This window comes from Pedobacter suwonensis (assembly GCF_007833675.1).
Classification (GTDB): Bacteria; Bacteroidota; Bacteroidia; order Sphingobacteriales; family Sphingobacteriaceae; genus Pedobacter; species Pedobacter suwonensis.
Genome location: NZ_CP031708.1, coordinates 5,477,216 through 5,592,558 on the forward strand (window position 1 = coordinate 5,477,216; position 115,343 = coordinate 5,592,558).

General features: G+C 38.6%; 85 protein-coding genes and 1 pseudogene (1 of these 86 cut by a window edge). 59 read left to right on the forward strand and 27 right to left on the reverse strand.

The features are described from left to right. Nucleotides 1-281: 281 nt before the first annotated feature. From DV942_RS22505 to DV942_RS22520, 4 genes are all read right to left on the reverse strand, one after another. Nucleotides 282-1,763: a peptide MFS transporter gene (locus DV942_RS22505; protein ID WP_145861247.1), complete on the reverse strand. Its 1,482-nt coding sequence runs from the start codon at nucleotides 1,761-1,763 to the stop codon at nucleotides 282-284. Between the two features lie 64 nt (nucleotides 1,764-1,827). Beyond that, entirely contained in the window at nucleotides 1,828-3,423 is a 1,596-nt protein-coding gene (locus DV942_RS22510; RefSeq protein ID WP_145861249.1) for a peptide MFS transporter, read from the reverse strand. Between the two features lie 137 nt (nucleotides 3,424-3,560). Then, entirely contained in the window at nucleotides 3,561-4,457 is an 897-nt protein-coding gene (locus tag DV942_RS22515; RefSeq protein WP_145861250.1) for a hypothetical protein, read from the reverse strand. 32 nt (nucleotides 4,458-4,489) lie between these two features. After that, the gene (locus tag DV942_RS22520) at nucleotides 4,490-5,665 is read right to left on the reverse strand and encodes an acetyl-CoA C-acyltransferase (RefSeq protein WP_145861253.1); all 1,176 of its coding nucleotides are present in this window, start codon (nucleotides 5,663-5,665) and stop codon (nucleotides 4,490-4,492) included. A gap of 1,353 nt (nucleotides 5,666-7,018) precedes the next feature. Between DV942_RS22520 and DV942_RS22525 the strand changes: the two genes are divergently transcribed. From DV942_RS22525 to DV942_RS22550, 6 genes are all read left to right on the forward strand, one after another. Further along, nucleotides 7,019-7,744, forward strand: a complete 726-nt coding sequence (locus tag DV942_RS22525; protein WP_145861255.1) for a lysophospholipid acyltransferase family protein — start codon at nucleotides 7,019-7,021, stop codon at nucleotides 7,742-7,744. Between the two features lie 2 nt (nucleotides 7,745-7,746). Continuing rightward, nucleotides 7,747-8,040 carry an Asp-tRNA(Asn)/Glu-tRNA(Gln) amidotransferase subunit GatC gene (gene gatC, locus DV942_RS22530; protein WP_145861257.1) on the forward strand — a complete coding sequence of 98 codons (294 nt, stop codon included), beginning with the start codon at nucleotides 7,747-7,749 and terminating at the stop codon, nucleotides 8,038-8,040. Nucleotides 8,041-8,162: 122 nt separating this feature from the next. Next, nucleotides 8,163-8,921, forward strand: coding sequence for an ABC transporter ATP-binding protein (locus tag DV942_RS22535; RefSeq protein WP_145861259.1), 759 nt, complete (start codon nucleotides 8,163-8,165; stop codon nucleotides 8,919-8,921). Between the two features lie 67 nt (nucleotides 8,922-8,988). Continuing rightward, nucleotides 8,989-9,537 carry a cob(I)yrinic acid a,c-diamide adenosyltransferase gene (locus tag DV942_RS22540; RefSeq protein WP_090987607.1) on the forward strand — a complete coding sequence of 183 codons (549 nt, stop codon included), beginning with the start codon at nucleotides 8,989-8,991 and terminating at the stop codon, nucleotides 9,535-9,537. A gap of 85 nt (nucleotides 9,538-9,622) precedes the next feature. Further along, nucleotides 9,623-9,844 (forward strand): DUF2795 domain-containing protein, encoded by a 222-nt coding sequence (locus DV942_RS22545; RefSeq protein ID WP_010603503.1) that lies wholly within the window; start codon nucleotides 9,623-9,625, stop codon nucleotides 9,842-9,844. 173 nt (nucleotides 9,845-10,017) lie between these two features. Next, nucleotides 10,018-10,176, forward strand: coding sequence for a lmo0937 family membrane protein (locus DV942_RS22550; RefSeq protein WP_109924584.1), 159 nt, complete (start codon nucleotides 10,018-10,020; stop codon nucleotides 10,174-10,176). A gap of 180 nt (nucleotides 10,177-10,356) precedes the next feature. On the opposite strand, the gene DV942_RS22555 is transcribed toward DV942_RS22550, so the two are convergent. After that, nucleotides 10,357-11,022 (reverse strand): 2-C-methyl-D-erythritol 4-phosphate cytidylyltransferase, encoded by a 666-nt coding sequence (locus tag DV942_RS22555; RefSeq protein ID WP_145861261.1) that lies wholly within the window; start codon nucleotides 11,020-11,022, stop codon nucleotides 10,357-10,359. Nucleotides 11,023-11,080: 58 nt separating this feature from the next. Next, the gene (gene queA / locus DV942_RS22560) at nucleotides 11,081-12,130 is read right to left on the reverse strand and encodes a tRNA preQ1(34) S-adenosylmethionine ribosyltransferase-isomerase QueA (RefSeq protein ID WP_090987611.1); all 1,050 of its coding nucleotides are present in this window, start codon (nucleotides 12,128-12,130) and stop codon (nucleotides 11,081-11,083) included. A 201-nt stretch (nucleotides 12,131-12,331) separates the two neighbouring features. Here queA and DV942_RS22565 point away from each other — a divergent pair, with 201 nt between their 5' ends. From DV942_RS22565 to DV942_RS22625, 13 genes are all read left to right on the forward strand, one after another. After that, the gene (locus tag DV942_RS22565) at nucleotides 12,332-13,576 is read left to right on the forward strand and encodes an ABC transporter permease (RefSeq protein WP_134203503.1); all 1,245 of its coding nucleotides are present in this window, start codon (nucleotides 12,332-12,334) and stop codon (nucleotides 13,574-13,576) included. A gap of 435 nt (nucleotides 13,577-14,011) precedes the next feature. After that, nucleotides 14,012-16,363 (forward strand): TonB-dependent receptor, encoded by a 2,352-nt coding sequence (locus tag DV942_RS22570; protein ID WP_145861263.1) that lies wholly within the window; start codon nucleotides 14,012-14,014, stop codon nucleotides 16,361-16,363. Between the two features lie 3 nt (nucleotides 16,364-16,366). Next, on the forward strand, nucleotides 16,367-17,455 hold the full coding sequence (locus DV942_RS22575; RefSeq protein ID WP_145861265.1) for a PepSY-associated TM helix domain-containing protein: 1,089 nt from the start codon (nucleotides 16,367-16,369) through the stop codon (nucleotides 17,453-17,455). Between the two features lie 282 nt (nucleotides 17,456-17,737). Then, on the forward strand, nucleotides 17,738-18,727 hold the full coding sequence (locus DV942_RS22580; RefSeq protein WP_145861267.1) for an SH3 domain-containing protein: 990 nt from the start codon (nucleotides 17,738-17,740) through the stop codon (nucleotides 18,725-18,727). 311 nt (nucleotides 18,728-19,038) lie between these two features. Next, a complete protein-coding gene (locus tag DV942_RS22585) occupies nucleotides 19,039-19,419 on the forward strand; it encodes a LytR/AlgR family response regulator transcription factor (protein WP_145861269.1) in 381 nt (126 codons plus the stop codon). 138 nt (nucleotides 19,420-19,557) lie between these two features. Further along, nucleotides 19,558-21,417 carry a DUF5977 domain-containing protein gene (locus DV942_RS22590; RefSeq protein WP_145861271.1) on the forward strand — a complete coding sequence of 620 codons (1,860 nt, stop codon included), beginning with the start codon at nucleotides 19,558-19,560 and terminating at the stop codon, nucleotides 21,415-21,417. A 27-nt stretch (nucleotides 21,418-21,444) separates the two neighbouring features. After that, the gene (locus tag DV942_RS22595) at nucleotides 21,445-23,565 is read left to right on the forward strand and encodes a hypothetical protein (protein WP_145861273.1); all 2,121 of its coding nucleotides are present in this window, start codon (nucleotides 21,445-21,447) and stop codon (nucleotides 23,563-23,565) included. Beyond that, the gene (locus tag DV942_RS22600) at nucleotides 23,565-26,348 is read left to right on the forward strand and encodes a hypothetical protein (protein WP_145861275.1); all 2,784 of its coding nucleotides are present in this window, start codon (nucleotides 23,565-23,567) and stop codon (nucleotides 26,346-26,348) included. The genes DV942_RS22595 and DV942_RS22600 overlap by 1 nt, the downstream gene beginning before the upstream one ends. Nucleotides 26,349-26,373: 25 nt before the next feature. Then, the gene (locus DV942_RS22605; RefSeq protein ID WP_145861277.1) at nucleotides 26,374-26,907 is read left to right on the forward strand and encodes a hypothetical protein; all 534 of its coding nucleotides are present in this window, start codon (nucleotides 26,374-26,376) and stop codon (nucleotides 26,905-26,907) included. 5 nt (nucleotides 26,908-26,912) lie between these two features. Then, nucleotides 26,913-27,398, forward strand: a complete 486-nt coding sequence (locus tag DV942_RS22610; RefSeq protein ID WP_145861279.1) for a hypothetical protein — start codon at nucleotides 26,913-26,915, stop codon at nucleotides 27,396-27,398. Nucleotides 27,399-28,050: 652 nt separating this feature from the next. Continuing rightward, nucleotides 28,051-28,587 (forward strand): hypothetical protein, encoded by a 537-nt coding sequence (locus DV942_RS22615; RefSeq protein WP_145861281.1) that lies wholly within the window; start codon nucleotides 28,051-28,053, stop codon nucleotides 28,585-28,587. Nucleotides 28,588-29,781: 1,194 nt separating this feature from the next. Continuing rightward, entirely contained in the window at nucleotides 29,782-30,144 is a 363-nt protein-coding gene (locus tag DV942_RS22620) for a hypothetical protein (RefSeq protein WP_145861283.1), read from the forward strand. A 5-nt stretch (nucleotides 30,145-30,149) separates the two neighbouring features. Further along, a complete protein-coding gene (locus tag DV942_RS22625; protein WP_145861285.1) occupies nucleotides 30,150-31,421 on the forward strand; it encodes a hypothetical protein in 1,272 nt (423 codons plus the stop codon). Nucleotides 31,422-31,659: 238 nt separating this feature from the next. Here DV942_RS22625 and DV942_RS22630 read toward each other — a convergent pair whose 3' ends face one another. Next, nucleotides 31,660-31,980: a hypothetical protein gene (locus DV942_RS22630; protein ID WP_145861287.1), complete on the reverse strand. Its 321-nt coding sequence runs from the start codon at nucleotides 31,978-31,980 to the stop codon at nucleotides 31,660-31,662. Nucleotides 31,981-32,043: 63 nt separating this feature from the next. Here DV942_RS22630 and DV942_RS22635 point away from each other — a divergent pair, with 63 nt between their 5' ends. The 14 genes from DV942_RS22635 to DV942_RS22700 all read left to right on the forward strand — a co-directional run bounded on the left by DV942_RS22635 (nucleotide 32,044) and on the right by DV942_RS22700 (nucleotide 66,271). Beyond that, nucleotides 32,044-38,415 (forward strand): hypothetical protein, encoded by a 6,372-nt coding sequence (locus DV942_RS22635; RefSeq protein WP_145861289.1) that lies wholly within the window; start codon nucleotides 32,044-32,046, stop codon nucleotides 38,413-38,415. A gap of 48 nt (nucleotides 38,416-38,463) precedes the next feature. Beyond that, on the forward strand, nucleotides 38,464-43,443 hold the full coding sequence (locus tag DV942_RS22640; protein WP_145861291.1) for a hypothetical protein: 4,980 nt from the start codon (nucleotides 38,464-38,466) through the stop codon (nucleotides 43,441-43,443). 21 nt (nucleotides 43,444-43,464) lie between these two features. Continuing rightward, entirely contained in the window at nucleotides 43,465-44,634 is a 1,170-nt protein-coding gene (locus tag DV942_RS22645; protein ID WP_145861293.1) for a hypothetical protein, read from the forward strand. A 580-nt stretch (nucleotides 44,635-45,214) separates the two neighbouring features. Continuing rightward, the gene (locus DV942_RS22650) at nucleotides 45,215-47,632 is read left to right on the forward strand and encodes a patatin-like phospholipase family protein (RefSeq protein ID WP_145861295.1); all 2,418 of its coding nucleotides are present in this window, start codon (nucleotides 45,215-45,217) and stop codon (nucleotides 47,630-47,632) included. Nucleotides 47,633-47,679: 47 nt separating this feature from the next. Beyond that, a complete protein-coding gene (locus DV942_RS22655; RefSeq protein ID WP_145861297.1) occupies nucleotides 47,680-47,961 on the forward strand; it encodes a SelT/SelW/SelH family protein in 282 nt (93 codons plus the stop codon). Between the two features lie 253 nt (nucleotides 47,962-48,214). Next, entirely contained in the window at nucleotides 48,215-52,210 is a 3,996-nt protein-coding gene (locus DV942_RS22660) for a hybrid sensor histidine kinase/response regulator transcription factor (RefSeq protein WP_186462378.1), read from the forward strand. Nucleotides 52,211-52,353: 143 nt separating this feature from the next. Then, nucleotides 52,354-53,676: a BNR repeat-containing protein gene (locus DV942_RS22665; RefSeq protein ID WP_145861301.1), complete on the forward strand. Its 1,323-nt coding sequence runs from the start codon at nucleotides 52,354-52,356 to the stop codon at nucleotides 53,674-53,676. Between the two features lie 14 nt (nucleotides 53,677-53,690). After that, nucleotides 53,691-55,847, forward strand: a complete 2,157-nt coding sequence (locus DV942_RS22670) for a family 43 glycosylhydrolase (RefSeq protein WP_145861303.1) — start codon at nucleotides 53,691-53,693, stop codon at nucleotides 55,845-55,847. Between the two features lie 4 nt (nucleotides 55,848-55,851). Next, the gene (locus DV942_RS22675) at nucleotides 55,852-56,976 is read left to right on the forward strand and encodes a glycoside hydrolase family 88/105 protein (RefSeq protein WP_145861305.1); all 1,125 of its coding nucleotides are present in this window, start codon (nucleotides 55,852-55,854) and stop codon (nucleotides 56,974-56,976) included. A gap of 18 nt (nucleotides 56,977-56,994) precedes the next feature. Then, the gene (locus DV942_RS22680; protein WP_222431136.1) at nucleotides 56,995-58,242 is read left to right on the forward strand and encodes a DUF2264 domain-containing protein; all 1,248 of its coding nucleotides are present in this window, start codon (nucleotides 56,995-56,997) and stop codon (nucleotides 58,240-58,242) included. Nucleotides 58,243-58,319: 77 nt separating this feature from the next. Then, nucleotides 58,320-59,438 (forward strand): glycoside hydrolase family 43 protein, encoded by a 1,119-nt coding sequence (locus DV942_RS22685; protein WP_145861307.1) that lies wholly within the window; start codon nucleotides 58,320-58,322, stop codon nucleotides 59,436-59,438. Nucleotides 59,439-59,548: 110 nt separating this feature from the next. Next, the gene (locus DV942_RS22690) at nucleotides 59,549-61,384 is read left to right on the forward strand and encodes a glycoside hydrolase family 35 protein (protein ID WP_145861309.1); all 1,836 of its coding nucleotides are present in this window, start codon (nucleotides 59,549-59,551) and stop codon (nucleotides 61,382-61,384) included. 253 nt (nucleotides 61,385-61,637) lie between these two features. Beyond that, a complete protein-coding gene (locus DV942_RS22695; protein WP_145861311.1) occupies nucleotides 61,638-64,634 on the forward strand; it encodes a SusC/RagA family TonB-linked outer membrane protein in 2,997 nt (998 codons plus the stop codon). A gap of 11 nt (nucleotides 64,635-64,645) precedes the next feature. Then, the gene (locus tag DV942_RS22700; protein ID WP_145861313.1) at nucleotides 64,646-66,271 is read left to right on the forward strand and encodes a RagB/SusD family nutrient uptake outer membrane protein; all 1,626 of its coding nucleotides are present in this window, start codon (nucleotides 64,646-64,648) and stop codon (nucleotides 66,269-66,271) included. A 572-nt stretch (nucleotides 66,272-66,843) separates the two neighbouring features. On the opposite strand, the gene DV942_RS22705 is transcribed toward DV942_RS22700, so the two are convergent. Continuing rightward, the gene (locus DV942_RS22705; protein WP_090987637.1) at nucleotides 66,844-67,374 is read right to left on the reverse strand and encodes an OmpA family protein; all 531 of its coding nucleotides are present in this window, start codon (nucleotides 67,372-67,374) and stop codon (nucleotides 66,844-66,846) included. A gap of 179 nt (nucleotides 67,375-67,553) precedes the next feature. On the opposite strand from DV942_RS22705, the gene DV942_RS22710 reads away from it, so the two are divergent. Continuing rightward, complete coding sequence (locus DV942_RS22710; RefSeq protein WP_145861315.1) at nucleotides 67,554-68,324, forward strand: SDR family NAD(P)-dependent oxidoreductase; 771 nt, start codon at nucleotides 67,554-67,556, stop codon at nucleotides 68,322-68,324. A 1-nt stretch (nucleotide 68,325) separates the two neighbouring features. Here the strand turns inward: DV942_RS22710 and DV942_RS22715 are convergent, their stop codons facing one another. Together DV942_RS22715 and DV942_RS22720 are read right to left on the reverse strand one after the other, a co-directional pair. Then, nucleotides 68,326-70,137, reverse strand: coding sequence for a glycoside hydrolase family 15 protein (locus DV942_RS22715; RefSeq protein WP_145861318.1), 1,812 nt, complete (start codon nucleotides 70,135-70,137; stop codon nucleotides 68,326-68,328). Between the two features lie 90 nt (nucleotides 70,138-70,227). After that, nucleotides 70,228-70,926, reverse strand: coding sequence for an NUDIX hydrolase (locus DV942_RS22720; protein WP_090987643.1), 699 nt, complete (start codon nucleotides 70,924-70,926; stop codon nucleotides 70,228-70,230). A gap of 159 nt (nucleotides 70,927-71,085) precedes the next feature. On the opposite strand from DV942_RS22720, the gene DV942_RS22725 reads away from it, so the two are divergent. The 3 genes from DV942_RS22725 to DV942_RS22735 are packed head-to-tail and all read left to right on the forward strand — an operon-like array spanning nucleotide 71,086 to nucleotide 75,027. Next, nucleotides 71,086-72,147: a UDP-glucose--hexose-1-phosphate uridylyltransferase gene (locus DV942_RS22725; protein WP_090987645.1), complete on the forward strand. Its 1,062-nt coding sequence runs from the start codon at nucleotides 71,086-71,088 to the stop codon at nucleotides 72,145-72,147. Nucleotides 72,148-72,158: 11 nt separating this feature from the next. Then, on the forward strand, nucleotides 72,159-73,310 hold the full coding sequence (locus tag DV942_RS22730) for a galactokinase (RefSeq protein ID WP_145861320.1): 1,152 nt from the start codon (nucleotides 72,159-72,161) through the stop codon (nucleotides 73,308-73,310). Between the two features lie 40 nt (nucleotides 73,311-73,350). Further along, nucleotides 73,351-75,027, forward strand: coding sequence for a sodium/sugar symporter (locus DV942_RS22735; protein ID WP_090987648.1), 1,677 nt, complete (start codon nucleotides 73,351-73,353; stop codon nucleotides 75,025-75,027). Nucleotides 75,028-75,258: 231 nt separating this feature from the next. Here DV942_RS22735 and DV942_RS22740 read toward each other — a convergent pair whose 3' ends face one another. Then, nucleotides 75,259-75,585, reverse strand: a complete 327-nt coding sequence (locus DV942_RS22740) for an RNA recognition motif domain-containing protein (RefSeq protein WP_145861322.1) — start codon at nucleotides 75,583-75,585, stop codon at nucleotides 75,259-75,261. 220 nt (nucleotides 75,586-75,805) lie between these two features. Here DV942_RS22740 and DV942_RS22745 point away from each other — a divergent pair, with 220 nt between their 5' ends. The 3 genes from DV942_RS22745 (at nucleotide 75,806) to DV942_RS22755 (ending at nucleotide 81,407) form a co-directional block, all read left to right on the forward strand. Next, nucleotides 75,806-77,788, forward strand: coding sequence for a sialate O-acetylesterase (locus tag DV942_RS22745; protein ID WP_145861324.1), 1,983 nt, complete (start codon nucleotides 75,806-75,808; stop codon nucleotides 77,786-77,788). 171 nt (nucleotides 77,789-77,959) lie between these two features. Next, entirely contained in the window at nucleotides 77,960-80,470 is a 2,511-nt protein-coding gene (locus tag DV942_RS22750) for a beta-L-arabinofuranosidase domain-containing protein (RefSeq protein WP_145861326.1), read from the forward strand. Between the two features lie 73 nt (nucleotides 80,471-80,543). After that, the gene (locus DV942_RS22755; protein ID WP_090987655.1) at nucleotides 80,544-81,407 is read left to right on the forward strand and encodes an OmpA family protein; all 864 of its coding nucleotides are present in this window, start codon (nucleotides 80,544-80,546) and stop codon (nucleotides 81,405-81,407) included. Nucleotides 81,408-81,665: 258 nt separating this feature from the next. Here the strand turns inward: DV942_RS22755 and DV942_RS22760 are convergent, their stop codons facing one another. Further along, nucleotides 81,666-83,519, reverse strand: coding sequence for a PAS domain-containing sensor histidine kinase (locus DV942_RS22760; RefSeq protein WP_145861336.1), 1,854 nt, complete (start codon nucleotides 83,517-83,519; stop codon nucleotides 81,666-81,668). 583 nt (nucleotides 83,520-84,102) lie between these two features. Between DV942_RS22760 and DV942_RS22765 the strand changes: the two genes are divergently transcribed. From DV942_RS22765 to DV942_RS22780, 4 genes are all read left to right on the forward strand, one after another. Then, nucleotides 84,103-84,672: a UbiX family flavin prenyltransferase gene (locus DV942_RS22765; RefSeq protein WP_145861338.1), complete on the forward strand. Its 570-nt coding sequence runs from the start codon at nucleotides 84,103-84,105 to the stop codon at nucleotides 84,670-84,672. A gap of 140 nt (nucleotides 84,673-84,812) precedes the next feature. Beyond that, nucleotides 84,813-86,135 carry a tRNA (N(6)-L-threonylcarbamoyladenosine(37)-C(2))-methylthiotransferase MtaB gene (mtaB, locus tag DV942_RS22770; RefSeq protein WP_145861340.1) on the forward strand — a complete coding sequence of 441 codons (1,323 nt, stop codon included), beginning with the start codon at nucleotides 84,813-84,815 and terminating at the stop codon, nucleotides 86,133-86,135. Between the two features lie 234 nt (nucleotides 86,136-86,369). Further along, nucleotides 86,370-87,521 carry a prolipoprotein diacylglyceryl transferase gene (locus tag DV942_RS22775; RefSeq protein WP_145861344.1) on the forward strand — a complete coding sequence of 384 codons (1,152 nt, stop codon included), beginning with the start codon at nucleotides 86,370-86,372 and terminating at the stop codon, nucleotides 87,519-87,521. 57 nt (nucleotides 87,522-87,578) lie between these two features. Continuing rightward, nucleotides 87,579-88,367, forward strand: a complete 789-nt coding sequence (locus DV942_RS22780; RefSeq protein WP_145861346.1) for an inositol monophosphatase family protein — start codon at nucleotides 87,579-87,581, stop codon at nucleotides 88,365-88,367. 378 nt (nucleotides 88,368-88,745) lie between these two features. Here the strand turns inward: DV942_RS22780 and DV942_RS22785 are convergent, their stop codons facing one another. From DV942_RS22785 to DV942_RS22795, 3 genes are all read right to left on the reverse strand, one after another. Continuing rightward, complete coding sequence (locus DV942_RS22785; RefSeq protein WP_145861348.1) at nucleotides 88,746-89,249, reverse strand: hypothetical protein; 504 nt, start codon at nucleotides 89,247-89,249, stop codon at nucleotides 88,746-88,748. A gap of 140 nt (nucleotides 89,250-89,389) precedes the next feature. After that, nucleotides 89,390-90,097 (reverse strand): LOG family protein, encoded by a 708-nt coding sequence (locus tag DV942_RS22790; RefSeq protein WP_090987668.1) that lies wholly within the window; start codon nucleotides 90,095-90,097, stop codon nucleotides 89,390-89,392. A gap of 17 nt (nucleotides 90,098-90,114) precedes the next feature. Continuing rightward, nucleotides 90,115-91,623, reverse strand: coding sequence for a sodium:solute symporter (locus tag DV942_RS22795; RefSeq protein WP_090987671.1), 1,509 nt, complete (start codon nucleotides 91,621-91,623; stop codon nucleotides 90,115-90,117). A 362-nt stretch (nucleotides 91,624-91,985) separates the two neighbouring features. Between DV942_RS22795 and recR the strand changes: the two genes are divergently transcribed. From recR to DV942_RS22810, 3 genes are all read left to right on the forward strand, one after another. Beyond that, nucleotides 91,986-92,603, forward strand: coding sequence for a recombination mediator RecR (gene recR, locus DV942_RS22800; RefSeq protein ID WP_145861350.1), 618 nt, complete (start codon nucleotides 91,986-91,988; stop codon nucleotides 92,601-92,603). A gap of 131 nt (nucleotides 92,604-92,734) precedes the next feature. Beyond that, entirely contained in the window at nucleotides 92,735-93,553 is an 819-nt protein-coding gene (locus DV942_RS22805) for an SDR family oxidoreductase (protein ID WP_145861352.1), read from the forward strand. 164 nt (nucleotides 93,554-93,717) lie between these two features. After that, nucleotides 93,718-94,560, forward strand: coding sequence for an alpha/beta hydrolase (locus DV942_RS22810; RefSeq protein WP_244950778.1), 843 nt, complete (start codon nucleotides 93,718-93,720; stop codon nucleotides 94,558-94,560). Nucleotides 94,561-94,886: 326 nt separating this feature from the next. On the opposite strand, the gene DV942_RS22815 is transcribed toward DV942_RS22810, so the two are convergent. Further along, on the reverse strand, nucleotides 94,887-95,828 hold the full coding sequence (locus DV942_RS22815) for an ion channel (RefSeq protein WP_090987679.1): 942 nt from the start codon (nucleotides 95,826-95,828) through the stop codon (nucleotides 94,887-94,889). A gap of 284 nt (nucleotides 95,829-96,112) precedes the next feature. Here DV942_RS22815 and trpD point away from each other — a divergent pair. From trpD to trpA, 4 genes and pseudogenes are all read left to right on the forward strand, one after another. After that, nucleotides 96,113-97,101, forward strand: a pseudogene (gene trpD / locus DV942_RS22820) (anthranilate phosphoribosyltransferase). Then, nucleotides 97,095-97,727 (forward strand): phosphoribosylanthranilate isomerase, encoded by a 633-nt coding sequence (locus DV942_RS22825; RefSeq protein ID WP_244950779.1) that lies wholly within the window; start codon nucleotides 97,095-97,097, stop codon nucleotides 97,725-97,727. Before trpD ends, DV942_RS22825 begins: the two are co-directional and overlap by 7 nt. Before the next feature lie 80 nt (nucleotides 97,728-97,807). Next, a complete protein-coding gene (trpB, locus tag DV942_RS22830) occupies nucleotides 97,808-98,989 on the forward strand; it encodes a tryptophan synthase subunit beta (RefSeq protein ID WP_186462379.1) in 1,182 nt (393 codons plus the stop codon). A 92-nt stretch (nucleotides 98,990-99,081) separates the two neighbouring features. Beyond that, on the forward strand, nucleotides 99,082-99,849 hold the full coding sequence (gene trpA / locus DV942_RS22835) for a tryptophan synthase subunit alpha (protein ID WP_145861354.1): 768 nt from the start codon (nucleotides 99,082-99,084) through the stop codon (nucleotides 99,847-99,849). A 131-nt stretch (nucleotides 99,850-99,980) separates the two neighbouring features. Here the strand turns inward: trpA and DV942_RS22840 are convergent, their stop codons facing one another. The 3 genes from DV942_RS22840 to DV942_RS22850 form a co-directional block, all read right to left on the reverse strand. Beyond that, the gene (locus DV942_RS22840) at nucleotides 99,981-100,670 is read right to left on the reverse strand and encodes an alpha/beta hydrolase (RefSeq protein WP_145861356.1); all 690 of its coding nucleotides are present in this window, start codon (nucleotides 100,668-100,670) and stop codon (nucleotides 99,981-99,983) included. Beyond that, nucleotides 100,670-101,350: a uracil-DNA glycosylase gene (gene ung / locus DV942_RS22845; RefSeq protein WP_145861358.1), complete on the reverse strand. Its 681-nt coding sequence runs from the start codon at nucleotides 101,348-101,350 to the stop codon at nucleotides 100,670-100,672. The genes DV942_RS22840 and ung overlap by 1 nt, the downstream gene beginning before the upstream one ends. Before the next feature lie 207 nt (nucleotides 101,351-101,557). After that, entirely contained in the window at nucleotides 101,558-102,076 is a 519-nt protein-coding gene (locus DV942_RS22850) for a thioredoxin family protein (protein WP_145861360.1), read from the reverse strand. A 113-nt stretch (nucleotides 102,077-102,189) separates the two neighbouring features. On the opposite strand from DV942_RS22850, the gene DV942_RS22855 reads away from it, so the two are divergent. Next, complete coding sequence (locus DV942_RS22855; protein ID WP_090987690.1) at nucleotides 102,190-102,729, forward strand: hypothetical protein; 540 nt, start codon at nucleotides 102,190-102,192, stop codon at nucleotides 102,727-102,729. A 315-nt stretch (nucleotides 102,730-103,044) separates the two neighbouring features. After that, a complete protein-coding gene (locus DV942_RS22860; protein ID WP_145861362.1) occupies nucleotides 103,045-103,599 on the forward strand; it encodes a pyridoxamine 5'-phosphate oxidase family protein in 555 nt (184 codons plus the stop codon). A 150-nt stretch (nucleotides 103,600-103,749) separates the two neighbouring features. Here DV942_RS22860 and DV942_RS22865 read toward each other — a convergent pair whose 3' ends face one another. Both DV942_RS22865 and lysS read right to left on the reverse strand, forming a co-directional pair. Continuing rightward, entirely contained in the window at nucleotides 103,750-103,962 is a 213-nt protein-coding gene (locus DV942_RS22865; protein WP_145861364.1) for a hypothetical protein, read from the reverse strand. Between the two features lie 136 nt (nucleotides 103,963-104,098). Beyond that, the gene (lysS, locus tag DV942_RS22870; protein WP_145861366.1) at nucleotides 104,099-105,808 is read right to left on the reverse strand and encodes a lysine--tRNA ligase; all 1,710 of its coding nucleotides are present in this window, start codon (nucleotides 105,806-105,808) and stop codon (nucleotides 104,099-104,101) included. A gap of 339 nt (nucleotides 105,809-106,147) precedes the next feature. On the opposite strand from lysS, the gene DV942_RS22875 reads away from it, so the two are divergent. Then, on the forward strand, nucleotides 106,148-106,837 hold the full coding sequence (locus DV942_RS22875; RefSeq protein WP_145861368.1) for a DUF2461 domain-containing protein: 690 nt from the start codon (nucleotides 106,148-106,150) through the stop codon (nucleotides 106,835-106,837). A 56-nt stretch (nucleotides 106,838-106,893) separates the two neighbouring features. On the opposite strand, the gene DV942_RS22880 is transcribed toward DV942_RS22875, so the two are convergent. Then, nucleotides 106,894-108,810 (reverse strand): AMP-dependent synthetase/ligase, encoded by a 1,917-nt coding sequence (locus DV942_RS22880; protein WP_145861370.1) that lies wholly within the window; start codon nucleotides 108,808-108,810, stop codon nucleotides 106,894-106,896. A gap of 291 nt (nucleotides 108,811-109,101) precedes the next feature. Here DV942_RS22880 and DV942_RS22885 point away from each other — a divergent pair, with 291 nt between their 5' ends. Further along, on the forward strand, nucleotides 109,102-109,818 hold the full coding sequence (locus tag DV942_RS22885) for a hypothetical protein (protein WP_145861372.1): 717 nt from the start codon (nucleotides 109,102-109,104) through the stop codon (nucleotides 109,816-109,818). Nucleotides 109,819-109,871: 53 nt separating this feature from the next. On the opposite strand, the gene DV942_RS22890 is transcribed toward DV942_RS22885, so the two are convergent. The 3 genes from DV942_RS22890 to DV942_RS22900 form a co-directional block, all read right to left on the reverse strand. Next, nucleotides 109,872-110,198 (reverse strand): HesB/IscA family protein, encoded by a 327-nt coding sequence (locus tag DV942_RS22890; RefSeq protein ID WP_090987437.1) that lies wholly within the window; start codon nucleotides 110,196-110,198, stop codon nucleotides 109,872-109,874. A gap of 96 nt (nucleotides 110,199-110,294) precedes the next feature. Next, nucleotides 110,295-110,708 carry a Fe-S cluster assembly scaffold IscU gene (iscU, locus tag DV942_RS22895; protein WP_039476200.1) on the reverse strand — a complete coding sequence of 138 codons (414 nt, stop codon included), beginning with the start codon at nucleotides 110,706-110,708 and terminating at the stop codon, nucleotides 110,295-110,297. A 113-nt stretch (nucleotides 110,709-110,821) separates the two neighbouring features. Beyond that, complete coding sequence (locus DV942_RS22900; RefSeq protein WP_090987435.1) at nucleotides 110,822-112,033, reverse strand: IscS subfamily cysteine desulfurase; 1,212 nt, start codon at nucleotides 112,031-112,033, stop codon at nucleotides 110,822-110,824. A gap of 117 nt (nucleotides 112,034-112,150) precedes the next feature. Here DV942_RS22900 and mce point away from each other — a divergent pair, with 117 nt between their 5' ends. Beyond that, entirely contained in the window at nucleotides 112,151-112,558 is a 408-nt protein-coding gene (gene mce / locus DV942_RS22905; RefSeq protein ID WP_145861374.1) for a methylmalonyl-CoA epimerase, read from the forward strand. A gap of 294 nt (nucleotides 112,559-112,852) precedes the next feature. After that, nucleotides 112,853-113,137 (forward strand): hypothetical protein, encoded by a 285-nt coding sequence (locus DV942_RS22910; RefSeq protein ID WP_145861376.1) that lies wholly within the window; start codon nucleotides 112,853-112,855, stop codon nucleotides 113,135-113,137. Here DV942_RS22910 and DV942_RS22915 read toward each other — a convergent pair. Together DV942_RS22915 and DV942_RS22920 are read right to left on the reverse strand one after the other, a co-directional pair. Beyond that, nucleotides 113,134-113,832 (reverse strand): hypothetical protein, encoded by a 699-nt coding sequence (locus DV942_RS22915; protein WP_145861378.1) that lies wholly within the window; start codon nucleotides 113,830-113,832, stop codon nucleotides 113,134-113,136. The genes DV942_RS22910 and DV942_RS22915 overlap by 4 nt on opposite strands. Continuing rightward, nucleotides 113,822-114,007: a hypothetical protein gene (locus DV942_RS22920; RefSeq protein WP_145861380.1), complete on the reverse strand. Its 186-nt coding sequence runs from the start codon at nucleotides 114,005-114,007 to the stop codon at nucleotides 113,822-113,824. Before DV942_RS22920 ends, DV942_RS22915 begins: the two co-directional genes overlap by 11 nt. 287 nt (nucleotides 114,008-114,294) lie before the next feature. Here DV942_RS22920 and DV942_RS22925 point away from each other — a divergent pair, with 287 nt between their 5' ends. Then, entirely contained in the window at nucleotides 114,295-114,543 is a 249-nt protein-coding gene (locus DV942_RS22925; protein ID WP_025142617.1) for a type B 50S ribosomal protein L31, read from the forward strand. Nucleotides 114,544-114,615: 72 nt separating this feature from the next. Continuing rightward, nucleotides 114,616-115,343 carry the 5' portion of a putative sugar nucleotidyl transferase gene (locus DV942_RS22930; RefSeq protein ID WP_145861382.1) on the forward strand. It continues 439 nt past the right edge of the window, so only the first 728 of its 1,167 coding nucleotides appear in the window; the start codon lies at nucleotides 114,616-114,618; its stop codon lies off the right edge, out of view.

Genomic DNA, 115,343 nt, shown 5'->3' on the forward strand with positions numbered 1-115,343 from the left:
TTATTTTAATACCATTATTTCCCGTATATTTTAGCCTCTATGGTTTCCCGCTAATTTCAGCGGTCTGGCACAGATTAGATTTTATTTGCTAAACCATTGTTTCTAAACCCGATCGGCGTGTAAAGACCGGAGGCCGAAGTATGAGGACGAGGACTTTAAACAAAGAGCGGGGCATCAGGCCTCCAGGAAATACTGTCCCTTCATTTTCAAATCTCCACATATCTCAATAGACAATCATTTATCAAATAAATTTATCCACTCTGCTCGAAACGATGTCTTTCTTACCTCACCTCCTGCATTAACTTTTTAACCAGTTGCGAAAAAATAATCAATGCCAAACCCGCGATTAAAGAATATAATGCCAGCGTTTTATAACCTTCGGTATAAGCCATCAATTTAGTGGTTAATGTTGCATTCTCAATACTCGACATTTCTGCACCGAGTTTACCGGCAGCCAATTGCCCGAACGCACTTGATAAAAACCAAAGTCCCATCATCATGCCGAACATCTTCTTTGGCGATAATTTGGTAATGATCGACATCCCTATCGGTCCCAAACAGAGTTCGCCTAGTGTCAATAATAAATAAGCGAAGGTAAATACGTTTAGTGAGCTAATCCCCTGGGCGTTAGCAAAGAATCTGGTGGCGTAAAAGACATAAAAACTTAAAGCCAACAGGAGAAAGCCCAATCCAAATTTCACTACCGTATTGGGTTCAATTTTACGCTTATACAGACCGAGCCATAAAATACCTACAACCGGACTGAAAACGATCACAAAAAATGAGTTAACGCTATTGTTTACCACATTAGGATCAATATTAAAGAAGAGGATTTTATGATCCAGGTTATCCTTTGCAAATAACGAAAGCGAACCACCGCTCTGCTCAGATATGGCCATAAAAATGAAGTAACAGAAGATGAATACAAAAGCGGCCAACAATTTATACTGGGCTTTTTTATCTTTTATTTTAAAGGTTTCGTATAAGAAATATACCAGGGCAATAATGCCGATCGTGTACATGAAATAATCAGTAAAATCGGTATTTTTCACCATGATGTAAATCAATGGAATACACAATACCGAACCTACATAAACGGCTGTTTCATACAGCTGCTGTTTTGATTTTTTAAGGTGCAGCAATGGAGAGCTACCGATTGGTCCGAGGTGTTTTTTAGTAAAAATGAATGTGCCTAAACCAAACATCATCACCAATGCGGCCGATAAGAAACACAAATGCCAGTTGTAATATTTACCAAGGTAGATACACATGGCACCACCCAGTAAGCCACCAACATTAATACCGGCATAAAAAAGCCCGTAGCCCGCGTCTCTTCGGTTGTCTGTCTCATGGTACAATTCGCCAACCATTGATGAAACGTTGGGCTTGAAAAAACCGGTTCCTATAATAGATAAGGTAATGCCTGCATAAAACAGATCGTGGGGAGAGAAAGCCAGGATCAGGTTCCCGATAATCATTAAAGTACCGCCCCAAAACAACGATTTTTTAAAGCCTAAAATCTTATCGGCGAAAATGCCACCTATAAAGGTAAATGCATAAACAAAAGCTTGTATAGCTCCGTACTGCAGGTTAGATTTCTGATCGCTTAAGCCCAGTTGCTCTACCATGAAGAAAGCCAATACGCCACGCATTCCATAAAAGCAGAAACGCTCCCACATTTCAACTAATGACAAGTGCCAGAGCTGTTTTGGGTACTTGCCTTTAAAATTTTGAATTTCTTCTATTGAAACTATTTTTTCCATTAAATAGGTTTAAAAATGAAAAGCCCGACAAATATCGGGCTTTTGAGTAAAAGTATTTTTTTAATTAGTGAACTCCATGCATCCATTTGCGCAACAATGGACTTATGGCGAACATAATAAAGCCTGCTACAATAGGAATGATGGTGAAGATTAAAAAGAAGGTTGAGATGGAATAAGCCGAACTGATTTTATCAATCAGCGATCCGGTGGCACCTGCAAGGTAATTACCGATGGCGGTACAGGTGAAAAATACACCAAACATTAAACCTACTAAATTGGATGGTGCAAGTTTACTTACGTAAGATAAACCAACCGGAGAAATGCAAAGTTCGCCAACAGTATGAAAGAAATAAGCGAATACAAGCCAGAACAGACTTACTTGCGCCGATGTAGCGCCCTGTGGAATAGCAGAACCTCCGTAAGCCAATCCTGCGAAACCAATACCTACGAATATAAGGCCAAAACCAAATTTTACAGGACCGCTTGGGTTAAATTTAGTTTCCCAGATTTTAGAAACAATTGGCGCTAAAGAAACAATAAAGAATGAGTTAAGAACGCTGAACCATGACGCAGGTACTTCGGTGCTTACCGAACCCAGTTCACGACTTACTTTCCAGATGGCTAATACCCAGATAATGGCAAAGCTTAATAAGGTAAATAAAATGGTTGCCGGATATTTTTTAAATATTTTTCTGGCTAATGAGAATAATACAAAAGTTACGGCTACCAATGGAAATATCGTAAGAACGCTGTCTACCCATTTAAAAGTAGTTGCGGCACCGCCGGTTAAATTTCTAAGTGTATAATCTTTAGCGAAAATAGTCATCGAACCACCAGCCTGTTCGAATACCATCCAGAAGAAAATGGTAAAGACGGATAAGATGGCAATAACCCATAAACGCTGGCTCCTTACTTTTTTCGGAATTTCTTCTACTGTTGGGTCTACTTTTTCAACTTCTTTTGCTCTATCTACCGAAGCGCCTATTACGCCGAAAATTTTTTGTCCAAAGTAAAATTGCAACATACCGAAGAGCATAAAAATACCGGCAAGACCGAAACCGTAGTGCCAGCCAACTTTTTCGCCAATGTAACCACACATTAACATCCCGATGAAGGCTCCAGAGTTAATACCCATGTAGAAAATGGCATAGGCACTGTCTTTTTTATCGCTGATAGGGGGATAAAGCTTCCCTACAATGGAAGAGATATTTGGTTTAAAAAATCCGTTTCCTATAATCAATAATAGCAAGCCGGCATAGAAAAAGTTATTGCTGAAACCTTCAAGTGCCATAGCTGCATGGCCGAGCGTCATAACAAAAGCGCCGATGATAACAGCTTTTCTATAACCTGTAAATCTATCGGCAATTAAACCACCCAATATTGGGGTAAAATATACTAAACCTGTGTAAATGGCATAAAGCTGTAAAGCTTCTGGCCGTGGCCAGCCCCAACCGTTTTTACTCAGGTCACTAATCAGGAAAAGAACCAATATGGCCCGCATACCGTAATAGCTAAATCTTTCCCACATCTCGGTGAAAAAAAGCACAAAAAGGCCAACAGGGTGGCTAAATAGTTTTTCTTTGGATACGCCCTGACTTTCTAAATGAAGGTCGAGTTCCTTATCATGGTCTATACTAATGGTTTCATTAGATGTTTGCATAAAACATTTGTTGGTTTTAGTTTATGAATTCAGAATTTGTGTGTTGTTTAAGTTAGTTTAGCAGGGCGCAATATAGTGAGCGATTGGCAAACTCACAAGTTTTTGAGCGAGGAGTAAGGTAAATGATTTGTTAAAAATCAAAACTTCCTGATCGGTTTAATATTTTTCTTTGGGTCTGCATAAAGTGCATCATTCTCGTCCGGATCATTATTGAGCAAGATATCTTCCTGCAGCTTTAGTCTTCCGCCTATAATTTTGAAGCCATCAAAAGTACCATCCGACCCATAATACTCAAATTTTCCCTTAATTTCCGGATCAAATGAAGCCAGATGATCAAAAACAATCAGGCCGGCTTTCATATCTGTTTTTAAGGTCATGGCGTTAGATTTTGCATACTCAAATATGACCCTGTTTTTTCCTTTAAGCGCTTTGCCATCGAAAACAGGCGCCCCAAAGCTGAGCTTGTCTTTGTCAAAAGCAAGAATTTCGATTACTTTCTTTGTAGTCATCTGCGTATTGCCTTTCCATCCCAAAAGCACATAATAAGGCAAACGGCTCCCGCTGGTTACCGGAATAATTTCATAATACCTGGCGCCGAACCATTTCTGGTTGTTGGTAACGCCATTAGGGTCGTTAATATTATCGGTTTGATCAATTAAAGGATAAAGTTTCAACGGTCCGCTCTTGGTGTTCATCTGCACAGCACCATAATAGCGGTACGTACCGTTTTCGAGCAGTACATACCAACTTAAAATCCTAAAAGCCTGATCGGGTGATTGAATTACCGATACATTTTTAAGTGAGTCGAAAGGGTAAGAGAAAGAATGAGGCATTTTTAAAGCCTCCACCAGTGTTTTTACAAAACTGCCATTTGTCTCTAGTTTTTGGGCATCGCTTTGCGCAGCAGTAACCCTTGCCGATATTTTAATCAGGCTATCCTGAAACACATTTAATGCGCCCGGGGTTTGCTGCGCCTTTAAGCCCAGGCTTAGCGTTCCGCAGATGAAAAGAATACAAAACCTGATCACTTTCATATCATTAAATGCACAAAAACGATGCAAAAAAATTATAGTTTCTCAATAACAATTGCGCTTGCGCCCCCACCACCGTTACAGATTCCTGCCACACCGATTTTGCCGTTATTTTGTGCCAATACCGAAAGTAAGGTAACTACAATCCGGACACCCGATGCACCCAGCGGATGACCCAATGAAACCGCACCTCCATTAACATTAACCTGATTATCGTTCAATTCCAATAGTTGGTTATTGGCGATGGAAACGACAGAGAAAGCTTCATTGATTTCAAAATAATCTACATCTTTTACATTTACATTGGCTTTGTGTAAAGCTAAAGGAATTGCTTTTGAAGGCGCCGTTGTAAACCATTCTGGTGCTTGTTGTGCATCAGCATAACCTAAAATTTTAGCTAACGGATTTAAGCCCAGTTCCTTTGCTTTGTCAGCGCTCATCAAAACCAATGCTGCTGCACCATCGTTTAAAGTAGAGGCATTTGCAGCAGTTACCGTTCCATCTTTTTTGAAAACAGGTTTCAGTGAAGGTATTTTATCAAATTTAACCGCTGTAGGTTCATCGTCAGTATCCACCAGGGTAATTTCTCCTTTACGGCCTTTAACCTCAATGGCCACAATTTCATCTGTAAATTTACCTGAACGCTGTGCGGCTTGCGCCCTTTTGTACGATTCGATAGCAAAATTATCCTGCGCTTCGCGACTGATTTGGCATTCAGTAGCACAAAGTTCGGCTGCAGAGCCCATGTGGTAGTCATTGTATACATCCCAAAGGCCATCTTTTACCAGGCCGTCTGTAATCTGTCCGTGGCCCAGGCGATAGCCATTTCTTGCCTTGTCCAGATAATAGGGAACATTACTCATGCTTTCCATGCCACCTGCTACAATAATTTCATTGTCGCCGTTTGCAATACTTTGTGCGGCCAGCATAATGGCTTTGGTGCCGGAAGCACATACTTTATTGATAGTGGTGGAAGGTAAATCTGGTAAGCCGGCAAATTTTGCGGCTTGTGTAGCCGGTGCCTGTCCTAAATTGGCCGACAAAACGTTGCCCATGTATATTTCCTGAATCTGTTCGGGTTTTAAGCCGGCTTTTTCAATAGCGGCCTTAATAGCGAAGCCTCCGAGCTGGGTAGCAGAGAATTGAGCCAATGAGCCTCCAAAACTGCCAATAGGTGTACGTACAGCTGATACAATTACAACTTCTTTCATGTATAGTAAATTTTATGAATTTTTGGTTAGGCTGCTAAGTTAGTCAAACCTTACAGGTTTCCAAAACCTGTATGTCTTAAAATAACGTTTGATAGGTGGTTTTAGCATGTGGGTTACTGTAAGATTTGGTGCGATTATGATGTTGGTTGATCAATCAGTTTTTTTGGAGATCTTCATTCCGGTGTCGGTTTACTCCCCTCCTTAATAAGGAGGGGTGCCCGTAGGGCGGGGTGGTTGATTGGTTTACTCTAAATAAGTTGGCTTAATACTCAAACGTCATGATGTTGGGTTCATCAATCAGGTCTTTTTGGAGATCTTCATTCCAGAAGTGATTTATTCCCCTCCTTAGTAAGGAGGGGTGCCCGCAGGGCGGGGTGGTTGATTAGTTTGTTATAAAGAAGTTGACTTAATAGTTAAATGTCGTGATTTTGGTTCGTCAATTAAGGTTTTTTGGGGGCTTCATTCCGGTGTCGGTTTACTCCCCTCCTTAGTAAGGAGGGGTGCCCGTAGGGCGGGGTGGTTGATTAGTTTGTTATAAAGAAGTTGACTTAATATTTAAATGTCATGATGTTGGTTTCATCAATCAGGTTTTTTTGGAGATCTTCATTCCGGAAGTGATTTACTCCCCTTCTTAGTAAGGAGGGGTGCCCGTAGGGCGGGGTGGTTGATGGGTTTATTCTAAAGAAGGTTGCTTAATACTTAAATGTCGTGATGTTGGTTCATCAATTAAGGTTTTTGGAAATGAACGTTTAGTGCGTTTCGCTTGCTGTAGTCCTGCTGTGCGCTGTAGCCCTCATACTTCGGGGCTGCCGCTTCCATCAGGTTTAATAACAAAGGCTGGTGCTACTTGGGGGGCTTTATTCCATAAGCGATTTATTCCCCTCCTTAGTAAGGAGGGGTGCCCGTAGGGCGGGGTGGTTGATTAGTTTGTTATAAAGAAGTTGACTTAATAGTTAAATGTCGTGATGTTGGTTCATCAATTAAGGTTTTTGGAAATGAACGTTTAGTGCGTTTCGCTTGCTGTAGTCCTGCTGTTCGCTGTAGCCCTCATACTTCGAGGCTGCCGCTTCCATCAGGTTTAATGACCCAAGCTGGTGCTGCTTGGGTAGCTTCAATCCGGAAGCGATTTACTCCTGATGGGCAGAGTGGTTGATTAATTTATTTAAAAATCCTATGTTAAATGATCCAAAAGGGGCGACTACAAATTGCCAATAATAGCGGCAAATAGCAACCACCAATTGAGTCAACGCCTGATGGCTTAGTAAAAGCAAAGCAGTGTCTTTTTTGTCCGTCACCACACAATCTTAACCTTTAGTTTGGAATTTCAAACAATTTTATATTTTTGGTATATCTATGATCAACTTTCTAAGGCAAGTACACCGGGTATGGTTTCTATTCTGGATACTGTTTTTCTTCGCGCTTTTTTATCCTTTATATTACGTTACCTCTCGTAATGAGAAATATTATGGCATTCTGAATTTTTTTAGAAAAGCCAACAGCTTTTTATGCAGTCTGTTTTCAGGTGTTTTTTTTCGTTATCAATATCAGGAAAAACTCGACCGCACAAAAACATATATATATTGTGCCAACCATACTTCTAATCTGGATATCATGATTTTTTGCATCATGGGACATGGTAAATTCCATTTTATGGGTAAAGATGAACTATTAAACAATCCTGTTTTAAGCATTTTCTTTAAAACCATTGATATATCGGTTAACCGGGAGAGTAAGATTTCTGCTTTTAGGGCTTTTAAAAAAGCTGGAGAAAACCTGGAGAAAGGGATGAGCCTGGTTATTTTTCCCGAAGGAAAAATTGATGACCATTATCCACCAAAGTTAGCCGAGTTTAAAAATGGTCCTTTCCGTTTAGCTATCGATAAAAATATCCCCTTGGTACCTGTAAGCATTATCGATGTGTGGAAAATAAACTGGGACGACGGTTCAAAATATGGAAGTAAGCCAGGAATTTGCGATATTTACGTCCACAAACCTATCAATACATCAATCTTGGCTGATGTTGATGCAGATGTATTGAAAGAAAAGGTTTATAGATTGATAGATAGTAAGTTGAAATAAATATGAATTTAGACGCAAAAACCATTCATAAAATAGCCGATCTGGCCCGAATTCATATTGATGAAAAGCAGGTGAATACATTGATTCCTGAAATGAATAAAATTTTATCGTTCATGGAAAAGTTAAATGAATTAGATACTGCTAACGTAAAACCTTTGGTTTACATGAACGAATCTGTAAATGTTTGGAGAGAGGATATAGTCAAGCAGGAAATTACTACTGCCGATGGTTTGAAAAATGCCGCTAAGCATACCGATCAGTTTTTTATGGTGCCAAAAATTATTGAAAAATCATAATTTTCATCATGCTGTTCTAATAATCAATATGATTATTAGGTATCCCTAAAGATTAAGATTATGCTTAATTTTTAAGCTCTTGTAACATCTTGCCTGCTATGCTTGTCTAAAAAAGAAAAAACATGGAGAAACCACTCATCACGATAAAAGAAATTGGCCGTAAATATGTGATTGGATCTGAAGTGATTCACGCTTTAAAATCAGTTTCTTTAGATATTTACAAAGGTGAATTTGTTGCATTGATGGGGCCATCTGGTTCTGGAAAATCAACCCTGATGAATATTTTAGGTTGTTTGGACACGCCATCAAGCGGAACATATGTTTTAAACGGAACTAATGTAAGCCAGATGAGTGATGATGCCTTAGCAGAAGTGCGCAACAAGGAAATCGGTTTCGTTTTCCAGACTTTTAATTTATTGCCGCGTTCTACATCTTTAGACAACGTTGCTTTACCTTTGATTTATGCCGGAACCAGTAAAAAGGACCGCGATTCAAGGGCTGCCATAGCATTGGAAAATGTGGGACTGGGTAACCGTATGGACCATAAACCCAATGAACTTTCGGGCGGTCAACGTCAGCGTGTAGCTGTAGCCAGGGCTTTAATCAATAACCCTTCCATCATCTTGGCCGATGAGCCCACTGGTAACTTAGATACCAAAACTTCCATTGAAATTATGGGGCTTTTAGAAGAAATCCATAGTAAAGGCAATACCATTATTTTGGTTACACACGAGGAAGATATTGCGCAGCATGCCCACCGTATCGTGCGTATGCGTGATGGTTTGATCGAAAATGATTATTTAAATACAGATATAAAAAATGTATCCCCGCGTTTGCAGGCACTGAAAGAAGCGGGCAGCGATTGGGAAAAAATTAATTAACCCCTAATTCCCCTAAAGGGGGCTTTTAGGATTAACCATATTATTACCCCTTAAGGGGTTAGGGGATATGAAAATCTACACTAAAACAGGCGATAAGGGCCAGACCTCACTAATTGGTGGTACCCGTGTTCCCAAATATCACTTGCGCATAGAAGTTTATGGAACTGTTGATGAATTAAATTCATACATCGGTTTAATTATGTGTCAGGATATTGACAACTATGATCAGCAATTACTAAAGGAAATTCAGGACAGGCTATTTACCATCGGAGCTTCCTTGGCGGCAGACCCTGACAAATCTAAAATGAAGATTCCAGATCTGCATGATGCTGATATTGCCTTATTGGAAAAGGAGATGGATCTGATGAACGAAAATCTGCCTGACTTAAAACACTTTGTTTTGCCGGGTGGAAACACGGTAATTTCTTACTGCCATATTGCACGTTGTATTTGCAGACGAGCTGAACGTTTGGCAGTAGCCCTTGCAGAAAATAGCTTTGTAGATGAGCATGTAACCATTTATTTAAATCGTTTAAGTGACTATTTATTCGTTTTGGCACGAAAACTGACCGTATATTTTAACGCCGAAGAAAATATTTGGATTCCGAGGGTTTAATAGTGGAAAAATAAGTTTGTTTTGCTCAAAAATTTTAATATAATTTGCGCAATAATAAGAATAGGAATTTAATTGAATTGACGATATGTATTGGACATTAGAACTAGCATCGCACCTGGAAGACGCACCATGGCCTGCAACTAAAGATGAATTAATTGATTATGGTATCCGCTCTGGTGCCCCGGTAGAAGTGATAGAAAATTTACAGGCATTAGAAGACGATGGAGAACCTTACGAAACCATTGAGGAAATTTGGCCGGATTACCCAACTAAAGAGGATTTTTTCTTTAATGAGGATGAATACTAAAGCTTAATAAAACATAAAAAACCTTTCAGAAATACTGAAAGGTTTTTTTATACAGGTTGTTTTTTGATATTGTAAATCAATACAGTAGCCAAATATTTTACATTTTCTAAACAAAAGCTTCAATAGGGGTGTTAATAAAGCAAAAATATAAACATTGCTAAAAAATTAACACTATGGGAAATTTATTGTACTTAGTCGCAGTAGTATTAGTTATACTATGGGTGATCGGATTTGTATTTCACGGCTTCGGCGACGTTGGTGGTATAATCCACGTTTTACTGGTAATCGCAGTTATTGCTATCTTATTAAAGGTAATTGGTAGGGCAGCGTAAAATAAAGTTGTCACCAAATTCATTCATTCAAGAAGTAAGAAAAACACTTTAAAATAGATGGATTAAAAAAAGGAGTTTCATTTTTGGAATTCCTTTTTTTAATATAAGCTTTCGCTAAAATTTAACTCAATTAAAGGAATTTGACGAGGTAAGGCTTATTTTCGAATCAGAATCCAGCCTTTAGTTTTTTAGCAACAATTCGGCAAGTTCGAGATCAATGGGGTAGGTGATTTTAATATTAGCTCTCTCTCCTTCAATAATATTGATTTCATGCCCAATACCTTCTACTACACTCGCATCATCGGTAAAATGAGGGTTAAATTCCTGATTGTAAGCCTCTTTAAGGATGTCAAGGCTGAAAGTTTGCGGAGTTTGCACTAAAAAGATCTCATCCCGTTTTAAAGCTGATGTTTTTTTGTTTTTAACCAAACGTACGCTATCGCTTGATTGCACTGCCGCAATAACATTGCCTTGTTTTGCAGCTTCTGCATAGCAGCTATCAATCAGTCTTTTTGAAACCAGCGGACGAACAGCGTCATGAATGGCAACGTAGGCCTCTTCTTCAATGCTATAAATGGCATTTTTAACCGAATAAAAGCGCTCTGTGCCGCCGTCAACAATCTGGTGTGGTATATGGAAATTAAATTCGTTGCAGAGTCTGCCCCAGTAAGCCTGCTGATCTTTATTTAAAACCAATAAGATTTTGGGTTGAGTATTGCTGGCCGCGAAAGCTTTTATGGTATGCATCAAAACCGGCAGGTTTTTAAGCAGTAGAAATTGTTTTGGGGTTTCTGTTTGCATCCGATTGCCAGAACCGCCTGCTACAATTATAGCGTAGTATTTCATAGTTGAGCGTTTAGGGAAAGGCGTTTAGCGCTAAACCGCCAAACGCCAACCGCGAAACTTATATAATTAGCATGGCATCGCCATAGCTGTAAAATTTATATTTTTCTTTTACTGCAACTTCGTATGCATTCATTACGTTTTCATACCCGCCAAATGCGCTAACCATCATCAATAAAGTAGATTCTGGCGTATGGAAATTGGTGATCATCGCGTTTGCAATGCTGAAATCGTAAGGAGGGAAGATAAACTTACTGGTCCAATCGTTTGCCGCCTTTAATGTTCTGTTGGCAGAAACAGCAGATTCGATTGCACGCATGGAAGTTGTTCCAACTGCACAGATTTTTTTTCTGTCTTCGATCGCTTTGTTTACAATGTTTGCATCTTTTTGTTCGATGATAAACTGCTCCGAATCCATTTTGTGTTTAGTCAAATCCTCAACCTCAACCGTTCTGAACGTTCCTAAACCTACGTGTAGCGTTACTTCTGCGAATTCTACTCCTTTAAGTTCAAGACGTTTCATCAGTTCCCGGCTGAAGTGTAAACCTGCAGTTGGAGCTGCCACTGCGCCTTCGTGTTTAGCGAAGATAGTTTGGTAACGCTCTTTATCTTCAGCAGTAGCTTTACGTTTAATATATTTGGGAAGTGGGGTTTCGCCTAAAATTTCAACATTTTTTCTGAATTCTTCATCTGTTCCTTCAAATAAGAAACGGATGGTACGTCCACGTGATGTAGTATTATCTACAACCTCGGCAACCAACAGATCATCGTCTCCAAAATATAGTTTATTGCCTACACGGATTTTACGTGCCGGATCTACCAGAACATCCCATAAACGTAATTCCTTATTTAATTCACGTAGCAAGAAAACCTCGATAGTAGCACCGGTTTTTTCTTTATTTCCATATAAACGGGCAGGAAAAACCTTGGTATTGTTTAATATCATGACGTCTTTGTCATCGAAATAACCTAAAACGTCTTTGAAAATTTTATGCTCAATTTTACCGCTGTCTTTATGTAAAACCATTAAGCGGGCTTCATCGCGTTGTTCTGCCGGGTTATTGGCTACTAAAGATTCAGGTAAGTTGAATTTGAATTGTGATAATTTCATTCTTGATGAATTTTTTGAGGTGCAAAAATACGAATTTAATTTTTCTTTTTCGTATTTTATCAAACGCAATTTATGTATATTATGTTTTGATCATTTTAAATCAAAATATACAATGCTATCCGCGTATTAATAGACATAAAATTAATTAGTTTTGACCATAATCTGTAACCTTTTCAAAGGCTTTGCATCTAACCTGTAATTATGATAATCTTTAGGCTAATAGGCGAGAGTTTCCGTTTTGCATTTGATGCATTGCGCCAAAATAAGTTACGTACCATGTTATCGCTTCTGGCCATAACAATCGGTATCTTTACCATTATAGCTGTATTTTCTGCGGTAGATACCTTTCGTGGAAAATTGCAGGCCAGTGTAGATAAATTAGGCTCTAATACCATTTATATTCAAAAATGGCCATGGAGTTTTGGTGATAATTATCCTTGGTGGAAATATATGAACCGCCCTCAGCCTTCATTGCGTGATTTCGAAGCGCTCCGCGAGCGGATTGAAAATGCTCAAGGCGTTACATTCGAAATATCGGCTAGCGATAGGGTTATCAAATATAGAAGTAGCTCGGTTGAAGGAATTTCGGTTTGGGCGGCATCGCACGATTTTAATAAAACCTGGAATTTCGAGCTTCAGGATGGACGTTATTTTACTGAAAATGAAAGTAAAAATGGATCTCCTGTCTGTATTTTAGGTTCTGACATAGCCGATGGACTTTTTAATGGAGATGCAGCAGTGGGTAAGCAGGTACAGATTTTAGGGAGAAGGTTAACGGTTATTGGTGTTTTTAAAAAAGAAGGGGAGGATATGTTAGGTACTTCGCTCGATAAAAATGTAAATATTCCCATTACTTTTGCAAAGGGTGTTTTAGACATCCAAAATGAACGTTATGGCCCGCAAATTACTGTTCGCGGTAATGATAATGTAAGCCTTGAAGAGGTAGAGAGCGAATTGAGGGGGTTAATGCGCTCCATCCATAGAATCAAGCCCGGCAAGGAAGAAGATTTTGCGCTGAATAAAACCACTATTATTTCTAATCAGTTGGACTCGATGTTTAAGATGGTTAATATTGCAGGTTGGGTAATTGGCGGATTTTCGATTTTGGTTGGTGGTTTTAGTATTGCCAATATCATGTTTGTGTCGGTTAAAGAACGTACCAATATTATTGGTATCCAGAAATCGTTAGGTGCAAAAAACTATTTTATATTGCTTCAATTTATTTTTGAGTCTATTTCGCTTTGTATTTTAGGTGGTTTACTGGGGTTGTTACTCGTCTTTCTGCTCGCTCTGGCCATCGGTGCCGCGACAGATTTTCATATTATATTAGGACTGAATAATATTGCTTTAGGCATTGGTATATCCATTATTATTGGCACTATATCCGGTTTTTGGCCAGCCTATTCAGCGTCAAGGCTGGATCCCGTGGAGGCAATCAGAAGCTAGAACAGTTATCATTTGCCGGTTTTCAGTTGAAGTGTCTTATTATTCATAAATCTTATTGCGGTGGATTGACCGGAGCAAGGCACGAGCGGGGACCAGCAAAGAAAGAAAGACAAACAGCTCCCTGAAGAAATACTGGCGATCATTTTAAAAAATAGATTAAATCGTCACGTGGTCAGTTTGATAAGAAACACTTAAAAAAATGCTCATTTTTATTGGTGTTATATGCTTAACTATTTGTTTTACAAGTGTTTTTTTAGCACGTAAGTCAAATCATCTTTATCAATCGATACCGTTTTTGGATGATCTCAAATAATCAATGTTTATGCCTCGTTAATTCTAAATGGGGCAAGATTAAATCAAATTAAAACTCTTTTTTGAATTATTATTTTTAACAAGTCTAAATAATGTTAGATTTGCCGAAATTTCTATAATTTCATGAGGTCACTATATCTAAAATTTTTTGTCACAGCATTTATTTTACTTCCTACGGTTACATTGTTTGCGCAAGTACAGCAAGGAACCATCAAAGGAAAAATTGTAGATTCGTTAGGGAACGGTATCCCTTTCGCCAATGTACAGGTTAAGAAACAAAACCTTAAAACTACTTCTGATAAAACGGGCGTATTTAAATTAAATGCTGTTTCTATAGGTAATCAGCAGGTTAAAGTATCGATTACAGGTTACGATCCGTTCGAACAGGTAGTGTCCGTTAATGCGAATGATACCGTTTCTGTCACGTTTGTTTTAAAAGAACAAGCTGAAGGGCTAAATGATGTAATTGTTTCGGCAAGCAGAAGGCCAGAGTCATTATCACAAACGCCATCATCGGTAACGGTGCTTACAGCAAAAGAACTAAATACACAATCAACAATTAGCCCAAACTTAGCCAATATACTTTCTTACAGCGTACCCGGATTGGGTTTTTCAACCAATCAAACCGGTAACTCTGGTCAGACTTTGCGTGGTAGAAATGTGTTGGTTTTAATTGATGGTATCCCACAATCAACGCCACTAAGGGCAGGTGGAAGGGATATCCGCAGCATAGATCCATCTGTTATTGAGCGCGTTGAAGTGATTAAAGGTGCTACCGCGATTTACGGTAATGGTGCAGAAGGTGGTTTGATCAATTATATCACCAAAAAGGCCGACCAGGGAAAATCATTCGGAGGTTATTCTCAGGCCGGAATCACAGGAAACCTAAAAGGTGATAGTACTATTGGTTACCGTTTTTCGCAACAGCTATATGGTAAAACAGGTAAATTTGATTACATAGTAAGTGGCATGTTCGAAAAAACCGGTGTTTTCCGTGATGCTGATGGTTTGGTGATTTCGCCGGAATATGGTTTAGGCGAAACCAGATCTTACAATGGTTTTGTAAAATTAGGTTATAACTTCACACCAAAGCAGCGTTTGCAGCTCATGTATAATTATTTCAGTTCCAGACAACGTTCTAAATACATCACCAAAGAAGGCATTTACGGACAGTCGCCCGCTATTGGGATATATGGTACAAGGTTAGGTGAAGATGAAGGTACAAGATTTAACCATAATGCCAATTTACAATACACCAATCAACAGATTTTTGGTAAAACTGATTTAACAGCCAACGTATATTACCAGGATTTCTATACCATTTATTCTAATTCGGCATCATTTTTCGGTGGCGGCCAATCGGCTATTACCTCTACCAAAAAAGGGGCAAGGGTAAACCTGAATACACCATTTAATTTAACAGCTCAGGTACCAATGCAGTTAAACTATGGTTTGGATTTAATGAACGATAAAACCGCGCAAAGCTTAACTGATGGTCGGTTATGGGTGCCTGATATGAATATGGTAAATTTTGCGCCTTATCTGCAGGCTTCAGCAACATTAATTAATGATTTAACCATAAAAGGAGGCTTAAGGGTAGAAAATATCAACATTGATGTAGACGACTTTAATACCCTGGCTACCGGTGCAAACGGTGCCGGAAGTATAGCGGTACAGGGTGGTAAGTTAAATTACAATGCTTTGGTATTTAATGCCGGCGCACGTTACTCTAGATTTAAGTTTTTTAACCCTTTTATCAGTTATGCACAGTCTTTTTCAGTATTTGAGTTGGGCAGGGTATTAAGGGCTGCAAAAAGCAATACGTTAGCACAACTGGAAACCAAACCTATCATTGTAAACAATTATGAAGCAGGTTTTAGCAGCAGCATAGATAAACTTAATTTCAGTGCTGCTTACTATTACAGCACTTCTAAACTGGGTGCCAATCTTTTAGAGGTAAATGGTACTTATATTTCTCAACGGATCCCCGAGCGGGTATATGGATTTGAAGTCCAGGCTGATTACCAGTTGCTACGCGAGTTGAGTATAGGTGGTAACTATGCGCAGGTAGAAGGAAAAGGAGATGTAGATAATGACGGTAACTTTAATGGGGAGAAAGATGTGTATTTAAATACAACGCGCATCCCGCCATCAAAAACTACTGTTTATTTGAAATATTCGGGTATTAAAAACTTAAGTTTGGATGTGAACTGGATGCGTGTAGGAAACCGCGACCGTTTTAAAACGAACGCTGCAGGAAAGTATTTAATTGGTGAGGGACCGGTAAAAGCTTTCAACTTATTTAACGTTGCAGCAGTATATCAGGTTACACAACCGTTGAAACTTTCTTTAGGCATAGAAAACCTGTTGAATAAAGTTTATTATCCTGCTATTTCTCAGTTTTATGGCAGCAATGTTAATTATGTGCGTGGTAACGGGCGTAGGTTTAACTTATCACTGGGTTACGCTTTTTAAGCAATGAAGAACAGAACATTTAAAAATGCCATCAGGAGCATTCACCTCTGGCTCGGCCTGGTAACTGGCCTGGTGGTATTTATTATTAGTGTTACCGGTGCGCTGTATATTTTTGAAGAAGAGATCAGGAATTTTACGCAAAAAGATTTTCGGTACGTAAGGATTCAGGATAAGCCTTTCGTGGGGTTGGATAAAGTGATTTCAGCATTTGAAAAACTTTCACCCAGAGATGAACTCAGGCTGGTAAGGGTAGAAGATGCACAGCCAAATGCGACAGTGGAAATGACCAGTAAAAAGGGTAAGGTTTACTATTTCAACCCTTATGATGCTACTCTAATAAAAAAAGGAGGTGAAGACTGGCTACAGGTAGTAGAGCATATCCATATTTCGTTATTGTTGGGTAAAACAGGCAAGTTTATCATCCAATGGTCGGTAGTTATTTTTGTAGTGATGCTCATTACCGGACTCATCCTTTGGTTTCCTGGCCAAATGCGTTTGTTAAAACAATCATTAACGATTAAAAGAAAAGCTTCATTTAAACGGCTCAATTATGATTTGCATAATGTATTGGGTTTTTATGCATCGTTTGTGCTGTTGATTACTGCCTTAACAGGCCTGTACTTTGCCTTTAAAGAAGTAAAAAATGCAGCAAGTTTTTTTACCGGCAGTAAACTGGGGCAGGGGAAAGCTATCGTTTCGCCCAAACCCGCAACTATAGATCCTATACCTGTGCGCTACAATAAAATATATACCGAGGCCAAAATTAAATATCCCGGTGCGATATCTACCAGTCTTTCGCTTCGGGGTAAAGGCGAACTGCGGTTAAGGATGATTTATCCGTATCAATGGGCACGCAAGCAAAACACCTTTTTTTATGAGGAGGCTACAGGCAGAATGATCAGGGCCAAACTGTTCAAAGATTATAATGGGGCCGATTTAATAGAGGCCACCAATTACGATCTGCATACGGGAAGGCTTTTTGGTCTTCCGAACAAAATTCTTTCACTTTTAGCGGCCCTGGTTGCGGCGAGTTTACCAATAACGGGATTTATGATCTGGTGGCAAAAACAGAAAAAGCGTAAAAGAAAATAATAACAGCTCGTTGCTAATTCATTGTCAATTTTTCTTAAACTTCTGATGTCTGGCTCTTCATTTTCAGACTTTTCCCATTTATAATTAAGAAAAATAATCTTTTGTATAATTCTTAAAGATAGGGTTTATTTGTGGCCGATGGATGATTAATTGCCATCATTTCCGTTTTTGACATCATTCGTTGAAAAATAAATCTGGAAGATTTGTGAAAAAACTGTATTTTTCTTTCTGTATTAAACACCATTTAAATGTGCATATACATTAAAAAATAAAAACGCGATCATGATCTCTAAATCAGGCTTCACCAAACTTAGTATTTCCGAATTTGAACAATGGATTGCCAATTTAAAAGTGGCCAAAACCATTTTATACATTCAACAACATCATACCTGGAATCCGAGTTACATCTCGTTTAAAAATGATAATCATTTTGAGCTGCAACAGGCCATGAAAGATTATCATGTGAATAATAATGGCTGGATGGAAATCGGACAACATTTTATCACGTTTCCTGATGGAAGCATATTAACCGGAAGGAGCTTGGAGCAAACGCCGGCCTGTATTTTTGGTTTTAATGCCAATGCCATCTGTATAGAAAATCTGGGTAATTTTGATTCAGGTAAAGATACCATGACAGCTGCCCATAAGGAAACCATTATAAGAGTGACGGCTGCTTTATGTAAAAAATTCACTATCCCAGTTAACAGCAATAAAATTGTCTACCATCATTGGTTTAACCTCTCAACAGGTGAGCGCAATAACGGTACTAAAAACAATAAAACCTGTCCGGGTACAAACTTTTTTGGAGGCAATAAAGTAGCCGATTGTGAAAAGAGCTTTTTGCCGCTTGTTTCTAAAATATTAAATACTCCAGTGCCCTCAACAAATGTTCCCATATTAAAATATGTTTACGTTACTGCTGACAGTTTAAATATAAGAGAAGATGCTGACACTAAAAGCAATAAAGTAAAAGGTAGGGATGCAGCTATATTAGGTGCTATATTAAGGGTTTACGAAATTAAAAACGGCTGGTATAAAATATCCTCCTCCGAAAGTCATTGGGTAAATGCTGCTTATACAAAAGAAGTAAAACGCTATATAATCAATGCCAATGCGCTGAATGTACGCAGTGGCCCTGGCACCAACTATCCCAAACTAGGCTCCTTATCAAAAAATCAGGAAGTATTTGTAATTGATGAAAAAAATGACTGGTTTAAAATTGCAGCGGATAATAAATGGGTTAAAAAAGAGTTTTTAACTATAATGAAGTAGCGTAAAAATTTAACATAAGACTTCCTACCTGTGCAGCTAGGATAAGGTTTTATTAGCTATTTTTGCCGCTTTACTGTGTTTTAAAATGTAATTAATCATACAGTTTAGCTTTGTTGTAAGTTGGTTTAAAACTTGCAATTTTTTTACCATTTGGTTTTTTGAAATTAGTCGTCAATATCATAAACAGTGATGTTTATCTGTAGTCTAACCTCTGGGTAGTGTGACCTGTGCGCTATTTTATAACCAGTTTTTTAGAAGATACACACATAAATGAACACCCATAATTGAACACCCATAATTGATCACACACTATGCGCTCTACACAAACACCTGCTCAAAAACTGATTATTTCCAACAGTGATTACATCCATGTTGTACAGTTTGACGAAATTATTTTCTGCCAGTCGGATGGATGTTATACCCACATTAACCTCCATAATGGACAGAAACATACACTGGCTAAATCCTTATCCAAAATATGCGCGCAGCTTTCATCCAGCCAGTTTATCCGGATTAGCCAAACTTATCTTATTAACAAAACCTTTGTAAACAAGATCGACAGGAAAAAGAAAAACCTTTACCTGTTAGATCGTACCATTGTTCCATTTACCATTTCCCTTAAAAATTTGATGGAACTCATCAGCGATTCCATTCATCCCAAAATTACTTTAACTGATGCGGATAATGTCTAGAAATAGATCAATACTTAACGGTTAGCCCTGAATACTTAAACCTTGCTTTTTGCATTTCGGTTTGGGTACATTTCGGTCTATTTTTAACTATTAAATTAAGCGAAAAAGCTTAAAAATGTAAAGTTAATCCAGAAACCGATGTCTGATCATTTTTGCCTGTATGGACCTCCTTTTACCTTAAATGGTGAAGAATATTTTAGCGACAATAATGTTGGTTTTCAGGTTGCTTTCAGTTCGTCCGAAGATCAAAAGCTTGTTTTAGCCTACCAATGGTATCTTAATGGAACCCTGATAATCAACGAAAAAGGTGCCAGTTTAGTCGGAAAAATCTATTGCGGTAACCATACCGTAGGGGTAAGGGTGTTGAGCAGTGAGGGCTGGTCTGGCGTGAAGAGCCGGAGCTTTTATACCTGCAAAGTACCCACAGGTTTGGAACTTTACGGACCAGATACGATCAATGAGGGCGATTCCGCAACCTATCAGGTTTTGCGTCGCTTTTCTGACGGTACCGTAGAAGATTTGACCGCCCAATATATCTTTACAATTACTGGCGATGCCAGTTTTAACGGCAATGTGCTGACTACCATTAAGGATGATAGTAGCTTTGGTGATAAGGTGCTTAATATTCTGGGTACAACCGTAAGTGGCGATACAATTGCCAAAGACATTGTGGTAAAAAATACCACATTGTTTAAGTCGGCTGTGCTTGTTGTAGATTTATTTAACGATACCAGCCTGAATGTAATTGGCTTGATTGATAATCCTGAAGTAACAGTTAACCATCAGGCTGTTTATACCGGCAATAATTTTTTGCCTGCTTCGGTAGTAGCTGAAAACGCTTATATGTTGGCATCCGATCTGATGAACGGAGCGACCTGGCGTTTTGAATTTAACCTGGCCAGGCTGATGACCGAATACCCGGGAACGACAGATTTTGTGTTTCATATTAAAGGCCGTAGTGCATTAGATCAAGGCTTAAATGGGGCTTTCAGCGTAAAAACCAAAAAAGCTAAAATGGTGATGACGGGTAATGCCAGTAGTTATGTGCCAAGTGTAACGGGAGGTGGCACAGTTGGTTATAACTCCTTTAGCTCATATAGTGTTGCTGGTGCCAATGGCAGTTACAATGAAGCAGATTTGTTTGCCATTATCCGTTTCAATTATCATGTACAAACCGATACACTTACTTATACCATCCCACCACGTATCTATCTTTCTAATCCGATTATTGAGCAAACCCAAAAGAATAATTGCGGTGCTGGCTTTATAGGATCAAATGTATTATACACTTTGCCTGTCGGTGCTTTTACTTCAACCATCAGTCAGGCTGATGCCGATGCACAAGCAAGGAGTTTTTACGATGGCAACAAACAACAGTATGCCAATGATCATGGTACCTGCGAATTAAAACCAAACTATCATTTTAAATCGAGCACCAATGGTTCATACCCGGTAACCATGACAACCGATTATTCATCTGGAGATTGCGCGATGAAGGTTGCATTTTATGCTACCATGAATAACCAGTCGGTGATAATAGATCATACTGATGGAACCACTAATTTAATGCCTTGGGGTGCCAATACCCGAATGTTCAAGGTGCCCGCTACTGGAGTATACCGGGTAAAGGCACGCCTGGTTGGTAACATTGTATGTAATTCGGTAGGAGGCGATGCCGATCATCAACAAACGATTAGCTTCTTGTTTACTCGTACAGGAGGGGCTGAAACTAATTTAATTGCACCAGGGCAAAATAGTGCTGGTGATTTTAGTGCAGCTGAATTTTGCTTGCCCGGACAGTATGTAATTTCTAAAGGAATGACAGTCCCTATTGATATCAACTTTAGTATGGACTTCAATATGGTTGCAAACGAAGAAGCCAATTTTAGAACCAGAATTAACCTTTTTACTTATTTCAACCAGCAACAGGGCGCAAAGGAAACCAATACTACCAATTTTAATTTTTCTCTATTGGAGTTGGAAATCGAAAAACTTTAATAAAACATTTATCAAAGATACTTAAGCATGACTCCATTTGTTCCGAAATCGCATTTTTTTACCGATCCTGCCACCATTAACCAATCTACTGCCCATGCTTTTGGGCCGGTTTCTGAAAATGAATTTAACCTTACGGCCAAGTTTACCAGTAGCGGTGCACAGGCTTTTGCCATTTGTAAAGGTGTGGTATTGGTACAACCACAGGCAGGTGATGTGGTAAACGTAATATTACGCCCTTATGAGCAGCCCATTAACGGTCTAAATATCCGGTATTTTATTTACCGCGGTTTGCAGAAAGGCGATTTCTTTAACGGCAACCAGGTACTGGCCGATGGTGATGAAGTATCGGGATTTATCAAAAAAATCAATAAAAGCTTTGCGGGTTTTTATAAAAACGAAAATGTGCCGCCCTTTTTGGCAAAATACATCGGTTTCGATCCTGCTGCACAAGCGCCTACTTTACCGCTCGATCAGTTTTTCTTTAAAGAAACTGAATATGTAGATCGTGCAGGCCAGTTTGTAGAAAAGGATGAGACTGCTTTCGAACTGCCCATGGTGGCCAAAGGTACCTCTTTAGGTCATTTTATAAACGGCGAATGCGGTGTAGATGTGGTACTCAACTACGGCGATTACCAGTTGCCTTTGCCAAATGCCGAATTTAAATTCGACCTGAATTATGCCAGGGCCGCATCGGCAAATATTAGCCTGGTAGGCATTACCGACGAATTCCAAAAGAAATTGGTTAGGGAGCAGATCACTCAATTTTTGGATATAGCGGCCTTTTATGGTTTTCATGCCGCTAACGGATCGGTAAATATTAATGGTACCGAAACCAAAGGCGAGGCCATATATACTACCGCAGTAAGTAAGTTTAATACCAAAAACAAGCTTTATCTCTATATCCAAAGCGATAGGTGCCGATCTTATAATTTTTATGGCAACTACTTACTCAATAACACCGGTAGTGAAAGTTTAAAACTGGGCACGGTAGAAAACACTTTAACAGAAAAGATTTATGGTACCAATGGCTGGCCTTTACTCATAGATGAAGAACCGCGCACATCGCCAGCTACTACCAATCCACTTTTTTTACAATTGGTAACCGATAATGGAGCCAACAGCATGTTTTATGGGCAAGTGGCCACAGTAGTTGGAGCAAAAGAAAACTTTTTAAACGCAGAAGCCTTAAAAGCGCCTAACGTTACTGATGGTACACCTGGTTTATTCACCAAAACGATTAATTTGCTTAATCCGGCGGTAGCCAACGGTAATAACAGCTTAAATATAGCCAGTTTTAATATCCTTATTTACCAGGGATATACTTACCCTTATATTTTAGGGCAGGAAACCGACGACAATAACGTAACCGCCAATGTATTGGGTTTACCCAATTTCTTTGATGATGTATTCGACCTGCTCAATGCCACCCCTTTGCTACAAGCCAGTGCAAATACCGATTATTCAGTGCTTTCTTCTCAAAAAGTAAAACTCATTAGTCGTTACCATGATAAGACACAACTGGGTATTTCTGCAGTACAAACCTTAAACATTAATGATGTGATTGAAACGGATGATCCGGATACCCCATTATTAAAACGTGTAACCTACATTACCGAAGCGGTTGATGTATTAAACTCGGCACTCTCGGTAACCGGAACACTTGCGCCCTATACGAAATCCAATCCATCAGTATCAGGTGCGGTAAGCGATAACAAAACCTACCAATTGCCCGATGCCTTTTATTATCGTTTACAGCTATTTACAGATAGTACAGAAACCATTACCGGGCTGCAGTTACTTGCCAAAGATGGCAGTACACCGAATAAAATTATTTTGGGGCTTACCCAGGCAGAAAACGATTTGCTTAAAGCACTCATTACTACGAACAATTTAATTAATGCTGGGCTTTTCCTGATCGATCTTTTTGGAGATGGTAGTGAGTTGATTTCTGCCGAAAATATTACTTATCAGAAGTATAAAGCGGGTATAGTAGGGGAAACCGGAGTGAGTGAATTAAAATTATATTTACCAACAACTGATTTAATGGTATACTCAATAGATCAGAAGTATCATTTTACGGATGGGTATAGTAAGTATGTGAAGGAGGATAATACTGAAGTTTATTTTACAATTAATAAAGTTTCATAATGGAAGTGGTAATTTTAAAAACCGATGGAACAGCTGTTGCTCTAGATTCCTCTTTCACAGATAAGGCGTTTGATATAGAAGGTTTTCTCCTTGAATTTAATTTTACAAATAATGTTAGCAGGCGTTTTAAATATTATCAAAAAAATGATTTTAAATTGGCTGATAGAGAAAAATATACTTCTCTAAGTGGTTATTATGTTGAAGGGAAATATTTATCTTATATGCAGGGATTGGAATCTGATTCACCTAACATTGAAGATCTAAAATCTAAATTTTTATTTCAATTTGATAAGTATAAATCCAAAGCTGGAAATCCTATAAAGGTTAGTGTAGTTGACCTTGGAGAACCCTATAGTCGTTACTATAATAATGTTGATTATACTTTCAGTATAGAAAATTTAGAAAGTAGTAACACTCCAAGAAAGTACCTGAAATCGATTTATGAAGGTGTGGTTAAAATAGGATATGAAATAGATATTCCATCGAATGCCGTAAAAAATGTAATAGAGAGAACACCCTTAAAACTGGCAACTAGGTATTTTTACAATAATAATTATACCCGATATTTGGGCGTTTGGAATAGTGATGTAACAAAGCATAACATTAAAAAAATTGCTACATTAATTTCATTTCGGATAGCAGAAATAGAAAGAGAAATTTTTCCCAAATTAGCTAATTCTTCAACTTGGGGCATGTTAGAGGCAATTGCGGATTCTCCAAATGGAAGTATAGATAGCCTGAATGATTTTCAAAAAATGCTATTTATCCTCAAAAAGACCTGGGGATATTATCATGATCCTTCCGCAGATGAATCTTATGTTCATAAACATGACTTTGAACCGGTCTTTTCCGTTGTTCCGGGTTATGAAGATTATGTTAACTACTATAATAATTTAACTGGTTTCTATTATTCACTTTATAAAATACAGGATAAGTTATTAAACGTTAGTGAAGACCTTAGGTTAAGGTATTTACTGCAAACTTTGCCGGTTTCTGCTTTAACTATTGTTCCCTACAGTATTATTAAGAATCAATTATCTGGTTACTCACAAATAAAAGAACTAGCAGAGAATTCTCAACGCTTTATTGTCCATTTGGTAATATCAATAACAAAGAGGCTGGAGTATGCAGACGATTTTTTAGATTTCCTTTTGAAAAAAGAAGACGGTGTTGTAACTATTTTCGAGGTTTTATATCATCTTTTGAACGATGCTAGACTAGAGCGGCTATCTATAGTAAACTGGTTTGTTGATGAACAAACAAATCGAAAATATTATGCATATGCGATATTCGAACTGTGGAAAGTTTCCAAGTACAATTGGGAATACTTTCCTTCAACAAACACTTCAAATCTGGATTCAGTAAATTTAAGTTCGTACTTCTTTTCTAATGCTAAGGAGCTAAATAAAGATAATATTTTAGAGTTTGACGCTATCTATAAGTCTGTATTAAATACATCAACATCTTCGGTTTCCAATAAGACGGTAAAATATTATACTTCGATTGACGGAAAAAGTATCTCAATATCAAATCTTATTCTATCTATCGTTAAAGATAAATTTGGGATAAGAGATGGAGGTTATAGTACGCCGAAATTTGGTGATTTTCACTTGTATCATCCCATATCACTGATAGGATATCAATCAAATTTAGACTTGACAATTCCCCAAAAAACGCTTATTCCAGCATTTTTATTCCATTTTGCTGAAGAGTACGATCGTTTAGCTGACTTTGATGCACAATTATCACTTGGAATTGATGTCGCTGTAGATATCGCATTATTTTTTGCAACAGGCGGAGTAGGCGTTTTGCGAGATTTAAAATATCTAAAGTATGTAACTAAATTAGGTCAAGCACTTCGGGGAAAATTAGCTGCAACAGAAGCTGTTGTGGTTTGGAGAGCATCTGAAATTAGTGCTGAAATTATCACATTTACAGCCTCTACAATCGCAAATTATAATCAATATCTTATCACTACTGAGAATGATCCTGAAAAGAGAAAACATCATCAAAAAATTCAATGGATTATTTTAGGATTATTATTTGTAAGCGCAGCGGGTACAGCTTATTCCAGGATAAAGGCAGTTAAAGAAGCCAACGAAGTACTAGAGCTAATGTCCAAATTTCCAGGTGCTACACATGGGGTGCCGCCAGGTTTGGTGGAGCTTCTTGAAACACTAGCTGGTAAAAGGGCCGTTTTAACCTCTAAAATGGGTAGTAAACTGCAAACACTAAAAAATGAAGGTATTGCGGTAGATAATGTTATTGCGAAGTATAATGGCCTTACTGACAAACAAAAATATAGGTTCTTTGAGCATTTTGGTGAAATTAATGATAGATCTATCTGGAGAGAATTAAACTTTTTTCAGGGGCAACCAATAGATAATTGGTTAATACTTAGTGAGAAAAATATAATGGAAGCTAAAATAATAGCTTTTATTACAAAACCTAAAAGGGTCAATGCAATTTTAAAGTATTACGACGAACCAAGTTTACGAAAGATTTTAGAAAGTTTTGATTATCAGAGTAGGTTAAAAATTTTAGATGAGTTTGGAAAACCAAATTGGATGAATGATGCTGTTCTTTTTGAAAGAATTATTGAGAAACCGAGTAGCTTAAACTTGATTAGGATATTTCAAAATAGTGCAAAAACAGGTTTAGACGTTTTTTCTTTTGAGGATGTGATTGCTATTGTTAAAACAGAATTTAAGAATGTAACAATCGATTACTTATCAATAAAAAGTACTATGATACTTAAAGACGTAGTAAAAAAGGTATGGTAACGGTAGCGAAATTGTGAAAGAAACTATGGAATTAGGTAGATTAAGATCTCTGTATGACGGTACTGCTACAGATTTCAATAATATTTTTTCCGCTATAACTCCTGATTTTTTAAGTGATTTTTATTCTTCTAATAAACTTGTGGCAAAAACTGAAGTATATAAAAACAATAGTCTAATCAAATTTGTTACTGAAAAATTCATTTCAGGAAAAGAATCTCAAGTTTTACAAATGTTTGGTGGCAATTTACCTGTAAGTTTGACTGAGCCTCTTTATTCTAAATTCAATGTTTTTAATAAAAAGGCAATTGATTTTATACCTAAGAATAGGAGAAACGATACAGAAATAAAATATATCTTTAACTTTCTAGAAAATCATTGGGATGATGGTGATCGATTTGTAATTCAATTGGAATCTACATTTTATGCCTGCCAAAGCTGCCAGGGCTATTTAGTTTATCTTAAAGAATTGGCGAGAAAAGCCGGAAAAACAGTAGATATTAAAGTTATCGCTGTCGAAGCTATCTCTGGTACAAGTGATCTTATTGACAAATTAAACTAAAAAAAGTGGAAATAAAATATTTAACCTTATTAAGGGATAATCCAATAAGAGTTGGATTTGGTGAAGATAAAAGCATTAGGCCAATGTCACTTCAAGAAATAGGAAATTTGGAACATTTGTATAACAATAATAATCCTTTTCCTTTGGCTTTAAAAGAGCTACTTTTTCTAGCTGGAAACTACTGTTATGTTTTGGATTATGGAATTTTTCCTACACGTCAAGAGATGCAGGAATTTGTAAGAGTTAGAATATCAAGAAATAACAGGCAAATAATCCGCCCTTTTTTTGCTGTAGATATTTATAATGGAGGTGAGCAATTTATATTTGTGTATTTAGACGAAGGAGATAATCCACCTACTTATGAAGGGCACTATTATTTTGATCCATCAACGGATGACGGTTCAGATTGGATTACTCCTGTTACTTCAACCCTGTCGGGTTTGATAGATCATGGAATTAATAGAGTAAAACAGGGGCAAAATCCGTTCTAAATAAAAAAGTGAAAATATGGCCAGTTACGCCCCTTGCTGGCGCACGGCTGCCTCGTGTGCAAGATAAGCCGCGATGTAATTTAAATGTTAGGTCGTAGTCTTTAGTTATAACACTACTAGCGCAAGTCTTAGTGCCTAGGCTAATGGGGTTAGATGACTTGTGCTTTCATTATTGATCTTAATATACTGCCAAAGCGCAGATAAGAACAATACTTAAATCAATGGATACTAGGAAAATGAAGAAATTCTTGTACAATCTTCAATTGTCTCTACTTTCTCAATCCGAAAATAATCAGCAATACGTTTAAGCCAAACTCCATACTATAACCTCTAAACTATTAATTGCAACGTTTGAACTATCGACCGTAACGTTTGAACTATCGACTGCAACGTCTGAACTATCAACTGCAAGATGAAACCACTCTAATTTATGCCTTATTTGAGCAACAATATTTTGTAGATTGATTTATTGTGTCTATCTTGCCTATGCAGATTAATAAATAACATATTTTTTCACCTAAAAAGAGAAATCAATTTCAACAATTAAATTTTAAAAATATTCCTGGACGAGCGTTTTAGAAACGCATTTTCTAATTTCTCTGAAAAGAGTTATTTGTTAGTCTGCAGCGTCCAGGAACTTTAAATTAATGTTATGCAGACTAACAATTGTAAAAACCCAAACACACAGTTCCCAAATCAGGTAGCAGCTGTAACCGAATTCCGGACACTCATTGAAGCCTATTTCGATATGGTTAGTTTATCGGATGTGAATCAATTCCTTACTGAAATGCTTAGCGCAGCTATCGGGCCCGATCCACGCTCTGGCAAACACAAACCCATTACCATTGCCAATGCCCTTTATGATGTAAACAATATCATCAGCCTGCTTAACAAAACAAAACTTTTGGCCAATGAAGAAATCTTTCAGCTTTATGCCATAAACCTGGATTATAACCTACAGGCTGTTGGCCAATTTGATGTAGCGCATCTTTCTGAACTATTATATGTTGGATTAAATGCCTACATCTTTCAGGAGGATGATTTTGAAGGCGCAACCTTAAAATTTTCAGCCGAAATTACTGCAGCATATAAAATGATTTATGATTGGCTGTCAGACTGCGATGCCTGGTATAATGCTGCTGAGTGTTACGAATATAATGAAACTATCGGTTTAGCAGCTACGCTATAACCGTTCAAATTTTAATTGTCCATTTAACGTATACAGCTATGAGGGAAAACGCCCCTCCTAATTTAGGAGGGGTGCCCAAAGGGCTTATTGGTTATATCACTTAATTTCGGTAGGTGAGACACCAACCAATAGATAAAATATTAAGATGCCCAGTAAAGCTGAGCATGACGACACCGCCAAATTTAATTCATTTGCCAGACGGCATCATTCCCGTGAAAACCTACCGTGTGGACACATCTTTTAGTTTGTTTTTTTATACGCTTTGCTAGCTTGCTTTAATAGATTACAGGTTTTACCGAAGAACGCCGTCAATCCCAAGAGCCGGAACTATCAAAAAAACAGTTGCAGGAAAGAACAAATAGCATTACCAAACCTTAAACGCAGTGGTTTATAATACTAATTTAATTGCTAAAGAGAATTGAACACAAACCCCGTAGGGCTCAATCAGACCAAAGAAAACATAAACAATAACTGATTAAACGAAGTGCCGCTGTTTTTTTGATGTGAGCGTGGTTGTGTGAAAGGCTCCTAGCTGGATTGACAAAGCGCTTTGGGTACTTTGGCGCTCCAAAGTGCCATGCCCCCGCGGCATAGAGCGGAAAAAACAACATTTTTGTTGAAAAATAATTCTTCTTAATCAACGGCATTAATAGCATTAAAGATGCTGACACGAAGTAGCTACAAGGCAATTGAAAACCATATTTCTACTTGTAAAATAAATTCAGCATGACGATCGCCTTAGAACAAAGTGCTAAGAACAAATAAAGGCTAACAGAGATGTGTCCACAAGATAGGTGAAAATGGGAATCTTAATGCTATTGCAAAGCGCTTTAAGATTCCCGCCTGCGCGAGAATGACGAAAACAAAATAAAATTTTGGGCTTAAATGCTAGATTTTACTTTTGATACATCCTCGCCCAACCAGCTTATTTCTTAAACCCGCATGATCGACGCTAGGCTTATGGCTGAGGGTTTCTTCACTGCGTTCAGAACGACAGAAGGCATTTGGTGTTTCTATTTCTTATACCCGTATAATCGGCTTTAGACTAAGGAGTCTGGACTTAAGACTTCGAACTAAATTTCAATAAAATCCCTAGTACTAAGTATTTCATAAGCATTAACAATAACGTAACTTAGGTTTGCTAATTTGCAGTAAACCAAATGCTTGATCATTACACCTAAATAAGCCCTCATCATGAGTACAGATCTGGTTAAAACCTACATTCTGAACAGGAGTTCGGAAGAAATTAAATTAAGCCTCATTATTGGTGGTATAGAACAAACGGGTACCAGTTTGATCACCCTGAATGATGACATGGTTTTAAAAGATTACCAGGGCGACCTGCACCAAAAGGTAATCGGGCGGAATGATAACCTGCACCAGAAAGTATTAAATATTATCACCGTAATTACCGATACCGCTCCAAACCATAACCACACCGATTTATATGTGCTGTTAGAAGGCGGTTTTGTAACAAAAGGTTATAAAATGGAAGAAGAAGTACAGCCCGGTGCCTCTACAGTTTATACCGCAGAAATTACATTTTACCAATTTTAGCTGTTATGAAATATCTTATATTAATTGCCCTCGCAACATTAACTGCAACCGCTTTTGCACAAACAGAAGAAATTAAGGAAGTAAAACTCGACCTGCTCAAAGCACCAAGTTCGCCAGCTTCGGCATTATTGGGTTTCGCCGTATCGGATATCGAAAAACCGACCGACTTAAGTGATTTTATGCTTTCGGTACAATCGGCTACTTCATCTTATACTAAACTCCCATCCAGTTATGCGATAGATATTGCGCCTTTTTACCTGTTCCGCAATAAAGGTGCAGATTTTAGCACTACAGGAAAAAACGGATTACAATCAACCCGGTTAAAAGATTATTTCAGGCAGAGTTTTGTAGTGTCGCTGGCGTTGCGCAATCCCGATTCGGCTTTCAATAATTTTAAACCAACCAGTACCTATGGGGCATTGGGTTTAAAATTTTCCATCATCAGGCCTCAATATAATATCGAAACCAAACAGAAATTAAATTCCATATATGAGAAACAGCGTGCATTGCTGATGATTTATAAAATTGGTTTGGAAGAAGAAAGAAAATCGGCCCGTTACGAATATCTGGGCATCAGGAACATTTACCTGCTCGATTCAATTTCTCACCTGCCTAACTTAACGGAAGACGAAAAGAAAACACACGCATTCGCAATGATGCAAGATACCAATAGTGAGTTTGCCAAAAATGAGACTGAAAAAAGCGAACTGAATAAAGGTTTCAAAAAAGAAATACAGGCAGAACTGGCCAAACAGTCGAAACTGGAAGCTGACCTGCAGGAAGAAGCCAAAACTTTTACGGGTAACCGCAAAGGTTTATCGGTTGATATTGCAGGTGGCTTAAGCACCGAGTTTAGAGAGAAAAGATTCGATAATTCTAAGATATTCAACTCAGGCATTTGGAGTACTTTTGGTTACAACTGGGCCAATGGCAGTTCTATTTTAGGGTTGGCCCGTTACCTCTATAACCCAGATGAAGTATTTGCATTGGATAATATGAAGAATGAAGTGGCCAACCTGTCTACTTTTGATACGGGTTTGCGATATATTTTTACCAAAGGCAAATTTGGTGGAGGTGCAGAGGCGCTTTACCGTAGCATAATCTCTTCAGGAACAATAAAACCTTCGTGGCGGGTGGTGGCTAATACCGATTATGCATTGAATGATAATCAAAAAATTATCTTCTCATTCGGTCGTAATTTCGACGGCACCGTAACCAAAGATGGAAACCTTGTGGCAGCTTTAACCTTACTCTTTGGTTTTGGCACCAACAGATAAAGAACTGTTGTTGGTACTGCCAACTGCAAATTGAAAACTGTAAATTGTTCATTAGTCATTTGTTCATTTGTGCTGCCAACTGCCAGCTAATCGTCATTGCGAACCGAAGCGGAGGGCATGAGTGAAAAGGAATGAAGCAATCTGCTAAGGAGAAATGGTTCATTGGTACTGCAGACTGCAAATTGAAAACTGTCAATTGTTCATAGGTCATTTGTTCATTGGTGCTGCCAACTGCCAGCTAATCGTCATTGCGAACCGAAGCGGCGGGCATGAGTTGAAAAGGGTTGAAGCAGCAATCTGCTACGGAAAAATAGTTCATTGCTACTGCAAATTGCCAATTGAAAACTGTCAATTGTTCATTAGAGAATTGGTATTTGTTTAATCCACGCTGGATTTCAGCCTCTGGACTAAAGACTAAACCCAAATAATGGCTCAAAATATGCCAATACTTAACGGTTGCTTGCAAATACTTAAACGATGCTTTGCAGCCTTTCTTTTGGGTGGTATTCGCTGTATTTTTAGTTGTTGCTTTTGTTAATAACGGGTCTTGGTAATCCATTTTGGAATAGGCTAAATTACAGGGCATGCCTATTTTTTAAGAACCGAAGCATAAATTAATTACATGCCAGCCAATCAAGTTGTAACCAGAAGATTTTATCCAGCCCTATCGGAAGTGATCACGGTAGATGACCTGCCGGAATTTTTACACTTTGCAGAAAATGGGTTGAACCAGTTGCTTGATAAAATCCATTATAAAAATCTTCAATATTCAAAAAGTCAGCGTGGCGATTCGGCATTTTATAGTTTAGATATCGTAAGCAATAACATTGGGCTTGATTTACCTTTTGGTTTGCGTTTGGTACTTAATCCAGACGAGGATGGCGATTCGAATATATCGTCTTTTCCGATTTCTATACAGTACCAGTGGGAAATGCTGGCTTTTTTACGTTCTTTCAAGGTTCAGAATTTTGCTTTTACCCCTGAGGCTTTTTATGAGTTGGGTCTTCAGATTTTTAGAATTACCGAAGATGAGGTCATCGCACACATCCTGAATTATTTTGTTGAGGATACAGAGACCGAAACCAAATTTGAGCAATTGCTCGATGCAGTAAATCGTGTTTACGGAACCAGCTTAAGCCTTCCGCCAGGTGAAGAGCCAACGGTTGATAAGGTGGTTATCTTGATTAATAACGAGGTAAGTATTCCTAAAAGTGTTTCAGCAGTGATGTTTGGGATCTATATTTCACAGGCCGGAGAGGAGGAAACACGTGGACGGCTTCAGCAGTTTTACAACCGGTTGGTACCGAATGGAATAGAAGATTATATTAAACAGCTGATTACACCAAAACTACGTGCTACTTCAAAATTATCGGCTGCTATCGAATTCCCCGATACTATTTTAAAACCTGTAGAGGAAAATGGTACTTTGATTCCTGGGCGTAAATCGATGTTTACTTTCGGTGAGGCCACTTTTTATGCTGATACCGAAGCGGGTATCGGTTCAGATGTTGAGTTTGTGGGTAATCTGGTGCCCGAATATGCCCAGATAGGCAACACAAACCTGTTTATCGGGATTAAAAAAGCCAAGCTCGACCTGAGCAGAAAAAGGAATATTGCCGAAGCAGATGCAGCAGGGTATGGTCCTGATTTTACCGGCTTATACATAGAGAGGGCTACCATTGGTTTAAGTCGTTTTGGCAAACAAAGTACCACAAAAACCAGCGTAGCTTTAATTGGAGAAGATATGCTGATTGGTACCGGTGGAGTTTCGGGTAAAATCTCTCTCGGATCTAACGGAGCCCTATACCGGGATTTTGGTTTGTTTGAGGCAGAATTAAACCTGTTTTCGCTTACTTTTAAAAAAGGGGCGATTGTAGCGTCTGATATTGCCGGTAAACTTACCATCCCTGGTTTTAAGGATACTACCGGGCAGCAGGCTGTAATCGATATCCGTGTACACATTCAGGATAATGGTAATTTTGAGCTTACCGCCCAATCACAGCAGGGCTTAATGCCGGTTACCCTTCCGAACGTATTTGTCTTAAACATCAGAAGTTTTAACCTCGGCAAAGAAGCGCGTGGTTTTTATATCCAGATTGCCGGAACCCTTGATTTTATAGCCGATATACCGGGCTTAGGGCAGGTACTACCCAAAGATATTGAGATTCAGAAATTAAGGATCTGGGATAATGGCGATATTGAATTTGATGGCGGAAGCTTTGTAATACCTAAGGCCTTTAAACTTAAAGTGGGACCGGTTAATCTGGAGGTGAGCCAGATTGCTTTTGGTGCTTACACCAAAGAGTTAAACGGGATAGAACGTAAATACCGGTTCTTTGGTTTTGATGGGATGATCAATACCGGTAATGCAGGCGTAAATGCCACCGGTAACGGTATAAAATATTATTTTACGGTTGATAATAACGATACCGATAAACCTTTCGATAGTTTTACGAGTATAGATGGTATTGGTATCGACCTGACTATTCCAGGCAATGTAAGTAAAGAAGAAGCTGTTTTTATCTTGAACGGCTATTTGAGCATGAGCAATCCCGATCCTGCTATTGTTGGCTCTAATGCCGGATCTGAATATACCGGTTCAGTAAGTTTTGCGATGCCTAAACTCCGCTTAAACGGTTCGGCAGCCATGCGCTTAAAACCAAGTGTTCCATCTTTTATTGTCGATATTGGTATGGAGTTGCCAGGCCCGGTTCCGCTTGGTGCAACCGGTTTAGGAATATATGGTTTCAGGGGAATCATTGGCAGGCATTATATTACGTCCAAATCGGCCACCACACCTCCATTACCAGATACGGCCAGTTGGTGGGAATACTACAAAGCTAAAAGTAATATTACCCACAGAGAAGGGATAGAGTTGGATAAATTTGCAGATAAACCCGGCTATTCAGTCGGTGCAGGTGTTTCTATCGCAACCTCATTTGATAAAGGTTTTACCTTTTCTACCAAGCTTTTTTTATACTTAGGTTTGCCAAACTTGTTCTTGTTACAGGGACAGGCAGGCGTACTGCGCTCTCGTATTGGATTAAATAAAGATGTAGACCCGCCATTTAGTGCGCTAATTGCCATAGATGATAAGTCTTTTATATCCAGTTTGGGCGTAAACTACCGTTTGCCTGAAGGCGGTTCTTTTGATGGTGCAATATTTAGCCTTACAGGTAAGCTGGAGCTGGCTTTCTTTTTTAATAACGCTTCGGGCTGGTACCTTAACGTGGGTAAAGATAAACCCGAAAGTGAAAGGATCAGGGCCAGGATACTTACGCTCTTCCAGGGATATGCTTACCTCATGATTTCCTCACGTGGTATAAAAGCTGGCGCAGGCGCAAGGTTTGATTTTAAAGCCAATTTCGCTATTGTCGAATTTGGTTTTGGTGCTTTTGTTGATCTGGGGGGCTCCATTAGTTTTAAACCGATACAGATTGGCGGTTACATCCGCATGGGCGGTTATGCCTATATCAGGATTCTGAGATTTAAGTTTAATATTTCAATTACTGTTACCTTAGGTTTTGAGGCACCAAACCCATTTACAATTTATGGTTCACTGGAGCTCGATTTAGGCTTGCCATGGCCGGTCAGAAAACTCGGACGTATCAAAATAACGCTAAGCTGGAACTTTAACAACAATAAAGGACCACTGCTTGCCCCGATACAGATATTAAGCCTGCCCGATCCGGCAACTGGCTATATGCCTGCTGCGGCAACCAATATGCTGTCGAACGAAACTTTCCCGATCAACTATGTAAATTACGACATTACGGGTGGCTCTGTAAATATCCCCGCGCCAGGCGCCGGAGGTTGGCAGTATAACTTTAATGATGAAAATGCGCTAACCCATGTAACTATTCCATTGGATAGTTTTATCGATATCGATTTACTTAAACCGGTAAAACCAATGGCAGCGCTTATTGGTGGCGCGGGCAATCAGGTGCCTGATGGTTATATAGAAATGCTGCCACCACAAAAAGGGATCAGTAGTCAGGTGAGTCACGAACTGCAATTGCTGGGTTTGGAAATTTATGCTTGGAACGAGAACGGAAGCTGGCAGCCTTATCATATTTATGAGGCAGTTACTGTTATCCGTGCGGATAATAATGGCGCGGGAGCCATCGATCTTAGTAAACTGAATAATGCTTACTGGCAGTTTAATGAGCCGAATCGCTATAACAAAATCAGGATCATGTCGCAGAACATGTTCAGCTTCAGTAATGGAATGAGCAATTCAGCAGCCGATCTTGATGCTTTAAATTTTCAAAGGAAAGACCTTTTCTGTTACGAAAAAGTAGCTAAGCAGCATATCGTGAACTGGATCGGTCAGCCTGTGGATAAAGTATACAAGCCGGAAGAAATTTTTTACATTAAAAACGTTGGTTTTAAACTTATAGGGATAGAAGGACGCTTGCAGAATGATGCAAGCTTTGGGAATGCCGTATTGCAGATAGCACAAAACGGCGGTTCGCTGAGTGTTATTTTACCAGAAGCAGTAACTACACTTTCGCTCGATTTTGGAGCCAATTCTAATGCCATACACGTTGATTATATAAAGCACCAGTACCGCATAGGTTATGACACAAAGCTCTTACAACTTTGGGGTTATAACTTGGGTAATTTAATGGTGCCTAAAACGGTCAAATATAATGTTCAGGTATTAACGCAGCACTTAGACCATACCGAAAGCAACACCACGTTAGCCTATAATAACTTGGTACAGCCCATTAATGAAGTGCTTATCCATTTCGAAAGAGAGTATCCCTTAAGTTTTGAAGGTGATATTGTATTAGGTGGTTATTTTAAATTACCATCAAGTTATATTTCAACTGCTGCTTTCCCAAATGGACATGAGTTTGATGCCGATAAATCATTGCTTTATGCAACTATTTACAATAAGGCTTTTACGGCATCAGAAGTGTTAGCTAAATCAGATGATAATTCAACTGGTGCTATAGGCCAATGGCCAATGGATAACCGCGTACCTAGCATAGGTAACCAAAATGTTTTAGTGGCTGGTAATCCTGGCATGATAAATGGTTTTTACGGAAAAACAGGCAATAACGAGTGGCAGTTGCACCAAACTTATGATTATGCTGCTAATGGCGATGGGCTTTTAATTCCTTTTGAACCTGAGTTAAGGGTAGAGGAAGGAAATTTTGCTTTCGAAATTACCGCTGTTTTCAATCCTTTCGAAGCTGGTGTGAGCACCCTTTTCTCGAGGGTTATGCAAGATCCTGCAACAGGAAAAATGAAAGGTTATGCCCTGCACCTCTATCAAGATAGTGCTGGAGACGCCGATATTATTTATGGTACTGAACAAGCTATTCCATCTTTCAAAATATGGTTTACGACCTATCAGGATTTCAGTCACTCCGGAATAGTTGCTTCAGAAAAATATACTTTAAACTGTAACACTGGTAAACTTAGCGAAAAACAGTATAAACAGATCCTGATCTCCGTAAATCGAAGTACAGGAACGATTGATGTTTTTATTGATAAAATACTAAAGGCCAGTAATGCCATTCCAGCTGAATTGGATTTTGTTGTTCCGGTATTTAAAATAACCAATTTAAATCAATTGAGTTATTTAACCGAAGTATTGCAGCGCCGGTTGGAAGAAAATAACATTACACCTAGCGGTTTTATTGATGAGGCAGAATTATTAAGCAATAATTTAAATAAAACCATCCAGCCGGTTTGGCGACCGGATACTACTTATGCCATTGTGGTTAAAACCCGCGATGTGGTAGAAGGAAACTTAGGTGCATCCGTACAAAAGAATCATATTTATGGTTTTAAAACCATCGGGCCGATTGGGCATTTCCAAAAGAAAAATGCCATTTATAAAGCACTGGAAGCACAGGATAAAGCAGCTGCATTTAAACTGGCTGATCTAAAGCATTACATCGATTATGAACGTTCTTTCCCCGATGCGCAAAGCCGTTACGACTTAAGTAAACCTGTGTTTTGCCGTGATCCGAAAATAAGCCTTTTGTTTGTTAAACCTTATCTAAATGCCATGTTTGCTGATTGGGATGATTATTTGGGGCTGCCATCGGTTAAGAGTAGCTTGCAGTTGCAGCTGTTGGATCCTTATGGTGCAATTTTAAGCCCCGAGTTAATCTGGGAGCAATTGCCTGATGAGGAAATTACGAATGCGAATTTCATGAAACTACCTCCAGACCAGCAGATTTTATATTTCATGAACAAGGCTGCGCTCGAAGATTCTTGCAATGTAAAGCCGGTAAGCATTAAAAAGCGCAAAAAACAGGGGGCATACCATTTCCCTAACCTTGAACCGAACCGTTTATATACTGCACTATTTACTGCAATTTACCGACCACAGGGTGAGGCAGAACAAAGGGCAGAAATTTATCGTTTTAACTTTAAAACATCCCGTTTCAGCACCTTTGCAGAACAGGCTGGAAGTTATGTGTTAAACAGTACAGCTGGGTCTGAGAAATATGCGGTTTATCCGTTAAATGTGAGTTTTACACAGGCAGAAATTGATGGACGGATTAAAAATCTGATGGATAATAATCCTGAAAACGATGCTGCTGATGTAATGAGGTATGCAGCAAAGTATGATCGTTTAGTGTATGGTGGTTTAGAGATTCAAAACCTTGAAACTATTGATCATACTGTGATTCATCTGGTTATTAATATTGATCCGGTTAGCACAGCAAAACGATTATTGGGAATAATTGTACGCAATCCTGAGCCATTTAACAATCCCAAATTACCTCAGGTTTCGTTAAGTGATACCATAGGCTTGTCATTAACACCGTCAGCACAGGCTACGCTTGCACCATCATCATTTACTTATGTTCATGCACAGGATACATCGGCAGCATTTATCAGCAATGCAGAACTAGATATGCCAATAGGCGATCTACAGTTGCACTTTAAATACAAAAAATTTAACGGTAGCGATTATGAGAGGGATTTTGATAGCTATAACGGACCAATAATACCGATAATGCTATAACAATCTGTAATTAAAATTGAATAATCACTTAATAAAATACTTTCAAAAATGGCATCTGCAAACAATAATAATGCTTACTCATCTGATTATACACATATAGCAGAATGTCTTTTAGCTATACATGCCTTACAAACGGGCGGGAGCTTAAATAACCAGACAGAATTGCTACGCTTGCTGCGCCTGTTTGAGCAGGATGTATTAAAAAAATTATATTTAATAACCATTAGGGTACTAAAAGTTGTAACCAGCCCTGATGGCAGCATTTACATAGGAGGAGATTTTAGCGAAAAGGATTTTTCAGAAGAAGATTTTAATGTTGGTGCGCTGGTAATTAATCCACCAAAGCATGAAGATTACTTTTATGGAAAGGATTTTCTGTTTGATGATTTTTATGTAGGTTACCTCGATACCAATGGTACGGATTACAGTTCCATCTTTACGAGCATTTCAAACATGCTCAAAGAAATCAATAGCTACAGCGAGGATACTCTTAGTGAAGAAGACCGTTACGCTTTAAACGAAGCGCTGGAAGCATTTTTGGAAGCCTTTAAAGAAATAAAGAATTTATTGGCACAAGCTGGTTTGAACCCTTGTGGCCCGGCTGAAACTTACTTTAATAATACCGGAGGGATATACCTCCAGGCAGCGGGTTCTGATGGGAGCAATGGCATTGCTGAAGGTATTCACTTAAGATGGAGTTTAACAGGCGAAATAGGTGATAACCATTTACCTAAAGGCGAATATTATAATGCTCAGCATAACCAGTTATCAGATTTTAACCGGAAGGATGATTATGTAAAGGTATTTCGTTCGCCAAATATAAATGCGCCAACCATATCTATTGATTTAGAATTTAACCGTCCGTTAGTCAACTTTAAAACCAGACAATGGATTTACACCATTAATAATACCATTAATGGAGAAAAAATAACCAACCGTGTAAAACTAAAATTTGACAATGCCAATTCCTATAAGCAACTGGCCAGAACAATAGATCCCTTATTAGATTATTATCGGTTTTTATCCTCATATAATGATATCATCACGTTAGAAATAGAAGATAAAACCAGCTATTCAGTAGGATTTCATCTTAATAATTCCAGCAATGAAAAGGCCGTACTTAAGGTGAAGATACTTTCACAAATAGCTGATGACACTGATAATTCCGCCGAAGTACGCAAAACAATGGTGCTAGATAGCTCCGGAAATAGTTTGGAATTCATAAAAGCAGATAATATTGCTAAAATATCAATCAAAAAATCAGCAAATGCGATCATTAAAAACTTTTATTTCTCCACTTACCATGATTTTTTAACTACCCGTCAAGCAACAGATTGGACAGAGGTAGGAAATGGTTTTGGCCTTTCCCTAGATGATGCCGTGGTTTTCGATCGTTTAGAGAATGAAACCTATCCTATTGATCACCTCTGGCCACATTATAATGATGGCGCGACCGTAAAAGTGGCCAATTATCAGGATAAATGGTTAACCTCCAGAGCTGATAGTCCTTCAGTAAAGGAAGTGCTGAATAAATACCTTCAATTAAGCGATACCAACACAAGAGCAGAAGAGCTGGTTGCCAATGTGAATCAGGAACAGCAACATGAAGGTTTTATAATCAGTTACCTGGATATCGTGAATATGCAGGCACTTGATTATCATTTCGCCAGAATGTTAGGTTTAGGACATATCGATACCATAGATGGAGATGGAGAATATTTTTATCAGGTTCGTTATACCAATAAAATCAGTTTAAACTCTTCCAGTGCATCAGATTTTGTGTATACCAGTTTGCCTGTTACCAAAACCAATTACCTGTTGCCCGAAAAGCCTAAAATGAGGCCCGTGGCTTATCAGTTTTTAGGAGATAACGACAGCATGAACGATATGCTTAATGACGGCGGTTATGCAAAGTTTGATAATGCACGTGTAGTTAATATAGGTAGAATGCCTTTCGCCGACGAACTGGTTGGACATGATTTCTTTAAGGAACTTAATGCCATTGAAAACCAGAATATTTTCGAAAAGCCCAAACCGGTTTTTTATGGATTAGAATACCGTGCAGAAAACCAGTCTAACTATGTAAAACCCGAAATTACCAGTGGAAGTTTCCAGAATGAGCATCAATATTATGCTTATGATTATGCCAATCCACAAGGGGTCTTGGAACCTGAACCTTTAAAGGATGATGTATTAAGTTTATTCATCCATTTCGAAAAACAATCAGGAATACACTTTTATGCCGTTTATGGTATCAACTGGTTTTCGAGGGTTTCTGAACGTAGTGATGAGGTCAGCACTGATCCAACTGCATTTCCAATGTTAAATACACTATTGCCGCCAAGTGATGTTGCAGTACAGTATATTCAAAAGGAAGATCCCTTATTGTTTACCACCACTGCTGAGCAAAGTTGGCTGGCCGGACGTAAGCAAACTTTTGGCAAACAGGATATTGGTTTTACACGCGTAACTTTTAACTGGCTCGAAATATTGGATGTCACTAACCTGATCGATCAATCTGCAGAACAGCTTAATAAACTGATCAAAGCAGACCATGTTAAGGCTTACTTTAAACCAAAATTGTTTTTAACAGTTACGGGGCAGATTAATGATATATTGCCTGTAAGGAACAACGATAAATTTGTTAAACTTGTAATTGGTAGCTATAAACAGATAGACGGAACTGAAATTGTCCCTATAATTGCACCTGAGGATTTTCCAAGGTTTCATAATAGTATGCTAACTACCCCTGGTGGAAAATTCCGCGTAGAAACTTTCTTCGTTAACGGCTCGGATTTCCAGATCGTGGTAGAGATTATTTCTGAGCGAAAGGTAGTAGATGATGAAGATAATCCAGGTACTTACAGTACACAAGACTTTACTATTTTTCCTGAAATTGGAAGTAGGTTTACACTAATCGAAAATTTAAGCCTTTCAGGAAATTGGGAGTCGCTTCAGGAAACTGTTGAATTAAAAAGTTTTGCAGATGTAAATAAGCCGCACATCGAGCGCATTACTGATTCCGAAGGTAAAGAAACGATTTATTGGGTTGGAGGGCTTCATAACCAGGCAACTGTAACCCCCTTGTTCGGATCTGAGTATCCTGATGGCTTGTTAGGTTATTATAAAATCAAATTTGACAGCAGTGGGAATTTAAATGAACACCCTCAAATAAATTTACCTTTTAATGCCAATGATCCAAATAAAAATTCGCCCGATCAGTTAAGGCAGGCGCATGTAGAATGGTACAAAGGATTGATCAGGATACCAACCGTAAGTGGTGAGGCTGAACCGAAACTTTTGGAAGTAATCAGGATAGAAGAAACACATCCAATAGAATTATATGTTTACGATCCAGGTTATGCAGATGATCCGATTAAGGTTTCGGTACCTGCTGCTTTAACTGTTCCTGTAAACTTCCATCCAGGTTACCGGGTTTATTTTTTCCCGGAGCCTGATCATAAATTTAATGGTTCCAATATACTCCCGGTTGGTAATGATAACGACAAACGCACATTGTTGGGTTTACAAACAATAGATAGCCGGCCGGAAAGTGATGAAAGTGCGTCAGAGGTTTCAGCACCTGCCATACTGCTTGCCCGTAAAATAGAAGAACCCATACAATTTGAAGCGCCCATTACTTTTGGCTTAAAAGTACGGCCTGATGCCACAGGGAAAGCTTCATTTACTTTTGATGTTAAAATAGCACCAACAGTTAATGGTATAAAACGTAATCCATTTGGTTTTATGTTCTACAGAACAACCAATGAGGATGTATTAGAAGCGCTGTACAAACCAAGTACCGTAATGCAGATTTTAAAAGCATTGGCAGATCTTGAAGAAGATTTATTTTATAGCCAAAGGTATCTGGAATTGGTTAATTTAACTTTTGATCCTACTAACACAGATTCATTTAAGATATTTCCTGCAACCCCAAATCCTTATGGCTTTCCTAAACCTGATAAGTCGGGGCTTATTGAGCCAAGTGATAGTTTAGAAATTAAGAAATTAAAATATTTTGCTTCCATACAGGAAACCTTATTGCCTTTAACCGAACAGCCCCCAATTTTGGAATTTATTAAACAAGGGCTGCAAACTGAAAATGCTTTGCCGGTGATCCGCGATTTGGATGGTAATTTACTTGATGCTACTGATACGGCCTTTAATCCTTTTCCTATGATCAGGCAGTATAATAAACCATCGCAGCCCAATACCACCTATATCCGTTTTACTGATTATTTTTTAAGCGGGGCTTCGCGAAAGTTATATTTCTTTGCCGGGGTAGAAGTAACCAATCAATTGGACCCCGGTTTATTAAGTCCTTTTGCCGGGCCGGTAACTATTTTACAAACATTACCTTCAGCAGCACCCTTAGTTACCAGGTTCGCTATCAATCTCGATTCCTTTTCTGCGGAAAGCGGCGCCTCAGTTGTTTTTAATATTGCCCCGATCTCGCCTGAAGACCGGATTTCGAAAATCAGGATTTATCGCTCAAAAGATAAAGATAAGACTGTTACGCTTCGAGGTATAGAATACTATACAGACCATGATATTGTACCAGGGAATATTGAAGGTTATGAAATTATCGACGATTTCAGCGATTTAACAACTGCACCACTTGGCGATACGATTTATTATCGTCTGGCCGGTATACGGACTATTGTCAATGAAAAAGAAGAGCAAGAAGAAGTTTTGTCATTAGGCACAGATGTTATAGATATTAACCTACCAGATTACTTAAATCCTGAAGCTCCAGAATTAAAATACGATGAGGCGGGAAACAAAATAACCTGGACCGCTACGGCAAATAAAGCGCATTACCATGTATATCAGCAAAACAACCGTGGTAATTGGGAAAAAGTACATACAGTAGATGGTGCAAATTTATCAGTTCCAATGGAATATGTGCTTCCGGCCCCATTATTAACTGTAGATGAAGATGGCGATAAACTTTATTACCGTTTTAAAGTACAGGTACACAATACCTCAGGTCTTGTTAATCTAACTGAGAAAGAATTAACTGTATAATATTATTTAAAAATTAAACTGATGGCACAAACACCTCCAATTACCGATGCTTATATAGATGAAATTATTAAAGCACCAGATGCGTACAATCCAACGTTAAATAAAACCCAGGGAGTAAAACTCAGGGAACTCATCAAACTGATGCGCGATAAAATGGATCAATCCAGCGGTGGGGGTGGTAACTTGCTTACATCGGTAACTTATTCACAATTGGTCAATTTAGTTTTAACCGATTCATTGGTCCCGGGCGCACAGTACCTGCTTACTGATTATAAAATGTATTGGAAGCCCTTTGTGCAAGATAGTGGGTTAAGGGCGTCGGATAATGTAGAACCTTTGATCTTATATGCAGTGGCGGTAAATAAAATTTCATCGTCTGCAAAATCAACAATCTATCCTAATGATGTTATCTATTATACAATAGGTAGATTCAACTATGATGGAAACGTAATTCCTTATGATGAGAATGAGCCTACTGATACTTCTTATAAAGGTGTTGTACCAGTAAAAGGTATGATTTATAGAAGGATAGATGAGAACAGGAAATTGGATATTAATTTTGATTATAAGGGCTTTTGGGTTGAAAAAGGAGACTATAATTTACCTATAGAATCCCAATTGAAAGACAATGTTTCTATTATCCAAAATGGTTTGGATAGTGAGTACTCCCAATACCCGATTATTATTCCATTTGCAACGCTAAAGAATACTAAAATTACAATAGGTTTTAACGCGGCCTATGCTGGGAATGCTGATCAGCTTTGTCCTACAGTTTTTGAAGATCTGAAACTCGAGGCATATAATAGTGAAATTGACTTTTTATTTATTCAGGATGATTATGAAGATCACCTAAAACCGAGGCTGGTAGTAAAAGATTCTAAATTAACTAAACTTTTTTGGATATCATCTACACCACCAAATTGGAACAAGGTTTTAAATTTTAACTATAAAGCAATTAACTATCAGCCATATCCTAGACAATCTCATTATATCTACCAACAAGATGGGTTGTCAATTTTGGCGAATAACAATATTAAACTTAATGTAACTTATGATTGGGATTACTCCGAATATTTAGTGGTTGAAGTTAAAAATGCCCATGAAAACGTTTTCTTATTGCCCTCTGGTGAAAATTTAGTTCAAAATGACCTAACAGGTTTATTATCACTTGTACTTAAAGCTAGGATTTAAATATGATCTGATACTCAACACCTAAATCTAATTATGGAAATAGCGTAGATTTACTAAGACTTTATCAGGCAAACGTCACAAAGATTCGACGTAAATAATTGTGGATTAGGATTGAATAATTGCGTTCCTTCAATTAAATGGGGCGGGGTAATTATTAACTCAAATAGTTCTGGAGCCCTTTTATTAAGAGAAAACTAAGGTTGACTGATTACACTTGATTACAGGGTTAGATGATACAACTATTACTCGAGATGTAACCATTTACGATGCCATAAGATATAGTGTTGGAACTCGTCTTTTAAAAGATGATAAAACGTTGCATTTAAGTGAAGGCAACTTACTAGTCATGTTGTAAGAAATATTGAATGAGGCAGTAGTATAACTATAGAATTCTTTTGCCAGGATGATCTTGGTCGGGTGGGTTACAATAGCATTTATATGTATCAAGGGGTAGAATGGTATCTAACAAATGGAGAGTGCATACCAGCTTTGGAAATACGGAGTATACACGAGGTTCATGTACGGTTTTTAAATATATTAACAATTCTATATTGATCTCTAAAATAACGGTTAAACACACATGAAAAACTTTATTAAAGTAGTTTTAGGCAGTTTTGTTCCCGCTTTTGAAAAAGGAATATTTGAAATTAGTTTCAGCTTTAAACGTTTAACGGTAAGAACATTGGTTCACGATTTTATTTCAGTAGCTGCTACTATTGGTTTTGTGATTTTGCCTGCGTTTTTAATTGGGTTTATTTTTCTATTACTACCTCAGGGTAGAGATACACTTTTACTCGTGGTAGAAAACTTATCTACCTTCAATTTTTGGCCAATCTTCTTTTTACTATTAGGCATTACAGCCTGGAGCATGGTATCGGAAATTAGTGTGCGCTATGCGATTTATATTTCTGATAATTCGGGCAAAAACCTAAGTGATGATCGGGTAGCCTGGAGGAAAACTGTTCAAAAATTACTTGCAGCCGCTTTTTTACTTTGGCCATCGTTTATTGTTTTTGTGAGCATGTTTTGGTGCATGCTCAGTGCCACTTATATGGAGAAAGTACCACGGTTTTTATGTTTTGGTATCTGTTTTATTCTGATTTATTGGTTAATGTCCTTTTTATCAAATCAATACTTCCGAAAATCGGGTAAGGCAAGCGCCGGGGTCTATTTAAAAACAAAGTGGGGAGAACGATCTTTACCAGACCGGGAACAGAAATACCTGCGGAAACTATATGGCATCTATGAGGATTATGTTTATACTTTACCAAAAGCATCCAGTTTTCAAAACGGCTACAAAGAAGAATTGCAGCATTTTTCAGATCATTTTACAAAATCAACCCGGGATTTTACACAGGGTTTTCCTCAGAATCCAAAGGTACTTATTGAAACACGCATTGTACCTGCCGAATTTAACCTAATTGACAGAGAGAAACTATTAAAAGGAAGAGGTGAACTCTATAAGTGGACTTATCAGATTCCTGCATCATTTTACAACGGCTTACATCGTCAAATTAAATTGTTTGCCGGAGTTTCATTTATGTTGTTCATGTTAATTTCATTTATTCCTGGCTGGTGGCCTGTATTTTCGTGGATAGGAGCCCCGGCCTTAATTTGTTTCGCTTTTGCATGTTACACGGGTATGTACACAGGACTCCTTTATCTTGATAAATCTCTTCTAAGAAAGTGGAAAATATCTGTACGTTTTCTGCTGGTCATTATTCTGGTTGTTTGTTCTTACTATAATCAAGATCATCCTGTAAGAATGTCCGATCATAAAACTAATCAGCGTGAAACTGTTGTCAATCAGTTCAACAGGTGGTTTGTAAATTACAAAGCCAATATTGATAAGCAAAAAGATAAGGGAGGTCAGCAAAAAAAATATCCTGTTGTTTTTATTTGTGCCGAAGGAGGTGCGCTACGTACAGGGGCATATACCAGTTTGTTCTTATCCAGTTTAAGTGCAAAATTGGAAAAAGAACAAAATATCGATTTTAAAAAATCAATATTCGCCATGTCAGGCGTATCAGGTGGTGCCGTTGGTTTAGGCTTGTACAATGCTTTAAATTTCGAAAATAATGTTCAGATTACCTCTAACACATCAATTGAATTATCGAAAAGATTTTTTCAGCATGATACTTTGTCACCCATAGTGGGAAAAATGCTTTTTGGAGATTTTCTTAACTTATTCTTGCCTATACATATTAACCTACTTGACCGCTCGAGTGCACTAGAAAAATCGTGGGAAGAATCTTATCAATCTTTAATCGATAAAAATCAGGAGAATATATTTTCCAGAAGTTTTGCCTGTGGAAAAATAAAGCCCAGTCAACCATTGTTCATCATTAATACAACAGAGGTTGAAACTGGATTGCAATGTTGGATGAGCAACCTTATGCCTGATAGCCTGTTTTTTAACGATCATCGCGATTTATTGGCAAAAAATGTAAATGATTTAAATTATAGCACAGCAATAAATTTTAGCACCCGTTTTCCTTTATTTTCTCCCGCTGCGAAAGTTGGTGGGGTAAATGGCAATCCCCGCTTGCATTATCTTGACGGAGGTTATGTTGAAAATACAGGCAGTGCTTCCATGTTAGAAGTACTTCAACTATTAAAAAGTAAGTCAACCAATTTTAATCAGATTACCCCAATAGTAATCACACTGCTTTTTAGCGAAGAAGATAAAACTGCACCTAATATCAGATTTGGTAATGAGTTAATAGAAATTTTTAATGCATTAACCCATATAAGATCAGGAAATAGTAGAACAAGCAGGTTTCGCCTCAAGCAGTTTTTACAAGAAAATAGTATTGTTGGTCCTATTGATGAACCCTTAACCGCTAAAGAAAAAAATGTACCGATGAATTGGGTTTTATCAGCCCAGAGTATGAACAATATTACAGGCGATATAGACGATAAGTTAAACAATACTTCAGGTAACGGTATAATTACCAAACTGCTTAAAAATGATTTAAGTTTTCCACAAATAAAATAGCAACACAATTAGTTGGCGGTTGGTCTATTTTTTGTAACCTTGCAAAAATGGAAAAACCGCTAGTTGATATCACCTATTGCCCTAAATGTGGCTGGATGTTGCGTTCGGCATACATGGCACAAGAAATTTTAAGCACTTTTGTAGATGATGTAAAGGGCGTAACCTTAATTCCGAGTGAAACATCAGGCGTTTTTACCGTTCAAGTTGGTGGAAAGTTGATTTTTGATAGAAAACAACAACAACGTTTCCCTGAAATAAAAGAATTAAAACAACTCATTCGTGATGAGGTTAATCCCACGAAAAACCTTGGTCATTCTGATGTGAGGTAGTTTACGGCGTAATCTTTAAAAGCCCCAGATGCCTGATTGTTCATCGAAAATAGAAAACACAGGGTTAGCCTAAGTACTCCTGTATTAATGTATTAAAAATCTTGCGCTTTAAGCTATTTAATACTAAATCATAGCTGCTGACAGTGTGTGAAGAAAATACGTATATTCGTTCCATACCAAATAATACCACAGTACTGTTTTCTCTATGTTCCTTCTAAATAAAAAAACTGCCTGCTATATACTTATTTTTTGGATGGCTGCAGGTATTTGTTTTGCCCAGTCTTCAGCTATTCCTTTAACTTACCTGGGGGTAGAAAACGGCTTGTCTAACAATGTGGTAAATTCTTTGTATTTAGATCATTATGGTTTTATGTGGATGGGTACCTATGATGGATTGAACCGTTATGACGGCTATCACTTTAAAGTTTTCAGAAATGGATGGGAAGATGAACATTCGCTGATCAATAACCATATTACGGTATTAACAGGAGATAGGAAAAACAGGGTATGGGTGGGTACGCAAAAGGGCGTCTCATATTATGATTATGCCGATTCCAAATTTCATCACCTCGTTTATCTGGATAGGGGCAGAAAAAACGAGGTAACTTATGCCGTCAATTCCATTGCCATAAGTGAGGCTTCAACAGTTTATGTAGCCACCGAAGAAAAGGGCCTGTTTATGCTTGAAAAGAACAGTGGTGCAGCAGAAAGGATCCCGTTTGTTAAAAATTTTGATTTTACGGTAAAAGCGTTGTATCTCGATAAAAATCAAACCCTTTGGCTTTTTATAAAGGATGTTGGCCTTTGTAGATATGATCATGGTCAAAACACCATCCGTTTAGTAACCAATGCCATACGTTCCGTAACTTGTATTACAAAAGGAACCGACCAGATGCTCTGGGTTGGTACCGAACGTGGCCTCTTTCAGTTAGATAAAGCCAAAGGTAGCCTTACCAGGTTTAGCGGGCATTTAAGTGACGAAAATATCATGAGTTTATTGTTGGATGAAAAACAAAAGCTCTGGATTTCAACTGATGGCGGAGGAATTACTATTTACGATGCAAAAACCCATAAAACGGATTACCTGACTGCTGGAAAAGAAAAAGGCTTGCTCAGCAGTAATTCGGTCGCCCAGGTTTACGAAGATGGGGAATCCAGAAAATGGATTGCAACCTTACGCGGTGGTGTTAATGTTATCGATCCTGAAAATGAACAGTTTACCACCATTAAAAATGATCCGTTAAATAGAAATTCATTAATTAACAACTTTGTACTTTCTTTTAGTGAAGATGAGCATAAAAACATATGGATCGGTACCGATGGAGGTGGCCTGAGCATTTGGAACCAAAAGCAAAATAGATTTATCAATTATACTAAAACGAGCGATCCAAATTCCTTAACCAGTAATTTTATTACCAGTATTTTAAACGACGCAGACCATAATGTATGGGTAGCCAGTTTTAGCGGAGGAATAGACCGTTTTAATAAAGCAACGAAAAAATTTGTTCATTATAATTGTTTTAATACCTATACATGCGTTGATGACATCAACATCTGGAAGCTTTATCAGGACAAACAACACAATATCTGGGCAGGTACAACGAAGGGCGGTGCATTGTACCGTTACAACAAAAACAGCGATAAATTTGAGCTTTTTGATCACAAATTAAAGGATATCCATACCTTGTTCCAGGATTCGAAAGGCAGGCTTTGGGCAGGAAACTATACAGAACTGATCGAAATTGATCCGATCCACAAAAAACACCGGTATACCAAGATCAACTATGCCATCAGGGCTATTCAGGAAGGATTGAACAATCAGCTATGGATCGGTACAGAAGGTGGAGGGTTATTGCTTTTTGATCCGGAAACGAAAAATATAAAGCGATACCTTCAGCGTGATGGATTGCCAGGAAATTCCGTGCTTAATATCCTTCAGGATAATCAAGGCAACTTATGGTGCAGTACTTACAATGGTCTATCCAAATTTGAGATTAAACGCCATAATTTTAAAAATTACTATGCCACTGATGGTTTGCAGAGCAACCAGTTCAACTACAATGCAGCATTAAAGCTCACCAATGGTGATTTGTTATTTGGTGGGATTGGTGGTTTCAATCTTTTTTCTCCCGATAAAATCAAGAAAAGAAGAAGGATACCTAAAATGGTGCTGACAGATTTTAGGATCAATAATATTTCCCTTGATCAGGATTCTGTCTATAACGATATCTCTATCGTTAATTTAGAAAGTATAGAAATCCCATTTAGTGCTGCTGTCATTTCTGTTGATTATGCAGCCATAGAATTCTCCTTTCAGGATCAGATTTCTTATGCCTACTACCTGGAGGGCTGGGATAGAGACTGGAATTATGTAAATAAATTGAGCACAGCTTATTATTCAAGGTTAAACGAGGGTGAATATAAACTGCATATTAAAAGCACTGATACAGAAGGGGCCTGGAGCAACAATGAAAAAGTTGTGTTAATTAAAATTTTACCGCCTTGGTACCGTACCTGGTGGGCATATACCATTTACCTCATCATAGGCTCCTCGTTATTTTATCTTTTTCAAACCTATCGCAACCGGCAAAGGAGGTTAAAACATGAAGTAGAACTCACCAACTTTAAAATGGAGCGTGAAAAGGATCTGAATGAGAAAAAGTTAAATTTCTTTACCAATATTTCACACGAGCTACGAACACCTTTAACTTTAATTGTTAATCCGATTAAAGATATTATTAATAAAAAAGAACCGGGACAGGAGCGTAACGACTTAAGCGTAGTTTATCGAAATTCGAGGCGTTTACTAAGCCTGGTAGATCAGTTATTACTTTTTAGAAAGACGGAAAGTGAAAATGATACTTTAAAAATTGTGAAGATTAACCTGGCCAAATTTACAAAGGAGATTTTCCTTTGTTTCAATTATCTGGCCAAGCAGAACCAAATTGAATATAGTTTTGATTGCGAAGAAGAGGAACTGGATATTTATGGGGATAAAGACAAGCTCGAAATTGTTTTTTTTAACTTACTCTCTAATGCATTAAAATTTACGCCTAAAGGTGGATTTGTGAAATTCAGTGTTAAAACTGTTGGCATGCGTGTGCATATCGAAGTAAGCGATAGCGGCCCTGGGATACCTAAACACGTGGGTGAAAAACTGTTCGACAAATTTTATAAGGTAATGTCGAACGAATCATTGAAAATGGGTTTTGGCATCGGGCTTTACCTCGCCAAAAACTTTGTGGAACTGCATAAAGGTAAAATTTCGTTCCGTTCCAACCAGGGTTTTGGCACCATATTTTTGATCGATATCCCGTTTGGAGAACCAGACGCGCAGCATGGTGGCGTTTTGCAAAACGAATTAACTTATGTAAATGAACTGATTGCACAAGAAGAAGAGGCAGAAATAAACGATGCCGAGAGCGTTGGTAACCTCGAATTGCTCATTTCAGATCTGCACTCCATTTTGGTTGTTGATGACAATCCTGAAATTATCGATTACATCAAACAGATTTTTCAGGATACTTTTAAAATTTACAAAGCCGAAAACGGTACCGAAGGTTTAAAAATTTGTAAAGAGTTTCTGCCAGACATCGTGATATCTGATGTAAACATGAGTGGCCTCAACGGGATTGAACTTTGTAAAGCGATCAAAGAAGATTCAGCACTTAGCCACATTCCGGTGATTCTGCTCACCGGCGATCCGAGTCCTGAAGTAAAACTTAAAGGAATCGAAGTGGGTGCCTACGATTTTATCGGTAAACCGTTCGATAAAGAGCTTTTTACGGCTAAAATTAAAAGCATCATTAAAAACAGGACTAATCTTCAGTCTTATTTCTATAATGAAATAACCTTAAAAAGTGATGCCCATAAAGTGTCTCAGGAAGATAAAGGTTTTCTTCAAAAGTGCATCATGATCATAGAGGAAAATTTAATGGAAGACAGCTTCAATGTAAAAACGCTGGCATCTGATCTTGGAATGAGCCATTCAAATCTCTATAAAAAGATCAAAGCTACTTCTGGTCAATCAATAAATGGTTTTATCCGCTTTATACGGCTAAGAAAGGCTGCTGAATTATTAATCAATACCAATCTAAATATTAACGAAGCGGCCTTTAGAGTGGGTATAAATGATAGCAAATATTTCAGGGAACAGTTTCAGAAACTGTTTAAACTAACGCCGTCTGAGTTTATAAAGAAACACCGTAAAAGTTTTCATAAATATTATAATATTAATGGAACAACATAAAAGTTACGCTTTTTTGTGCTTTAAAGGGTATTTAGCTTAAAACGCCCCCTGCAAAGTATGATTTAGCCCCCTATGTAAAGCCTAAAAATTTCGGTACTTCGGGTTTGCCAAATGATAAAAAACCGAGCAGTTTTAACCTAATAATGTATCAGTCCCTAATTAAAAGCACGTTTCTAATTTATGCGTTCATTAGCATCGGAATGGTGGGCGCTGCGCAGGAAACAGAACGGAGTACTATTGCTGGTAACGGCTGGGCAAATAATTCGGTAAATACGGTTATTTTTCGTAAAAATGCTTTGGTCAGCTTTAAGGGCAGCCAGTATGCTGCTTATTATGATCATGAACAAAACGTGGTATTGGCCAAACGCAAAATCGGCTCACCCCAGTGGACGGTAGTTACCACACCTTACAAAGGCGATGCCACCGACGCGCATAAGTCGATTAGTATTATGGTAGATGGTGATGGTTTTCTTCACATGGCCTGGGGCCAGCATAACAATAACTTAAACTACGCCAAATCTACTTCAGCAGGTTCGCTAACGCTAGGTAATATGGAGCAAATGCTTTCCGTAAAGGAAAATAAAGTCAGTTATCCTGAGTTCTATAGACTGGCTAATGGCGATTTGTTGTTTTTTTACCGCGATGGAGGTTCCGGAAACGGAAATTTGATGATTAATCGTTATCACTTAAAGACCAAAAAATGGACACGTGTACAGGACGGAATGATTGATGGAGAAGGACAACGAAATGCCTATTGGCAGGTTGCGGTGGATCAGGCTGGAACCATCCATTTATCATGGGTATGGCGCGAAAGCCCGGATGTGGCCAGTAACCACGATTTATGTTATGCTAAATCAACAGATGGCGGCACCACCTGGTTAAAATCCACAGGCGAGAAATACACGCTTCCCATTACAGCAACAAATGCAGAGTATACGGTCAAGATTCCACAGAAAAGCGAGCTGATTAACCAAACATCGATGTTTGCTGATGCAAAAGGTAAAGTGTTTATTGCTGGTTACTGGCGCGGACCGAACGAAACCGGTCCCCAATATCATCTTGTTTTTAAAACAGCTGCCAACTGGAAAGTAAGCAACCTGAATTTCAGAAAAACAACTTTTAGCCTTAGTGGTACCGGTACCAAGCAGATTCCAATTTCGAGACCGCAGATTGTGGTGTGGCGCAAGGGAAAACATTATGCTGCGGGTTTACTGTTTAGAGATGCCGAACGCCAAAATGTGGCATCTATCGCTTTAAATAATAACCTTGGAGCAGATGACTGGACAATCAAAGACCTTACTCAAACTTCTTTGGGCGATTGGGAGCCTACTTATGACACCGAACTTTGGAAAAACAAAAAGATATTGAGCCTATTTTTACAAAATGTTGTCCAGTTAGATGGAGAAGGAAAGGCAGATCAGTTGCCAACCCAGGTGCAGGTATTGGATTGGAAACCTGGAATATAAGTTAATTACAAGACATGAAGTATTCAACAAAATATCGTATTTTTTTATTGCTGATTTTTTTATCAGGTAAAATCATCGCACAACCTAAAAAAAATGCCGGAGAAAAAGAAAATATAGCTTACTTATTCACTTATTTCACTGGTAACGCGAAAGGAGAGGAAGCCATTCGTTTCGCAGTAAGCTCAGATGGTTATCACTATAAGGCATTAAATAACAATAATCCAGTCATTTCTTCAGAAAAGATCAGCAGCACCGGTGGCGTTCGCGATCCGCATATTTTGCGTGGTGAGGATGGCAAAACCTTTTATATTGTAGCCACCGATATGGTTTCTGCCAATGGCTGGGATTCGAACAGGGCAATGGTTTTATTGAAATCAAACGATTTGATCCATTGGACATCCGCAGTTGTTAATATTCAAAAGCGTTTTCCAAACAATGAAAATTTGCTACGCGTTTGGGCACCGCAAACTATTTACGATAAAATGGCTAAAAAATACATGGTATATTGGTCAATGAAACATGGCAATGAACCTGATAAAATTTATTACGCTTATGCCAATGCTGACTTTACCGACCTGGAAACTGCTCCGAAGCAGTTGTTTTTTAGTCCAACCAATGGCTCTTGTATTGATGGCGATATTATTTACGATAAAGGGAAATATAACCTGTTCTTTAAAACCGAAGGCAATGGTAATGGCATCAAAAAGGCAGTATCTGATAAACTGACAGAAGGTTATGTATTACATGACAAATACTTGCAGCAAACTAAAGAAGCCGTAGAAGGTGCCGGTGTTTTTAAGCTAAACCACAGTGATGAATATATCCTGATGTATGATGTTTATATGAAAGGCCATTATCAATTTACCAGAAGTAAAGATTTGACCCATTTTACTGTAATAGACCAGGATGTAAAAATGGATTTTCACCCCAGGCATGGAACGGTTTTGCCAATTAATAAACAAGAGTTAAACCGTCTCCTTAAACAGTGGTATACCGCTGAGTCTGTTCTACAAACCGCAAGAAATCAGGCAATCAATCAAAACAACATTGTTGTTGATCGTGTAAACCAAACGCTTTACCTACCTGTAAATTATAATACAGATTTAAAGGCTTTTGATCCGCAGTTTGATACCTTCAACCAGATCAATATCATGCCAAAAGGCAAACTCGATTTTTCTAAAGGCCCTGTAAACGTTAAGGTAAGCATTCCAGGCCAGCAACCTAAAACCTATTCGGTAAGGGTTGCCATAGCAAATAACCCTGTGTTAAAAGGATATTATGCCGATCCGGAAATTTTATATTCCAATAAAACGGCTAAGTATTACCTCTATCCAACCAGTGATGGCTTTAATAACTGGAGCGGCACTTATTTTAAATGTTTCTCTTCAACCGATCTGGTTAACTGGAAAGATGAAGGCAAGATATTAGACCTTGAAAAAGATGTATCATGGGCGAAAAGGAACGCCTGGGCACCAACCATTATTGAAAAGAAAGTAAATGGAGAATACAAGTATTTCTATTACTTTTCTGCCGCACAGAAGATTGGCGTTGCGGTGGCCGATAATCCCGCCGGTCCGTTTAAGGATAGTGGAAAAGCGCTAATTGCCAGCAGGCCAAAAGAGGTTAGAGGTGGTCAGGAGATTGATCCGGATGTATTTAACGATCCTAAAACCAACAAAAGTTATTTATATTGGGGAAACGGTTATATGGCTGTTGCTCCTTTAAATGATGATATGATCTCGATTGACACCAGTGCCATCAAAGTTATCACGCCAGATAATAGTTTCAGAGAAGGTACTGAAGTGTTTTATCGAAACGGGAAATATTACTTTTTATGGTCTGAAGATGATACCCGAAGTGAGAATTACAGAGTAAGATATGGCTTTTCTGATTCGCCTGCAGGAAAAATAACTATCCCTGAAAACAATCTGATTTTGGTAAAAGATGCTGCTCAGCAGATTTATGGCACCGGGCACAATAGTGTAATCAAGGTAAACGGCAAAGACGAATGGTATATGGTTTACCACCGTTTTACCCGTCCAAAGGGGATCTCAATGGGTGACGCTGCCGGTTATAACCGTGAAGTTTGCATCGATAAAATGGACTTCAATGCTGACGGAACCATTATACCTGTTAAACCGACAGTAGGCGGCATTAAACCAATACGTTAACGTTATGAAATTACATCAAGTTTTTTTCTTTACCTTTTTCTTGATCAGTCTGACGGTAAATGCCCAAAATCAACTTTCAAAAGATGAAGTGCTGGAAGTGATTAACCGCGCAAATACTTATTGGCAACATCACAATAAACCAGAAGTGAGAGCCTTTTGGGATCACGCGGCTTATCATACCGGTAATATGGCGGCCTATGAGGTGACGAAAAATGAAGCCTATCAAAAATATTCGGAAGATTGGGCTGAGTACAACAAATGGATGGGCGCAAAATCGACAGATAAATCCAATTGGAAATATAAATATGGCGAAACAGATGAGTATGTATTATTTGGCGACTGGCAGATCTGCTTTCAAACTTATATTGATTTATACCGCTTAAAACCCGAGGAATATAAAATTGCAAGGGCAAAAGAGGTGATGGAATATGAAATGAGTACGCCCAGCAAAGATTATTGGTGGTGGGCAGATGGTTTGTACATGGTAATGCCGGTGATGACTAAACTTTACAAGGTAAGCGGTGATCAAAAATACCTGGATAAACTGCATGAATATTTTATGTATGCCAACAGCATTATGTATGATAAGAAGGAAAAACTTTATTATCGCGATGCCAAATATGTTTATCCTAAACATAAAACTGTCAATGGTAAAAAAGACTTTTGGGCAAGGGGAGATGGTTGGGTATTTGCAGGTTTGGCAAAAGTGCTGAAAGACTTGCCACTTACAGATCCGCATCGGAATGAATACCTAACCAAATACCGGAGTATGGCAAAGGCAATTGCCAAAAGCCAGCAAACAAGCGGCTATTGGACAAGAAGTATCCTCGATCCGTTACATGCGCCAGGACCAGAAACCAGTGGCACCGCATTTTTTACCTATGGTTTATTGTGGGGCATAAATAATGGTTATTTAAAAGAGAAAACCTATTTACCTGTCGCGCAGAAAGCCTGGTCATATTTAACAAAAACCGCATTGCAACCTGATGGAAAAGTGGGTTATGTACAGCCAATAGGAGAAAAGGCTATCCCCGGTCAGGTGGTTGATTTAAATTCTACGACAAATTTTGGCGTAGGGGCATTTTTGTTGGCCGGTAGTGAAATGTACCGCTATTTATCAAACAAATAATAAATTTTATTGCTAAAAATGAGAATTAAGAATATTTTAATTATTGCTTTAATAATGATTTGGGCTGGTGGCGCTGTTTTTGCCCAGAAAAAAGCCAGAAATAATAAGGGCACGGCATTAACGGATAGACAATTTTGGTTGCAACAGATGGATAAGATGGTGAGACCCGTTTTATATAATCTGGCTGAAGATAGTTTGAGGATCTCCATGCCTAAAGTTACATCTGTCCATATTGACAATAGAGACCACCGCATTAAAGTACAATATGTGGAGGTTTTAGGTAGGGTTTTAAGCGGTATAGCACCATGGTTGCAGTTAGAGGGAGGTTCAGTAGAAGAGGTGGCTTTAAGAAAGCAATACCGGGAGTGGGCCATTAAAGGCTTAAAAAATGCATTGGATTCTAATGCGAGAGATTTCATGGATTTTGATATTGGCGGGCAGCAATTGGTAGATGCTTCTTACATAGCGCTTGCTTTGGTTCGTGCGCCTTGGTTATGGGAAAACCTGGATAAGAAAAATCAGGAACTGATGATGCAATCTATTGTAACCACCAGAAGATTTAAACCTGTTTTTTCAAACTGGCTGTTGTTTTCAGCGATGAATGAGGCTTTTTTAGCCAGATTTGGATACAATTGGGATCCTATGCGTGTTGATTATGCGCTGCAGCAAATGGAACAATGGTATACTGGCGATGGCATGTATACCGACGGGACCTCATTCGCCTTCGATTATTACAATAGTTATGTTATCCATCCGTATCTGGCTATGTTGGCCAATATCATCGGGACCAAAACGAACAGTTATAATGACATGTTCGAAAAAGTTAAAAAGCGCAATGAGCGCTATGCCATCATTCAGGAAAGATTAATTAATGCCGACGGTACTTATCCGGCTACTGGTCGCTCCATCATTTACAGGGGAGCTGCATTTCACCACCTGGCCGACATGGCCTGGCGTAAAGCCTTGCCTAAACAGTTAAGTCCGGCGCAGGTACGTTGTGCGCTAGCAGCTGTAATCAGAAAAACTTTAGAAAGCCCCTCAACCTATAAAAATGGCTGGTTAACCATAGGTTTGTACGGCGATCAACCCAATCTCGGTGATTTTTATAACAATCAGGGCAGTCCGTATATCGCATCAAATATCTTTTTGCCTTTAGGTTTACCGGCATCAGATCCCTTTTGGGCGAATCCGGCAGAGAAATGGAGCGCGCAAAAGATCTGGAGCGGCGAGAATTTCGAGAATGATCATAGTGTAAGTTTAAAATAGATAAAAATTTGATACACAATTGAAATTGATAAGGGGAAACACCTTTTTTAGAATGTTAAAAATTAGTTTATAAAGTAATGAATAAGAAAATCAGTTTTGTTATAGGATTTATCGCCCTAAGTTTGGGATTAAGCGGTTATGTTTCTGCGCAGCAAACCTATACCTCTTTTACTCCTGGTAAAATTTGGAAAGATGACAAAGGCGTACATATCAATGCCCATGGCGGTGGAATTGTAGCGTATAAAGGTGTTTACTACTGGTTTGGAGAGCATAAAATCGAAGGAGAAATTGGAAATACGGCACAGGTAGGCGTACATTGCTATTCATCAAAAGATTTGTACAACTGGAAGGATGAAGGTATAGCACTGCCGGTTTCTAACGATTTAACGAGTGATATTGCCAAAGGCTGTATTCTCGAACGACCGAAAGTGGTGTACAACAAGAAAACCAAAAAGTTTGTGATGTGGTTTCACTTAGAGCTTTTGGGTAAAGGTTATGCAGCAGCCAGATCTGGCGTAGCTGTAGCTGATCGTCCGACCGGACCATATACGTTTATCAAGAGTTACCGGCCAAATCCTGGAAAAATGCCTTTTTATGCAGCAGGCACAGACGTAAAAGATATGGTAAACTGCCAGCAACCAGCCAATGAAAGCGATGGCTTTTTCTGCAGGGATTTTCCTGGCGGGCAGATGGCAAGGGATATGACTGTTTTCGTGGACGATGATGGAAAGGCTTATCATGTATTTTCTTCTGAAGAAAACTTAACGCTGCATCTGGCTGAATTAACGCCTGATTATTTGGGGCATACCGGAAAATTTATCAGAATTTATGTTGGCCATCAAACTGAAGCACCAGCTTTATTCAAGAAAAACGGAACTTATTATATGATTGGTTCAGGCTGTACAGGTTGGGCACCAAATGCAGCGAGATGGTTCAAAGCAAGCAGTATCTGGGGACCATGGAATTATATGGGAAATCCTTGCCAGGGAGAAGGCGCTAATATAACTTTTGGCGGACAGAGTACGCACGTATTACCGGCACCGGGAAAAAAGGGAGAATTTATTTTCATGGCAGATAAATGGACACCCAAAAATGCAATTGACGGGCGTTATTTATGGTTGCCGGTTAAATTTGAAAATGATAAGATTTCGATAAACTGGGCGGATGAGTGGGATCTGAGCGTGTTTAAAAAGTAAAAAAAACAAATTTATTATATAAACCAGATGACCGGATTGCACAGAAATGTGTAAAATAGGACTTTTTTGCCTAAAATTCCGGTCATCTCTAAACAAACTTTAACAAAAAAATGAAAGCAAAATTACTATGGCTGGTGGCGCTATGTTGCTCCTTATCGGCTTTTGCGCAGCAAGCTAAACATACGTTTAAGCTGGGAGAAAAAGAGTTTTTATTGGATGGAAAACCTTTTCAGATTATATCTGGTGAGATGCACTACCCTCGTGTGCCGAAAGAAGCATGGCGGGCACGTATGAAAATGGCCAAAGCCATGGGCTTAAATACCATTGGAACCTATGTCTTCTGGAATCTGCACGAACCACAAAAAGGCAAGTTCGATTTTACAGGCAATAACAATATTGCAGAATTTGTGAAAATTGCGCAACAGGAAGGTTTATGGGTTATTTTAAGACCAAGTCCTTACGTATGTGCAGAATGGGAGTTTGGCGGTTATCCATATTGGTTGCAAACTGAAAAAGGTCTTGTGGTAAGAAGTACTGAAAAACAATATCTTGATGAATATAAAAAGTATATTATTGAAGTAGGTAAACAATTGGCACCATTGCAAATTAACCACGGCGGTAACATCATCATGGTACAGGTAGAGAATGAATATGGTTCTTATGCTGCCGATAAAAACTATTTAGATATCAACCGGAAAATGTTTATAGAAGCAGGCTTTGATGGCTTACTTTATACCTGCGATCCTGCTGCAGATGTAAAGGATGGACATTTAGATGGATTACTGCCTGCACTGAACGGAATTGATAATCCGTCGAAAATCAGACAGCTGGTAAATGAAAATCACGGTGGCAAAGGTCCGTATTTTATTGCTGAATGGTATCCTGCATGGTTCGATTGGTGGGGAACTCCTCATCATACCGTTCCAGCTGAACAATATACCCAAAAGTTAGATTCTGTTCTAGCAGCAGGCATTTCGATCAATATGTATATGTTTCACGGAGGTACCACCCGGGATTTTATGAATGGTGCTAATTATAAAGATACCTCACCTTATGAACCACAAATCAGCAGTTATGATTACGATGCACCTTTAAATGAAGCGGGAAATGTAACTGAAAAATTTAAGGCGTTTAGAAGTGTGATCGAAAAACACCTTCCCGCAGGACAAAGTTTACCTCCGGTTCCAACTGCAAAACCTAGCATGGCCATTGCACCTTTTAAATTGGCGACTAAAGTAGCGTTATTTAACGCGCTGCCTAAAGCTGTAAAAAATAATACCCCTTTAACTTTCGAAGATCTGAGTCAGGATTATGGTTATGTGTTGTATCGTACTACAATTAAAGGAGGTAGAAAAGGTGAGTTGCAGCTTAAACAGTTGCGAGATTATGCACTCGTTTTTATTAATCAAAAAAGAGTGGGTATTTTAGACCGCAGGCTAAATCAGAATACCTTATCGTTAGATCTTCCAGCGGGAGAGGTACAACTTGATATTTTTGTGGAGAATATGGGTCGTATAAATTTCGGGAAATATCTGCTTGAAAATAAAAAAGGAATTACAGAGCAGGTAACTTTCGATGGTACTGATATTAAAGGCTGGGCTATGTATGGTTTTCCTTTTAGCAACGACCGGGTAGCTGCAAGCCGTCAATCAAAAGCAAACGGATATGGTCCAACATTACAAAAAGGATCTTTTCAGATTTCAACGGTAGCTGATACTTATTTAGATATGACCGATTGGGGCAAAGGAGTGGTTTGGGTTAACGGCCACAACTTAGGAAAGTACTGGGCAATTGGTCCGCAACAAACACTTTATGTCCCACAGGAATGGTTGAAAAAAGGCAAAAATGAGATCTCTGTTCTCGAACTGCTTAAACCAGATCAAAATACTTTAAAGGCGATTGATCAGCCGATTTTAAACACGCTTAAAAAATTAAATGTTGATTAAACATTTAAAATTGTAAATAGGGGTTGAAGCGTTAAATTAAAGCGAGAAATAACGATTTAACCCCTATTTATTACCGTATTACCCCCGCGCTGTGCCGTAATTTTATGATTACTTTGTTGTAATCAATTCATCCTTTTTCATGCATAACTCATACATGTCGTCTGATTAAATATTTGACAGAAATATTTACGATAAGCTACCCTTTTGAATTCCTTCGTGGTTCAATTATTAATTAACCAAATAATCTTAAAAAATGAAAAAAAAACTACTGGCCACAACTAAGTGTGCGGTAATGTTTTTGTTTGCTTTAATCCTATTCTTGGGTAAATCAAACGATTTAGTTGCACAGACAAACACGCAAATCTCAATTTCTGGAAAAGTAAAAGATAATAAAGGTAACCCCATTCCAGGTGCTTCCATTAGTATTAAGGGAACTGCTCAGGTGGTGGCCAGCGATGCCAATGGGAATTTCAAAATATCAGCTCATAACGGAGAAAGTTTAGTGGTTACTTTTATCGGTTATGTTACCCAAACTATTTTGATTAATAATCAAACACAATTTAATGTTACCCTGGCAGAAGATGCAGGTAAAAGTTTAAATGATGTTGTAGTAATTGGTTACGGTACTCAGAAAAGATCAGATGTTACCGGTTCAATTGTTTCTGTACCTAAAGCAAGGCTATCGCAACTTCCCGTAACTAATGTTCTTCAATCAATTGAAGGTGCAGTGGCTGGGGTAAATATCACCACTACATCATCTGTTCCCGGTAAAGAACCTAGTGCTTTAATCAGGGGACAGAATTCTATTACAGCTGCAGCTGGGCCTTACGTAGTGGTAGATGGAGTGCCTTTAAGTAAAACAGGCGGATCTTTAAATGACATTAACCCGAATGATATTGCATCGGTTGAGGTGTTAAAAGATGCCAGCGCTACAGCTATCTATGGTACAAACGGTTCAAACGGGGTTATTTTAATCACCACAAAGAGAGGTACTTCTGGCAAGCCGGTTATCCGTTACGGCGGATATTATGGCGTCGAAAATCTTACAAATATTCTGGAGCCGCGCAATGGTGCTGAATATGTACAGAAATACGCAGATTACATGAAGCAAACGGGGCAAACACAAACCAAACCGGTGCCAAACAATGGTGAACTAGCCGCTTATAATGCTGGTACAACTACCGATTGGGTAGCTGAAGCTACTCAAACAGGAAAAATTCAGGATCATAACGTAAGCATTTCTGGGGGAAGCCCTGATGTGAAATATTTTATTTCAGGTGATTACCTTGACCAGAAAGGGGTAGTTAAAGGTTATCAATTCAAGCGAATTGGTTTACGCTCAAACCTAGACGTAAATGTAACCAGCTTTTTAACTGTCGGAACATCGCTATTCTTATCCAGTAACAATTATGACGGAGGAAGGGCTAATCTTTTGCTTGCAACAGCCATGAGTCCATATGGGAAAGAGTATAATGCCAACGGAACCTACAATATTTATCCAATGGATCCTGAGCAACTCTATGTAAACCCGCTGTTGGGCTTAACCACAACTCAGATAAGTAGAACCACTAATATCAATGGTAATGGGTACGCCGAGATTAAATTTCCTGGGTTACTAACCGGATTAAAATATAGGCTAAATGCAGGCTATACTTATTTTCCGAAACGCGAAGGTAGCTATACTGGTCGTTTAGCCAATGATATGCTTGGCACTGCCAGAAGTTTCAATTCATCAACAAATAGCTATACGTTAGAGAATATTTTAACTTACACGAAGGACATTAAAAAACATCATTTCGACGTTACTGCGTTGTATAGTGCTCAGGAACGTAAATACAATGAGACTACCGCTGGTGCTACCGGTTTTGTTAATGACGAACTTGGTTTAGACAATCTCGGCGCAGGCGCAACACAAACCAGCGCCTCTTATCGCGACAGATACGGTCTTAACTCTCAGATGGCACGTGTTTTTTATTCGTATGATAGCCGTTATTTATTAACCCTAACTGCCCGTAGAGACGGTTCCTCGGTATTTGGTGCAAGCACAACAAAATATGGTGTTTTCCCATCAGCAGCTATCGGTTGGAATATTATAAACGAAAATTTCATGAAAAATGTTGAACTAATTAACAATCTGAAATTAAGACTATCCTATGGTAAAACTGGTAACGAAGCGGTTACTGTTTACCGAACCATTACTACTGAAAGTTCTTCGCGGTCGCCATTTAATGGAATCAGTACAATAGGAGTTATTGCAGCTAACCTGGGTAATACCTCGCTGCAGTGGGAAACGACTAAAACAGCAAATATAGGTTTAGATTTTGGCATATTGAACAACCGGATTTCTGGTAGTGTAGAAGCTTATCAGAATAAAACCAGTGGTTTATTGTTAAATAGGAGTTTACCTATAATAACGGGCTATGCAAACGTACTTGAAAACATAGGTAAAACATCAAATAAAGGTTTGGAAATTACTTTAAATACTCAAAATTTTAAAGGAGAAGGATTCCGTTGGGAAACCAGCGTTGTTTTTGCCACTAACAAAAATAAAATTGTTGATTTGTATGGTGATGGTAAATCAGATCTTGGAAACAGGTGGTTTATTGGTAGCCCGATTGGTGTGGTTTACGATTACCGAATGACAGGAGTTTGGCAAACGGGTGAAGATGTATCTAAACAAGATCCAACAGCTAAGCCAGGTAGTTTAAAATTTGCCGATCTAAACGGTGATGGTAAAATTACAGCAGATGATAGAACAATTCTTGGACAAACAGCACCAAAATGGACAGGTGGTTTAACTAACACTTTCCATTATAAAAACTTTAACCTGAGTATTTTCGTTCAAACAGCTCAAGGCATGACGAAAAACAACCCTGATTTAACATATGGAGATGAGACAGGTAGAAGAAATACACCGGCGGAGATTGGTTACTGGACCCCTGAAAACCAAAGCCAGACCAGACCTGCACTTTCTTACAATAATACCTTAGGCTATGGATATGCATCGGATGCCAGTTATACTCGTATTAAGGATGTTACGCTAAGCTATGTTTTTGCACAAAACCTGTTGGATAAACTTCATTTGGGCGGTTTAACCGTTTATGCTAGCGGTCGTAACCTGCATACATTTACCAATTGGGTGGGCTGGGATCCTGAGAATAACTATTCTACTAGAGGTTCAGGAGATTGGACAAACAACTATCCTTTAACCAAAACGTTTGTACTAGGTTTAAATGTTTCATTACGTTAATCTTAATTATCATGAAAAAATACAGCATCATCATAGCATCATCAATCGTATTGTTTTTTACAATTTCATCATGTAAAAAAGCATTTCTGGATGAGAAACCATTTTCTTCGTACACACCATTAACGCTTACTGACTCCCTTGGGTTTGAAGCATCACTGATCGGTTTGTACAACCATACCAGTACTATATTTTCCTGGTCCGATCAGCAAGGTTGGCCAAGCGTTTGGCAGGTGGGTACAGATGTGGCAAATGCCACTAACAACCAGCAAGGTGTTGAAATTCCCTATTATAATTATGCAACTTTAACACCTACTGATATAGGCTCTGCCCGTACCTGGAACAGAAATTATATTATGGTTAATCTTACCAACATCATCATTGACGGGATCGAAAATCCAAGAGTAACCAGTATAAGTACAAAAGGTAAGAGTTTAGTTAGTGCAGAAGCAAAATTTTTCAGAGCATATGCTTATAATAACCTTGCAACATGCTATGGTGGAGTTCCTTTAATTTTACATGCGTTATCAGGTCCGAAAACCGATTTTGTTCGTGCTCCGCTAACCGATGTAAACAACCAGATCGTGAACGATCTGATCTATGCTTCAAGCAATTTGCCTGATATTGAAGCGGTGAAAACCAATACCAAGGGAAAAATGTACGGAAGAGCGAACAAATTTATGGCCATGCAACTTCTTGCTGAAGTTTATCTTCGAATCGGAAAACCAGATTTGGCCGAACAACAGGCACAAGCCATTATTTCAAGTGGTAAATTTAGCTTGATAAAAGCGCGGTATGGTGTTAAAACCAGTCAGGCTGGTGATTACTATTCAGACATGTTCCAATATGGTAACCAGAGAAGGTCGCAGGGAAATACCGAAGCTATTTGGGTATTGGAGCAGGAGAATCCGACCAGTGTAGTTGGTGGAATAACAGATAACCCGCAACAGCGCCGGGTATGGGGTGCAGCTTATTATAACATTGCAGGCATGGTTTTGGCCGATTCTTTAGGTGGGCGTTCAATTGGTAGGTTGCGTCTAAGTAACTGGGTACTTTATGGCTTGTATAAAGGTAACGACATCAGAAATTCAAAATACAATATTCGCAGAAGATATTATTATAATAATCCTGCTGCTCAATATGCAAGTATTTATGGCAAACAGGTCCCTTTTACCGGCCCTGATACATTGATTAATATTTGTCCAAGCACAACCAAATGGGGAGCTTTTGATCCTAATGATACATTTGGGTACGCCATGATCAAAGACTTTATACTAATGCGATTAGGAGAAACATATTTGTTATTGGCCGAAGCACAGGTGGCACAAGGTAAAACAGCAGATGCCGCTACATCCATTAATGTATTGAGAACCAGGGCTGGTGCCGATCAGGTTACGGCTGCTCAAATGACCAAAGATTTTATTCTTGACGAAAGAGCTAGAGAGTTGATTGGCGAAGAAAATAGAAGAATGACGCTTATGAGGACAGGAACTTTAGTAGAACGTGCGCTTCGGTTAAATTCGAATGATGCATCTAAACCAATCACAGGTTTAACCACAAAAAACTTATTATTACCTATCCCATTAACAGAAATACAGCTAAATAAAGATGCAGTATTGACTCAAAACCCCGGTTATTGAGGTATTTCGGTAATATAGCACTCCCCAGGTCTTAATTGATCTGGGGAGTTTTTGTTTAGTTTTCAATTTTGCACTGGTAATTAATCAATTTAAACGACTAACCAATTGTAATAAGCTTAACCTGTTTAACAATTAACCGAACGCAATCAGCTGTATTATTTGCCTGTGTATATTTAGAGTGCTATCGTGTTTTTTTCAATATATTAAAGATGAAGGTAATGCATGGGAAAAAAAAGAGCCTGTCTTAATAGTAAAAGAATTGAATTTGACGATGTCGCCATGCTCAGCTTGACTGGGCATCTTAATGCTTTGGTATGGACTTATTTAGTCGCCATTCTATCCCTTCCTGTCCGTAGTGTTCCGAAGGGCACTACGGATTAAAGAATGGAAAAGAGTCTCTGACTCGCTTTGATTATCTAATTAATATAACTTATAAGTTAGGAAATCAATAGAGACACTATGCTTAACTCTACGAGCAGTAACCAGAAAAAAGTTCATGAAAATGACTGCCTGTAAATAGAAAAGGGCCATGGAAACTTAACCAAGGCCCTTTTCTATTTGATGTTTAATAACTATTTCTGAACCTTTATTTCAGTTCTTCTGTTCAGTATCCTGCCTTCTTCGCTGTTATTGCTGCTGATGGGATTTTTTTCGCCATGGCCAACAACAGTAAAGTTATTTCCATTTAAACCAGCATTTATAAAGTATGATTTTACGGCATTTGCACGATCTACAGAAAGCTGCATGTTATGTTCGGGCGTACCTTCGGCAGATGAATAGCCATTGAGGATAAATTTCGTATCCGGCGATTTTTTCATCTCTGTAACCGCTTTATCTAAAATAGGGAATGATGATGTTTTAAGTACGAATGAGTTAAACTCGAATTGAATGTTATCTAAGTTAAAATTTGGTTTTTCAACCGGTTCCGGAGTTTCTTCTTTCTCGGGAGCAGGCGCTGGTTTTTCTGCTTCCACTGGTGGCGCTGCTTTTTCAACGGGTTTCGGAACAGGCTTTGCAGCCAGTTTCTTTGTTTTACAAGAATACATAGTAAGCGTAAACAACGCCAAAAGCGTGGTAAATAAAAGGTTTTTGGTAATGTTCATGTTTTAAGATTAATTTATGTTTATTGTGTGTTTGTTGCCCAAACATACTAATAAATGATTATAGCTATAACGATGTTTTTCCAAAGAGCTTATATTTCATCTGTTAATCATATTAATTTACTTCCATTTTACGCAAACATATTTATCGCTAATTCCTTTATTTATTATAACCTGTTATTATGGACCGTTTTAAAAACAAAATCGCTTTGATTACCGGAAGCAGCCAGGGAATTGGCGCTGCATGTGCATTAAGATTGGCCAAAGATGGCTGTGATATTATATTGAACGGACATAAGTTTGATGAAAGGGGTGAGAAGCTTATTGCAGATATAAAGGATTTGGGCAGAAGGGTAACTTTTTTAGAAGCTGATTTAAGTAAAGCAAATGCAGCCATCAAGTTGATTAACGATGCTGTAGAGGTATTTGGCCATTTAGATATTTTGGTCAATAACGCAGGCGTAGAAAAAAATGCCTGTTTTTGGAAGGTTACAGAAGAGGATTATGATCTGATCATGAATACAAATTTAAAAGGTGTTTTTTTTGGCATCCAGTCATTTGTAAACTACTGTAGAAAAAACAAATTACCAGGAACGGTAATCAACATGAGTTCTGTACACGAAGAAATCGCATTTCCAAATTTTGCTGCCTATTGTGCCAGTAAAGGTGGTTTAATGATGCTCACCAGAAATCTTGCTTCAGAATTAGCACAGTTTAACATCAGGATCAATAACGTGGCGCCCGGCGCGGTTGCAACACCAATTAACCGGGATTTATTAGACAATAAAGAACAACTGGAAAAAGTGCTTCAAAATATTCCATTAAAACGAATGGGTAAACCAGAAGAGGTGGCAGCCGTGGTTGCTTTCCTTGCTTCTGATGATGCCGCTTACGTAACCGGCTCAACTTATTATGTCGATGGTGGATTGACCTATCATTACGAAGAGCAATAGGCTAACCCGTTTTGCGGCTCAGTTGTTTATTAAGCTCTACAGCTGCGCTGATTAAAGCCAGGTGTGTAAAGGCCTGTGGAAAATTACCCAGGTGTTCGCCTTTTTGCCCCAATTCTTCGCTAAAGAGGAAAAGATGGTTGGAATAACCGATCATCTTTTCAAAATTTTCAACCGCACGTTCCAGTTCTCCACTTTTGGCCAATGCTTCAATAAACCAGAAAGAACACATGTTAAAAGTCCCTTCTTCGCCCTGTAGTCCGTCTATTTTAGTCATGCCATTTTTATATCGGTAAACCAATACATCCAGCAGTAATTCTTTATCAATTGCTTTCATGGTCGAAAGCCAGCGTGGTTCCAACGGTGAAATGAAATGTGTTAACGGCATCAATAAGGCACTGGCATCTACGTGGGTAGCACCTTTATACTGAACCCATGCCCCTAACTTTTCATTCCAGAAATTATGATAAATATCTTTATAAATTTCGCTGCGGATACCGTGCCATTCCTGCTCCGGGTAAGGAAACGATCGGTTTTCGGCAATTTTAATTGCCCGATCCATTGCTACCCAGCACATTAAACGTGTGTGAAGGAACTCCTTTTTTTCATTTCTGATTTCCCAGATGCCGTGATCAGGTTTTTTCCATTGCTTGATTACACACTGAACCTGTTTTTCGATCAATTTCCAGAATTCGTAGGTAATTGGTTTATGTGATTTATTGTAAATGTAAACCGTATCAATCAGTTCTCCATAAATATCAATCTGTAACTGACTGGCTGCTTCATTGCCAATGCGTACGGGCTTCGACGAGCGGTAACCTTCAAACTGATCGGCTTCTATTTCTTTTATTTTCGTATTGCCATCAATCTGATATACCAGTTGCAGGTCTATCTTCTGACAAAGGTTAAATATCCAGTCTATAAACGCGGTAGCCTCATCAAAAAAGCCCAGCCTTAAAAATGCATACATGGTAAAAGCGGCATCCCTGATCCAGGTAAAACGGTAATCCCAGTTACGGTTTCCACCAATCGTTTCAGGCAGTCCAAAAGTAGGCGCGGCCACTACCGAACCAAATTCTGCCGATGTAAGCAACTTTAGTGTAATTGCCGATCTTTTTATAATTTCATCATAACGGCCTTGATAGGTGGTTTGACTGATCCATTCACGCCAGTAATCTACGGTTTTGCGATAACCATGTGCTTTATAATGGGCTAAATCAGCGGCAATTTTATCATCCTGAATAATTTCCATAATGATGTGCGCCGTTTCCGATTCCTTTAAGGTAAATTCAGCATAGCCAGTACCTTTTTTGATGTGTAACGGCACATCCGCTTTTAGTTTTAAGGTTAGTTTTTCAGTTTCTGAAAAAAATACCAGTTCATCATTTTCATGCCGAACCGTATGCTCACTCTTCATGTAGCCAAAAGCCGGTACACAGAAAACCTTAAACGTTATATTGCCCCTGATGGATTTGATCTGCCGTACAATAGCGCTGGGAAAATCAGTTTCCTTCGATACCGGCATGTAATCGCTAAGCTCTGCGATGCCTTGCTCAGCGAAAAAACGGGTAAGCAGCACTGCTGTTCCCGGTAAATAAAGTTGTTTGCTGGTAAAATTTTCAAGCTGTGGTTCAACCGAGAAATAACCTCCTTTTTCCGAATCGAGCATTGAGGCAAAAACGGTGGGAGAATCGAATTTTGGTGCGCACAAAAAATCTATTGAGCCATTTAGCGAAACCAGCGCTATAGTTTTAAGGTTGCCGATAACGCCATAGTTTTCTATTGGCTGGAAAGGTCGTTTTCTGTGCTTTGCCATATTTAAGGTATAATTTACCTAAGCAAAGGAATAAGGGTTGGTTTTTGTTTTATCGCCCTGATAATAGGTGTTACAAAATGCAAAAATAAGCTACACCTTTAAGTTTGGTACCAGGCTTAAGAAGGCCTGTGCATTGGCGGCATATTTTTTCTTATCTAATTTGAAATAGAATGCGCCTTTTTTGGAACCCGTTCTATCTTTCTCTGCCAGCTTGATCAATAATCCCGTAGAAGTAATTTTCCGGCTGAAATTCCTCGTATCTATTTTAGTATCATTTACTTCTTCAAAAAGGATGTGTAGCTGTGGAATGGTAAATTTTTTAGGCAGCATTTCGAACAGTATAGGGTGTAGGGCCGCTTTGTACCTTAATTTTTTACGGGCATCAGCAACCATTTTGTCATGGTCGAAAATAAGTTTGGGCCTATCGTTGATCAAAAACCATTCGGCCTCATAATCGTCGTTTAATTGCGCCTCATATTTGTGGATGTCAATAAGGGCAAAATAGCCGACAGAAAGTGTTCTTTCAATCGGGTCACGATGAGGTTCCCCGTAAATCTGCATCTGCTCCAGGTAAACACCTTCTAAACCTGTCATTTTTTTAAGTACCCGGTTTGCTGCATCGTCCGGGCTTTCACTAGGCCCCACGAAACCACCCATCAAACTCCACTTGTTGATCTCGGGTTCTAGACCACGTTTTACCAACAAAATCTTAAGGTGTTCGCCATCAAATCCAAACACGATGCAATCAACAGCTACAAGATAATGCGGCTGCCTGGAATATTCAATCATTTTTTATTAAGGTTTAAAGGGCTTAATATGTTCAAATTTTTACGAAAATAAAAATTATTATTAATTGTCGTTTTGACAATTAATAATAATTTTATAATTTGGCGCCTTGGATTAGAAGGCCATGTGGCCTTCTTTTTTCTAACCAGTTGAAAATATAAAATGAACCAAACATTCGAACTTGACAATAATCCGCATACCCGGCTCAACATATTAACCGGTGAGTGGGTTCTGGTATCACCGCATCGCACTAAGAGGCCATGGCAAGGTAAAGTTGAAGACATTACCCCAGATAACCGCCCGGAATATGATCCAAAATGTTATCTATGCCCTGGAAACGGAAGGGCAGACGGAGATAGCAACCCATCCTATACAGATAGCTTTGTTTTTAACAATGATTTTGCCGCTCTGCTGGAAGATACACCAGCCGGAGAGATGAACGAAGACGATTTGTTGGTAGCCAACAACCAACGCGGGCTGTGCAGGGTAATCAGCTTTAGCCCTAAGCATAATCTAACTCTTCCCGAAATGAGTGTAGAAGCCATAACCGCTGTAGTTAATGTTTGGCAGCAGGAGTTTAACAGCCTGGCTGGCAACGAGTGGATTAAATACATTCAGATTTTTGAGAATAAGGGTGAAATAATGGGCTGTAGTAATCCACATCCCCATGGTCAGATCTGGTCGCTGGGTGATGTGCCAATGGAAATTGCCAAGGAAACCGATCGTCAGAAAACTTATTATGCCATCCATAGAAGAAGTTTACTTGCTGATTATTTAAAACTGGAGCAAAAGAAAAACGAACGCATCATATTTGAGAACGATCATTTTGCAGTATTGGTGCCTTTCTGGGCAGTATGGCCTTATGAAACCATGATCATCAGCAAAAGGCATGTAGGAAGCATTAAGCTTTTCTCTGCTGCAGAAAAGAAATCGTTAGCCGAGGCCATCAAAATCCTTACAACGAAATACGATAACCTTTTCGAAACTTCTTTCCCTTACTCGGCAGGTATGCACCAGGCGCCTGTAAATCTTGGAGATTATCCGGAATGGCATTGGCATATGCATTTTTATCCACCTTTGTTGCGCTCAGCATCGGTTAAAAAATTTATGGTAGGTTATGAGATGCTTGCCAACCCTCAGCGCGATATTACGCCCGAGTTTGCAGCAAACCGGCTTAAAGAAATGTCTACTATACACTATAAAACCAGCAAGGCTGAAGATTAAAATTTTAATAAATGAATGCACAAGATTTAAGAAGTACATTTAAAAGACTTTTCAATGCCGAACCCATTTTGGTTCGCTCGCCGGGAAGGATTAACATTATTGGCGAACATACCGATTATAATGGTGGTTTTGTAATGCCTGCTGCTATTGATAAGGCTATCTATGTTGCCATATCGAAACGAGAGGATGACGAAATTCATTTATTTTCAGAGAGTTACCAGCAGTTTGATATATCATCCATAAAGAATTTACAGAAATCAGAAAATAGCTGGGCAAACTATATTTTAGGTGTAGCCGATCAGCTAAAAGAAAGAGGGTATGCGTTAGGAGGTTTTAATTTTTATATTGATGGTGATGTTCCGTTGGGTGCAGGCTTATCGTCATCAGCAGCTGTGGAGTGTGCAACAGGTTTTGCGCTCGATCAGCTTTTTTCGCTTGAGGTTCCAAAACTGGATATCGCTTTGGTTGCACAAAAAGCCGAACAGACTTTTGCTGGTGTTAACTGTGGTATTATGGATCAATTTGCCTCTGTATTTGGCCAAAAAGATCAGGCCATCATGCTCGATTGCCGGTCAATGCAACACAGCTACATTCCGCTGAAGTTAGATGGTTATAAACTTTTACTTTTAAATACCAATGTAAAACATGCGCTTGCCGATTCAGCCTACAACAAAAGAAGGGCACAATGCGAGCAAGGTGTAGCCTGGATAAAAGAGCATTACCCTAACGTAAATACGTTGCGGGACGTAACTCTTGAAATGCTGGAAGCACATGTTAAGCCAAAAGATGAGGAAGTGTTTAAAAAATGCAGTTTTGTAGTTAAAGAAATCGGGCGTTTACTTACCGCGGCTGAGCAACTTGTAAATGGCAACCTGCACGGTTTGGGGCATCTGATGTTCGAAACTCACGAAGGTTTAAGCAAAGATTATGAAGTAAGCTGCAAGGAATTGGATTTTTTAGTGGAGGAGGTTAAACCGCTGGATGAAGTGTTAGGTGCCAGAATGATGGGCGGTGGCTTTGGTGGTTGTACCATTAATATCGTTAAAGAAGAGAAAATAGCAGATTTGATCGAAGAACTGTCTTCTAAATATTTATTGCAATTCGGCCTCAAGCTGGATGCTTATATCGTTCAAACCGATAATGGAACCAGTTTATTCAATTAAAAACTAAATAACCCAACTGGGATATTAACCCAATAAATCAATGAAAAACAATTTATTAGATACGAAGGATTACATTGTCTTTGCAATTTACTTCGTTATTGTGGCTGCTTACGGGCTTTATATTTACAACAAGAAAAAGTCAGAATCTACCGGTTCTAAAGATTATTTTCTTGCTGAAGGTTCTTTAACCTGGTGGGCAATTGGCGCTTCCTTAATTGCATCGAACATTTCTGCAGAGCAGTTTATCGGGATGAGTGGCTCAGGTTTTAAAATGGGATTGGCCATTGCCACCTACGAATGGATGGGTGCATTAACCTTAGTGGTTGTAGCTGTATTTTTTATACCGGTTTATTTAAAAAATAAGATAGCCACCATGCCGCAGTTTTTGCACCAACGTTATAATGGTACCGTTGCTATGATTATGGCTGTTTTCTGGTTATTGCTGTATGTGGTGGTAAACTTAACCTCTATTCTCTATCTGGGCGCCCTGGCCGTAAGCAGTATTTCTGGTTTCGACCTGAGGTTCTGTATGTATGCCATTGCCGTTTTTGCTATCATCATTACCCTCGGCGGGATGAAAGTAATCGGTTACACGGATGTAATTCAGGTGTTTTTCCTGATTTTAGGTGGTTTGGCAACAACGTATCTGGCATTGAACCTGGTTTCCACACATTATGGTACAAGCGGCGTATTTGAAGGTTATAGCTTAATGACGACTAAGGCTTCTGAGCATTTTCACATGATTTTTAAGCCGGATAACGAAAATTACATCAACTTGCCAGGGTTGAGTGTATTGATTGGCGGTATGTGGATCGTAAACCTGAATTATTGGGGCTGCAACCAGTACATCACACAGCGTGCATTGGGTGCCAATTTAGAAACTGCCCGCGGCGGCCTTCTTTTTGCTGCTTTCTTAAAATTGCTTATGCCTATCATTGTGGTATTGCCTGGTATAGCCGCCTATGTGCTATATAAAGACGGCGTGTTCCAATCTGAAATGATTCAAGGTGGTTCCGTTGTTCCTGATCGTGCTTATCCGGTATTGCTGAACTTGTTACCTGCGGGATTAAAAGGACTTTCTTTTGCTGCGCTAACCGCTGCGGTTGTAGCCTCACTGGCAGGAAAAGCAAATAGTATTGCCACCATTTTTACTTTAGATATCTACAAAAAAGTATTAAAAACAGATGCCTCTGAGAAAAATTTAGTTACAACAGGCAAGATTTCTATCATCGTAGCCATGATTCTCGGTGTATTGATTGCGCCTCATTTGGGAATAGATAAGAAAGGTGGTTTTGAATATATTCAGGAATATACCGGGTTTGTATCTCCGGGTATTTTTGCCATGTTTATTTTAGGCTTCTTTTGGAAAAGGACTACATCAGCAGCCGCATTATTTGCTACAATAGGCGGTTTCGGTTTATCAGTTTTACTTAAATTCTTACCAATAGTAACCGATCTGTCCTGGTTAGCTGGAATGGGTTTTTCTGTCAAAAACGCAGATGGTGTATACGAAATTCCGTTTTTAGACCGGATGGGCTTTGTATTTGTATTCTGTATCATCGGTATGGTGATCATTAGTTTGGTAAGCAATAAAGCTAAGGCCGAAGCTAAAGGATTGGCCATCGATGCTAAAATGTTTAAAACAAGCCGAGGTTTTGCGGTTGGTGCTTTAATCATTATAGGGCTATTGGTTGCGCTGTATAGCGTATACTGGTAGCAATTAGTTATTGACCTTGACAATTTTAATGTGCGCAATGCCTTAAGATTGTCAAGGTTTATCCACTGATCAGTACATCTTGTTCTGGTAAATCTCCTGCTAAATTGATCAGGATCTTTCCTCTAAGTCCGCCCGGTTGAAGCTAATGATTTGATCGTTATATTTTTCGCTTTCTGTTTAAAAAGCTTTTGAAGTTTTATTGGAACAGATATAAAATAGACAACGAGATCATTAACGTTGTAACCTGGGTCTTTTACTCTTAAAATTGGGGTTTGGGTGTGGATTTGTTTTTGGCCTTGGTGTTTTAGCACCACTTTCATCCTCAGATATTTTAACTGTAATTACATTACCTTTAAAAGTTTCTCCATTTAAGGTAGATACGATATTTTTGGCGTCAGGAAGACTGTAAATTTCCAGAAATGCATAGCCTTTACATTTTCCCGTAGTCCTGTCACGAACTACTTTAATTGTTTCAACCCTACCATGAAGGCTAACCCAAATTGCCAAATCCATTTCTTGGATATTGTCAGGAAGGCCACCTATGAAAATCTTAACCATTAATCTCTTATTTTAGGGAACACTTAAGGCTTTACTATTAAAAGCTACATTGTTCTTTTAGTCTTGCAAAATAGGTAAAATGATGCGCTTACCCAAACTAAATTTTACCAAAATTACCCAATTTTATGATAACTTTTTGGTGAAGAGTGACTAAAAATATTGATGTTAACTTAGATAAAACGTACATTAGCTTTCTAATGACCAAAAAACAGTTCAAAATATGAGCACCCGCAAGCTAAGCATCCTAATTCTAATTTCATCACTACTTTTCATATCACCATTTACACAAGCAAAAATATCATTGCCTTCGGTTTTTAGTGATAATATGGTTTTACAGCAGAAAACAAATGCCGCAATTTGGGGCAAAGCAGATGCAGGTAAAGCCGTTAAAGTAATGGTTTCATGGAACAAAATTAATTATGGCGCTATTGCCGATTCCAATGGAAATTGGAAACTTAAAGTAGCAACACCAGGTTATGGTGGTCCGTATACCATCACCATATCAGACGGCGAGTTATTGGTACTCAATAATGTATTAATTGGCGACGTGTGGATCTGCTCCGGGCAATCGAACATGGAAATGCCGCTGGCAGGTTGGGGCAAAATCCTCAATAGCGAAAAAGAAATTGCAGCAGCAAACTATCCCAACATCCGTTTACTGCAGGCAGAACATGTTACCAGTAATTTTCCGCTTAACGATGCTAAAGTGGCTTTCGGCGGCTGGCAGGAGTGTAGCCCCAAATATATTGCCGGATTTTCTTCTACCGCATACTTTTTCGCCCGCGAAGTGTATCAAAAAACTAAAATTCCCATCGGCCTGATCCATACTTCATGGGGAGGAACAGTGGCAGAGGCCTGGACGAGTGCTGAATCGCTAAAAAAGATGTCAGATTTTTCTGCAGCAGTTGATCAGATACAGAAAATGGCTAAAAACACATCGTCAATTTCTTACGAAGATAAATTGTTGAAATGGGTGAAAATCACTACTGATAAAGATTCAGGTAATCAAAATGGAACGATGAAATGGGCATTGCCAGCGAGTGATAGCTGGAAAAACATGACGTTGCCAACCTTATGGGAAGATGCCGCACTTAAGGATTTCGATGGAGTAGTATGGTTTACGAAAAAGGTTACCATCCCCGAAAACTGGAAAACAAAAGGAGCAAAACTTAATTTGGGCACTGTTGATGACAACGATGTTACCTTTATTAACGGTGTGAAAATTGGCGAAACTGCAGGATATAACGTTGAAAGAACTTATGTTATACCTGATGATTTGCTCAAAGCTGGTGAAAACATCATTACAGTGAGGGTTTTTGATAGTGGCGGCGGTGGCGGATTATATGGTAATGCCAAGGATTTAAATTTAACAAATGGAACGGAGAAGATTTCGTTGGCCGGCGAATGGAAATATAAAATAGGTTTGAACTTTAAAAATATTGAGCCAAAGCCATATGAAGAGAATGGCCCTAACCGACCAACTGTTTTGTATAACGCCATGATCCATCCTTACCTGCAATTTTCCATCAAAGGAGCGATCTGGTATCAGGGCGAATCAAACGCCGATAGAGCTTACCAATACCGCACGTTATTTCCAACGATGATTAAAGATTGGAGACAGAAATGGGGACAGGGCGATTTTCCTTTCTATTTCGTACAGCTGGCCAATTATATGCAGATTGATCAAAAGCCAACAGCTTCTGCATGGGCCGAATTAAGGGAGGCACAGCAAAAAACACTGTCTTTGCCAAATACAGGCATGGCCACGATTATTGATATCGGCGATGCAAAAGATATCCACCCTAAAAATAAACAGGAGGTAGGCAGGAGGCTGGCTTTAATTGCCCTTGCTAAAACATATGGACAAAAAATAAATTATTCTGGCCCTATTTACCAGTCAAATAAAATTGAAGGAAAACAGATCATATTATCGTTTGGCAATAGCCAAAATGGATTAAAAACAGCAGATGGAGCAGCGCCAATTGGTTTTGCAATTGCTGGCGCAGATCAGAAATTTTACTGGGCCAAAGCAAGTATTAAAGGGAACCAGATTATCGTCAGTAACGATCAGGTCGCAAATCCCGTTGCCGTTCGTTATGCATGGGGAAACAATCCCGTATGTAACCTGGTGAGTAATGATGGTTTACCCGCATCGCCATTTAGAACAGATACCTGGCCTGGGATTACCTTTGGCAAAAAATAGATTAAAAAAGCGTTTTTAAATAACCCCAACAATTTATCTCGTATAAGTTGTCGGGGTTAATTTATCGGATTACCTGCGATATGCGGTTCCTGATCTTTTATACTAAATCGTTTTATTAGTTATGCAGTTTTGTTAGTTTTACCTTATAAATTTCTAACCAATATACCTTTTATGACTAAAATAATATTCCCGTTATGTGTACTGCTGGCCGGTTTATTAACTAAATACACAAGGGCACAAAGCTTAACTGAATTTAATAAAGCACCATTAAAACAGCAGGTTTATGTGCAATTGCCCTTAGGCAGTATCAAGGCGAAGGGTTGGTTGTTAAAGCAGCTGGAGCAACAAAGAGATGGGGCAACAGGCATGGCCGAAGAGCTGTATCCGGAAAAAGACAATCTGGGCAAAAATACCGATTGGTTAGGCGGGGAGGGTAGCAGCTGGGAGCGCGTACCTTATTACGTTAAAGGCCTGGTTGCGCTGGCCTATACTTTAGATGATCCCATGCTAAAAGCGAAAGCGCAAAAGTATATCGATTGGACATTGAACAACCAGCAGGCTAATGGATTATTTGGTCCTCCTAAAATGAAAGACTGGTGGCCACGTATGCCAATGATGTATGCATTGCAAAGTTATTATGAGGCCACCAATGATAAAAGGGTTATTCCTTTCCTTTCAAAGTACTTTCGATATGAACTGGATCACCTTGATGCCAATCCTTTAAATGAGTGGGCTAAAGCAAGAGCGGGTGATAACATGGAAATTGCCATTTGGCTTTACAATATAACCGGCGAAAATTATTTGTTAAAGCTTGTAGAAAAGTTAAAACAACAGGCCTATCCGTGGATTGATATTTACACCAACAACGGATTTTACTTTTTTGGTGACGATTTTCAGCCAAAACATATGGTTAATGTGGCGCAGGCTTTAAAATTTCCCGTGGTTTACGCCCAGCTTCAAGATTCGCCTGGTAACCTTCAGGCATTTACGAAGGGCATCAGCCACATTATGCACGACCATGGCCAGCCAGAAGGTTTAGGTTCTGGAACAGAATTTCTTGCCGGTAACAGCAGCATAGAAGGGGTAGAAACCTGTACGGTAGTAGAATGGATGCAGAGTTTAGAAACAGCTGCCAGGGTTGTTCATGAGGTGAAAGTTGGCGATCAGCTGGAAAAAGTTGCTTTTAATGCTTTACCTGCTCAGTTTAGCCGTGATTTTAAAAACCATTCTTATTACACCTTACCCAACCAGGTACAGAGTATATATGGTGAGCACGGCTTTAACCAGGATTATGCCTCCGGAATTGTTTCCAGCCCATACTCGGGCTTTGGTTGCTGTCGCTATAATATGCACATGGGATGGCCATATTATGTGAAAAATAGTGTTGTGGCCACACCGGAGAAAGGTTTGGCATTCAGTACTTATGGCCCTATGGAAATAGAAACGATGGTTGCCGGAAACAAAAAGATAAAAATTACAGAAGAAACCAATTATCCATTTGAAGAGCAGATCAGACTAAAAGTAGGGCTTGTCGATCCTGAGTTTTTTCCCTTGATTTTGAGAATTCCGGCCTGGAGTGTTAAGCCAAGAGTTAAGTTGAACGGTGTTATCTTAGGGGGAGTAAAGGCCGGAGAAATGTTTACCATAAAACGGAAATGGGAAAATAAAGATCAATTGGAACTTAACTTTCCAATGGAAATCATTACCAGCAAACAGGTCAATAATTCTGTAAGTGTGGAGCGTGGCCCGATTGTTTATGCCTTGGAAATTAAGGCCGAAAACAGGGTGACAAAAACGCACGCTGTTGCAGGCTTTACCGATTATGAAATCCATCCAAAATCGGCATGGAATTATGGCTTAATGATTGATAAAAATGGTCTGAATCAGGCGAGTTTGTTCAGGTCAAAAATGCCGGAAAATCCTTTTATAGCAGCCTATGCACCGCTTAAAATAAAGGTTTTGGCTAAAAAGATTCCCTCATGGGGCTTAGAGTACAATAAGGTTGCTGCTTTTGATGTGCCCTATAGTCCGATTGCGTCTGTAGAAAAGCCTGAGGAAATTGTATTGGTGCCTTACGGGTCTGAAAATATCCGTTTAAGTTGTTTTCCCGTAATCGGTCAACCTAAAATGATAAATAGAGCCTTAGTTGAGAATTTTGATCAGGGGATGGCCAGCAATTGGGTTTTTTATGGCGGTGGCTGGTTTTGGAAAGATGGTAAAATGAACGTTTCTTCCAATCCTGGTTCTGGTGGTTTTGGTATAAACGGGTCTAAATACGTAGCCAATGATACAGACTTCAGGAATTTTATTTACCAGGCTGAGGTTAAGATCGATACCAAAGGCGACGCCGGGTTAATGTTCAGGGTGGCTAAACCTGCCATTGGTCCGGATGCTTACCAGGGCTATTACGTAGGTTTAGATCAGGTTAATGGAACCATAGTGTTCGGAAAAGCCGACGGGCAAAAATGGACGGTAATAGGTTCAAAAAAATACCCTGTTGAGACGAATAAAGTGTATATCTTAAAGATAATGGCAAAGGGTTCTAAATTCGATGTTTTTGTAGATGGATCTGCCAGGCCTGTACTTTCGGCATCAGACAGCCAATATCAGTCTGGAAGTATAGGATTAAGAACATATAAGGCATTGGCAAGCTTTGATTCGGTAAAAATTAACATCATTTAACGTCAGTTCATGATCACTTAAAACATTACGGCAAGAAATTTGCTGATGCAGTAATAATAAATAAAGTAATATTATGAAATTATACAAATCAATTCCCATAATGCTCTTTACCCTGGCACTTGCTGCAGGTTGTGTGAGCAATAAAAAATATGCCGAGCTTCAGGATACCTATTCGAAGTTAAGAGAAAGAAATCAGGAACTTAGCAATAAATACCAGGATAGTCAGCGCGAACTTAGCGGAAGTACGAGCAGGGTTAGAAGTTTAGAAGAGCAGATTGCATCAGAAAAGGCTAACGTAGCGGCATTACAGGAGGCATTGAACAAATGTTTAAATTCCAGCAGCCAAGGGAATGTAAATATTTCAAAACTGGTTGATGAAATTAATAGTTCGAACAAATACATCAAACAACTGGTAAACGCCAAAAATAAAAGCGATTCCCTTAATATGGTATTAACCAATAACCTGACGCGTTCGCTGAGTCGTGAAGAATTGGGAGATGTTGATGTACAGGTGCTTAAAGGTGTGGTGTATATATCTTTGGCTGACAATATGTTATATAAATCTGGTAGCTATGAAGTATCAGATAAAGCCGGCGAAACATTGAGTAAAATTGCCAAGATCATTAAAGATTACGACACTTATGATGTACTGATAGAAGGTAATACAGATAATGTGCCTATTTCTCAGCCTAATATACGAAACAACTGGGATTTGAGTGCTTTACGTGCTTCATCTGTAGTGCAGGTATTACAGAACAAATATGCGGTAGACCCCAAGCGTTTAACTGCGGGCGGACGTGGAGAGTTTAACCCAATTGCAGATAATGCAACCGCTGGTGGAAAAGCAAAAAACAGACGTACACAGATTATCATCACGCCTAAACTGGACCAGTTTATGGATCTGATCGGGAAAGCGCCTGAGCAATCTCAAAAATAGTGCATAACTAATCGAAATTACAGAGGGTTGAAATTAAATTTTCAGCCCTTTTTTGGTTTCAAGGTTTTTCTTCCCTTTTTGATGTTCTTTTGTGCTTATAAGTGCCAGAATTTACTAGTTGGTTCAACAATAGCTGTTAAGTACTTATAATACCTTTGAAAATGTTTTTGATATTGAATGGCAAGAGCATGTTTTGGAGTGATCAACTAAAGAAATAGAGATTAACATATTCAATCATATCTTCAGAAAGGTGTGAGCTCATTGCTCAGTTGAAAAAGGTAAACTGAAATAAAATATAGAGCCTTTTCCTACTTTACTTTCTACCCATATTTTTCCATTGTGCCTTTCAATTACTTCAGCACAAATATATAAGCCTACCCCAAAGCCTGCAATGGTTTTGGTATCAGGACTTTCTACGCGATAAAAACGATCAAAAAGCCGCGGTAGATCATTTTCTCTAATGCCTATACCCTCATCTTCTACACTTACAACTGCATAATCGTTTTGTATTTCACATTTTATTGCAATCAGCGATTCTTTTCTGGAATATTTTAGCGCGTTGCCAATCAGGTTGTTCACAACACTTCCGATTTTTTCCATATCGGCATGTACAATCAATTCTTCCGGGCCAAGTACCTGGATAAAATGGCTAGGCGAAACCATCCTGGTTTCTTCAGCAATGGTCTTAACCAGCGCAGTAAGGTTAAAATTTGTTTTGTTCAATAATATTTTACCGGATTCTAGTAAGGAAACATTCAGAAAACCATCAATCATTATCGACATTTTTTTCATTTGAATATTTATCTTATCAAGTATTTGAGCAGAGAAAACATTATCTGTTTGTTTAGATTTATATTGTAAAAGCTGTACGTACGCGCTTAAAGAAGTTAAAGGTGTTTTAAGCTCATGACTAACCATACTGATAAAGTCATTTTTTCTTATTTCATCCTGTTTGTGTTCTGTAATATCCAGAATTGCGCCCGCGATATAAATAGCCGTTCCATCTTCATTGTAATAAGCCTTTCCCGCAGTTCGTATCCATTTGCGCTTTTCATTAACGCCTTTAAGGTTAATCTGATATTCAATATTAAAGGCATCGCGGTTGTGTAGTGCGCGTATGATACCCCGAGTTAGATGCCCCATATCTTCCTGGCAGATCATGGATTTAGCCTCCTCGATATCTAACCTGTTATGCTCAATTTCATAGATCTGTTGCGCCCTTTCAGATAATAGCACCTGCTTGTTTGATAGGTCGATATTCCATGATCCCATTTCGGAGGCATCCATGGCTATTTTTAAAATGTCTTTCGCTTTAAGAAGTTCTTTTTTAAAATTTACCTGTTCGGTAATATCTTTAATAATCAACAGGATGCTGGTTACTTCGTTTTTATCATTCTTTAAGGGTTCATAAAGCGCAATAAAATACCCATCCGAAACCGGAGTAGAGAGTTTCAGTTCATTGATTGTTAGCGTTTGCTTGTTTTTGAAAATGTCTTTTACACGTTTTACCAGCGCCTGTTGTGTCTGAAATTCGGGTCTTGCATCTTCCAAAGATATTCCGATAACCTCTTTTCTACTCTTGCCCCAGAGTTTTAATATATTATCATTCGCATACTCGGTAATGAGTTCGGGGCCCCTCAAAACACACATGCCTAAGGGCGCTTGCTCAAAAAAACCTCTAAAACGCATTTCGCTTTCCGAAAGCTCAAGTAAAATGTGCTCCAGGTCGTTCTCGTTCACCGGGATTTCCTTTAATGAGCAAATGAGGTATTCAACAGGGCGGTTGCTTTGTAATACCGGCGAGAATTCGAGCTCCCATTTTACATGCGGGGAGTTTGAATAGATAGGATGAACCGTCAGGCTTTGCCTGGTTTTGAGCTCACTTACGTTTTGAACTGTTTTAATCAGCGTCGTTCTTTCATCATCAGATAGAAGGTCAGGGATAATATCGATATTATAGGATTCTGACTTCCCGCCAACACACGTTATTAAAGCCTGGTAAGCGTCATTATGTTCTACCACTACTAATACCGGCTTAATTTTAAAAATGACTACAGGGTTTGTAGCATGTTTTAATAATGCCTTTAAAAATGGCGAAGCTAAATCTATCATAAATCTGAGATGACACTTTCTCAAATATAACCGTTAAACACTAAATTCCAATCGATTCACAGATCTTTATCATATTTGATACGATATAACCTATACGGGGGAATTATACTACGGTAGTTTACACTGGATTAAAGAAAACCCAGTAACTTTTAAGTTTTGAAAGCGTCGGCTTATTGAGATTTTGATCGGTAGCAGGTTAGGTCAACATCAAAAAAATGTAAATTTAAGAATAGAAAATCTTCTTACTCATTATTTCTTGAAACACTAATGATTGTAATTGTATATTTTATACTACAAAATTATTGTCAATTTTAATAAAAAAAGTGTCTTTTTAAGTTGTTAAAAAGTTTTTAAGCAAATTTATTTAAAATTATTATCCTGTAAATCAGTTGTTTGTGATTAAATTTAAAGCTAATTGGCTGATTTAAACGATTTCGCGTTTCTTGTTTATATTTTTTTAAAAAATTATATATATTTGTTCTTACCCTTTCGAGGGTATGTTTTTCATAGGTAGATGTAGGGTCAGAACATTGTTCTGGCCCTTTTTTGTTTTAATCAGTTTAGATAAACTACTTTTGTGGTTATGATGAAAAAGAAAGTAATTGTTGCCGTTACAGGTGCCAGCGGTTCGATATATGCAAAGGTCTTGTTTGATCAGTTGCTGAAATTAAGAGACCAGATAGAGGCAGTAGGCATAGTGATGAGTGATAATGCAAAAGCAGTTTGGCAATTCGAACTGGGAAATCAGGATTATAACCAGTTTACAGCGTTTACCTTTTATAACAAAAATGATTTCAATGCACCTTTTGCCTCAGGATCGGCTAAATATGATACCATGATAATTGTCCCTTGCTCTATGGGTACCTTGGGCAGGATAGCGCATGGAATATCCAACGACTTAATTTCCAGAGCGGCAGATGTGGTGTTAAAAGAACGCAGAAAATTAATAGCTGTAGTAAGAGATACCCCATTTAGCCTGATTCACATTAACAATATGAAAATGATTACTGAAGCTGGAGGCATTATTTGTCCGGCTAACCCATCATTTTACAGTTTACCCCAAACGATAGAAGAGGTTGCCGGAACGGTAGTGAGTAGGGTATTGGATTTGGCGGGTTTCGAGCAGGATAGCTACCGGTGGCAGGAGAAATAGTTTTCAGTTTGCAATTCTCAGTTTGTAGTCAACTGAAAACTTAAAATTGCCAACTACTTTGTTAATAGACTGTAATTTACCCTTAATCTCGAATTCCATATCTCCATACTCAAATCTAATTTCCTATCTTTGCAGCTTCAATGAAAAAGGTCGCATTTTATACATTAGGTTGTAAACTCAATTTCTCTGAGACTTCAACCATCGGTCGCTTGTTTACCGATGCCGGTTATGTTGTGGTAGAATTTCAGGACCAGGCTGATGTTTATGTAATAAATACCTGTTCTGTAACTGAACATGCGGATAAAAAGTGCCGTAAAGTTGTTAAAGAGGCTTTAAAGTATTCGCCAAATGCCTTTGTAACCATTGTAGGTTGTTACGCCCAGTTAAAACCTCAGGAAATTGCCGAAATAGAAGGTGTTGACATGGTTTTAGGTGCGGCTGAAAAATTCAGAATTGTTGAATACATTACTGATTTAACAAAACAGCCAAAAGCGCTTGTTCATCAGCAGAATATAGAGAAAGTTAACCATAACTTTATTGCATCCTATTCAATTGGCGATAGAACGCGTACCTTTTTAAAAGTGCAGGATGGCTGCGATTATCCGTGTACTTATTGTACCATTCCTTTAGCACGCGGTGCAAGCCGTAGCGATACCATTGAAAATGTGGTAAACCGTGCTAAAATGATTGCCGAAAGCGGTGTTAAAGAAATTGTATTAACGGGTGTAAATCTTGGCGATTTCGGAATCAGAAACGGGAAACGCGAAGACAAGTTTTTCGACCTGGTTAAGGCCCTGGATGAAGTGGAAGGAATTGAAAGAATTAGGATATCCTCTATTGAACCAAATTTATTAAGCAACGAAATTATCGAATTTGTAGCCACTTCAAAAAGGTTTGTTCCGCATTTTCATATTCCTTTACAGTCTGGCTCTGATAAAATTTTGGGATTAATGCGACGCCGTTACCGGAGTGATCTGTATGTAGAACGTGTTGCTAAAATTAAGGAGGTAATGCCAGACTGTTGTATTGGTGTGGATGTAATTGTAGGATTCCCCGGCGAAACGAAAGAAGATTTTTTGGATACCTATCAATTTTTAAATCAACTGGATATTTCTTATCTGCATGTATTTACTTATTCTGAACGTGAGCTGACAGCAGCGGCCGAAATGAAAGGTGTTGTAGCCGGAAGTGAACGGAATGAACGCAGTAAAATGCTTCATATCTTATCTGATAAAAAACGTAGGGCTTTCTACGAATCGCAGATTGGTAATGAAGGAGAAGTACTTTTTGAAGCAGATCAGAAATCTGGTTATATGCACGGTTTTACCAAAAATTACGTAAAAGTGCGGGCAAAATACGATCCGGTTATGGTAAACGAATTGAAAGCGGTTAAGCTTTTAGGGATTACTGCCGACGGAGAAGTGGAAGTAGCCGAATTGGAAACTACGCTGGCACATCATTAGTTTAGTCCTCAGTCCTTAGTCTGAAGTTTCTGTCAAATATCTTTTACTGTCATTCTGAACGCAGTGAAGAATCTTTTGACGTTAAGGTGTAAAATGGACGATGTAAAAAATGGACGATGGGATAGAAATACCGTGTTCCATTAATTATTAGTCTTTTAGCCTTCGTCTTTGAACATCAGTCTTTCCACTTTGGTCTTTACTCTTTCTTTCCTATCTTCGCAACAAAATATTTCTATGTTTCCTACCGTTTCACATTTTTTAGAATACCTTTTCGGCATTAATTTACCGCTTCCATTTAATACATTCGGTGTTTTTGTGGCGCTCGCGTTTGTTGCCGGTTACTGGGCTTTTACCAAAGAGCTTAAACGTAAAGAAGCATTAGGCATACTCCATCCAATTAAAAAGACCATTATAGTGGGTAAGCCCGCAACCACGTCAGAATTGATTATGAACGGCCTTTTTGGCTTTGTTATCGGTTACAAGCTGGTTTACGCATTACTGAACTATAAACTTTTTGTAAATGATGCCCAGTCGGTTTTAATGTCGACCCAGGGAAATATAATTGGTGGTTTGTTTTTTGCTGGCTTATTTGCTTACTGGGATTATACCGAAAAGAATAAGCATAAATTAGATAAACCAAAAGAAACACAGGTAATCATCCACCCATATCAGATCATGAGTAACCTGATTGTATGGGCGGCTATCTGGGGATTTTTAGGAGCGAAATTTTTTGATAATCTGGAATATTGGGATGATTTTGTTCAACATCCTATAGAACGCTTATTATCGTTTAGCGGTTTAACCTTTTATGGTGGCTTAATCTGCGGTGGTGCAGCGGTATTGATCATTGCAAAGCGAAACGGCATTAAACCCTTACATATGTTGGACGTAGGTGGACCCGGCATGATGCTGGCTTATGCAGTTGGTCGTATTGGCTGCCATATGGCAGGTGATGGCGACTGGGGCATTGTAAATCCTAACCCAAAACCGTTCTCCTGGCTGCCGGATTGGTTATGGTCTTACAAATATCCAAACAATGTGGTAGGCGAGGGTATTCCCATTCCAGGCTGTACCGGTAAGTTTTGTAACGAATTGGCACAAGGCGTGTATCCGACACCGCTTTACGAAGTGATTATATGTTTAATCCTTTTCGCCTTTCTGTGGAGTATAAGGGATAAAATAAAAGCGCCTGGTTTAATGTTTGGTATTTACATGATCTTGAACGGTGTGGAACGTTTTTGTATTGAGTTGATTCGTGTAAACTCCAAGTACCATGTTTTTGGCTTATCTTTTACACAGGCAGAAATGATTTCAACTTTTCTTGTTGTGGGTGGCATTGCATTAAGTGCTTATGCTTTGCGGAACAAGAACCAATTAGCCCAATAAGAACCTGATAAATTCAATTAAAATCCAACAACAGCATTATTCTGTTGTTAAATAATTATGAATTACGAATTACTGTGCAATAAAGTGATCTCGATTGTTAAGCTTACCGGAAATTTCATCCGCAAAGAAGCCATGCAGTTTGATGTTCAGAAAATAGAATATAAAGGATTAAATGATATGGTTTCTTATGTTGATAAAACAGCAGAGCAGAAACTTGTTCAAAATCTGGAAAAATTAATTCCTGATGCAGGTTTTATCACCGAAGAAAAAACCATGAACCGCATTGGGAAAACCTATACCTGGATCATTGATCCCTTAGATGGTACAACGAACTTTATTCATGGCATCCCGGCCTATGGCATTAGTGTAGCGCTTTATGAAGATGGGCTACCCGCAATAGGTGTGGTTTACGAGTTAAATCGGGGAGAGATGTTTTATTCTTATAAAGGTGGACCTGCTCTGATGAATAAAAAGGAAATTAGGGTTTCCGGCAATCCAGATTTAAAGTCAAGTCTGCTGGCTACGGGTTTCCCATATTATCAGTTTGATAAACAAGAAAAATACTTAAAATTATTAGCTGAAATGATGCAGAAAAGCCACGGAGTGCGTAGGATTGGTGCGGCAGCTATAGATCTGGTATATACTGCCTGCGGACGTTTCGATGCATTTTTTGAATATAATCTGCAGCAATGGGATTTTGCAGCCGGGTGTTTCATTGTTCAGCAAGCTGGCGGAGAAGTGTACGATTTCTCGGGAGGCAATGAATACTTTGAGAAAAGAGAAATTTTAGCCACCAATGGAAAATTAACTGCTGAAATGCTGGAAGCGATAAAAAGATATTTTTAAATCGGCCGTAGCCTTGATTGAAAAGTTATCGAATTTTTACTGTAAATACCCTTAGGTTCGCCTCACGATCAATATTGAAAGTTAAACGATGAACGGTTTTTAAAAACTGAAAGATAAATGCCTGTCAATACTTCGGTGCTAAACCATTAATCAGGTATGTGGGGCTGGTATTCCTGAAAGAATAAAGTCGATATAACTACTGACATTTTTGAAATGTACCTTGATCAAATCCAGTACGATATAAAGCATTTTCGAAACAAAAATAAGGAAATTGGTTCAGTAAAAACTTTATTAATATGGTGTTAATCATCTGATAATTAATAGCATATGATCTTTATTTAGCGTGCTTATTCAGTCCAAAGAATTTTATTAAAAATCCTAATGATGACGAAGTGTTGATGTCGTAATGATCGGAACGATGCAGGCGATCAGAATAAAGAGCTGCCTGTTGTAAACCTGTTTAACAAATAGCCCCGCAATCATCAGTAATTTATTATCCGTATCTGAAGATATTACCCCACTATTGTTACTACAAGTGTACATAATGTGTTCATCCTGATAATTACTTACGGTCCATTGTGATTTCCAGATGCCTGTTGATTTCCATTCATATTGTTTTCCGTTTGTCAGGCTGATTAATGCTTTTGATTTCCAGCTATCGTACGTAATAACAGCGATCACTTCACTCGTTTTCCGGTCGATTACCTTCGTGCTTGATTGCCAGAATCCCTCACTTACAAACTGATAATTTTGATCTTCAAACACACTTTCAGCACTGCTCGTCCAAACTCCAAAAGTTATGGCCCCTTTCTGAAGCCCATCTGCAAAGAGTTTAAAATTTCCATTAAACCAATCGCTCTTCCAGTTGATCAATTTTGACATTTTAATTGTGTTTTATTTTAGATGCAGGAGGTTTAGAGTTGTTACATAAAAAAAAGTGCCTATTGTTGGTAAGCACTTTTCAGTTGGCAGTTTTCAGTTTTCAATTGGCAGTTAACCAATTGTAACGGTTAACCAATAAATTAGAAATTTGGTTTAAGCACATATTTATCGTAAAAACGGAAAATATGTTCTGCAGCCTCTTCGGCAGTATCAACCAGTCTGAACAGGTTTAAATCCTCTTCATGGATATTATGCTCTTTTTGTAACATAGTTCCTTTAATCCAGTCGATTAGTCCACCCCAATAATCAACGCCTACCAGCACAATCGGGAAACGGGCAATTTTGCCGGTCTGGATCAGGGTTAGGGCTTCAAATAACTCATCCATAGTTCCAAAACCACCTGGTAATACCACAAAACCCTGGCTATATTTCATAAACATTACTTTGCGGACAAAGAAATAATCAAACTCCAGCAATTTATTATGATCAATATATTTATTATGGAATTGCTCAAATGGTAACTCTATGTTCAAACCTACCGATTTACCGCCATTGGTATGGGCACCCTTGTTACCGGCTTCCATAATGCCAGGTCCACCGCCCGTAATTACACCATAACCTCTATCAGTTAACAATTTACCACACTGTTCTGCCAGTTGATAGTATCGGTTTGTTTGAGCCGTACGCGCAGAGCCATAAATGGTAACACATGGACCAATTTTAGCTAGTTTTTCAAAGCCGTCTACAAATTCGGCCATGATTTTAAAAATTTGCCAGGAATCGGTTACTTTGATTTCCTGCCAGTCTTTGTTCTCAAAAGCACTTCTAATTTTTTCTTCACTCGTCATATACTGTTATTCTAATATTAAAATCTGGTCTGTGCATCAGTTTTTTTGCTGATAAATAACAAACCTATAAATGTGATTAAACCGTTGATTAAAATCAGTTCAACACTAAAAACATATCCTCCTAATATTTCAGCAGAATTGCTTGCAAGCAAGTAACATAAAAAAGGTGATAATAAGCAAACTATTGGCACTAATTTATCATGCAGACCGCGTTTTTTTACAAAAAGCCCAAAACTATATAAGCCCAAAAGCGGTCCGTATGTATAAGAAGCAATGGTGAAAATTAAGCTCACAACTGATGAACTGTTCAAAGCATTGATTACAATAATCACCAGGAACATCAAAACAGAAAAAACAATGTGTACCGTATGACGTTTTTTTACAGCATTTTCGGCATTTACATTTTCTGCTTTAGCCATGCCCAGAAAGTCTACGCAGAACGAAGTGGTTAAAGCCGTTAGCGCCGAATCTGTTGTGGCAAAGGTAGCTGCGGTTAAGCCCAGCATAAAGATAATAGCCGGAACGGAGCCTAAGTTGTTCAATGCGATTTCAGGGAACAATAAATCCGTACGAGGTTTACCTGTAACGTGATCTAAAGGAATATCAATACCATTTTTACTCGCATAGATGTATAATAATGCACCGACACTTAAGAAGAAAATATTTAAGATGACAAACACGCCGGTAAAGGTGAACATATTTTTTTTCGCTTCCTGGATGGTTCCCATACTCAGGTTTTTCTGCATCAGGTCCTGATCAAGGCCTGTCATGGCAATGGTTACAAAAATACCACCGATAAACTGTTTGCTGAAATAGAACTTATTAATGAGGAAATCATCGAAGAAGAATATTTTAGAATAGCTGCTGTTTTTTACAGTTTCAAATGCCTGTGGAATATTGAAATCAAGACTGTTGCAAATAAAATAAATGGTGAGAAAAACTGAAAGCACAAGAAAGAAGGTCTGCAATGTATCAGTAATAATAATGGTTTTTAATCCACCTTTAAATGTGTAAGACCATATCAACGCCAACGAAATGAGTACCGTTAACCAGAATGGAACACCATAGCTGTCGAAAATAAAACGTTGCAATACGATTACGACGAGGTATAGTCGGGTTGCTGATCCTAAAGTTCGGCTCAGTAGAAATATTGAGGCAGCTGTTTTGTAGCTGTAATGGCCTAATCTCTTCTCAATGTAACCATAAATAGAGGTTAAGTTCATCCGATAGTAAAGCGGCAGTAAAACGGTAGCTATAATGATAAAACCAACTGCGTTACCCAGCACAAACTGAAAATATTGAAACTGGTTTCCGCTAGGTGCACCAACTTCTCCGGGTACCGAAATAAAGGTAACACCCGATAGTGCTGTTCCAATCATGCCGAATGCCACCAGGTACCATTTAGAATTTCTGTTGGCAACAAAGAAGGTGCTGTTGTCTGAGGATTTTTGAGAAGTTACAAACGAAATGATAATCAGTAGCAGAAAGTAGCCAATTAGAAAACACAAGAGAATGGTTGGTGACATATTTTTGATTTAAGCTGATAAATGTAAAGAAAACTATCAAATCAAGCAATATGTTATTAGTCCGGAGTCGGAAGTCAGAAGTCAAAGTGCATGATAGCCATTTGCAGTTTTCAGTTGGCAATTTGCAGTTACCACTCGCTATGGACTATTGACCAATGAATCAATATCCAGTTTTCAGTTGGCAATTTGCAGTTACCATTTACTATGGACCAATGAACTATTCACTATTGACAAATGAACCAATATCCAGTTTTAAGTTGGCAATTTGCAGTTACCATTTACTATGGACTATTGACCAATAAACTATTGACCAATGACCATTCACTATTGAACCAATGAACCTTTTTATCTATTTTTGCACTATGAATTTTTCATCCAAACTGCTAGAAGATGCGGTAAACGAATTCTCAAAACTTCCTGGGGTAGGGCAAAAGACAGCTTTACGTTTGGTATTATATCTTTTAAATAAGGAGCAGGAGGAGGTAAATCAGTTTGGTAATACGTTTATAAAACTTAAACAACAGATTAAACACTGCAGTACCTGCCATAATATTTCGGATTACTCAATTTGTGAAATCTGTACATCCCATAAACGGGATAAAGAAACCATTTGTGTGGTAGAAGATACGCGTGATGTGATGGCTATTGAAAATACCGGACAATATTTTGGGGTTTACCATGTTTTAGGTGGTTTAATTTCGCCAATGGATGGAGTAGGGCCTTCTGATCTGTTTATTGATGGTTTGGTAGCCAGGATGACAGCAGGAGGGATCAAAGAAGTGATTTTGGCGCTCAGTCCGAATATGGAAGGAGATACCACCTTGTTCTATCTCTATAAAAGGCTGAAAGAATTTAATGTACCGGTAACCACCATTGCACGTGGAATTGCTTTCGGAGGCGAACTAGAATATGCCGATGAAATTACCCTGGGCCGATCGATCATTACCCGCGTACCTTACGAAACTGCAATGATGAAATAATTAGCATTAGGTATAAAGTAGCAGGCATCAGGCATAAAATCACATATTGGGACTTATCATTTACCTTTTTCTTGATACCGATACTTAATACTCAATACTTACTACTTAACACTTAATACTCACTACTACAAATGAACCTAAAAAATAAAGTAATTATCATTACCGGGGCATCAAGCGGAATTGGAAAAGCCTGCGCGGAAGAATTTGCCAGGCGTGGGGCCAATCTGGTTTTAGCTGCCCGTCAATACGTTACCCTTTGCGAAATTACTGCTGATTTAGAGAGAAAATATGGCATCAGAGCGGTTGCGGTACAAGCCGATGTGAGTAAAGAGGATGATTGCGAACTCATCATAAAACAAACCCTTGTTTCTTTTCAGAGAATTGATATTCTGATAAATAATGCCGGATTATCGATGCGAGCCCTGTTTAACGATCTGGATTTATCAGTGCTTAAAAACCTGATGGATGTAAACTTTTGGGGAACAGTATATTGTACCAAATACGCACTTCCTGAAATTTTAAAAACAAAGGGAACAGTGGTGGGCGTATCGTCTATTGCGGGTTACCGTGGTTTGCCTGGCCGTACAGGTTATTCGGCGTCTAAGTTTGCCATGAATGGTTTTATGGAGTCTTTACGTACCGAATTGCTCAAAACCGGAGTAAATGTAATGGTGGCTTGTCCAGGGTTTACGGCTTCGAATATCCGGGTAACGGCCTTAGCTAAAGATGGCGCAGCACACGGCGAAACCAGTATGGATGAAGGTAAAATGATGACATCGGAAGAAGTGGCCGGCATAATTGCCGATGGCATTGAACAACGCAAACGCACTTTGGTGATGACCAGACAAGGCAAACTGGCAGTATGGATGAACAAACTGTTTCCGGCTTTTGTAGATAAAAAGGTATTTGATTTGTTTGCGAAAGAAAAGAATCCGTTGATAAAGGCTTAAGGTAGACGGTTTAAGACGTAAGGTTTAAGTGCGTAAGTTGATTATGTCTTGATACTAGATACTCGATACCTGATACTCAATACCTGATACTCAATACCTGATACTATCAATAAATCCACACCCGCAACTATTTCGTTTATTAACTGTTGAGTTGGAAAACCTTTATGATGTACAAATACGTTGTTTTATTAATGCTCTTGTTTCAAACGTTACTTTCTGCTGCACAAGTTAAAAAGGTAAAAAATATAAATTATGCCAGCAACACCGATGAAGCCAATACGCTGAATATTTTTTATAAAAACGATCATGTCAAAAATAAACCCGTCTTAATTTTCATTCATGGTGGCTCGTGGAGCAGTGGTAAAAAAGAAACGTATTGGTGGCTAGGCAGGAATTTTGCACGCAAAGGTGTGGTTACGGTCATTATTAATTATCCTTTGGCACCGAATGTTCAGTATGGAGAGATGGGCAATGATTGTGCTTTAGCTGTAAAATGGGTTAAAGAACATATTGCCGATTTTACCGGAAGTGCAGAGCAGATTTTTGTAATGGGACATTCTGCAGGGGCGCATCTGGCTGAATTGATCAATGCAGATTCTAAATATTTTAATAAGGCTGGGATATCTAATCCAATTAAAGGTGTAATCCTGAATGATCCCTTCGGACTGGATATGGAAGAATATTTAACCACAGCCGAAAAAGACCATTTTTATTTCGATTTCATCCGGACCTTTACGGAACGGCCTGCGGTTTGGAAAAGTGCCTCACCCTTAGCTTATATAAACAATATTAAAAATCCACATTTACTCTTTTATGGTAGTAAAACATATGGTGCCATTAAATTACAAACGCCGAGGTTATATGAAAAGCTTAAGGCGAACCATGTGCCTGTAGAGATAAAAGAAATTAAGGGCAAAAGCCATGTACCGATGATCAGTCAGATGATTTTTGGTGGAAATCAGTTGTATAAGGATATTTTGGATTTTATACAAAAGACATCTTCGTAAGATTTGTAAATTTTCTTGCCGCTTTGCTGTTAAAGCTGACACTTCCAGATCATTTTTTAATTCCCTTCCGTTGGAGGGGTGCCTATAAGGCGGAGTGGTTATTTATTGTACCAACCCAACACACCTAAACCTGACAGCAGCGGAAATCCTTTTTGTTGGCAGTAAACCCGAATATCCTATGGTCTGCAGCCTATGCAGCAGATTCGTGCCTCAGGATGATGATAGCACAACAAAAAGATTGCAGCGTATGGCGGGGCTATCATAACCGACTGGCACCGTACCCTGCTTTCCAAAAAAGAAAAGAATCTTTTAAACAAAAGAGACCGTTATACCGTTCGCGTAATCTTATCCAGCTTACTATAATCCATTACTATTTTACCTTCTTCATTATGGTAATGCATTTTTTCGAACTTTGCATCCATTTCTATATCTTCATCCTGATAGCTCGTGCGCGTATGAATGGTTTGGGAAAATGTATCATCAAATGCCTTAAGCATAACGAAAACTTCGACCTCTGCCTGTTGTAGTTCCGTTAACGATTTTTCGTATAAAGGACTGTCTTCTGTAATAGGGTGTACTAAAGTCCAGTTTAATGACAGGATGCCGATTTTATCACGTTCCAGCGCCAAAGGGTAAAACCTTCTTATTTGTTTGCCATCAACGGTTTCATTGTACGACATCACCATCTGTACCTCCACCTCGATAAGCTGATTACGGCGTAAGTTAACCAAACGGCACATTAAACCATGGCCTTTTTCATAAGGTGCAATTACCATTTTTTTACTGAAGTTCACTTTTGAGGTAGGTCTGCTAAAACGGCCATACAACAAACCTGTTGCCAATGCAAAAGCGAGCAGGCCCAGCATACTCTCGAAAGCAGCCAGAATACTCGTAATAAACCCCTGTGGAGAAATATGGCCATAACCCACCGTAGAAATGGTTTGAGCAGAAAAGAAAAAGGCATCAAAAAACTGATCGCGCAGCGTTAAACCTTTAGCGCCTTCTAAATTCTCGATTCCAACAACATTATATAATACTGCAAATATGGTATTCACAATAAGGTAGGCAATCAGAATAACGAAGAAAAACCTTGGCCAGCTCATGGTGACCAGACGTGTGTAGGTATCATCGAACTTAAACCAGGGCAGGCCCGTACGCTCAATATTTGCAGAACCATCCGGGTTTAGCATGCGCTGATTTTTCGTTACCGGATTGGATCCGAAACCCAGATCATCATTAAACTGTACTTTTCTTTTAAAGAAAACCATATATTTTAGAAAGATTTTGGAATATTAAAAAACTATGTCAATATTTGCTTTATACAAACATGATCATTAAAAACTTAAATAACAATTGGTGGTGGCATAACGAAATTCGTTAGGCAGATTCTATTGTTATATATTTTAAAATATTTTAAACACAACGAAGAGGATTGCCTGAAAAGCAATCCTTTTTTTATGCAATTTTTTTTTAAACGTCGCATGGTTTGTGTCACCACGAACCAGAATAAACATAAATGGTTTGTGGAGACACAACCAGCGGAATACAAAACATGAAAAAGATATTAAACCATTTATTTGAGAACAAGAGCTTTAGCAGGGAAGAGGCAAAGAACATTTTAATTTCCATTTCAGAAGGTGCATTTAATTCTTCGCAAATTGCTGCTTTTATTACGGCTTATGCCATGCGGAACATTACCGTGCAGGAACTGCAGGGCTTTAGAGATGCCATGCTGGACATGTGCCTAAAGGTAGATCTTTCCGGTTATAACCTCATTGATCTTTGTGGTACAGGAGGTGATGGCAAAGATACTTTCAATATTTCCACCTTATCTTCATTTGTAGTAGCGGGGCGGGGCATCATGTAGCCAAGCATGGCAACTATGGGGTTTCTTCGGGCTGCGGATCATCAAATGTAATGGAATACCTGGGCTATAGCTTTACCAATGATGAAGCTACTTTAAAGCGCAATCTTGATGCTGCGGGCATTTGCTTTTTGCACGCACCGCTTTTTAATCCAGCCATGAAAATTGTAGCACCGATCCGTAAAGAACTCGGGGTAAAAACATTTTTTAATATGCTGGGACCTATGGTTAATCCCGGGCAGCCTAAATACCAGATGGTAGGTGTTTTTAGTTTAGAACTGGCCCGTTTATATGCTTATTTATACCAGGATACCGATAAAAGTTATACCATTGTGCATGCACTGGAGGGCTATGATGAGGTTTCGCTTACCTGCGATGTGAAAACCTTTTCGAATAAAGGAGAGCAGATTTTAACACTCAACGATATGGGATTTGAAAAAGTAGACGTAAATGCTATTAAAGGAGGTGATACCGTAGCATCATCAGCTAAAATATTTATGGATGTGCTTAATGGCGAGGCGACTGACGTGCAGACGAATGTAGTATTGTGCAATGCCGCATTAGCCATCCGGACCATCAAACCAGAAATGTCTTTCGCCGATTGTTTTTATGAAGCTGAAGAATCGCTCATGAACAAAAAAGCTTTGCACAGTTTTAAACAATTACTGGCATGCTAAGGTTAAAAATCTGTGGAATGCGTTTGGCCGCGAATATTGCTGCGGTAGCTGAGTTGCAGCCAGATTACATGGGCTTTATCTTTTATCAAAAATCACCAAGATTGATCAGTGAGGTTTCGGCAGAACTGATCAGATACATTCCTGCTCAAATTAAAACTGTTGGAGTTTTTGTGAACGAGGATTTAGAAACGGTAAAAGAAAAAGTAAACACACTGAACTTAAAGGCTGTTCAGTTACATGGAAGCGAATCTTCTGAATATTGTGGCGCATTAAAATTAAGTTTTCCCATGGTAGAAGTAATTAAGGCTTTTGGGGTAGACGAAGATTTCGATTTTTCAGCTTTGGAAGCTTATTTAGGTACAATTGATCATTTCTTGTTCGACACCAAAACAAAATTACATGGTGGATCCGGAAAAACATTTAATTGGTCTGTTTTGGACCGATACACTTATACAAAACCCTATTTTTTAAGCGGTGGAATTGATTTGGAACATACCGCTGCCATTAAAAAACTAAACGATGATCGTTTATATGCGTTAGATATTAACAGCCGTTTCGAAACAGAACCAGGTGTGAAAGATGCAGAAAAGATTAAAGAATTTATAAAAGAAATGAGTACCGAATAATGTCATCCTGAGCCTGTCGAAGGAATTTTAGTAAAACATTTCGACAGGCTCAATGTGACAAAAACGAGTTGATAAATATTATGAAATACAAAGTAAACGAAAAAGGATATTACGGAGATTTTGGAGGTGCGTACATTCCCGAAATGCTTTATCCGAATGTAGAAGAACTGCGTCAGAATTATTTAAAGATCATTGCAGACCCTGATTTCCAGAAGGAATTTCATCAGCTGTTGAAAGACTACGTTGGCCGCCCTTCGCCATTGTATCTGGCAAAAAGATATTCGGAAAGGTATGGAGTCAATATCTTCTTAAAAAGGGAAGACTTAAATCATACCGGAGCGCATAAAATCAACAATACCATCGGGCAGATTTTATTAGCTGAAAAATTAGGTAAAAAACGGATTATCGCCGAAACTGGTGCCGGTCAGCATGGGGTAGCTACAGCAACGGTGTGTGCACTGCGTAACCTGGAGTGCGTGATTTATATGGGTGAAGTGGATATTGAGCGCCAGGCGCCAAATGTGGCCCGAATGAAAATGTTGGGTGCAAAGGTAGTTCCGGCAAGTTCGGGTAGTAAAACTTTGAAAGATGCGACCAATGAAGCCATGCGCGACTGGATCAATAATCCTGTGGATACACATTACATTATCGGTTCAGTTGTTGGTCCGCACCCTTATCCAGATATGGTGGCGATTTTCCAGTCGATCATCTCTGAAGAGACCAAAAAACAACTGTTGGAGCAAACGGGTAATGATCAGCCTGATTATGTTTTAGCCTGTGTGGGCGGAGGCAGTAATGCCATGGGCATGTTCTACCATTTTATGGATGATGAAAATGTAAAGCTGATCGCTGTTGAAGCAGCAGGTAAAGGTGTATCAAGCGGATTTTCGGCAGCCACAACCTACTTAGGCAACGAAGGCGTTTTACACGGCAGTAGAAGTATTTTAATGCAAACACCAGATGGTCAGGTGGTAGAGCCTCATTCGGTTTCTGCAGGATTGGATTATCCGGGCATTGGCCCACAGCATGCACATTTATTCAAAACCGGTCGCGGGCAATATGTTTCCATTACTGACGAGGAAAGTCTGGAAGCAGGTTTATTGTGTACCAAACTGGAGGGCATTATTCCGGCGATAGAAAGTGCGCATGCGCTGGCTTATTTAGAAAAAATGCAATTCAAAGGTGGCGAAAATGTGGTGGTTTGCCTTTCAGGTCGTGGCGATAAGGATCTGGATACTTATATTAAATATTTTAATTTATAGATAGGTTTGAGACATGAGATATGAGACAGTAGATTTCCTTGCCCGGTCATCATCTCACATCTCACCTCTCCAATCTCACATCTCAAAAGAAAATGAACAGAATTAAACAACTCTTCCGGGAGAAGAAAAATATATTATCAATTTATTATACTGCCGGTTATCCTAATACTGGCGATACCATTCAGATTGCGGAAGCACTGCAAAAATCAGGCGCAGATATTCTGGAAATAGGTTTTCCTTATTCGGACCCTGTTGCCGATGGACCGGTAATCCAGGCGAGTAGCAAGCAATCTTTAGATCAGGGTATGACACTTAAACTGCTTTTCGAACAGCTGAAAGAATTACGTAAAAACGTAACCATCCCGGTTTTATTAATGGGCTACGTAAATCCGGTTTTGCAGTTTGGCGTAGAAAAATTTTGCGAGGCCTGTGCTGAAGTAGGCGTAGATGGCTGTATCGTGCCAGATTTGCCAATGGTGGAGTATGAAGAGTTTTATAAAGATTGCTTCGAAAAACATAACTTGGCCAATGTATTTTTAATTACCCCTCAAACTGCTGAAGAGCGTATTCGTAAAATAGATGGTTTAACCAATGGATTTATTTATCTGTTATCGTCGTCGGCTACCACAGGTAAAAACTTAGAAGTGGGTAATACTACTGAAGCTTATTTTAGCCGTATCAAAGGAATGGACCTTAAAAATCCAACCATGATCGGCTTCGGGATCAGCGATAAACAAACTTTTGATAAGGCCTGTTCTTATGCCAACGGTGCCATTATCGGTACAGCTTTCGTTAAAGCCATATCCGAAGGAAATTTAGAAGAAAGCATCAGTAATTTTATGAAAAAATTTAAGGATTAAATTTTTATTCCATTAATGATCGTCATCTGATCGAGCATATGCAGTTTAAAAATCGAATATGGATTTTTACCTGACAATATTCCAAAGCTGACGATCATTTTAATGGCCACCATTGTTTACTTCAGATTAAGCTAATCGTTTTTAGCCAATGGAGTAAGATTTTCTGTTCCATTATTCAATATCAGTTGATCAATAATGCCTGAGATCTGCTTCGCATTTTGATAAACCATGAAGTGAGTTCCATTGTTGATCACGAAATCTGGTTTCGCTATTTTGGCATACAGAATTTTATCTTGTGTACCGTGGATATGGTAAATCCTTTCTGGTACAGTTTTGTTTCTCCAACTTAAAATGCTTCCAATTGCCCATTTTAGAAAATGAGGATCAGTATCTTTTATAATCCTGTTCAGTAATATTTTCTCATTTGACGATTTTGTACCGAAAAAATAGTGCTGTGTAAGTTTGTTCGATGCTTTTAGAAATTTAGCTGGAATAAATTTTAGTAGTTTAAGTTTTCCGGCAAAGCGGTATAATCCGGGCAGATGGCTGCTTAACATCGTGCTTGAAATAATAATTGTTGCTACAGGTTTTAATCGTTTGGCCATTTCCACTGCAATCATTCCACCAAAAGATACGCCTACCAAAGCAAATGGCCGGCTGGTATCGATAATTTGGCTAAGGCGTTCAGCATAAGATTCAAGTGACTCATTTTTATGAGGATCTATCCAGTCAATATGGATAACCGTGATCTTTTCACTCAGCTTTAATCGGGAAAAAATCCGTTGATCAGCACCGAGGCCGCTAATGAAATAGGTATTCATTAGGCTGGTAAATTCCAGTCAATTGGTTTAAGATTGTTTTGCACCAACAACTGATTTGCCTTCGAAAAATGTTTCGATCCGAAGAAGCCATTGTATGCAGAAAATGGTGATGGGTGAGCTGCAGTCAGAACATAATGTTTTTTCTGATCGATTAAAGCCGCCTTTTGCTGCGCATATTTACCCCACAATAAAAATACAATATGTTCTCGCTTTTGAGATAAAGACTTAATAATTTCATCCGTAAAAATTTCCCATCCCTGGTTTTGGTGTGAGCCGGCTTCTGAAGCACGAACGGTTAAAGTGGCATTTAATAGCAGTACACCTTGTTCTGCCCAGTGCGTTAAGTAACCGTGATTTGGCGTTTTAAAACCTTCAATATCAGTTTCCAGTTCTTTGTATATATTTTTTAATGAGGGCGGGACTGCAACACCACGTTGCACAGAAAAAGAAAGGCCATGCGCCTGGCCAACCCCATGATAAGGATCCTGACCTAAAATCACCACTTTAACCTCATCAAATGGAGTAGTATTCAATGCATTAAATATGTCTGCACCCTTTGGATAAATAGTTGCACCTCTTTGCTTTTCCTCCTGTAAAAAAGCTTTCAGTTTTATCATATAGTCTTTCTCAAATTCTTCTTCTAAAACGGCTAACCATCCTGGTTCTAATGCTGCTGACATAATGCTGATGTATATATTAATGTAAGATGTATGATGTAAAATGGATTTGGGGTAATGTCTGTAAATGAATTTTAGTCAATGGTTTGATAGATTATCGTCAATCCTCAGTGTAGATAAACATAAGCCAACAGGTTATCGATTATCAAACATTTGGGAGATCATGAATATCAGGCTATGAACCTCGAACTAAAGAAATGCTTTAAAAGTTTAAGACTTTTTCTGGTATATAGCCAACAAATCTCCTTCGAGTGTAGTTTTAGGTCCTTCGGTAATCCGCCCCAATTCTTTACCTTTTTTATCAAAAATAATGAAAGTTGGCACCCTTACAATATCCAACCCATTCAGTATGCCATTTTCAGCCTTTTTGTTTCCATCAACTGCGATAATTTCTACATTTTTATCTTTAAACTGCAGCGCGTCTAAAATTTTAAGAAAGTTTGGTACGTTCGCCTTGCTGTCGCCACACCATGTTCCTAAAACAATCTTGATTTTTTCATTCTTGATCAGCTTTTTCAGTTCGATCATTGTTGCTGCATCTGGCACATATGCCTCATAAAGCGGATCGTACATTTCCTTAAATTCAGGGAAAGTGGTAACGCCCTCGCGCGTGCAGGCATTGATTAATATATCCTTGTTGTGTACTTCGTCGTGTATTTTCTTGTTCAGGTCTTGTGCAGAAACATTCATTGCAAATATGATTAGGGTTATGGAGAAGAAGATTTTCATAGTTAGTAGATTTTTTTTGAGCTTTTAAATTTTTATTGAAATTATTGTTTTAAAATCTAATTTGTGCCATTTAAACACGATATTTGCAAAAAAAAATAATTAGGATAAAATTTATGCCAAATATCATCAGATTAATTGCGGGGTTTGCTTTACTGGGTGGCGCAGTAGCTTTATTTATTTTCGGTTTCTGGCCATGGGGTATTATTGCCATTTTATTGGGGATAATTGTACTGATAACTTATTTCTTTAATGAAAACATGCTTTTAGCACAATGGTTTCTTAGAAAAGATAACATGCCCAAAGCAAAAATGTTTTTAGACCGTATTACCAATTATGAAACGCAGTTGATTAAAGTTCAGCACGGTTATTATAATTTGTTGATCGGATTAATTGAAAGTAGAACAGCGCCTATGCAGAGTGAGAAGTATTTCAAGAAATCGCTTGCATTGGGTATGCAGATGGATCATAATATAGCGCTTGCAAAATTAAGTTTAGCAGGTATTGCTATGGCCAAACGCAACAAACGTGAGGCAACGATGTACCTTGCCGAAGCTAAAAAAGCAGATAAGAATAAATTGCTGGCCGATCAGATTAAACAAATGAAAGACCAGATGGGTATGATGGACAAACAGCAGCAAGTTCGTTACAGATAGTATTGATCACATCTCTTTATAAAGCCATTTCAAATTGAGATGGCTTTTTTATTGGGTTAAATCTTAATGTACTTGGTTTTTTGCATAGGCTTTCTACGCTATGATAACAATGTTTTTTTTAAGGAAATGAACGTTCAATTATCGATTACCATATAAGACACGGAAGTGCATATAGTTATATGCTGCTTATATTTCTTATATGGTTTAATATCTCGGGAGATGAGCATCTGTACTTTTTTACAAAGGATCATCCTTACGCATAAAATCAAAACCAAATTCTACTTTCCATTGTAGTTTATATAAAATTAAAATACTATGGCAACATCACAGGAAGGGAGTACCAACAATACTCAGGAAGAAAATAATATCCAGGATCTGGGCGGTAAAGAAGCTATCGAAAAGCTGAGAACATTGGCTGAAAAAGCTGAAAGTTGCTTTTTCTGTACCAATATTAAAACAGGCGTGCCGCTATCAGTCAGGCCAATGGCCATTCAGCAAGTTGATGATGAAGGTAATATCTGGTTCATGAGCATGAAAGACAGTCATAAAAACGAGGAAATTTCAGCTGATCCTTTTACACACTTGTTGTTTCAGGCCGGAGCACATTCCGGTTTCGTAAATATCTATGGCATTTCAGAAATCAGCAGGGACCAGGCTAAAATCGATGAGCTTTGGAGTCCGTTTATTAAAACCTGGTTTCAGGGAGGAAAAGACGACCCGAATATCACATTGATCAAAGTGATTCCGACAGAAGGATATTACTGGGATACCAAACACGGTACAGCTGTAGCGTTTTTGAAAATGGCCGCGTCCGTAATCACCGGTAAAACGATGGATGACTCGGTAGAAGGATCTTTGGATGTTGACTAGAAAGGTTAATTGTCCAAATTGGTTAATCGGTTAACTGTTTAAAATAGTTAATCGGTTAGCCCAATCGTCATGCTAAATTCATTTCAGCATCTAGCTAACAGACCTTGAAATAAATCCGATTGCTATCGGATCAGGGTGACGTATAGACTGTTATTTGTCTCCTAAATAGTCAAAACCTTCAAAGTCTTCCCGTTGGGCTCTTTTACTTAAGATATCATCTTCTTCAACCTCTTTTCTGGAGAAGAACAGTGCTTCGGCCTGGATTCTTTTTATCAATTGGCGGACCAGGGTTAAATCGAAAGCATCTTTACTCAATTTAATGCAGTATTCTCTTTCGTTGATTTCTAAACTTGAAGTATTCATATCGCAATGACTTTAATGATCAATTGCTGTAAATATAGAAAAGGCTTGCTAAACAATTGTTAGCAAGCCTTTTAACTTTGTGTTATGTTTTTGTTAAAAATCAGGCTAATGTTTTACCTGAAAGTTAACAAATTCATTATTTATGGGATAGAAATAAGCCGTCATCTGTTTTGGTAACTTTCAAAATGCCTTTTCCGGTTAAAGCTTTTAGGGTAGTATCCCATTTTTTATTGCTCCATTCAGTCAACTTTGACTTTACGTCAGTTAACAGGTGCTGCTCGTTTTCTTTTACTAATGCATACAATTCACTTTCTTCAGCGCTCATTTCAATTTTCTTTTTCTCCGGGCGCATCTGTGGGAAGAATAAAACTTCCTGGATAGTACTTTGGTTAGTCATTAACATCACCAAACGGTCTATACCAATACCCAAACCAGAAGTAGGAGGCATACCATACTCTAAAGCGCGTACAAAATCATCATCCATCGCCATCGCTTCATCATCTCCACGGGCAGCTAATTTTAACTGATCTTCCAAACGTTCTTTCTGGTCAATCGGATCGTTTAATTCTGAATAAGCGTTTGCAATCTCTTTGCCATTCACAAACAGTTCAAAACGTTCCACCAAACCTTCGGCAGTACGGTGTTTTTTAGCCAGTGGCGTCATTTCGATCGGGTAATCGGTAATGTAGGTTGGCTGAATTAAATTTGCTTCTACTTTCGCACCGAAAATTTCGTCAATTAATTTACCGCGACCCATGGTTGAATCGATCTCAATGCCCATTTCATTACATTTTACAGCAATTTCTTCTTCTGTCATGTTTGAAACATCAATGTCGGTATACTTTTCTATTGACTCGTACATGGTTAGTTTTTCATATGGTCCTTCAAAATTAATTTCGTTTGCACCAACTTTTACAACTGCAGAGCCTGTTGTTGCAATAGCTACTTTTTCCAAACATTCCTCAACCATCGCCATCATCCAGATATAATCTTTATAGGCAACATAAATCTCCATTGAAGTAAACTCAGGGTTATGCGTACGGTCCATTCCTTCGTTACGGAACATTTTACCGAATTCATACACACCGTCAAAACCGGCAACAATTAATCTTTTTAGGTAAAGCTCATTTGCAATGCGCAGATAAAGCGGCATATCTAAAGTATTGTGGTGTGTAGCAAACGGACGTGCCGCTGCACCGCCATGGATAGGTTGTAGGATAGGGGTTTCCACTTCCATCCAGCCCTGGTTATCGAAATAATTGCGCATGGTATTGATTACCTTGCTGCGTTTTATAAAGATCTGTTTATAATCAGGATTTACCGTTAAATCTACATAACGCATGCGATAACGCAGTTCCGGATTGGTAAAACCATCATATACGTTTCCCTCATCATCACGTTTTACGATTGGTAGTGGGCGTAATGACTTAGAAAGTACCTTAAATTCAGTTACATGTACCGAAATTTCTCCTGTTTGTGTAGTAAACACATATCCTTTAACCCCAATGAAATCGCCGATATCTAAAAGTTTTTTAAATACGGTGTTGTACAGGGATTTATCTTCGCCAGGACAAAGTTCATCACGCTTTAGGTAGATCTGAATCCTGCCGGTAGAATCCTGTAATTCAGTAAAAGATGCAGCACCCATAATATTCCGGCTCATAATTCTACCGGCTAATACTACTGTCTTGTATGCTGTCTTATCTGATTCATAATTAGCTAATATATCTGCTGCATAAGTATTTACTTCATAAGCTTCTGCAGGATAAGGTTCAATGCCTAATGCACGTAGTTGTTTTAGCGACTCACGTCGTAATTGCTCTTGTTCTGATAATCCTATACTCATTTCGGGTATTTTTTGCAAAAGTAAGAATTTGCAATGTGTTTATTAATGTAATGGATATCATTTCCAACATCATTTTTTTGAAAAGACACCTTTGGGCAAAGATAAGAAAGGTATTGCAATTAATAAATGCTTAATTTCATATAAAAATGCCTTTTAGGACGTGAAAAAACAATGGGATAAAAATGTGAAATTTAAGATAAACAGGGTATTTATTCTACGATGATAGAGTGGAAGCAAGAATGCTTTTAGGGTAAACCAGTGCAATTTTATGGGTAAGCGATATGAATTTAGTGTTTTATGGATGTTATATTTGCCTGAATGATTAGCCCTTAAAAAACTATGCCCGATATAAAACAAATACCGCTTTCTAGTTTTGAGTTTTTAAGATTGTTAAAAAATAACAATGAACGCAATTGGTTTAATGATCATAAAACGGCCTATCAGAAGGAGCTAGGCTACATAGAATCTTTTGCGCAGCAGTTGTTGGATTTAATGAATACCCATGATGTAATTGAAACAGCATCCGGAAAGAAAAGTTTATACCGGATTTATCGGGATACGCGTTTTTCAAATGATAAAACGCCTTACAAAACACATTGGAGCGGAAGTTTTAAACGTGCTGGCAAACAAAGGAGAGGTGGCTATTATTTCCATATCGAACCAGGCAATAGCTTTGTGGCAGGTGGCTTTTTCGGGCCTTCGCCGCAAGATCTAAAACTGATAAGGGAGCAAATCAGTTTTGATGCCGCGCCTTTGAGGGAAATACTAAGTGTAGGATCTTTTGCCTCTTTTTTCGGGGCATTGAAAGGAGAACAATTGAAAACAGCTCCAAAAGGCTTTGATGCAGATCATCAGGACATCGATTTGCTACGCTACAAACAATTTTTGTTGATTCATCAATTTACCGACGAGGAAGTTTTGAGTACGGACTTCCTTGGCTACTGCAATCAGGGATTTAAAAATATGCGTCCCTTTTTTGACTACATGAGCGAAATATTAACAACTGATGCAAATGGCATGGATCTGTAACTGATGCTTTATAAATAAAGGGCCACAATTAAAATTTATAATGATGGCCCTTTTAATTATGATTCCGCTTCTATACCTTCTTCATACATTTCATCAATTGCTTCGGCATATTTTTTTTCTACAATGCGGCGTTTAACCTTCAGGGTTGGAGTGATTTCCCCTTCATCGATATTGAAAGGATTGCGCTTGATCTTAAAGTTCTTAATGCGCTCAAATTTGGCCAGTTCGTTAGATATTTTCTTAATGTCCTGCTCCATCCAATCGATAATTTCAGGATTGCTGATAAAAGGATCGGCCTCTTCAAAAAATGAAGGTTTAAGTTTAAAGGTTTCTTCGAGCGTTTCGCGGTTTGGAATAATGATGGCCGTAATAAATTCACGTTTATCGCCGATCAAAAACAATTGATCAATCTTCGGGCTTTTTAGGTAAATGTTTTCTACAGGGGTAGGATACACATTTTTACCGTAGGCATTTACGATCATGTTTTTTAAACGATCGGTGATCTGAAGATTACCCTTGTAAAAACGGCCAATATCACCCGTGTGGAACCACATATCTTTATCAATCGCCTCGGCAGTTTCCGCAGGCTTGTTGAAATAACCTTTCATTACGCAATGGCCACGTACAATTACTTCACCTTCTGCACATTCAAAATCTTCGCTAAAAGTATTATGTGTTTGAATGCTGATCATTTCTTTACTCTCCACATCTTGTATCGCTACTTCAATGCCGGGAATAATCCGACCAACGGTGCCATAAACCTGTCTGTGGTATTCGGTAACCGACATTACCGGTGAAGTTTCGGTTAATCCAAAACCTTCCAATATTTTAATGCCAAGATCGCCAAAAAATTCCCCTACATTTTTAGGTAGAGCAGCGCCGCCAGAAATCATGAATTTTAATCTTCCACCGGTTTTTTCCTTAATCTTGCTGAATACCAGTTTCTCTGCAATGCCTTTTTTTGCCGATAGGATCAAACCTGGGTTTTCACCGGCCTCTTTTGCTAGCCTATACTTATTGCCAATTTCCAGTGCCCAGGTAAATATTTTCGCTTTTGTGCCGCCGCCTGCAGTACCACCTTTAATTGCTTTGTCATGTATGCGTTCCAGTAATCGTGGCACACAACTCATTACGGTAGGACGAACTTCGCCCATGTTTTTGGCCAGTAGTTCTAAACTTTGTGCAAAAGCTATCTTACAGCCCTGGGCGCAGCAAACATGGTAAGTTGCGGTACGTTCGAAAACGTGCGATAACGGTAAGAAAGAAAGGAAAGTTTCAGTTTGATCGATTACCGGAATTTGCTGCAAACACACCTCTACATTTTTTACAAAATTATAGTGGGTAAGCATCACACCCTTCGGAGTTCCTGTTGTTCCTGAAGTATAAATTAATGAGGAAACATCCTGCGGAAGTACAAGGCTCCTGCATTGGTCAATTTCGGCCCTTTCGGCTGCTGTAATTTGATGTTTAAGCGCTAAGATGTCAGAAAAAGCAATTACTTCTACATTTACATCTGCCGGGATTGTAACCTTTTCAAAATCTTTGAAAGCAGGAATGATATATTTTAATTCTTTACAATTTGCCGCAACTTTTAAAACCTTGCGGTAAAGAAAATTATTCCCAACCAGAATAGCTTTTATGCCGGAATCGTTAATAATATAGGCTACTTCCTGTTCGGAAAGTGTAGGATAAATAGAGACATTAATTAGACCAATTTGCTGAATACCCTGGTCATAATATACATATTCCGGAGAATTCTCAATCATTAAACCCAAACGATCGCCTTTTTCGATCCCTTTTTCCAGAAAAAATGCAGAAACTGCATCCGCTCGTTTTAAAGTATCTTCATAAGAAATTTCTGTCCATTCTGCTCCCTGTTTGTGGATTAAGAAGGTTTCCTGAGGTTTATGGATATTTTTAACAACATTCCGTAATAAGGTTGGTACAGTTGAAAATTCGTTTATTAATGGCATGCTCGTAATTGGTTCGCTGATAATAATTAACAATTATAAGGCTTTTTGGTTTAATAATGGCAACTGTATCATCAACCTGTTCCAAAATTTTTTTAAAAATAAAATTTAATAGCCTGTAAAATATCGTCAGAAAAACGGACACAGGCTTCGTTGAAAAACTGATGCAAATACCTGATTTTAGGTAGATCGATATAGTGGTTTTCCGTTATTTTTAATCCAGGGTTGCCAAATTATTGGTTATGGCATTACAGTTGCAAATCTGCATTTCAGTACTTAAAAATTAAAAATTGTATGATGAAAAAACCAATAACAAGATTAACTATGGTAGTTAAAGGATGTGCATTTGCTTTGATAGTAGGTTTGGTGTTGCAACTGACGGCTTGCTCTAAAAATAACGATATCAATCCGAGCGATGAAGAAATCTTGAGCAAAAAAATCGAGGATATTATCCCTCAAAAGTATGTGGATAGCTTGACCAAATTAGGTTTTACCATAAATAAGGGTACTACGCCCCCAAATATTGATGGTGCATACTTATTTAAGCCCTTTACCATAAAGAGCAGTAACATACCCAACGATCCCTATCAGCCTGGTTATGTGCTTAATGATGGGGTAATTAAACTTTATGAGCAAAGTACTACTGATTTCAGCATTAAAATGTTGGGGAAAAACTTTATTGGTGCTGCAGATACCAGTGTGGTAACCGCCATTAGTGGGGGGGGAAATAAATTTACCGTTTACGGGAAGGTAAAAGCTTACAGAAACGGTGGATATAGTTTTTACGCTTTTTTAATGTCAGGAGAAAAAGATGGCAATAACATTAAAAACGGAATTGCGGGGATCATAAACATCGACGATTCTCATGCCGGATTTGGTACCATCGCAGAGGGGCAAGGCAGGGTTGCATTTGATGGCGATTATACTTCTGAGCCTACAGATTTCAATAGCAAAATGGCCGTGATTACCGAAAGAGGTATCATGAGCAGTAAAACATTCCAACTCAAATAACAGAAAAAGCGGCTCGGAAAATATCCAAAGCCGCTTTCTTTTTAATTTTAATTTTATACAGAGAAACTCTCTCCACAACCGCAGGTACGACTTGCATTTGGATTTACAAAATTGAAACCCTTTCCGTTCAAACCATCGGTAAAATCTAATTCAGTTCCGGCCAGGTAGAGGAAAGATTTCATATCTAAAGCAATTTTAATTCCTTTATCTTCAAAAAACTGATCCCCTTTTTGTTCCTCGTTATCGAAATCTAAATTGTATGATAAACCAGAGCAACCACCACCTTTTACTGAAACACGTAAAAAGTAATCAGAACCCATTTCCGAATCCTGCATTAAGTGCTCAATTTTGTCTTTTGCTTTATCTGTTATTGTAATCATAGTAATAAAGATTTGTGATTTGAGAGATGAGATTTGAGAAGTATTTGCGCCTAAGTTAGGTGCCTCACATCTCAAATCTATTGTCTCATATCTAGTCTAGTGGTGTGATTTTTCCAGCGCAATCGCTTCCAAACCATTTTTAACACGGTAATCGTTAATGGCAGATTTAATTGCATCTTCTGCCAATACTGAGCAGTGGATTTTTACTGGTGGTAAAGCCAATTCTTCCACAATGTCCATGTTATCAATAGCCAATGCCTCATCAATTGTTTTTCCTTTTAACCATTCTGTTGCTAAAGATGAAGAAGCAATAGCCGAACCGCAACCGAATGTTTTAAATTTAGCATCGGTAATGACGTTGTCTTCTCCAACCTCAATTTGCAAGCGCATTACGTCGCCACACTCAGGTGCACCAACTAACCCGGTGCCTACAAATTTACTGTCTTTATTTAAAGTACCTACATTACGCGGGTTATTGTAATGATCAATTACTTTTTCTGAATATGCCATGATTTTATTTTTTTAATCTCCTTACGGAGCAATTTTTTAATTAGTTTTCAATGATCAGTTTTCAATTGCCAGTTCGCGTTCTCCAAACTGTTAACTGCCAACTCCAAACTGACTTAGTGTTCTGCCCACTCAATTTTGCTCAAATCTATTCCTTCCTTGAACATTTCCCAAAGTGGAGAAAGTTCTCTCAGGTGATTAACCGCTTTTTGAGTGACTTCAATGGCCTGGTCTATCTCTTCTTCAGTAGTAAACCTTCCTAAACCGTAACGGATAGAAGAGTGTGCCAGATCATCAGATAAACCTAAGCTTTTCAACACATATGATGGTTCTAAAGATGCTGAAGTACAAGCTGATCCTGAAGATACCGCCAAATCACTCATCGCCATCATTAAACCTTCACCCTCAACATATTTGAAAGAAATATTAGCTACATGTGGCAAACGGTGTTGTGTGTTACCATTAACATAGCTTTCTTCCATTTGGCTTAAAGTAGATTCTAATTTATCGCGTAAAGCTGATAAACGGATGGCCTCGCTTTCCATTTCTAACCGGCAAAGTTCACAAGCTTTACCTAAACCTACAATACCAGGAACGTTTAAGGTACCTGAACGCATACCGCGCTCGTGGCCACCGCCATCCATTTGTGCAGTAACCTTAACCCTTGGGTTTTTACGGCGAACATAAAGTGCACCAACACCTTTCGGACCGTACATTTTGTGTGCAGAGAAAGCCATTAAATCAATGCCATCAGCATTTACATCAACCGGAATTTTACCGACTGCCTGTGTAGCATCAGTCATAAATAAAGCACCATGTTTGTGGGCAATGGCTGCAATTTCTTTAACGGGCTGAATTACGCCAATTTCATTATTGCCATACATAATTGAAACTAAAATCGTTTCAGGAGTCATGGCCGCTTCAAGTTCAGCCAGATCAATTAAACCGTCTTCTTTAACACCTAGATAAGTAACGCGTGCGCCATTTTTTTCTAAATGTTTACAGGTATCTAAAACTGCTTTATGTTCAGTAACCGCAGTAATAATGTGGTTACCTTTTTCTTTATACATTTCAAATACACCTTTAATCGCCAGGTTATCGGCTTCAGTAGCACCTGATGTAAAAATAATTTCTTTTTCAGTACAGCCGATTAATTTGGCTACCTCCTCGCGGGCATAATCTACGCCCTCTTCAGCCACCCATCCAAAAGCATGGTTACGGCTTGCGGCGTTTCCAAATTTTTCAGTAAAGTAAGGTAGCATGGCTTCCAGCACACGTGGATCTAACGGTGTTGTAGCATTATTATCTAAATATATCGGCTGTTTCATCTCTATTCTGTTAATTATAATACAAAGATACGAAAAAACTTATTTAACAATTATAAATAATAGCTATGAGCTTATAGAGAAAAGCTGCATTTTTACATTAACATAACCTTATACCCTATGAAAAAGATAGAACACATCGGTATCGCGGTAAAAGACCTTAACCGTTCCATAGCCATATACGAGAAACTGCTCAATACCGATTGTTATAAAACCGAACAGGTGTCATCCGAACTGGTCAATACCGCTTTCTTTAAAACTGGCGAGAATAAAGTAGAATTGCTTCAAGCTACTGCACCAGATAGCGCTATCGCTAAATTTATCGAGAAAAAGGGGGAGGGAATTCATCATATCGCTTTCCTGGTTGATGATATCCTGGCAGAAATGGAAAGACTGCATAAAGAAGGTTTTGTGTTGCTCAGTGATTCTCCGAAAAAGGGTGCAGACAATAAAATGGTTTGTTTTGTTCATCCAAAAGATACCAATGGTGTGTTGATTGAAATTTGCCAGGAAATTAAGTGGATTTAATTCGTGCGTCACCCTGAATTTATTTCAGGGTCTTTTGAAAACGAACGGTCTCTTGTTCCGTAGCATCTAAAGTCCTGCTAACCGTAATAGTCCCGCCGAAACCTGTGAAACAAGCAAGCACACCATAAGTATAAGGCGAAATAGTGTTTAAATCAAGAGTTGCCGCTTTTACCAAATTTATTTAATTTTCGACTGTGCTTCTTCGGGCAGTGTAAATTGCCTAAGCCCAATATGAACAACTTCTATGCTAACAAACTTTAATCTTGAAATCCTGAAATCTTAAAATCCTGTTCCATGTCACTCATTAACATCATCAGCAAAGATTTCGATATCCCAGATCAACTTGCTGAAAATCAACTGCGCGTGCTTCTTATTGACGCTTTTGCCTATCTGATTGATAACGATTTTCCTAAACTGATCCAGATTTTATATAAAGCCGATGTAGACCAGTATAAATTAAAGGAGCTGTTGGAGACGGTGGAAGGTTCAAGTTCAGCTGAAGTAATTGCTGATGCCTATATCGCCCGGCAGATGGCCAAAATAGAAACCTGGAAAAAATATAGTCCTAAGAAAGATTAGGTGGCTTCTTCCTGTACAGGATTAAAGCGGTTATACATATCCATATCAAAAAACGAAACTGAGTTGATCTTATCTGCTTTCAGCACGAGATCGGTTTTCAGCTCATTGGTATTTGCTACAGAGCCATCCTCAATATAGCTGGCATAAACGGTTAAATACTGCGTGGTGAAAACCAGTTCCTTGTCATCAGTTCTGCGGTAACCACTAAATGCAGGGGTAATGCGTATGTAACTGGTGGTAAAGGGCTTTGGTAATTCTTTTACCCATCCGATGTAGAATTTCCCGCTGTCCATGGTGAACTGTAAAAGATGGGCATCGAAAAAAGATGAACTTAATAGTAATTCAAATTCGTTTCCTGAAGTAGCTATCGCCTTTTTTATGGCTTTAAGGCGATTAATGAAGAGATTAGCAATTTCTGTTGCCGCAACCGCAACAAACAACGAGAGGCTGGTCGTGCCGAAATAAGGAGTGTGTATCGGAAGTGATTTGCTGAGGTATTCAATCATTTCGGGCCAGATGGCAATGAAGATTGCCCGTAATATAAAACATGCACCAAGCAGTAAAATACCTGCAAAGGCGGCGTTCAGTAATATTCGTTGGCTTTCCAGCCGGTATTGTACATACCGCAGGTATCTGAACCGGATTAATATATAGTAGCCGCCTACCAGAGGGAATAAAAGTAGGTTAAATGGCATTTATAAGGTTATTTTTTCTTTTATCCTTTTCTATTTTTTTAAAGATATTTGATTGCATCAACGCGCTTACCATCTCAATTACCCTTGGCTGTGCAAAAAAATCAGGACTTTTAATATAGAGCTTCCCGCTGCTGTTGGCATGGATAATGCCATCTAATTCGCCGTGTTTTCTCATATATCAAACTTACATAAAATTTTAAATATCTGGAAAACAATATTCAGCTTAAAAAGTTTAATTTTGCCAAACCGGGCCATCGGTATGTTTTCACACTTCCTCAAGCAGAAGAAAGATATAATTTAAAATTCTTTATTTAGGCTTGTAAATCAAAAATAAAATTAGGATATTTGCATCCTCTAAAATAGAGGTAGAAAGACTAATAGGAAATGTCATAAGCGTTGTTGCCAGCAAATTGCAAGAATGTTCTTGATGCTTTCACACAAATAACTAAAAATAATATTCAAATGAAAAAAGATTTGCACCCAACAAGCTACAGACCAGTTGTTTTTAAAGATATGTCTAACGAATATGCTTTCTTAACAAAATCTTGTGTAGATACTAAAGAAACAATTAAATGGGAAGATGGTAACGAGTATCCGCTTTATAAATTAGAGATTTCTCACACTTCACACCCTTTTTATACTGGTAAAATGAAATTGGTAGATACAGCAGGACGTATCGATAAATTTAAAAACCGTTACGCTAAGAAATAATTCTAGCAACAAAAAGCATTTTTTGAAGTCCCTTTGCCAAAAGCATCGGGACTTTTTTTATTTTTGCTGCTTATGACAATCAATCTATTTGATGATGCTTCCTGGATGTTCTTACGTCCACTTACGTTTACCAGGCCTGTGGCCGATTTACGCATTGGTATTTTAACCATTGCCGAGAAATGGGCAAAACATTTAAAAGCTGATTTTGGCTTTCACACTCAGGATCACCTTTCTGTAAAATTTGCACCAAAGCCTAATGCCGATTTATGTATAAATGGTTCTGTTTGTCCTGACGAAGCCTTGCTTGATGCTATTTCCGGCCTTAAAGCGGGAGAAGCACTTTATCAAAACGATGTTGTTATAGCCTACATTGCTGATCAGCACGCTCTTGAAGCGATTAAGTCGCTCAAGCAAATTGAATACTCCGGAGATTTTACACGTATTGTTTATCCGGAGCATATTTTTGGAAATAACCCTTCAGAGATCAGAAAAGATTTTAAACTGTTAACCGAAGGACGCAGCTCTGCAAAACTTAGTGGTACCAACCAGTTACTGGGCGATGATATTTTCCTGGAGGACGGTGCAAAAGCAGAGTGCAGCGTGTTTAATACTACTTATGGACCAGTTTACATCGGTAAAAATGCCGAGGTTTGGGAAGGCGCTTTAATCAGGGGATCTTTTGCACTTTGTGAAAATTCATCGATAAAAATGGGTGCGAAGATCTATTCGGGTACCACAATTGGTCCCAATAGCCGTGCAGGTGGCGAAATTAACAACGCCGTAATCTGGGGTAACTCCGC

What these genes read in the sequence shown, in the direction of transcription:
- DV942_RS22590 (WP_145861271.1), top strand. Translation starts at nt 19,558, where the DNA reads ATGTCTGATCATTTTTGCCTGTATGGACCTCCTTTTACCTTAAATGGT.
- DV942_RS22620 (WP_145861283.1), top strand. Translation starts at nt 29,782, where the DNA reads ATGAGTACAGATCTGGTTAAAACCTACATTCTGAACAGGAGTTCGGAA.
- gatC (WP_145861257.1), top strand. Translation starts at nt 7,747, where the DNA reads ATGAATTTAGACGCAAAAACCATTCATAAAATAGCCGATCTGGCCCGA.
- DV942_RS22745 (WP_145861324.1), top strand. Translation starts at nt 75,806, where the DNA reads ATGAGCACCCGCAAGCTAAGCATCCTAATTCTAATTTCATCACTACTT.
- DV942_RS22910 (WP_145861376.1), top strand. Translation starts at nt 112,853, where the DNA reads ATGTCACTCATTAACATCATCAGCAAAGATTTCGATATCCCAGATCAA.
- DV942_RS22655 (WP_145861297.1), top strand. Translation starts at nt 47,680, where the DNA reads ATGGAAAAACCGCTAGTTGATATCACCTATTGCCCTAAATGTGGCTGG.
- DV942_RS22630 (WP_145861287.1), bottom strand. Translation starts at nt 31,980, where the DNA reads ATGGATTACCAAGACCCGTTATTAACAAAAGCAACAACTAAAAATACA.
- DV942_RS22575 (WP_145861265.1), top strand. Translation starts at nt 16,367, where the DNA reads ATGAAGAACAGAACATTTAAAAATGCCATCAGGAGCATTCACCTCTGG.
- DV942_RS22525 (WP_145861255.1), top strand. Translation starts at nt 7,019, where the DNA reads ATGATCAACTTTCTAAGGCAAGTACACCGGGTATGGTTTCTATTCTGG.
- trpB (WP_186462379.1), top strand. Translation starts at nt 97,808, where the DNA reads ATGAAATACAAAGTAAACGAAAAAGGATATTACGGAGATTTTGGAGGT.
- DV942_RS22890 (WP_090987437.1), bottom strand. Translation starts at nt 110,198, where the DNA reads ATGATTACAATAACAGATAAAGCAAAAGACAAAATTGAGCACTTAATG.
- DV942_RS22680 (WP_222431136.1), top strand. Translation starts at nt 56,995, where the DNA reads ATGAGAATTAAGAATATTTTAATTATTGCTTTAATAATGATTTGGGCT.
- DV942_RS22755 (WP_090987655.1), top strand. Translation starts at nt 80,544, where the DNA reads ATGAAATTATACAAATCAATTCCCATAATGCTCTTTACCCTGGCACTT.
- DV942_RS22705 (WP_090987637.1), bottom strand. Translation starts at nt 67,374, where the DNA reads ATGAACATTACCAAAAACCTTTTATTTACCACGCTTTTGGCGTTGTTT.
- DV942_RS22765 (WP_145861338.1), top strand. Translation starts at nt 84,103, where the DNA reads ATGATGAAAAAGAAAGTAATTGTTGCCGTTACAGGTGCCAGCGGTTCG.
- DV942_RS22635 (WP_145861289.1), top strand. Translation starts at nt 32,044, where the DNA reads ATGCCAGCCAATCAAGTTGTAACCAGAAGATTTTATCCAGCCCTATCG.
- DV942_RS22510 (WP_145861249.1), bottom strand. Translation starts at nt 3,423, where the DNA reads ATGCAAACATCTAATGAAACCATTAGTATAGACCATGATAAGGAACTC.
- DV942_RS22690 (WP_145861309.1), top strand. Translation starts at nt 59,549, where the DNA reads ATGAAAGCAAAATTACTATGGCTGGTGGCGCTATGTTGCTCCTTATCG.
- DV942_RS22725 (WP_090987645.1), top strand. Translation starts at nt 71,086, where the DNA reads ATGAACCAAACATTCGAACTTGACAATAATCCGCATACCCGGCTCAAC.
- mtaB (WP_145861340.1), top strand. Translation starts at nt 84,813, where the DNA reads ATGAAAAAGGTCGCATTTTATACATTAGGTTGTAAACTCAATTTCTCT.
- DV942_RS22540 (WP_090987607.1), top strand. Translation starts at nt 8,989, where the DNA reads ATGAAAATCTACACTAAAACAGGCGATAAGGGCCAGACCTCACTAATT.
- DV942_RS22670 (WP_145861303.1), top strand. Translation starts at nt 53,691, where the DNA reads ATGAAGTATTCAACAAAATATCGTATTTTTTTATTGCTGATTTTTTTA.
- trpA (WP_145861354.1), top strand. Translation starts at nt 99,082, where the DNA reads ATGAACAGAATTAAACAACTCTTCCGGGAGAAGAAAAATATATTATCA.
- DV942_RS22925 (WP_025142617.1), top strand. Translation starts at nt 114,295, where the DNA reads ATGAAAAAAGATTTGCACCCAACAAGCTACAGACCAGTTGTTTTTAAA.
- DV942_RS22665 (WP_145861301.1), top strand. Translation starts at nt 52,354, where the DNA reads ATGTATCAGTCCCTAATTAAAAGCACGTTTCTAATTTATGCGTTCATT.
- DV942_RS22515 (WP_145861250.1), bottom strand. Translation starts at nt 4,457, where the DNA reads ATGAAAGTGATCAGGTTTTGTATTCTTTTCATCTGCGGAACGCTAAGC.
- DV942_RS22650 (WP_145861295.1), top strand. Translation starts at nt 45,215, where the DNA reads ATGAAAAACTTTATTAAAGTAGTTTTAGGCAGTTTTGTTCCCGCTTTT.
- DV942_RS22720 (WP_090987643.1), bottom strand. Translation starts at nt 70,926, where the DNA reads ATGATTGAATATTCCAGGCAGCCGCATTATCTTGTAGCTGTTGATTGC.
- DV942_RS22660 (WP_186462378.1), top strand. Translation starts at nt 48,215, where the DNA reads ATGGCTGCAGGTATTTGTTTTGCCCAGTCTTCAGCTATTCCTTTAACT.
- lysS (WP_145861366.1), bottom strand. Translation starts at nt 105,808, where the DNA reads ATGAGTATAGGATTATCAGAACAAGAGCAATTACGACGTGAGTCGCTA.
- DV942_RS22880 (WP_145861370.1), bottom strand. Translation starts at nt 108,810, where the DNA reads ATGCCATTAATAAACGAATTTTCAACTGTACCAACCTTATTACGGAAT.
- DV942_RS22825 (WP_244950779.1), top strand. Translation starts at nt 97,095, where the DNA reads ATGCTAAGGTTAAAAATCTGTGGAATGCGTTTGGCCGCGAATATTGCT.
- DV942_RS22505 (WP_145861247.1), bottom strand. Translation starts at nt 1,763, where the DNA reads ATGGAAAAAATAGTTTCAATAGAAGAAATTCAAAATTTTAAAGGCAAG.
- DV942_RS22715 (WP_145861318.1), bottom strand. Translation starts at nt 70,137, where the DNA reads ATGGCAAAGCACAGAAAACGACCTTTCCAGCCAATAGAAAACTATGGC.
- DV942_RS22920 (WP_145861380.1), bottom strand. Translation starts at nt 114,007, where the DNA reads ATGAGAAAACACGGCGAATTAGATGGCATTATCCATGCCAACAGCAGC.
- DV942_RS22730 (WP_145861320.1), top strand. Translation starts at nt 72,159, where the DNA reads ATGAATGCACAAGATTTAAGAAGTACATTTAAAAGACTTTTCAATGCC.
- DV942_RS22710 (WP_145861315.1), top strand. Translation starts at nt 67,554, where the DNA reads ATGGACCGTTTTAAAAACAAAATCGCTTTGATTACCGGAAGCAGCCAG.
- DV942_RS22815 (WP_090987679.1), bottom strand. Translation starts at nt 95,828, where the DNA reads ATGGTTTTCTTTAAAAGAAAAGTACAGTTTAATGATGATCTGGGTTTC.
- DV942_RS22685 (WP_145861307.1), top strand. Translation starts at nt 58,320, where the DNA reads ATGAATAAGAAAATCAGTTTTGTTATAGGATTTATCGCCCTAAGTTTG.
- iscU (WP_039476200.1), bottom strand. Translation starts at nt 110,708, where the DNA reads ATGGCATATTCAGAAAAAGTAATTGATCATTACAATAACCCGCGTAAT.
- DV942_RS22780 (WP_145861346.1), top strand. Translation starts at nt 87,579, where the DNA reads ATGAATTACGAATTACTGTGCAATAAAGTGATCTCGATTGTTAAGCTT.
- DV942_RS22555 (WP_145861261.1), bottom strand. Translation starts at nt 11,022, where the DNA reads ATGAAATACTACGCTATAATTGTAGCAGGCGGTTCTGGCAATCGGATG.
- DV942_RS22615 (WP_145861281.1), top strand. Translation starts at nt 28,051, where the DNA reads ATGCAGACTAACAATTGTAAAAACCCAAACACACAGTTCCCAAATCAG.
- DV942_RS22550 (WP_109924584.1), top strand. Translation starts at nt 10,018, where the DNA reads ATGGGAAATTTATTGTACTTAGTCGCAGTAGTATTAGTTATACTATGG.
- DV942_RS22520 (WP_145861253.1), bottom strand. Translation starts at nt 5,665, where the DNA reads ATGAAAGAAGTTGTAATTGTATCAGCTGTACGTACACCTATTGGCAGT.
- DV942_RS22860 (WP_145861362.1), top strand. Translation starts at nt 103,045, where the DNA reads ATGGCAACATCACAGGAAGGGAGTACCAACAATACTCAGGAAGAAAAT.
- DV942_RS22740 (WP_145861322.1), bottom strand. Translation starts at nt 75,585, where the DNA reads ATGGTTAAGATTTTCATAGGTGGCCTTCCTGACAATATCCAAGAAATG.
- DV942_RS22695 (WP_145861311.1), top strand. Translation starts at nt 61,638, where the DNA reads ATGAAAAAAAAACTACTGGCCACAACTAAGTGTGCGGTAATGTTTTTG.
- DV942_RS22855 (WP_090987690.1), top strand. Translation starts at nt 102,190, where the DNA reads ATGCCAAATATCATCAGATTAATTGCGGGGTTTGCTTTACTGGGTGGC.
- DV942_RS22810 (WP_244950778.1), top strand. Translation starts at nt 93,718, where the DNA reads ATGATGTACAAATACGTTGTTTTATTAATGCTCTTGTTTCAAACGTTA.
- DV942_RS22915 (WP_145861378.1), bottom strand. Translation starts at nt 113,832, where the DNA reads ATGCCATTTAACCTACTTTTATTCCCTCTGGTAGGCGGCTACTATATA.
- DV942_RS22785 (WP_145861348.1), bottom strand. Translation starts at nt 89,249, where the DNA reads ATGTCAAAATTGATCAACTGGAAGAGCGATTGGTTTAATGGAAATTTT.
- DV942_RS22585 (WP_145861269.1), top strand. Translation starts at nt 19,039, where the DNA reads ATGCGCTCTACACAAACACCTGCTCAAAAACTGATTATTTCCAACAGT.
- DV942_RS22700 (WP_145861313.1), top strand. Translation starts at nt 64,646, where the DNA reads ATGAAAAAATACAGCATCATCATAGCATCATCAATCGTATTGTTTTTT.
- DV942_RS22570 (WP_145861263.1), top strand. Translation starts at nt 14,012, where the DNA reads ATGAGGTCACTATATCTAAAATTTTTTGTCACAGCATTTATTTTACTT.
- DV942_RS22850 (WP_145861360.1), bottom strand. Translation starts at nt 102,076, where the DNA reads ATGAAAATCTTCTTCTCCATAACCCTAATCATATTTGCAATGAATGTT.
- DV942_RS22865 (WP_145861364.1), bottom strand. Translation starts at nt 103,962, where the DNA reads ATGAATACTTCAAGTTTAGAAATCAACGAAAGAGAATACTGCATTAAA.
- DV942_RS22580 (WP_145861267.1), top strand. Translation starts at nt 17,738, where the DNA reads ATGATCTCTAAATCAGGCTTCACCAAACTTAGTATTTCCGAATTTGAA.
- DV942_RS22805 (WP_145861352.1), top strand. Translation starts at nt 92,735, where the DNA reads ATGAACCTAAAAAATAAAGTAATTATCATTACCGGGGCATCAAGCGGA.
- DV942_RS22875 (WP_145861368.1), top strand. Translation starts at nt 106,148, where the DNA reads ATGCCCGATATAAAACAAATACCGCTTTCTAGTTTTGAGTTTTTAAGA.
- DV942_RS22645 (WP_145861293.1), top strand. Translation starts at nt 43,465, where the DNA reads ATGGCACAAACACCTCCAATTACCGATGCTTATATAGATGAAATTATT.
- recR (WP_145861350.1), top strand. Translation starts at nt 91,986, where the DNA reads ATGAATTTTTCATCCAAACTGCTAGAAGATGCGGTAAACGAATTCTCA.
- DV942_RS22640 (WP_145861291.1), top strand. Translation starts at nt 38,464, where the DNA reads ATGGCATCTGCAAACAATAATAATGCTTACTCATCTGATTATACACAT.
- DV942_RS22735 (WP_090987648.1), top strand. Translation starts at nt 73,351, where the DNA reads ATGAAAAACAATTTATTAGATACGAAGGATTACATTGTCTTTGCAATT.
- DV942_RS22790 (WP_090987668.1), bottom strand. Translation starts at nt 90,097, where the DNA reads ATGACGAGTGAAGAAAAAATTAGAAGTGCTTTTGAGAACAAAGACTGG.
- DV942_RS22750 (WP_145861326.1), top strand. Translation starts at nt 77,960, where the DNA reads ATGACTAAAATAATATTCCCGTTATGTGTACTGCTGGCCGGTTTATTA.
- DV942_RS22605 (WP_145861277.1), top strand. Translation starts at nt 26,374, where the DNA reads ATGGAATTAGGTAGATTAAGATCTCTGTATGACGGTACTGCTACAGAT.
- DV942_RS22840 (WP_145861356.1), bottom strand. Translation starts at nt 100,670, where the DNA reads ATGAATACCTATTTCATTAGCGGCCTCGGTGCTGATCAACGGATTTTT.
- mce (WP_145861374.1), top strand. Translation starts at nt 112,151, where the DNA reads ATGAAAAAGATAGAACACATCGGTATCGCGGTAAAAGACCTTAACCGT.
- DV942_RS22565 (WP_134203503.1), top strand. Translation starts at nt 12,332, where the DNA reads ATGATAATCTTTAGGCTAATAGGCGAGAGTTTCCGTTTTGCATTTGAT.
- DV942_RS22545 (WP_010603503.1), top strand. Translation starts at nt 9,623, where the DNA reads ATGTATTGGACATTAGAACTAGCATCGCACCTGGAAGACGCACCATGG.
- DV942_RS22760 (WP_145861336.1), bottom strand. Translation starts at nt 83,519, where the DNA reads ATGATAGATTTAGCTTCGCCATTTTTAAAGGCATTATTAAAACATGCT.
- DV942_RS22885 (WP_145861372.1), top strand. Translation starts at nt 109,102, where the DNA reads ATGATGAAAAAACCAATAACAAGATTAACTATGGTAGTTAAAGGATGT.
- DV942_RS22795 (WP_090987671.1), bottom strand. Translation starts at nt 91,623, where the DNA reads ATGTCACCAACCATTCTCTTGTGTTTTCTAATTGGCTACTTTCTGCTA.
- DV942_RS22600 (WP_145861275.1), top strand. Translation starts at nt 23,565, where the DNA reads ATGGAAGTGGTAATTTTAAAAACCGATGGAACAGCTGTTGCTCTAGAT.
- DV942_RS22775 (WP_145861344.1), top strand. Translation starts at nt 86,370, where the DNA reads ATGTTTCCTACCGTTTCACATTTTTTAGAATACCTTTTCGGCATTAAT.
- queA (WP_090987611.1), bottom strand. Translation starts at nt 12,130, where the DNA reads ATGAAATTATCACAATTCAAATTCAACTTACCTGAATCTTTAGTAGCC.
- DV942_RS22595 (WP_145861273.1), top strand. Translation starts at nt 21,445, where the DNA reads ATGACTCCATTTGTTCCGAAATCGCATTTTTTTACCGATCCTGCCACC.
- DV942_RS22675 (WP_145861305.1), top strand. Translation starts at nt 55,852, where the DNA reads ATGAAATTACATCAAGTTTTTTTCTTTACCTTTTTCTTGATCAGTCTG.
- DV942_RS22535 (WP_145861259.1), top strand. Translation starts at nt 8,163, where the DNA reads ATGGAGAAACCACTCATCACGATAAAAGAAATTGGCCGTAAATATGTG.
- DV942_RS22900 (WP_090987435.1), bottom strand. Translation starts at nt 112,033, where the DNA reads ATGAAACAGCCGATATATTTAGATAATAATGCTACAACACCGTTAGAT.
- ung (WP_145861358.1), bottom strand. Translation starts at nt 101,350, where the DNA reads ATGTCAGCAGCATTAGAACCAGGATGGTTAGCCGTTTTAGAAGAAGAA.
- DV942_RS22625 (WP_145861285.1), top strand. Translation starts at nt 30,150, where the DNA reads ATGAAATATCTTATATTAATTGCCCTCGCAACATTAACTGCAACCGCT.